At 48.2% G+C, this 115,343-nt stretch carries 110 protein-coding genes and 1 other RNA gene (2 of these 111 running past the window's edge); 51 read left to right on the forward strand and 60 right to left on the reverse strand.

The features are described from left to right. The 13 genes from EDC63_RS02530 to EDC63_RS02590 all read left to right on the forward strand — a co-directional run. Positions 1-10, forward strand: the final stretch of a protein-coding gene (locus tag EDC63_RS02530) for an OmpA family protein (RefSeq protein WP_124947536.1). Its footprint begins 668 nt before the window's first position; only the last 10 of its 678 coding nucleotides appear in the window; its start codon lies beyond the left edge, outside the window; the stop codon is at positions 8-10. A gap of 61 nt (positions 11-71) precedes the next feature. After that, complete coding sequence (locus EDC63_RS02535) at positions 72-1,400, forward strand: TRZ/ATZ family hydrolase (RefSeq protein ID WP_124947535.1); 1,329 nt, start codon at positions 72-74, stop codon at positions 1,398-1,400. Positions 1,401-1,513: 113 nt separating this feature from the next. Continuing rightward, a complete protein-coding gene (gene ubiG / locus EDC63_RS02540; protein ID WP_124947534.1) occupies positions 1,514-2,209 on the forward strand; it encodes a bifunctional 2-polyprenyl-6-hydroxyphenol methylase/3-demethylubiquinol 3-O-methyltransferase UbiG in 696 nt (231 codons plus the stop codon). After that, positions 2,202-2,861 carry an HAD family hydrolase gene (locus EDC63_RS02545; protein ID WP_124947533.1) on the forward strand — a complete coding sequence of 220 codons (660 nt, stop codon included), beginning with the start codon at positions 2,202-2,204 and terminating at the stop codon, positions 2,859-2,861. Before ubiG ends, EDC63_RS02545 begins: the two co-directional genes overlap by 8 nt. 245 nt (positions 2,862-3,106) lie before the next feature. Further along, on the forward strand, positions 3,107-3,562 hold the full coding sequence (locus EDC63_RS02550; RefSeq protein ID WP_132920874.1) for a (2Fe-2S)-binding protein: 456 nt from the start codon (positions 3,107-3,109) through the stop codon (positions 3,560-3,562). Between the two features lie 10 nt (positions 3,563-3,572). Then, positions 3,573-5,804 carry a xanthine dehydrogenase family protein molybdopterin-binding subunit gene (locus EDC63_RS02555; RefSeq protein WP_124947532.1) on the forward strand — a complete coding sequence of 744 codons (2,232 nt, stop codon included), beginning with the start codon at positions 3,573-3,575 and terminating at the stop codon, positions 5,802-5,804. Beyond that, positions 5,804-6,802 carry an XdhC family protein gene (locus EDC63_RS02560; protein WP_124947531.1) on the forward strand — a complete coding sequence of 333 codons (999 nt, stop codon included), beginning with the start codon at positions 5,804-5,806 and terminating at the stop codon, positions 6,800-6,802. The genes EDC63_RS02555 and EDC63_RS02560 overlap by 1 nt, the downstream gene beginning before the upstream one ends. Next, on the forward strand, positions 6,799-7,392 hold the full coding sequence (locus EDC63_RS02565) for a nucleotidyltransferase family protein (protein WP_124947530.1): 594 nt from the start codon (positions 6,799-6,801) through the stop codon (positions 7,390-7,392). The genes EDC63_RS02560 and EDC63_RS02565 overlap by 4 nt, the downstream gene beginning before the upstream one ends. 97 nt (positions 7,393-7,489) lie before the next feature. Further along, positions 7,490-7,854: a transfer-messenger RNA gene (ssrA, locus tag EDC63_RS02570) on the forward strand. Positions 7,855-8,017: 163 nt separating this feature from the next. Continuing rightward, positions 8,018-9,232: a tyrosine-type recombinase/integrase gene (locus EDC63_RS02575; RefSeq protein WP_124947998.1), complete on the forward strand. Its 1,215-nt coding sequence runs from the start codon at positions 8,018-8,020 to the stop codon at positions 9,230-9,232. Between the two features lie 10 nt (positions 9,233-9,242). Further along, a complete protein-coding gene (locus EDC63_RS18700) occupies positions 9,243-9,851 on the forward strand; it encodes a hypothetical protein (protein ID WP_223248410.1) in 609 nt (202 codons plus the stop codon). 144 nt (positions 9,852-9,995) lie between these two features. Then, positions 9,996-10,256 (forward strand): helix-turn-helix transcriptional regulator, encoded by a 261-nt coding sequence (locus tag EDC63_RS02585; protein WP_124947529.1) that lies wholly within the window; start codon positions 9,996-9,998, stop codon positions 10,254-10,256. Between the two features lies 1 nt (position 10,257). After that, entirely contained in the window at positions 10,258-12,030 is a 1,773-nt protein-coding gene (locus EDC63_RS02590) for a DUF927 domain-containing protein (protein WP_124947528.1), read from the forward strand. A 506-nt stretch (positions 12,031-12,536) separates the two neighbouring features. Here the strand turns inward: EDC63_RS02590 and EDC63_RS18490 are convergent. The 8 genes from EDC63_RS18490 to EDC63_RS02625 form a co-directional block, all read right to left on the reverse strand. Continuing rightward, the gene (locus EDC63_RS18490) at positions 12,537-12,713 is read right to left on the reverse strand and encodes a hypothetical protein (RefSeq protein ID WP_165922886.1); all 177 of its coding nucleotides are present in this window, start codon (positions 12,711-12,713) and stop codon (positions 12,537-12,539) included. A 175-nt stretch (positions 12,714-12,888) separates the two neighbouring features. Continuing rightward, complete coding sequence (locus EDC63_RS02595) at positions 12,889-13,728, reverse strand: hypothetical protein (RefSeq protein WP_124947527.1); 840 nt, start codon at positions 13,726-13,728, stop codon at positions 12,889-12,891. 75 nt (positions 13,729-13,803) lie between these two features. Then, entirely contained in the window at positions 13,804-14,529 is a 726-nt protein-coding gene (locus EDC63_RS02600; protein WP_165922887.1) for a hypothetical protein, read from the reverse strand. Positions 14,530-15,235: 706 nt separating this feature from the next. After that, the gene (locus tag EDC63_RS02605; protein ID WP_124947525.1) at positions 15,236-15,943 is read right to left on the reverse strand and encodes a VPLPA-CTERM sorting domain-containing protein; all 708 of its coding nucleotides are present in this window, start codon (positions 15,941-15,943) and stop codon (positions 15,236-15,238) included. Next, a complete protein-coding gene (locus EDC63_RS02610; protein WP_124947524.1) occupies positions 15,940-16,755 on the reverse strand; it encodes an Lcl domain-containing protein in 816 nt (271 codons plus the stop codon). The genes EDC63_RS02605 and EDC63_RS02610 overlap by 4 nt, the downstream gene beginning before the upstream one ends. A gap of 662 nt (positions 16,756-17,417) precedes the next feature. Next, positions 17,418-18,542 carry a Fic family protein gene (locus EDC63_RS02615; RefSeq protein WP_132920875.1) on the reverse strand — a complete coding sequence of 375 codons (1,125 nt, stop codon included), beginning with the start codon at positions 18,540-18,542 and terminating at the stop codon, positions 17,418-17,420. Between the two features lie 106 nt (positions 18,543-18,648). Next, the gene (locus EDC63_RS02620) at positions 18,649-19,164 is read right to left on the reverse strand and encodes a type II toxin-antitoxin system YhaV family toxin (protein WP_124947523.1); all 516 of its coding nucleotides are present in this window, start codon (positions 19,162-19,164) and stop codon (positions 18,649-18,651) included. Beyond that, positions 19,161-19,490 (reverse strand): type II toxin-antitoxin system PrlF family antitoxin, encoded by a 330-nt coding sequence (locus EDC63_RS02625; RefSeq protein ID WP_124947522.1) that lies wholly within the window; start codon positions 19,488-19,490, stop codon positions 19,161-19,163. The genes EDC63_RS02620 and EDC63_RS02625 overlap by 4 nt, the downstream gene beginning before the upstream one ends. 573 nt (positions 19,491-20,063) lie before the next feature. Between EDC63_RS02625 and EDC63_RS02630 the strand changes: the two genes are divergently transcribed. Then, positions 20,064-21,212 carry a Fic family protein gene (locus EDC63_RS02630; protein ID WP_124947521.1) on the forward strand — a complete coding sequence of 383 codons (1,149 nt, stop codon included), beginning with the start codon at positions 20,064-20,066 and terminating at the stop codon, positions 21,210-21,212. 142 nt (positions 21,213-21,354) lie between these two features. Here the strand turns inward: EDC63_RS02630 and EDC63_RS02635 are convergent, their stop codons facing one another. The 5 genes from EDC63_RS02635 to EDC63_RS02655 form a co-directional block, all read right to left on the reverse strand. Next, positions 21,355-21,894, reverse strand: a complete 540-nt coding sequence (locus tag EDC63_RS02635) for a metal-dependent hydrolase (protein WP_132920876.1) — start codon at positions 21,892-21,894, stop codon at positions 21,355-21,357. A 34-nt stretch (positions 21,895-21,928) separates the two neighbouring features. Further along, positions 21,929-22,078, reverse strand: a complete 150-nt coding sequence (locus EDC63_RS18495) for a hypothetical protein (RefSeq protein WP_165922888.1) — start codon at positions 22,076-22,078, stop codon at positions 21,929-21,931. Positions 22,079-22,291: 213 nt separating this feature from the next. Continuing rightward, positions 22,292-23,197 carry a YihY/virulence factor BrkB family protein gene (locus tag EDC63_RS02640; protein WP_124947520.1) on the reverse strand — a complete coding sequence of 302 codons (906 nt, stop codon included), beginning with the start codon at positions 23,195-23,197 and terminating at the stop codon, positions 22,292-22,294. A 530-nt stretch (positions 23,198-23,727) separates the two neighbouring features. Further along, positions 23,728-24,102, reverse strand: coding sequence for a hypothetical protein (locus tag EDC63_RS02650; RefSeq protein ID WP_124947519.1), 375 nt, complete (start codon positions 24,100-24,102; stop codon positions 23,728-23,730). Positions 24,103-24,141: 39 nt separating this feature from the next. After that, positions 24,142-24,921: an HNH endonuclease gene (locus EDC63_RS02655; protein ID WP_124947518.1), complete on the reverse strand. Its 780-nt coding sequence runs from the start codon at positions 24,919-24,921 to the stop codon at positions 24,142-24,144. A gap of 213 nt (positions 24,922-25,134) precedes the next feature. On the opposite strand from EDC63_RS02655, the gene EDC63_RS02660 reads away from it, so the two are divergent. From EDC63_RS02660 to EDC63_RS02670, 3 genes are all read left to right on the forward strand, one after another. Then, entirely contained in the window at positions 25,135-25,959 is an 825-nt protein-coding gene (locus tag EDC63_RS02660; protein ID WP_124947517.1) for an inverse autotransporter beta domain-containing protein, read from the forward strand. A 410-nt stretch (positions 25,960-26,369) separates the two neighbouring features. Then, positions 26,370-27,263, forward strand: coding sequence for a flagellar filament capping protein FliD (gene fliD / locus EDC63_RS02665; protein ID WP_165922889.1), 894 nt, complete (start codon positions 26,370-26,372; stop codon positions 27,261-27,263). Between the two features lie 625 nt (positions 27,264-27,888). Continuing rightward, positions 27,889-29,051, forward strand: a protein-coding gene (locus EDC63_RS02670) for an IS3 family transposase (RefSeq protein ID WP_124947515.1) whose coding sequence is annotated in 2 segments (ribosomal slippage) — positions 27,889-28,144 and positions 28,144-29,051 — 1,164 coding nt in all. Because the reading frame shifts where the segments join, the coding sequence is not laid out codon by codon here. Between the two features lie 136 nt (positions 29,052-29,187). Here the strand turns inward: EDC63_RS02670 and EDC63_RS02675 are convergent. Both EDC63_RS02675 and EDC63_RS02680 read right to left on the reverse strand, forming a co-directional pair. After that, a complete protein-coding gene (locus EDC63_RS02675; protein ID WP_124947514.1) occupies positions 29,188-29,715 on the reverse strand; it encodes an adenine phosphoribosyltransferase in 528 nt (175 codons plus the stop codon). 71 nt (positions 29,716-29,786) lie between these two features. Then, positions 29,787-30,881 (reverse strand): mechanosensitive ion channel family protein, encoded by a 1,095-nt coding sequence (locus EDC63_RS02680; protein WP_124947513.1) that lies wholly within the window; start codon positions 30,879-30,881, stop codon positions 29,787-29,789. Positions 30,882-31,362: 481 nt separating this feature from the next. On the opposite strand from EDC63_RS02680, the gene EDC63_RS02685 reads away from it, so the two are divergent. Together EDC63_RS02685 and EDC63_RS02690 are read left to right on the forward strand one after the other, a co-directional pair. Beyond that, the gene (locus EDC63_RS02685) at positions 31,363-31,950 is read left to right on the forward strand and encodes an NAD(P)H-dependent oxidoreductase (RefSeq protein WP_124947512.1); all 588 of its coding nucleotides are present in this window, start codon (positions 31,363-31,365) and stop codon (positions 31,948-31,950) included. Between the two features lie 398 nt (positions 31,951-32,348). Continuing rightward, entirely contained in the window at positions 32,349-34,184 is a 1,836-nt protein-coding gene (locus tag EDC63_RS02690; protein WP_124947511.1) for a cation:proton antiporter, read from the forward strand. Between the two features lie 58 nt (positions 34,185-34,242). Here the strand turns inward: EDC63_RS02690 and EDC63_RS02695 are convergent, their stop codons facing one another. From EDC63_RS02695 to EDC63_RS02710, 4 genes are all read right to left on the reverse strand, one after another. After that, the gene (locus tag EDC63_RS02695; RefSeq protein WP_124947510.1) at positions 34,243-34,722 is read right to left on the reverse strand and encodes a DsrE family protein; all 480 of its coding nucleotides are present in this window, start codon (positions 34,720-34,722) and stop codon (positions 34,243-34,245) included. 165 nt (positions 34,723-34,887) lie between these two features. After that, positions 34,888-36,318 (reverse strand): efflux transporter outer membrane subunit, encoded by a 1,431-nt coding sequence (locus EDC63_RS02700; protein WP_165922890.1) that lies wholly within the window; start codon positions 36,316-36,318, stop codon positions 34,888-34,890. Further along, complete coding sequence (locus tag EDC63_RS02705) at positions 36,311-39,511, reverse strand: efflux RND transporter permease subunit (RefSeq protein ID WP_124947508.1); 3,201 nt, start codon at positions 39,509-39,511, stop codon at positions 36,311-36,313. Before EDC63_RS02705 ends, EDC63_RS02700 begins: the two co-directional genes overlap by 8 nt. A gap of 3 nt (positions 39,512-39,514) precedes the next feature. Next, a complete protein-coding gene (locus EDC63_RS02710; protein WP_132920877.1) occupies positions 39,515-40,732 on the reverse strand; it encodes an efflux RND transporter periplasmic adaptor subunit in 1,218 nt (405 codons plus the stop codon). 147 nt (positions 40,733-40,879) lie between these two features. On the opposite strand from EDC63_RS02710, the gene EDC63_RS02715 reads away from it, so the two are divergent. After that, positions 40,880-41,551: a TetR family transcriptional regulator gene (locus tag EDC63_RS02715; RefSeq protein WP_124947507.1), complete on the forward strand. Its 672-nt coding sequence runs from the start codon at positions 40,880-40,882 to the stop codon at positions 41,549-41,551. Positions 41,552-41,561: 10 nt separating this feature from the next. Here the strand turns inward: EDC63_RS02715 and EDC63_RS02720 are convergent, their stop codons facing one another. The 5 genes from EDC63_RS02720 to EDC63_RS02740 form a co-directional block, all read right to left on the reverse strand. Then, positions 41,562-42,491: an MBL fold metallo-hydrolase gene (locus EDC63_RS02720; RefSeq protein ID WP_124947506.1), complete on the reverse strand. Its 930-nt coding sequence runs from the start codon at positions 42,489-42,491 to the stop codon at positions 41,562-41,564. 165 nt (positions 42,492-42,656) lie between these two features. Further along, a complete protein-coding gene (gene tnpA / locus EDC63_RS02725; RefSeq protein WP_132920878.1) occupies positions 42,657-43,088 on the reverse strand; it encodes an IS200/IS605 family transposase in 432 nt (143 codons plus the stop codon). A gap of 161 nt (positions 43,089-43,249) precedes the next feature. Continuing rightward, complete coding sequence (locus EDC63_RS02730; protein ID WP_124947504.1) at positions 43,250-43,873, reverse strand: pyridoxamine 5'-phosphate oxidase family protein; 624 nt, start codon at positions 43,871-43,873, stop codon at positions 43,250-43,252. A gap of 5 nt (positions 43,874-43,878) precedes the next feature. Next, positions 43,879-44,361, reverse strand: coding sequence for a nuclear transport factor 2 family protein (locus EDC63_RS02735; protein ID WP_124947503.1), 483 nt, complete (start codon positions 44,359-44,361; stop codon positions 43,879-43,881). A gap of 83 nt (positions 44,362-44,444) precedes the next feature. After that, entirely contained in the window at positions 44,445-44,993 is a 549-nt protein-coding gene (locus EDC63_RS02740) for a carboxymuconolactone decarboxylase family protein (RefSeq protein WP_124947502.1), read from the reverse strand. A gap of 136 nt (positions 44,994-45,129) precedes the next feature. Between EDC63_RS02740 and EDC63_RS02745 the strand changes: the two genes are divergently transcribed. Next, positions 45,130-46,029, forward strand: a complete 900-nt coding sequence (locus EDC63_RS02745; RefSeq protein ID WP_124947501.1) for a LysR family transcriptional regulator — start codon at positions 45,130-45,132, stop codon at positions 46,027-46,029. Between the two features lie 31 nt (positions 46,030-46,060). Here the strand turns inward: EDC63_RS02745 and EDC63_RS02750 are convergent, their stop codons facing one another. The 3 genes from EDC63_RS02750 to EDC63_RS02760 all read right to left on the reverse strand — a co-directional run bounded on the left by EDC63_RS02750 (position 46,061) and on the right by EDC63_RS02760 (position 49,731). Continuing rightward, complete coding sequence (locus EDC63_RS02750; protein ID WP_124947500.1) at positions 46,061-48,139, reverse strand: multicopper oxidase family protein; 2,079 nt, start codon at positions 48,137-48,139, stop codon at positions 46,061-46,063. A 422-nt stretch (positions 48,140-48,561) separates the two neighbouring features. Then, positions 48,562-49,086 carry a lipocalin family protein gene (locus tag EDC63_RS02755; protein WP_189836540.1) on the reverse strand — a complete coding sequence of 175 codons (525 nt, stop codon included), beginning with the start codon at positions 49,084-49,086 and terminating at the stop codon, positions 48,562-48,564. Positions 49,087-49,272: 186 nt separating this feature from the next. After that, positions 49,273-49,731: an outer membrane lipoprotein gene (locus EDC63_RS02760; RefSeq protein ID WP_124947499.1), complete on the reverse strand. Its 459-nt coding sequence runs from the start codon at positions 49,729-49,731 to the stop codon at positions 49,273-49,275. A gap of 367 nt (positions 49,732-50,098) precedes the next feature. Here EDC63_RS02760 and EDC63_RS02765 point away from each other — a divergent pair, with 367 nt between their 5' ends. Further along, complete coding sequence (locus EDC63_RS02765) at positions 50,099-51,031, forward strand: helix-turn-helix transcriptional regulator (protein WP_223272268.1); 933 nt, start codon at positions 50,099-50,101, stop codon at positions 51,029-51,031. Positions 51,032-51,060: 29 nt separating this feature from the next. Here the strand turns inward: EDC63_RS02765 and EDC63_RS02770 are convergent, their stop codons facing one another. Together EDC63_RS02770 and asd are read right to left on the reverse strand one after the other, a co-directional pair. Continuing rightward, positions 51,061-51,633 (reverse strand): hypothetical protein, encoded by a 573-nt coding sequence (locus tag EDC63_RS02770; protein ID WP_124947497.1) that lies wholly within the window; start codon positions 51,631-51,633, stop codon positions 51,061-51,063. A gap of 136 nt (positions 51,634-51,769) precedes the next feature. After that, positions 51,770-52,618, reverse strand: coding sequence for an archaetidylserine decarboxylase (gene asd / locus EDC63_RS02775; RefSeq protein WP_124947496.1), 849 nt, complete (start codon positions 52,616-52,618; stop codon positions 51,770-51,772). A 381-nt stretch (positions 52,619-52,999) separates the two neighbouring features. Here asd and EDC63_RS02780 point away from each other — a divergent pair, with 381 nt between their 5' ends. Both EDC63_RS02780 and EDC63_RS02785 read left to right on the forward strand, forming a co-directional pair. Further along, the gene (locus EDC63_RS02780) at positions 53,000-53,413 is read left to right on the forward strand and encodes an AF1514 family protein (protein ID WP_124947495.1); all 414 of its coding nucleotides are present in this window, start codon (positions 53,000-53,002) and stop codon (positions 53,411-53,413) included. 75 nt (positions 53,414-53,488) lie between these two features. Further along, on the forward strand, positions 53,489-53,863 hold the full coding sequence (locus tag EDC63_RS02785; RefSeq protein ID WP_124947494.1) for a hypothetical protein: 375 nt from the start codon (positions 53,489-53,491) through the stop codon (positions 53,861-53,863). Positions 53,864-53,897: 34 nt separating this feature from the next. Here the strand turns inward: EDC63_RS02785 and EDC63_RS02790 are convergent, their stop codons facing one another. The 5 genes from EDC63_RS02790 to EDC63_RS02810 all read right to left on the reverse strand — a co-directional run bounded on the left by EDC63_RS02790 (position 53,898) and on the right by EDC63_RS02810 (position 56,556). Further along, the gene (locus EDC63_RS02790) at positions 53,898-54,227 is read right to left on the reverse strand and encodes a hypothetical protein (RefSeq protein WP_124947493.1); all 330 of its coding nucleotides are present in this window, start codon (positions 54,225-54,227) and stop codon (positions 53,898-53,900) included. Positions 54,228-54,498: 271 nt separating this feature from the next. Beyond that, the gene (locus EDC63_RS02795; RefSeq protein WP_124947492.1) at positions 54,499-55,206 is read right to left on the reverse strand and encodes a hypothetical protein; all 708 of its coding nucleotides are present in this window, start codon (positions 55,204-55,206) and stop codon (positions 54,499-54,501) included. Continuing rightward, on the reverse strand, positions 55,203-55,739 hold the full coding sequence (locus tag EDC63_RS02800; protein ID WP_223248406.1) for a MarR family winged helix-turn-helix transcriptional regulator: 537 nt from the start codon (positions 55,737-55,739) through the stop codon (positions 55,203-55,205). The genes EDC63_RS02795 and EDC63_RS02800 overlap by 4 nt, the downstream gene beginning before the upstream one ends. Positions 55,740-56,008: 269 nt before the next feature. Next, positions 56,009-56,287: a type II toxin-antitoxin system RelE/ParE family toxin gene (locus EDC63_RS02805; RefSeq protein WP_124947491.1), complete on the reverse strand. Its 279-nt coding sequence runs from the start codon at positions 56,285-56,287 to the stop codon at positions 56,009-56,011. Continuing rightward, positions 56,284-56,556: a type II toxin-antitoxin system Phd/YefM family antitoxin gene (locus EDC63_RS02810; RefSeq protein WP_223248405.1), complete on the reverse strand. Its 273-nt coding sequence runs from the start codon at positions 56,554-56,556 to the stop codon at positions 56,284-56,286. Before EDC63_RS02810 ends, EDC63_RS02805 begins: the two co-directional genes overlap by 4 nt. A gap of 370 nt (positions 56,557-56,926) precedes the next feature. Here EDC63_RS02810 and EDC63_RS02815 point away from each other — a divergent pair, with 370 nt between their 5' ends. Then, complete coding sequence (locus tag EDC63_RS02815; RefSeq protein ID WP_124947489.1) at positions 56,927-57,331, forward strand: hypothetical protein; 405 nt, start codon at positions 56,927-56,929, stop codon at positions 57,329-57,331. A gap of 63 nt (positions 57,332-57,394) precedes the next feature. On the opposite strand, the gene EDC63_RS02820 is transcribed toward EDC63_RS02815, so the two are convergent. From EDC63_RS02820 to EDC63_RS02860, 8 genes are all read right to left on the reverse strand, one after another. Further along, on the reverse strand, positions 57,395-57,631 hold the full coding sequence (locus tag EDC63_RS02820) for a hypothetical protein (protein ID WP_124947488.1): 237 nt from the start codon (positions 57,629-57,631) through the stop codon (positions 57,395-57,397). After that, positions 57,628-59,364, reverse strand: a complete 1,737-nt coding sequence (locus EDC63_RS02825; protein WP_124947487.1) for a type I restriction-modification system subunit M — start codon at positions 59,362-59,364, stop codon at positions 57,628-57,630. Before EDC63_RS02825 ends, EDC63_RS02820 begins: the two co-directional genes overlap by 4 nt. Next, a complete protein-coding gene (locus EDC63_RS02830) occupies positions 59,361-60,380 on the reverse strand; it encodes a virulence RhuM family protein (protein ID WP_124947486.1) in 1,020 nt (339 codons plus the stop codon). Before EDC63_RS02830 ends, EDC63_RS02825 begins: the two co-directional genes overlap by 4 nt. 203 nt (positions 60,381-60,583) lie before the next feature. Continuing rightward, the gene (locus EDC63_RS02840) at positions 60,584-61,141 is read right to left on the reverse strand and encodes an endonuclease domain-containing protein (RefSeq protein ID WP_124947485.1); all 558 of its coding nucleotides are present in this window, start codon (positions 61,139-61,141) and stop codon (positions 60,584-60,586) included. Then, a complete protein-coding gene (locus tag EDC63_RS02845) occupies positions 61,142-62,518 on the reverse strand; it encodes a restriction endonuclease subunit S (RefSeq protein WP_124947484.1) in 1,377 nt (458 codons plus the stop codon). It lies immediately after the preceding gene. Continuing rightward, positions 62,508-65,627 (reverse strand): type I restriction endonuclease subunit R, encoded by a 3,120-nt coding sequence (locus EDC63_RS02850; protein ID WP_124947483.1) that lies wholly within the window; start codon positions 65,625-65,627, stop codon positions 62,508-62,510. Before EDC63_RS02850 ends, EDC63_RS02845 begins: the two co-directional genes overlap by 11 nt. Positions 65,628-65,629: 2 nt before the next feature. Next, on the reverse strand, positions 65,630-65,932 hold the full coding sequence (locus EDC63_RS02855) for a hypothetical protein (RefSeq protein ID WP_223248403.1): 303 nt from the start codon (positions 65,930-65,932) through the stop codon (positions 65,630-65,632). A gap of 119 nt (positions 65,933-66,051) precedes the next feature. Beyond that, the gene (locus tag EDC63_RS02860; RefSeq protein WP_124947482.1) at positions 66,052-66,768 is read right to left on the reverse strand and encodes a class I SAM-dependent methyltransferase; all 717 of its coding nucleotides are present in this window, start codon (positions 66,766-66,768) and stop codon (positions 66,052-66,054) included. Positions 66,769-67,084: 316 nt separating this feature from the next. Between EDC63_RS02860 and EDC63_RS02865 the strand changes: the two genes are divergently transcribed. After that, on the forward strand, positions 67,085-67,765 hold the full coding sequence (locus tag EDC63_RS02865; RefSeq protein ID WP_124947481.1) for a hypothetical protein: 681 nt from the start codon (positions 67,085-67,087) through the stop codon (positions 67,763-67,765). A gap of 196 nt (positions 67,766-67,961) precedes the next feature. Here EDC63_RS02865 and EDC63_RS02870 read toward each other — a convergent pair whose 3' ends face one another. The 9 genes from EDC63_RS02870 to EDC63_RS02910 form a co-directional block, all read right to left on the reverse strand. Further along, complete coding sequence (locus EDC63_RS02870) at positions 67,962-68,225, reverse strand: hypothetical protein (protein ID WP_124947480.1); 264 nt, start codon at positions 68,223-68,225, stop codon at positions 67,962-67,964. A 161-nt stretch (positions 68,226-68,386) separates the two neighbouring features. Then, on the reverse strand, positions 68,387-68,833 hold the full coding sequence (locus tag EDC63_RS02875) for a DUF302 domain-containing protein (protein ID WP_124947479.1): 447 nt from the start codon (positions 68,831-68,833) through the stop codon (positions 68,387-68,389). A 49-nt stretch (positions 68,834-68,882) separates the two neighbouring features. Beyond that, positions 68,883-69,716 (reverse strand): DUF1223 domain-containing protein, encoded by an 834-nt coding sequence (locus tag EDC63_RS02880; protein WP_165922891.1) that lies wholly within the window; start codon positions 69,714-69,716, stop codon positions 68,883-68,885. Positions 69,717-70,058: 342 nt separating this feature from the next. Next, positions 70,059-70,925 carry a M23 family metallopeptidase gene (locus tag EDC63_RS02885; protein ID WP_124947477.1) on the reverse strand — a complete coding sequence of 289 codons (867 nt, stop codon included), beginning with the start codon at positions 70,923-70,925 and terminating at the stop codon, positions 70,059-70,061. Between the two features lie 20 nt (positions 70,926-70,945). Continuing rightward, positions 70,946-71,263, reverse strand: coding sequence for a DUF3579 domain-containing protein (locus EDC63_RS02890; protein ID WP_124947476.1), 318 nt, complete (start codon positions 71,261-71,263; stop codon positions 70,946-70,948). A gap of 191 nt (positions 71,264-71,454) precedes the next feature. Beyond that, positions 71,455-72,465, reverse strand: coding sequence for an endonuclease/exonuclease/phosphatase family protein (locus EDC63_RS02895; RefSeq protein ID WP_124947475.1), 1,011 nt, complete (start codon positions 72,463-72,465; stop codon positions 71,455-71,457). Between the two features lie 32 nt (positions 72,466-72,497). Further along, positions 72,498-72,839 carry a YqjK-like family protein gene (locus tag EDC63_RS02900; protein ID WP_165922892.1) on the reverse strand — a complete coding sequence of 114 codons (342 nt, stop codon included), beginning with the start codon at positions 72,837-72,839 and terminating at the stop codon, positions 72,498-72,500. Continuing rightward, on the reverse strand, positions 72,836-73,216 hold the full coding sequence (locus EDC63_RS02905; RefSeq protein ID WP_124947473.1) for a phage holin family protein: 381 nt from the start codon (positions 73,214-73,216) through the stop codon (positions 72,836-72,838). The genes EDC63_RS02900 and EDC63_RS02905 overlap by 4 nt, the downstream gene beginning before the upstream one ends. A gap of 3 nt (positions 73,217-73,219) precedes the next feature. Continuing rightward, on the reverse strand, positions 73,220-73,555 hold the full coding sequence (locus EDC63_RS02910; RefSeq protein ID WP_124947472.1) for a DUF883 family protein: 336 nt from the start codon (positions 73,553-73,555) through the stop codon (positions 73,220-73,222). A 186-nt stretch (positions 73,556-73,741) separates the two neighbouring features. Between EDC63_RS02910 and EDC63_RS02915 the strand changes: the two genes are divergently transcribed. The 11 genes from EDC63_RS02915 (at position 73,742) to EDC63_RS02965 (ending at position 88,937) form a co-directional block, all read left to right on the forward strand. Continuing rightward, positions 73,742-74,152 carry a MarR family winged helix-turn-helix transcriptional regulator gene (locus EDC63_RS02915; RefSeq protein ID WP_124947471.1) on the forward strand — a complete coding sequence of 137 codons (411 nt, stop codon included), beginning with the start codon at positions 73,742-73,744 and terminating at the stop codon, positions 74,150-74,152. Continuing rightward, positions 74,153-74,380, forward strand: coding sequence for a sulfurtransferase TusA family protein (locus tag EDC63_RS02920; RefSeq protein ID WP_124947470.1), 228 nt, complete (start codon positions 74,153-74,155; stop codon positions 74,378-74,380). It begins immediately after the preceding gene. 372 nt (positions 74,381-74,752) lie between these two features. Continuing rightward, positions 74,753-77,290, forward strand: a complete 2,538-nt coding sequence (locus EDC63_RS02925) for a cytochrome c (RefSeq protein ID WP_223248402.1) — start codon at positions 74,753-74,755, stop codon at positions 77,288-77,290. Between the two features lie 98 nt (positions 77,291-77,388). Beyond that, positions 77,389-78,393, forward strand: a complete 1,005-nt coding sequence (locus EDC63_RS02930) for a beta-propeller fold lactonase family protein (RefSeq protein WP_124947469.1) — start codon at positions 77,389-77,391, stop codon at positions 78,391-78,393. Between the two features lie 25 nt (positions 78,394-78,418). After that, on the forward strand, positions 78,419-79,747 hold the full coding sequence (locus EDC63_RS02935; RefSeq protein ID WP_124947468.1) for a FecR family protein: 1,329 nt from the start codon (positions 78,419-78,421) through the stop codon (positions 79,745-79,747). 2 nt (positions 79,748-79,749) lie between these two features. After that, complete coding sequence (locus tag EDC63_RS02940; RefSeq protein ID WP_124947467.1) at positions 79,750-80,175, forward strand: hypothetical protein; 426 nt, start codon at positions 79,750-79,752, stop codon at positions 80,173-80,175. Positions 80,176-80,207: 32 nt separating this feature from the next. Beyond that, the gene (locus tag EDC63_RS02945; RefSeq protein ID WP_124947466.1) at positions 80,208-81,086 is read left to right on the forward strand and encodes a hypothetical protein; all 879 of its coding nucleotides are present in this window, start codon (positions 80,208-80,210) and stop codon (positions 81,084-81,086) included. A gap of 77 nt (positions 81,087-81,163) precedes the next feature. Beyond that, positions 81,164-83,209, forward strand: coding sequence for a hypothetical protein (locus tag EDC63_RS02950; RefSeq protein WP_124947465.1), 2,046 nt, complete (start codon positions 81,164-81,166; stop codon positions 83,207-83,209). Further along, positions 83,206-84,684 (forward strand): c-type cytochrome, encoded by a 1,479-nt coding sequence (locus EDC63_RS02955; protein ID WP_124947464.1) that lies wholly within the window; start codon positions 83,206-83,208, stop codon positions 84,682-84,684. The genes EDC63_RS02950 and EDC63_RS02955 overlap by 4 nt, the downstream gene beginning before the upstream one ends. Positions 84,685-84,693: 9 nt before the next feature. Next, positions 84,694-86,157 carry a c-type cytochrome gene (locus EDC63_RS02960; RefSeq protein WP_124947463.1) on the forward strand — a complete coding sequence of 488 codons (1,464 nt, stop codon included), beginning with the start codon at positions 84,694-84,696 and terminating at the stop codon, positions 86,155-86,157. Between the two features lie 35 nt (positions 86,158-86,192). Next, on the forward strand, positions 86,193-88,937 hold the full coding sequence (locus EDC63_RS02965; protein WP_124947462.1) for a hypothetical protein: 2,745 nt from the start codon (positions 86,193-86,195) through the stop codon (positions 88,935-88,937). Positions 88,938-88,948: 11 nt separating this feature from the next. On the opposite strand, the gene EDC63_RS02970 is transcribed toward EDC63_RS02965, so the two are convergent. Next, a complete protein-coding gene (locus EDC63_RS02970) occupies positions 88,949-89,395 on the reverse strand; it encodes a glycine zipper 2TM domain-containing protein (protein WP_124947461.1) in 447 nt (148 codons plus the stop codon). A gap of 265 nt (positions 89,396-89,660) precedes the next feature. On the opposite strand from EDC63_RS02970, the gene EDC63_RS02975 reads away from it, so the two are divergent. The 4 genes from EDC63_RS02975 (at position 89,661) to EDC63_RS02990 (ending at position 94,074) form a co-directional block, all read left to right on the forward strand. Beyond that, positions 89,661-91,157 (forward strand): transglutaminase domain-containing protein, encoded by a 1,497-nt coding sequence (locus EDC63_RS02975; RefSeq protein ID WP_124947460.1) that lies wholly within the window; start codon positions 89,661-89,663, stop codon positions 91,155-91,157. A gap of 58 nt (positions 91,158-91,215) precedes the next feature. Continuing rightward, positions 91,216-91,872 carry a phage baseplate assembly protein V gene (locus EDC63_RS02980; protein ID WP_223248400.1) on the forward strand — a complete coding sequence of 219 codons (657 nt, stop codon included), beginning with the start codon at positions 91,216-91,218 and terminating at the stop codon, positions 91,870-91,872. Between the two features lie 490 nt (positions 91,873-92,362). Then, on the forward strand, positions 92,363-93,202 hold the full coding sequence (locus tag EDC63_RS02985; protein WP_124947458.1) for a hypothetical protein: 840 nt from the start codon (positions 92,363-92,365) through the stop codon (positions 93,200-93,202). Between the two features lie 11 nt (positions 93,203-93,213). Then, positions 93,214-94,074 (forward strand): hypothetical protein, encoded by an 861-nt coding sequence (locus tag EDC63_RS02990; RefSeq protein ID WP_124947457.1) that lies wholly within the window; start codon positions 93,214-93,216, stop codon positions 94,072-94,074. 159 nt (positions 94,075-94,233) lie between these two features. Here the strand turns inward: EDC63_RS02990 and EDC63_RS02995 are convergent, their stop codons facing one another. After that, entirely contained in the window at positions 94,234-95,211 is a 978-nt protein-coding gene (locus EDC63_RS02995; protein ID WP_124947456.1) for a helix-turn-helix transcriptional regulator, read from the reverse strand. Positions 95,212-95,557: 346 nt separating this feature from the next. Here EDC63_RS02995 and EDC63_RS03000 point away from each other — a divergent pair, with 346 nt between their 5' ends. The 3 genes from EDC63_RS03000 to EDC63_RS03010 all read left to right on the forward strand — a co-directional run bounded on the left by EDC63_RS03000 (position 95,558) and on the right by EDC63_RS03010 (position 102,718). Further along, positions 95,558-102,004, forward strand: coding sequence for a choice-of-anchor D domain-containing protein (locus tag EDC63_RS03000; protein WP_124947455.1), 6,447 nt, complete (start codon positions 95,558-95,560; stop codon positions 102,002-102,004). Positions 102,005-102,092: 88 nt separating this feature from the next. Next, positions 102,093-102,398 carry a hypothetical protein gene (locus EDC63_RS03005; RefSeq protein WP_124947454.1) on the forward strand — a complete coding sequence of 102 codons (306 nt, stop codon included), beginning with the start codon at positions 102,093-102,095 and terminating at the stop codon, positions 102,396-102,398. Positions 102,399-102,400: 2 nt separating this feature from the next. Then, positions 102,401-102,718, forward strand: a complete 318-nt coding sequence (locus EDC63_RS03010; protein WP_124947453.1) for a hypothetical protein — start codon at positions 102,401-102,403, stop codon at positions 102,716-102,718. Positions 102,719-102,944: 226 nt separating this feature from the next. Here the strand turns inward: EDC63_RS03010 and EDC63_RS03015 are convergent, their stop codons facing one another. From EDC63_RS03015 to EDC63_RS03025, 3 genes are all read right to left on the reverse strand, one after another. After that, the gene (locus EDC63_RS03015; protein WP_124947452.1) at positions 102,945-104,465 is read right to left on the reverse strand and encodes a SulP family inorganic anion transporter; all 1,521 of its coding nucleotides are present in this window, start codon (positions 104,463-104,465) and stop codon (positions 102,945-102,947) included. Between the two features lie 279 nt (positions 104,466-104,744). Continuing rightward, a complete protein-coding gene (gene ggt / locus EDC63_RS03020; RefSeq protein ID WP_132920879.1) occupies positions 104,745-106,502 on the reverse strand; it encodes a gamma-glutamyltransferase in 1,758 nt (585 codons plus the stop codon). Positions 106,503-106,611: 109 nt separating this feature from the next. Further along, positions 106,612-107,313 (reverse strand): UPF0149 family protein, encoded by a 702-nt coding sequence (locus tag EDC63_RS03025; protein ID WP_124947451.1) that lies wholly within the window; start codon positions 107,311-107,313, stop codon positions 106,612-106,614. Between the two features lie 635 nt (positions 107,314-107,948). Here EDC63_RS03025 and EDC63_RS03030 point away from each other — a divergent pair. From EDC63_RS03030 to EDC63_RS03040, 3 genes are all read left to right on the forward strand, one after another. Next, complete coding sequence (locus EDC63_RS03030; RefSeq protein ID WP_124947450.1) at positions 107,949-108,344, forward strand: hypothetical protein; 396 nt, start codon at positions 107,949-107,951, stop codon at positions 108,342-108,344. A gap of 6 nt (positions 108,345-108,350) precedes the next feature. Then, entirely contained in the window at positions 108,351-108,797 is a 447-nt protein-coding gene (locus EDC63_RS03035) for a hypothetical protein (RefSeq protein WP_223248397.1), read from the forward strand. Between the two features lie 97 nt (positions 108,798-108,894). After that, on the forward strand, positions 108,895-109,599 hold the full coding sequence (locus tag EDC63_RS03040) for a thioredoxin family protein (RefSeq protein WP_165922893.1): 705 nt from the start codon (positions 108,895-108,897) through the stop codon (positions 109,597-109,599). A 12-nt stretch (positions 109,600-109,611) separates the two neighbouring features. Here EDC63_RS03040 and EDC63_RS03045 read toward each other — a convergent pair whose 3' ends face one another. Further along, positions 109,612-110,022, reverse strand: coding sequence for a hypothetical protein (locus EDC63_RS03045; protein ID WP_124947447.1), 411 nt, complete (start codon positions 110,020-110,022; stop codon positions 109,612-109,614). A gap of 250 nt (positions 110,023-110,272) precedes the next feature. Between EDC63_RS03045 and EDC63_RS03050 the strand changes: the two genes are divergently transcribed. The 3 genes from EDC63_RS03050 to EDC63_RS03060 all read left to right on the forward strand — a co-directional run bounded on the left by EDC63_RS03050 (position 110,273) and on the right by EDC63_RS03060 (position 111,422). Next, positions 110,273-110,761 (forward strand): hypothetical protein, encoded by a 489-nt coding sequence (locus EDC63_RS03050; protein ID WP_124947446.1) that lies wholly within the window; start codon positions 110,273-110,275, stop codon positions 110,759-110,761. Between the two features lie 37 nt (positions 110,762-110,798). After that, the gene (locus tag EDC63_RS03055) at positions 110,799-110,981 is read left to right on the forward strand and encodes a hypothetical protein (protein ID WP_124947445.1); all 183 of its coding nucleotides are present in this window, start codon (positions 110,799-110,801) and stop codon (positions 110,979-110,981) included. Positions 110,982-111,101: 120 nt separating this feature from the next. Beyond that, a complete protein-coding gene (locus tag EDC63_RS03060) occupies positions 111,102-111,422 on the forward strand; it encodes a hemerythrin domain-containing protein (protein ID WP_124947444.1) in 321 nt (106 codons plus the stop codon). Between the two features lie 105 nt (positions 111,423-111,527). On the opposite strand, the gene EDC63_RS03065 is transcribed toward EDC63_RS03060, so the two are convergent. Continuing rightward, positions 111,528-112,265, reverse strand: coding sequence for an HPP family protein (locus EDC63_RS03065; protein WP_223248396.1), 738 nt, complete (start codon positions 112,263-112,265; stop codon positions 111,528-111,530). A 153-nt stretch (positions 112,266-112,418) separates the two neighbouring features. On the opposite strand from EDC63_RS03065, the gene EDC63_RS03070 reads away from it, so the two are divergent. Continuing rightward, on the forward strand, positions 112,419-113,306 hold the full coding sequence (locus tag EDC63_RS03070) for a LysR family transcriptional regulator (RefSeq protein ID WP_132920880.1): 888 nt from the start codon (positions 112,419-112,421) through the stop codon (positions 113,304-113,306). Between the two features lie 193 nt (positions 113,307-113,499). Here the strand turns inward: EDC63_RS03070 and EDC63_RS03075 are convergent, their stop codons facing one another. Together EDC63_RS03075 and EDC63_RS03080 are read right to left on the reverse strand one after the other, a co-directional pair. After that, positions 113,500-114,507: an SUMF1/EgtB/PvdO family nonheme iron enzyme gene (locus EDC63_RS03075; protein ID WP_124947443.1), complete on the reverse strand. Its 1,008-nt coding sequence runs from the start codon at positions 114,505-114,507 to the stop codon at positions 113,500-113,502. 199 nt (positions 114,508-114,706) lie between these two features. Next, positions 114,707-115,343, reverse strand: the end of a protein-coding gene (locus EDC63_RS03080) for a bifunctional metallophosphatase/5'-nucleotidase (protein WP_124947442.1). The gene runs 1,352 nt beyond the window's last position; only the last 637 of its 1,989 coding nucleotides appear in the window; its start codon lies beyond the right edge, outside the window — the gene reads right to left on this strand; the stop codon is at positions 114,707-114,709.

Consider the following 115,343-nt stretch of genomic DNA (forward strand, 5'->3'; position numbering starts at 1 on the left):
TCAGAAATAATAGTAAGCTTATAAAAAGCCCCGCAATTTGCGGGGCTTTTTTTCGTCCAGAGATTTGTCAAATGACTATAGCAAGTGAGTTCACAGTAGATACGCTGATTGATGCGCGCTGGATCATACCGGTCGAACCAACGCATCAAACATTGCTACACCATAGCATTGCCATTTCAAACGGTAAAATCACTGCTATTCTCCCCACATCTGAAGCACATACAAAATTTACTGCAAAGCAACATTTTCAACTGAAGGACCATGCGCTCATACCCGGTCTGATTAACCTTCATACACATGCAGCCATGTCTCTGCTTCGCGGTTTGGCCGATGATCTTCCTTTGATGAATTGGTTAAAAGACCACATCTGGCCTGCTGAATCCCGTCATGCATCTCCTGAGTTTGTTAAAGACGGCACGTTACTGGCTTGCGCAGAAATGATCCAGGGGGGTATAACCACCTTCAATGATATGTACTTTTTTCCCGAAGCTGCCGCAGAAGCTGCACTCGCATCAAAAATGCGTGCAGCACTGGGGCTTATCACTATTGATTTTCCCACTGCCTATGCCAGTGATGCCGATGATTATTTAAGCAAAGGCCTCGCCATGCGCGACCGGTATAATGGCGAAAACCTGCTTAGCTTTTGTATGGCGCCGCATGCGCCTTATACGGTGGGTGATGAAACACTAGCAAAAGTTCTGACTTATGCAGAACAGCTTGAGCTGCCTATTCATATCCACCTGCATGAAACACTCAACGAGATCGAGCAAAGTCTGACTCAATATCACCAAAGACCCATTCAACGACTTCATAATCTAGGCTTGCTGACACCCAGTCTGCTGGCAGTACATGCCGTTCACCTTACACCGCAGGAAATAACTTTACTCGCAAAACAAGGTTGTCATGTTGCCCACTGCCCTACCTCTAATCTCAAACTGGCTAGTGGCATTGCACCTGTTGATACCATGTTAGCAAAAGGTATTAACATTGGGCTGGGTACAGATGGCGCCGCAAGCAACAACCGTCTGGATATGTTTGCCGAAATGCGACTTGCAGCTTTGCTTGCTAAAGGGTCAAGCGGCAAAGCTGAAATTTTGCCCGCCTATCAGGCATTGGAAATGGCGACATTAAATGCCGCAAAAGCATTGGGCATAGATGCACTTACCGGTTCATTAAAACCCGGCAAAGCGGCCGATATCACCGCAGTGAATCTTTCCGCATTGAGTACTTCACCTTGTTATGACGCGGCCTCACATCTGATTTATGCTTCTGGTAGAGAGCATGTTAGTCATGTTTGGGTAAATGGAGATAATTTGCTGAATGAAGGCAAACTGGTCACACTGGATAGTCAGGAATTAAAAGCGAAGGCCAACTATTGGCAAGGGCGCATCAAGCAATAGTACCGAAATACCCTAGCATAGCGATTTCACTAGTTAACCCAGCACCATGAATGTTCAATATTTGCAAATCGGTACAGCTTCCACGGCCCGAGCAATTATGGTTAAATAGTCAAATGAACGTAGACGAACTAGAAATTGAAAAATTCAGCGCCTTGGCTCACCACTGGTGGGACCCCAACAGCGAATTCAAACCTCTGCATGAAATCAATCCATTACGTCTTGATTACATAGACAATATCGCTAGCATCACCGGTAAAAAAGTACTCGATGTTGGCTGTGGCGGCGGTATTTTATCTGAAAGCATGGCTATACGCGGGGCAGATGTTACCGGCATTGATATGGCTGAAAAAGCACTTAAAGTGGCCAAGCTTCATTTACTGGAAACCGGCAACAAGGTTGATTACCGCAAAATTCCGGTTGAAGAACTGGCCAAAGAAATGCCACAACAATTTGATGTGGTTACCTGCATGGAAATGCTGGAACACGTACCCGAACCAGCCAGTATTATTCAGGCGTGTTACGAGTTGGTTAAACCAGGTGGCTATGTGTTTTTTTCTACTATCAACCGCAACCCGAAATCTTATCTTTTCGCCATCATCGGCGCTGAATACGTGTTAAATATGTTGCCTCGCGGCACCCATGATTACGCCAAATTTATCAAACCGTCTGAGCTATCCCGCTTCGCACGCGGTGCTGGCCTGACCGTTCAGGAAGTCATAGGCATGAGCTATAACCCGCTCACCAAGATTTACTCATTGGGACAAGATATCGACGTAAATTATATCGTCTGCAGCAAGCGTGATGCCTGAAAAAACACGCGCGGTTTTATTTGATCTGGATGGCACACTGGCTGATACTGCACCAGACCTTGGCTATGCATTGAACGAGCAACGTCGTTTGCACGGGTTACCACCCCTGACCCTTGAAGAAATCCGGCCACAGGCTTCCCATGGTGCTCGCGGCTTGTTGCACCTGGGATTCAACATTACACCCCAAGACGAAACTTTCGCAGCCATGCGGGACGAGTATCTGAAACTTTACGAAACCCATATCTGCCTGCATACGCGGCTTTTTCCTGGCATGCTTGAACTACTTGAAAATCTTGAAAATCGTGGAATTCACTGGGGGGTTGTTACCAACAAGCCTGCACGGTTTACCTTACCTCTAATGGAACAACTTGGTCTTGCACAACGCGCAGGTTGCATAATCAGCGGCGATACCACAGCACATTCCAAACCTCATCCTGAGCCTATGTTTGCTGCTGCTAGCGAAATAGGCGCCGCGCCTGAATCATGCCTCTATCTTGGCGATGCAGAACGTGATGTTGAAGCTGCCATAGCTGCAGGCATGAGGGCGCTTATTGCCAACTATGGTTACCTGAGTGCTGATGACCAACCTGACAATTGGGGGGCTCATGGTCGAATTGATAGCCCGCAGGACATTATCAGTTTTCTTGCCTGATATCTGAATTCTTATAAATCGCTTATTGAGTGGACGCAAGCTCACTTTATTCATCTTGCAATAACAATTGCTCCCACCCTCTCTCCAGCCCTGCCCTTTGTAGTCTTACGCGCAGGAATTCATTTTTTCTATATAAAACCTGAATACATTATCTATAATCATTTGAGTTCTGCTTGCAGATATTGCAAGATACATAACGAAAAACAAACTAACGCTTATCTCTTCCCTGCCAGGAGGCTTCATCTATGATTTCGCTCACCGTCAACGGCAAGAAACATTCCGTAGATGCCGCACCAGACACGCCATTGTTATGGGTGCTGCGCGATACCCTTCAACTCACCGGTACTAAATACGGCTGCGGCATTGCTGCTTGTGGTGCTTGCACGGTTCATATGAATGGCGCACCCATTCGCGCCTGCATGACCCCGCTTTCCGCAGCGGCTGGACAAAAAATTTCGACGATTGAAGGGTTGAATTCAAAAGTTGGCCTGGCTGTGCAAACAGCATGGGAAAAGCTGGAGGTGGTTCAGTGCGGGTTTTGCCAGTCAGGTCAGATCATGTCGGCCGTTGCATTGCTCACCACCAATAAAAAGCCGAATGACAGTGATATCGACACCGCAATGGCAGGCAATCTGTGCCGCTGCGCCACTTATCAACGCATCCGCGAAGCCATCAAGGAAGCGGCCAAGAAACTAGCCTGAGGAGACGGAAATGAGCGAAATAAAGATCGTTAACGAAAGCCGTCGCCGCTTTCTGCAAACTGGATTAGGGCTGACACTCGCTATTTATCTGCCTGTGGGACGTGCCGCAACCGCAGCAGCTACTGTAGAAGCTGGGCCAGGTAAAGCAGGCAGTGTCATGGCAGAAGCAACATTGCCGTTTGAGCCGAATGCCTTTGTACGTATTGGTGATGACAACCTTGTTACTGTGGTTGTGAAACATCTGGAAATGGGGCAAGGCACTTATACCGGCCTGCCCACACTGGTGGCAGATGAACTGGATGCAGACTGGTCGCAAATCCGTGTTGAAGGTGCACCAGCAGATGCCAAACGCTATAACAATTTGCTGTGGGGCCCCACGCAAGGCACCGGCGGCAGCACAGCTATCGCCAACTCTTTTGAACAAATGCGCAAAGCTGGTGCAACAGCAAGAACTATGCTGGTTGCCGCTGCAGCAGAAGAATGGCAAGTACCGGCTGCAGAAATCAAGGTAAAGAAAGGTGTTATCAGCCACGAAGCATCCAACCATAAAGCCACTTTTGGGGAACTTGCCGCCAAAGCTGCTGCCCAACCAGTGCCCGAGTGGGCCGATGTCAAACTCAAAAACCCGAAGGATTTTGTTTATATCGGCAAGTCTGTGGCACGAAAAGACAGCAAAGCCAAAATTAATGGCAGCGCCATTTTTACGCAGGATATCAATCTTCCCGGCATGCTCACGGCCGTAGTTGCCCACGCTCCACGTTTTGGTGCCAAGGTAAAGTCATTTGATGCTACTCGCGCAAAATCTGTAGCCGGGGTGGTGGATGTGGTGCAGATTCCGACTGGTGTTGCGGTGCTGGCCAAAGATTTCTGGAGTGCAAAAAAAGGCCGGGATTTGCTATCAGTAACATGGGATGAATCCCAGGCGTTTAAACAAAGCAGCGATGAAATATTGGAACGTTACCGGAATATTGCCCGTTCACCTGGCGCAGTGGCACGCAAGGCAGGCGATGTAGAAAAACAGATGGGGCGTGCGGCAAAGCGCCTTGATGCAGCATTTGAAATGCCTTATCTCGCCCATGCAGCCATGGAACCCCTGAACTGCGTGATAAAACTTGGCAAAGATAGCTGCGAAGTTTGGAACGGAGAGCAATCGCAAACCGGCGACCAGAATGCCATTGCCAAAGCACTGGGACTAAAGCCGGAACAAGTAACCATAAACATGCTTTACGCCGGGGGCAGCTTTGGCCGCCGTGCTAATCCGGCTTCTGATTATGTTTTAGAGGCTACCCACATCGCTAAGGCGATTGGCGGCAAGGCCCCTGTAAAAATGATCTGGACGCGTGAAGATGACATGCGTGCTGGCTGGTATCGCCCAATGTTTTATCATTCATTGCGCGCGGGGCTGGATGAAAATGGCAAGCTCATTGCATGGCAGCACCGGATAGTCGGCCAATCCATCATCGCTGGCACAGCATTCGAAAGCGGCATGATCAAAGATGGTGTGGATGTCACTTCGGTAGAGGGTGCAGCCAACCTCCCCTACGCTATCCCCAATTTTCAGGTTGAACTGCATTCACCCAAACTGCCTGTGCCTGTGCAATGGTGGCGCTCTGTGGGTTCCACACACACCGCATTTGCCACAGAAATATTTATCGATGAAGTAGCCCACGCTGCAGGTAAAGACAGTTACCATTTCCGCCGTGATCTGTTAAAAGATCACCCACGACATCTGGGCGTGCTGGATTTGGCAGTAAAAAAAGCCGGATGGGACAAACCTCTGGTAAGCAAGCCAGGAGTACGTCGTGGTCGGGGGATTGCCGTACATGAATCCTTTAACACCTTTGTTGCAGAAGTAGCAGAAGTTACCGTTAAACCGGATGGCAGCTTCATGGTAGATAAAGTGGTATGTGCGATTGATTGCGGCGTAGCTATCAACCCCAGCATTATTCGTGCCCAGATGGAAGGCGGCATCGGCTTCGGTCTGACAGCAGCGCTATATGGATCCATCACGCTCAAAGACGGACAAGTAGAGCAATCCAACTATCATGACTACCCGCTCCTGCGCATGCACGAAATGCCGAAAGTAGAAGTTCACATCGTGACATCTGAAGCGGCACCTTCCGGCGTAGGTGAACCCGGTGTGCCGCCTATTGCGCCTGCGGTAGCCAATGCCTTGTTCGCTGCAACCGGCAAACGCCTGCGCAAGCTCCCGTTCAACACTGGGGAACTGCGGAGCACATAATGGACAGCCTGGATCTGGAAGTACTCCAAAAGCTCCAGCAATGGCAACAGGCAGGCCATAGCGCAACACTGGCAACCGTTGTCAAAACATGGGGGTCTTCGCCACGTCCAATAGGCTCTTTATTAGCCATACGTGGCGACGGACAATTGGCCGGTTCGGTTTCTGGAGGTTGTATAGAAGCAGATTTGCTTGAACGCATCCACACCGAAATGCCTGCACGTCCAGAAATGCTGGTTTACGGCGGCACTGCAGAAGATTGCCACCGTTTCAGCCTGCCTTGTGGCGGTACCCTGCACATCCTGCTAGAACCAGCACCGCCTGCACCGCTTCTGCAAACCATTCTGGAAGCGATTACTCAGCGTAAACCCATCGGGCGAAGGCTGCACATCCAGACTAGTGAAAGCGCCCTTTACACCCCCCAGGCAGATGAAACCACCATCTTTGACGGACAAACACTCAGCACCGTCCACAGCCCACGCTGGCGGCTATTGCTGATAGGTGCGGGGCAAATATCCCGCTATCTGGCACAGATTGCCCAAACGCTGGATTATCAAATACAGATATGCGATCCGCGAGAGGAATACCGGGCAAGTTGGGATGTAGCTAACGCAGAACTATTATCCGGCATGCCGGATGACATCGTAAAAGCATTTAATCCCGATACCCAAAGCGCCGTATTAGCTCTCACCCATGACCTTAAACTGGATGATCTGGCGCTGCTGGAGGCGCTTAAATCTCCCGCTTTCTACATTGGTGCACTGGGTTCCCGCGCTAACAACATGAAACGGCGCGAAAGATTACGCCTGTTCGATCTATCAGAAACAGAAATCAGCCGCCTGCATGGTCCGGTAGGTTTACCCATAGGCAGCCGCACCCCACCAGAAATCGCCATATCCATACTGGCTGAACTCACCGCCATCCGTCACGGCATAGAACTGCACATCACCTCAACCCCGCCCATCAAAACGCAAATACAACCACTCTGCACGGCTACATGATTACCGGCATTCTTTTAGCAGCGGGCACAGGCAGCCGTTTTGGCAGCAACAAATTGTTACACCCCCTCCCCGATGGCACACCGATTGCCATTGCAGCCGCGCGCACGCTTCTAAAAAGCGTAGAACATGGGGTAGCGGTATTACCAGACACCAACCCACAACTTGCAGACTTGCTCCACGCAGAAGGCATGGAAATTATTTACTGCCCTGAAGCAGCACAAGGAATGGGCAAAAGCCTCGCCTGCGGGGTAGCAGCATCACAAAACTCATCAGGCTGGATCATTGCTTTGGCAGACATGCCTTATATACAGACTGGAACTGTCACCAGCGTAGCCAAATCTCTCAGAACCGGTGTATCCATTGTAGCGCCAAGTTACCAAGGAAAACGCGGCCACCCTGTAGGCTTTGGTCGTGAATTCTATAGCGACCTTGTGCAACTGAATGGCGACCAAGGCGCGCGCCAATTACTCAGCAAACACGCCTCTAGCCTGCAGCTGATCCCTTGTGAAGATGCCGGCATATTGGCCGACATAGACCAACCTTCCGATTTAGCCATACACTCAGCCACTTTTCCGGTATCACTCACATAACATCGATTAATCAAATTCCCCTCTAATCATGTATACTTAATCAAACTTAGCTTTAATGCGGGAACTTTTTACCCCAAGGTTAAGTCTGAGTTTGCATGGGGGCGACCAGGTTTCGACGTGGGTTGCAAAGCAACGTAGGGCATACCGAGGACCAGCTACCTCGTAAATACAACTGGAAAAAAAATAGTCGCAAACGACGAAAACTACTCCTTAGCCGCTTAATACCGGCTGAGCTCTGCACCGGAACTCTCATGGGCCGGGTCAGGCAACTGACTGCAGAGTCATCTACATGAGATCGCGCTGATTCGGGTTACTTGGATCAGGGCTAAATTTAGGTAACTCGCTTGAATCCAGCCTGTTCGATTGGCGTGATTCGGGTTAAAACCAAATAATCGGACTAAGTATGTAGAACTGCCTGTAGAGGGCTTGCGGACGGGGGTTCGATTCCCCCCGCCTCCACCATTTAAAGATTCAAAGAAGTCCAAGAAAGGCCATAATTCTTATTAAAAACAAGGGTTATGGCCTTTTTTGCATCCTATAGCGTCCAACCAGCACTATTGCAATCCAACGGTAAATGGCGGTATATTTGACGGTAATCACCTTACCGTCAACACGAGTTACCGTCATGCCACTTACCGACACAGCAATTCGCAATACCAAACCTACAGAAAAGCCCATCAAGCTAACGGATGGTGGCGGGTTATACCTGCTACTCAATCCAAATGGCTCCCGCTGGTGGCGGCTTGATTATCGTTATGGAGGAAAACGCAAAACCATTTCGATGGGGATTTATCCAGACGTAAGCCTAAAAGATGCACGTGAAAGGCGAGATGAGGCCCGCAAGTTATTAGCCTCGGATGTTGACCCTGGCGAAAATCGAAAAGCGGTTAAAGCAGCTAAGGTTGCTGGAAATACCAATAGTTTCGAGATTGTTACACGTGAGTGGTTTAGCAAGTACTCATCAACATGGAATGAGAGTCACGGCGACCGGATCATTAGACGATTCGAGCGTGATATTTTCCCCTGGATTGGTGGCAAACCCATTGCAGATATCACTGCTCCTGAGTTACTAGCAACAATTCGAAAAATTGAAAGTAGAGGGGCACTTGAAACTGCGCACCGTGCGTTAGGTAACTGTGGTCAAGTATTCCGCTATGCAATTGCAACTGGACGTGCTACTAGGGACTATTCCACCGATTTAAAAGGTGCCCTTCCACCTGTTAAAAGTGAGCATTTCGCGGCAATTACCGAACCCAAGCAAGTTGGCGAACTACTACGGGCAATGGATGGCTATACAGGCTCTCAGATTGTGCGACATGCCCTACTACTGGCTCCGTTAGTATTCGTTCGCCCTGGTGAGCTTCGCAAGGCAGAATGGGCAGATATAGACCTGGATGCAGCTGAGTGGCGTTTCATCGTAACTAAAACGAATACTCCTCATATTGTTCCCCTTTCGCGGCAAGCGATTGAAATACTCTCTGAAATGCAAGCCCTTACCGGTGACGGGCGCTATGTTTTCCCCGGTGCACGATCGCGTAACCGACCAATGAGCGACAACGCAATCCTTGCAGCTATGAGGCGCATGGGTATCGAGAAGGACGAAATGAGCGGGCACGGCTTCCGAGCAATGGCGAGAACGATTCTTGATGAAGTGCTAGGTTTCCGTCCAGACCACATAGAGCATCAATTAGCACATGCTGTACGAGATCCCAATGGACGCGCATATAACCGAACTGCCCACTTACCCGAACGCAGAAAAATGATGCAGGAATGGGCGGATTATTTGGATAAGCTAAAAACCGGTGCTGAAATTATCCCTATTAACAATAACGCTGCATAAAGGCAATATCATGAACGATAATGACTCTAACCTCGAACAAATTTTAAGAGGAACACTTCCTCTCCCGGTTTGGGATGAATGGAAGACTATAGAGCAAGCAAGACTATGGCAGGCCGTTTCTCTGGCGTGCAATATTGACCCAAGCCATTTCACTATTCAAAAGTTCCCGCAGCTGAACAGATTTTTTACTCGCCCCCCGCAGCATTTTGAAGATCTCCTTTTGATGGCCAAGAGTAATATTGGGAATAGCGGCATTCTTAAACTGATTTCCAAGAGCACCGAAGGAATTGAAGAGAGCGATGTTCGACTATCAAATTTTGTTACATGGCTAAAATCCATCAAACATCAAATTCCTATGGAATTTCCTTGGCAACAAGAGGCAATAACATTCAGCAATATGGATTGGCCTTGGGGTAGACACGAAACCGATTTACTGCGGAAATTAGCGGCTGCAGCTGATAAGTTTTGGACTCTCTACGACCCCAACGACCAGTCAACCGCCCCAAAAAAAAATCAGGTCGTCGCTTGGCTTGTATCGCAGGGAGTTTCCTCAAACATGGCCGAAGCTATGGCTACAATCCTTCGAGTTGACGGCTTACCAACTCGCACAAAAAAATAATACCTGCACCCATTCCATGCCAGCACTGACGTGGATTTTGCGGTCATAGCCAGCAGATTACCTCAACTAGTTGAATCTATTCCATAGCCCGTTTGAGGTATTAAATCCGTAACCATGTTCAACAACACCCAAAGGGGTACAAACATGGTTCAAACAATCCTAAGACTCCCTGCTGTTAAGGCAGAAACTGGCGCTTCGCGTTCAACAATCTATCTCCGCATCCAACAAGGGCTTTGGCCTAAACCTGTCAGACTTGGGCCTCGGTCCGTAGGCTGGCCCACCAGTGAGGTTGCCGCCATTAATGCAGCACGAATTTCTGGGTTACCTGATGATGAAATCCGCGCCTTGGTAATTAAGTTGGAAGCCACACGCAAAAACGCTTCCAAAGCGTTTCAAGGGGAATAACATGAAAAACACCAATACCGCACAAATCACTTCTCTCACATCACGACAAAATTTATCGCCCCTTTCTGCCACCTCGTGCAAGTATGGCAGCGGCAGATTTGAAATTTCTGAAACTGGCGTACATTATCTTTGTAAAGACAAAGAAGGCAATGAGCAACCTCCAAAATGGATTTGCTCACTACTTCATATAACCGCTATGACGCGGGATGAAAAAAACGGCGAATGGGGGCGGCTTTTGGAATGGCATGATGATGACGGCAAAAAACATCAATGGGCCATGCCTCTTGAAATGTTGGAAGGAGATGGCTCAGAAGTAAGACGTGAGCTTGCCAGATTAGGCATGCGCATAGCCCCTAATCAAATTGAACGCGGTTTGCTATTAGCTTACATAAAGGTATGGCCAGTAGAAGCTAGAGCACGTTGTGTAGAGAGACTTGGTTGGTATGGCAACATCTACGTTACACCATTTGGGCAAATTGGGGGCGATGGAGAAATTACCGTATTCCAGAATACTCAAGCTATTGAACCAGCTTTTTCTGAATCAGGAACTGCGGACGAATGGCGTAATTCAGTGGCAATTCTAGCTACTGGCAATTCTCGACTTGTTTTCGCCATCTCTACAGCCTTCGCAGGCCCGTTGGCTGACATTACGAGAGATGATTCAGGAGGTTTTCATTTTCGTGGCGCTTCGTCAACTGGAAAATCTACAGCCTTGAAGCTAGCGGCCTCTGTTTGGGGCAATCCTTCTACCTATGTGCGCCTATGGCGTAGCACGGTCAACGGGCTAGAAGGACTGGCAACACTCCACAATGACGGATTACTGATTCTGGATGAAATCAGTCAGATTGACCCAAGCGCAGCGGGTGATGCTGCTTATTTACTAGCGAATGGTCAAGGCAAGGCTCGGGCAACACGCAAAGGGATTGCGCGACCTCCTCAAAGATGGCGACTACTATTCCTTAGCGCGGGCGAAGAATCCCTATCTGCCATCATGGTACGCGCAGGAAAACAAACCAGCGCTGGGCAGGAAATCAGGCTTGCCGACATTGAAGCAGATGCAGGAGCAAGAATGGGTATATTTGAAGAGTTGCACAACCACGCAAATGCATCATCCTTAGCATCAGCAATCAAAGATGCGATAGCAAAATTTCATGGCACAATTGGATATGAATGGTTAAAAATTATGGCAGAAATTCGTGTTGAACTTGCAGACTACATAAACAACGCCATAAATAAATTTGTGGCAGAAATAATCCCGGCAGGAGCAGCTGGGCAAGTAGTACGAGTAGCCAGGCGATTTGCGCTGGTTGCCGCGGCAGGGGAACTTGCGACAAGTTATGGATTAACCGGCTGGCCAGAAGGTGAAGCTACCCAAGCAGCACGCAAATGCTTTGCCGCTTGGCTAGAGGCCTTTGGAGGTAGTGGCAACCGCGAAGAACGCATCATACTCGACCAGACACGTGCCTTTTTCGAGACGCATGGTGCAAGCAAATTTGAATACCTGAAAGCTACTGATGATCAGCGCATCCATAACCGCGCGGGTTTCTTCCGTTCCAATGAAAATGGCGATCACGAATATCTGGTTTTACCTGAAGCTTTTCGCCGGGAAATTTGCCAAGGCTATGATGTAAAGACGGTCAAGAACACTTTGAAAAAGGCAGGTATGTTGCTACCTGCAAAAGATGGCAAACCGACACAAAATATCAGATTGCCAGGATTGGGCTCACCAAGAGTTTATGTCATGCGGTACATAGGACAGGATAATGAGGCGTAGCTGCGCAAAACAAGGTAACAGCGGTAACATCCAAAGTGGGCGTAACTCGCAACGTTACCTGTAATGTTACCGGCTAGGCAATCCCGGTAACACGTCACAGCGCGATTATTGACTGCTACTGTTACGGTGCCGTATATATACATATATACATATATGTTACATAACATTATAGGCGTGTAACTATAGGTGACCCTATCTTTAAGGACGGTTGTCCAATAGACACTCTCCTATTGGGCACCTCCCTATTAGAGAGCAATCCCAAACATAACGTACCGTTATAGGCAGGTTACCATTGCGGCCCTATCTTAGGGACGGCACCAATAGCCACCACCCCATTGGACACCCCCTATGCTGCCATCCATATAGCACCAAAGCGGCATCGCAATAGCCCCCCTAATAGACCCCTCCCCATAGAACATAATCCGAAAGCGTAAGCCAATTCTATTACCGTCATTACCGGGCAAACCCTATGCCGGTAATGCTTTGCGGTAACGCGAAACACCGTATCAATCAAACCATTCCGGGCAGTCGCGCTGACTGTTACCGCTATTACCGATTAAAGCATAACTGCCATCGAATATTCCATATCGCATCGCATCCGCTACAGCTTCTTCCGATGAATTGGACAGCACGATATGCAAATTGTTTTCGACTCGCGCGTGTGCATGAAAGAATTTTCCCAAGGTGAGGAAATACTCCTCCCAGAGAGAATCGGGAATGCATGTTCTAAAGTCTCGGTTCGCGTCAGGATCTTCAGGCACCCTCATAAGATGATCTGATGAGTCGTGAAGGCGCCGCCAAACCTGTTAATGAGGCATAACGACGAGTAAGAACGCGGCTTTAAATTTAGTGGCATATTTAAGTAGGTGGTCGTAAATGATCTGATAGTTTAGTTAATAATGGGCTATTAGATAGTAGGTTGGCCGAGTTGTCATCGATTGTGTTTTCTGAGTCAGCGAAATTATTAAACTGCCCTTTGGATATTAAAGACAATTTGAAATAATCACAAAATTCTTGATATTGCTCTAGGATCGAGGCGAATAAATTGTCTTCGACGCAACTAAAGGTGTTAAATATAACCTTGCCAATAGCAAATGTGGTGCACTGAGAGTTAGCCTGCAATTCGCAGCCTTGAGAGTCGAATTTAATAGTTCTGTCACGTGAATCTGGAATGTGCAACGCTAAATGATTGAATACGCCTACCCACTTTTGACCACTATATCTGCCTAATGAAACAAGCCAATTGTTGGGCAGAGCGCCAGAGTTCATAAATTGATCTCGTTGATTCTGTGGAGTAACAATAGTTAATCTATCTTTGAATTCTGCAATCATCGTAAACATCGTTGCCCAACGTGAAAGCAAGTTCATTTCACCAGGTGTTAAAGATAAAAACTCCCCTGTGATTAATGGAATAAGAATTGGTTTAGTTTCTTCTTGTAGAAAAGCCATCCATTCATTGTTACAAGTGCTACAAACAATTCTCAGCTTTTGTGAATGAGGGTCTCCTGGGCGTAAAGTTTCTCGGATAGGATAATGTGGATATTCTTCGGCTGCTGCATCAAAGCGGGAGATGCTAGCCTGATGTATCCTTTCTGAAAAATTACGTGGAACATATCTTTTCAACCAGTCTGCCCATAGATGTTCTTTACTATTAGCTGGATCTCCACAAAAAATGCATCTTTTCTTTATTTGTCGCATAGTTATGTTTGAGAGTTCTAACTCAGAGTTCAGGGGTGCGCAGCACATAGGCGGAGCGTCCGTTGGAACGATTCGTTAGCACGCATTTATTGAACGCCCAACGGCTATCCGGTAAATTGGAGCTCCTAGATTAGAAAAGAGTTGGACGTCGCATAAAATATGCTGAATTCCAAGAATATCTTCTTTGAAGACACGGCAGCGATGAATCACGTTCCATGGAGTCATTTCCCCGATAACGCCAGTTCCACCTATGTACGTTGAGACAGGAACCGGTTTCCCGTAGATGACGTCAAGAAGTAGGGGTTGGTATGAACCATGACCAAGCTCTGCAGCAGCATAAGCATGCGCTATCTTAGCCAAGAGTGCATATAGTGCCAAGTAGTCTATCTTTGAATCATGTGCAAACGATCCGCTGCCGAGCAAAGATATACGCCTTTCATAATCTTGTTGAAATTTGATCGCTACAGCTCGCACGTGGGTCGTCTCGGATGCATCTTTACCACCCAAATAGGTGCATGGCTCAAGATCGACAGTAGTAAATCGATAGGGATGGTCTTTAACGGGAAGTGAAAATTGAATTTCTCCACTCTTGGATACTTCAGTAATTACGAGTGCCTCTGGTCGCCTCTTCTTTCTGCGAGTTGACAATTCAAGGTGAGTACGAATTTCAGAAAAGAAACCTCTTGAGCATCGGGCTTCAATCTTCGACGTTATGTCAGCACATGAAGCACAACTGGCATCCTGGATAACCCAGTTTCCACTCAAGGAATATGGGATGATGTGCTCGCGTGAGCGCGGCATTGCTGCATCACCGCAATAGATACACGCCCCTGGACTAGGAAAGGAGAGACCATTGCTGCTTCCTGTATATATCATTGCTTCATGTGAGCTAACAGTTATTAACCAGACCGGCCGATCAGTACTACTAAAATTGTCAGAACATGCCCGTTCTTGGTAGCTATTTGATTCATTGTGGTTGCCCTAAGACTGTCTATCCATATATGTCATAATAATACAAACAGGTGATCGAGTGACTGCTTTGGGGAAAATATTCGATGGTCCGTTCCTGTCATATTCTGTTGAAAAACTCTTTTTCTGAGGGGCGCTAAAAACATGCCAAATGCTGTTACTCTCAAAAAATGCAATCAACTTCCCGTGATGGGGAAGAATTAAGCACTCTGCAACGAACGATCATGTTCCACATGATCCCGGGTGTTGACGCCAGTTTAATACTGATTAGATAAACCCGGGTACGTCCTTCGTGAGAAAATCGATCTAAGTGGCTAGAATTTTTTCAAGTCGCCTGAAAAAAGAGTTTTTCAACAGAATAGTCACGTTGCTGACCGATACCACTGCATCCCAACCACCGTCGGCTAACTGGAAAGGCGTGCTGACGCTATCGACACTTATGCGACCTTCGAGCCAAAAGTAAGCAGATCGTCAGAATCAACCCGACAAACAAAAACAGCGACCAAAAGGCCGCCGTTATCGTAAACAATGAAGTCTATTAAGTTGCTTTGCGTCGAGCTACTCTGATTAATCCAATGAGGCCAGAACCAAACAGCCATGCAGTGGCAGGAACTGGGACTTCAGTAGTGCGAACCAAATACTGTGGGTATGGATCATTCAAGCCTAGCGTCCACGCTCCTCCAATTGTTCCATCCTGTCCAGGCACCCATGCACCTCCTATGCCTAAAGGAATATCGTATCCCACCTCTGCAATAGCTTTTGCTTCAAGCGATCCTTCTTGGAAAGTCCAGCTATCTTCACCTTGACCAGTTGTAGCTAGCCAACGACTCTTATCAACAATCCCAACTGCCATTACCCTTCTGTTTGCCACAGCCGTATAAAAAGAAGCCACATCACCCAACATGCTTATAAATTGATTAAGATTCATAATGTCACTACTGGTAAGATTAGTCTGTCCACTGTGATAAAGGCTGCCCAGTCCCGCGTTAAAAATTAATGTATAAACCTCATCAGCAGTCGCATGGCGAAAGCCCTGATTAAGCCATCCACCAACACCAGAATTTACTTGGTTATAAGATAAATTTACGGTTTGTGTAAGGTCTAGCCATTCCAGCCCTGTAACAGAGTCAGCGGTAATTAGATGATCTCCAGGCTGATATAGGTCTTCTTCCAGAATGGCTGCTTGTGCCGCGCCGCCAGAAATAAGCACAGCACATATGGCAAGGGATGTGGTTAGGATCTTCATGCTGAATTACTTTTACGTTTAGCTATTCCAATCAACCCCAGCAGGCCAGAACCAAACAGCCATGCCGCCGCAGGTACCGGGGCGGCGGCAACATCGCCGGGGCGAACTGCCATGGCGTACAAATAAGAGCCTTTATATTCGAAGCCTTGACTGCCACCGGAGAAGAGGAATTCAAACGCGTTTGGACTGGGATAAAGTAGCGAATCAGACGGCAAATGAACGTCTTGACTAGACCAGTAGAACCACGATTGGATATTTTTGAACGGGCCGGTATTGGTAAGACCATATCCTGCTTGTGGCACACAAGATGTGGTGGTTGATGTTACAGGATTGCAGGAACTTATATTGCCCAGCTCACCGTAGTATAGGTGCGCCATCTCGCTAGCCGTGCTCCCTGCGTACAGAGTACCAGGTGCGCTGATGTTTGAACCAAAGTCCGTGTTGCCTATCTGACTATTGTTGTAATCGAATGCTGTGCCGTTCACGGGGCTGTTGGTGGGCAAGCGCCAGTCATTGTAGCCTAGGTAGTTGGCGGTATTCATGGCAGCAATCCATTTGTTGGCGGTAGACAAATTCATGGTGCCAGTTTGGTTAATGCTATTCGGCTCATAGTATGCCCCGCTCTCAGCGCTATTCATTGTCATAGGCAAACCAAAGGTATTTGTCGCCGCCAAGTTAGCATCAGCCAACCAAGTAATATTCAGGTCGTTGTCATACACCGCCATCCCACCTAAACGTGACTCAAGGGCAGCATTTGCAGATGTAGACAGCAGGCAGGCAACAACCAGCAGCAGAATGTTGCGTTTATTCATAATCCCCTCCAGTTAATTTCATTTTTTATTGTTGACTCCCAACAATAAAGCAATAACCATGCCGCAAGTAATTAACTACTGCAACATCATGATTGCATGCCTTATCATTTGACAGAAATCTTTGGGTGAAAACTGGAGTGTAAAGAATGCCGACAGAATTGGTGGGCTAGAGAGGGATGTCTGTTAATGGCATAAATCTGAAATGACATAGGCAAGGCCGAAAGTGTGGCGGTAACTTTGGCGGTAACTACGATTATTCAAACAGCGCACATCGCCTATGTATAACCATCTCATTCATTTATTCGATTCCCCCCGCCCCACCAAAAACCAAAACAAAAGGCCACCCCTGCGGTGGCCTTTTGTTTTGGTTTTTGGTGGAGGTTGAACTGATGAGAATCCCCACCGGGTTCGACTAGACGAGCACTGCTCGGCTGGACGCCCACAGGGCGGTCCCGGAACGCAGTGCAGGGATGGATGGATCGCCATAAGGCGAGACAGACACATTCCCCCCCGTTGTTTGAACTTGCGTCGATATCCTTACCTAACCTACTAAGTTAGCCCAACTCATAAATTGAGCTATCTCTAATAATTTTTTCTGAGAATGAGTTGGCAGGCACCCAATAAAGCGCTGTTCCATGCATGAGCCTAGCCCGAGAGCAACGCTACTCCGGCAGATCGTTCAGTTCATAGCTTGTGCTGCGCCCACCCGCATCCGTTTTCCACAGCACACCCCTCGCAAGCAAATCGTTGATGTCGCGCAGGGCTGTGTCTGGAGAACACTTAGCGATCGCCGCCCACTTGCTGCTGGTGAGCTTGCCTTCGAAGCCATCAAGCAGATTGTTGAGCAACTTCACCTGCCGCTCGTTCAATGGCGTGGTGGCCCAGCGCTGCCAGAACCGTACCTTGGTCAGCACGGCGTCGAGCGTGTACTGGGCCTGATCGACTGCGCGATGGAGCGTGTCGAGGAACCAGGCGAGCCACTCGGTGACATCAAGCGAATTTTTCTGGGTTCGCTCAAGGATGTCGTAGTAGGCCTTGCGTTCCCGCTGGATCTGTGCAGACAAACTGTAGAAGCGTTGCGGGCTGCCGTCGGCGCGCGCCAACAGAAGGTCGCCGATGGCACGGGCGATACGGCCGTTGCCGTCGTCGAACGGGTGCAAGGTGACAAGCCAAAGGTGACCAAGGCCGGCCTTGAGTAGCGGCAGTTCGTTTGATGCGCCATTCACCCAGTCCAGGAATCTGCTGGTTTCGAACTCCAGACAATCGGCGGGCGGCGCCTCGAAATGCACCCGCTGGCGGCCGATAGGGCCAGACACCACTTGCATCGGCCCGCTGGCATCGTCGCGCCAGCCGCCGACCTTGTTCTTGGCAAGGCCGGTGTAGCCGCTAGGAAACAGCGCGGCATGCCAGCTAAACAACCGCTCACGCGACACCGGCGCATGGCAGTTGGCCGTAGCGTTGAGCACCATCTCGACCACTCCCTCGACGTTCCGATCCACCGGAGCCAAGGCACCAATGTCCACGCCTAGCCTGCGGGCGATGCTAGATCGCACGAATTCGACATTGAGTTGCTCGCCTTCGATCTCGCTGGTCTTGACCACATCCTCAGTGAGCGCTGCAAGGCTCGCCTGATCACGCAGCGCCATGCCCACGTCGGCCAGACGTCCCATCAAGAGCCCTTGGGCACGACTCACCTCTACCATGGGCCCAGCGAGTGTTACCAAGTCGAAGTGCCAGTTTGGCCAGTTACCGGCCTGCCAGATGAATTTATAATCTCCGCTATTCATGCGGAGAATATGGGTTGAATTCTCTGCATGCGCAAGTTATTCACCGCATCATTTGCGGAGATTGGAGAGAGAGGGGGGGTCTCCGTACTCGGAATGCAAGGGGACGCTATTGCTGCACTGCCGCCGCCCTTGCCAACGATTCCTGCATCCGCTGAGATTCTTTCTGCGCCTCGGCCAAGAGCCGATCCCATTCGTCAGGCGGATGCCCGCTTTCCAGCATCTTGCGAAAGACTCGGTAGGCGTCGTCACCGCTTTCGTAGGCGCGTTTGCTGTCTTCGTCATTCACCCAAGCGTAGACGATCACCCTGCTCGGGGCGTGGTAGCGGAAGAATAGACGGTACTGCTGGAAGAACTTCGCTCGGAACCAGTGCTTGTGATCGTCACCAAGCGCCCCACCCTGGCGGTACTCCGGTCGCGCCGGATCTTGCGGGATGACGTCAAACGCCAGCTTGGTGATCGCGGCCAGTCGCTTACTGGCGTTCTTCTTCAAATAGGCGACTGGGTCCTTTTGCTTAAGTGTCTCGACTTGCCGCGCCAGAGCTCCAACCTGTGCGAGGAACAATGGATGAGCAAAAACCGTCCAGCCATGAATGACCAAGGGCTCAGGCTTCCCCTCGCTCATTCATCGTCTGCCGACAGGGTGGCATCGAGGTCGACATCGACGACCCCGACCAGCGACAGGAGCCGTTGAACGAGGCCTGCATCGACGGATTGCAGGCGCTCAGGATGAAGAGAGATGTCCATGGCCAAAAAGCCGAGGAACTGACCGAGCACAGGGTCGTCACCCTCGGATGCTTCGACGCGCGTCAGCACCACCTCTCCGCTGGAGCGAATGGTGTAGTGGATCTTGTCTCGCTTGCCCAGCTTGAGGGCACGACGCACGGTTTCCGGCACCGTGGTCTGGTAGCGATCTGTGAGTGTAGATTCGACTTCGAGGGTTGCAGCCATGGCAGTCTCCTGCTGATTTCAGTTTACCTATGAATGGTAATGCAACTGCATTGTCATGTCAATGCAGTTGCATTACCTCCAGGGAGCCCCAGCTTGAATAGGTGTAAATGGGTGTGCTTTTGGTTGAGGCAACGGACGCGGGTTAGATTCCTGTTTTGTGAATTGAACTGGCGTCGAATCGCACAAAAGTTTGATGCCCGCTTCCGGCAACCAGACTAGCCAGAAAACCTGCTCGCAGGTCTACAATCAGGCAGGCTTTTCGATTAAGATCGCAATGGTTCGCACCAGCCTGCAGCGCTTCGATTGCGTACTTTCAAAAGTCGTTTTATGCGGGGTGCTGCCCCTCGCCCAGCTAAATTTTGCGAGCATCCGCTTCGCGGCTTGCCTGCTACAAGCATTGCGCTTCGATTCTTCAAGTCCGACAGGCTCCTAGGGCAGCAACAGTGGTTGCGCGCGAGCGGTTAGACCAGTGATGTCAACGATCCATGTATGAGTATGAAAGACTTCTTTCATTGCATTGCACTTTATTAAAGAACTCTTTAATATGATTATGACAATGAAAGAGGACTTTTAATGAACCGTATCACCGGAACTTACGCTATATCCACGACCTTAGGTGAGTCGGTGCGGGCTTTTGTGCCTCACCCTCTACCCCCATCGAATCCGGTGCTTGCGCTGGATTCATTCATCGAGTCCAACCGCGCGGCCGAATTGGCGCTGGCGCGATTGGGAGGGGTGTCGGGATTAGTGCCATCGGTCGATTGGCTGCTCTACAGCGCGATCCGCAAAGAAGCTTTGCTGACCTCGCAAATTGAAGGAACGCAGGCCACCCTGACCGATCTCTTCGACGAGGAGGCAGGTCTCAAGGTCAGTAATACCGATGATATTGAAGAGGTGACCAACTATCTCCGTGCCTTCCGGTTAGTACAGGACCAACTGCGCGATCCTGAAGGACTCCCCATCAGCGTTCGCCTGCTGTGTGATGCGCATCGCTTGTTGCTGGACGGCGTCCGAGGAGCAGGCAAGCAACCCGGTGAGTTACGCCGCTCGCTAAACTGGATCGGTGGCACGCGTCCAGGCAATGCCGTCTTTGTACCACCCCCGCCAGAGCGCGTACCAGAACTACTCGCGAATATGGAGCGGTTCATTCATTCTACCTCAACGGATCTGCCGCCCTTGGTTAAGGTTGCACTGGTACACGCTCAGTTTGAAACCATCCATCCGTTTCTGGATGGCAACGGGCGAATCGGTCGTCTGCTGATCGCTGCACTGTTTGAGAACTGGGGTTTGTTGTCGGAACCACTGATGTATCTCAGCGCCTATCTGAAACAGCACCAATCGGAGTACTACCGCCGCCTCTCTGGTATCCGCACCGAGGGCGATTGGGAATCCTGGGTATCGTTCTTTCTGGAAGGTGTAGCGACCGCTGCGGCTGATGCAGAGCGCAGCATCATCGCAATTGCGAGCCTGGTGGCGGCAGACCGCAGGCGACTGCTGGAGTCGCCCAAAGTGGGGCCAGCCAGTTATCGACTCTTTGAAATGCTGCCAATGATGCCGCGCTTCACGATTGAGAGGGTCAGGCAAAAGTTGGACACCAGCTTCCCGACCGCCAATGCAGCAGTGAAGACTCTTGAAGAACTCGGTGTCGTGACTGAATTGACCGGACAAAAGAAGAACCGCAGCTACAGCTATCAGACTTACATCGAGTTGCTGACGCGCTGAGAGTTTCCCAGGCGGGGTGCCCAGATTTAATGCGGACGTAAGTTCAATTGCCACCCGCTAAATCGAACTTAGATCGCTATTGTGAATAGCGATAAAATGTTCAATTTAGGGGATACATGGACAAACCATCCACTCCTTAATTCTAAACTCCCTGTGCATTTAAAATAACCCGCACGACAAAACCAGCCAACCCGAACACTGCGCAGGGAATCCACACGTAACGCACCTCTGAACCCAGCACGCTCAAACCACGCAACGATAAAAGCTGCATAACGTTTAATGGCGACACTTCAATTATTCGCCATGGTAAAAAATAACGCTTATTCGAGAACGGGCTGAAGAAAGCAATGCCAAGACCGCCATTGGTCATGGCATCTAACAATCCGTGAGAAGCGGCACTGAAGAGAAGCAGAAAAAACGCAATTGATCTCTCCTCACCCAATTCCGGCGCAAAAAATGCCCCCATCACTGCCAGCGCAACGCTGAATGGAAACGAGTGCGTAAAGCCACGGTGTCCGAACGTATGGTCATAGGGAATCCCCAGCCACATTCCTACCGCATCAATATCGGGCAACACAGCACAGGCGAGTGCCAATACCATGAGCCCAGGAGATACCATATCAGGACCCAGTGCGACACTGAGCGCCAGCGGCACGGCTAGATGGGAAATGGGCGTCGCCAAGCCCGTTACCTATCGCCCTGGTTGGGCAAGGTGGTCAGGCACGACAATACCCTCCCAATCTGTAAATTGGCGAGCCGATGATATGGCGACTGTCGCAGAGGATTGATTTCCATTGATTTTGATTTTTTGACAATACTGCTAAAAATAATTCACGATCAGCATCATCATAAATGGATATCTTCATGGCCAACACCTCGTGATGTAATGTGATAAAGCGCACCTCCATATTCTATTCTTAGGGAGGCTAGCCATAACAAGGTTATGTTAACTCGCAAAATATGCAAAAAGCACTACCGGACCACCTTAGATTTGTTCAAGATCCTATTGAAGATTAAGCGGCCTCAAGTGACCATGATCATCCATGTAGAGGTCTAAAGGTTGCCGCAGCGCGGCTGATTCAGCTTGCCTCGGTGCGCATCGGTACTGGCGCTTTCGGAACCCCGCTGATATCGACGCGTTCGTATTCAGCAATCACCTGCGCGCCCAGCAATAGCAGCGTGGCGGCCACTTCCAGGCTGAGCAGCACGATGATGGCCGTAGTGAGCGAGCCGTACACCACACTCACCTGCGACAGTGTGCCGAAATACCAGCCAAGCGCATGACGGATAATTTCCCACAGCAGGCCCGCCGTGGCACCGCCGATCAGTGCGTGCTGCGCCGTCAACCTGCCTACCGGCATGAAATAATAGATCGCGGAAATAAGCAGAATTTCCCCGAGTACCCCGGCAAAGTAGATCAGCCAGCGCGAGAAGCCGCCCAGCGACCAGCTATGCCCCAGAACAACCAAATTTTCACCTCCTATCGCCACCAGGTCCACGATCACAAACGTACCCGCCAACAGCACTGTACCGATGAAAAAGATGTAGCCAAAGGGCAGCAACAGCGAAACGAGGAAGTGTCGCCTGCGCTTCTCCACGCGGTGCAGAAAAATTACCGAGATCGCACTCTCCAGCACCTTGAAGCCGAGCGAGCTAAAAAACAGCATCGTAATGAGCAGCACCCAGCCGATCACCTCGCGGTGATCGAGGAAAGCCTTCAACTCCGCTACCACTGCACGGGCTTGCCCTGGCACTACATACTCCAGCGCCCTGACCAGCGTTGCCAGCAACACAGCTTGATCAATCACTTGCGACAGCAAGATCACCATGAGAATGAGCAGCGGCACAATGGAGAGCAGCGCGTAGTAGGCCACCGCGCCAGCGAGAAGCAGGCCCTGATTGGCCTGAAAGGCTTTTAGCACTACTAGCGCGAAGCTGACCGGGTTTGTTAAGACGTAGGATATTTTGGGATTGATGAGTTTCATGGGGACAGTGGTTATATGTCGATTATTTTCATTTTCATCGACACATAATATCGATGTGTCGATGAAATCAATCGAACCAGATGTTCGATATAAATAAAAAATTGCATTTTCTTATCACGCTACGACAGATTATGTATAAAAAAAAGGGGGGGCTATACACATCATTGTCCACAAAGATTGTTGCCATGTCTTACAATTAACGCATGATTGCAAGACCTGACCCCATTGCGTTACTCGATTTCCGAACTGGCGCGCGCTTCGAGCAGCGACAACATTGAGGTGCACAGCCTGATTAGTGATCAACTCCGTCGCCTGCTTAAGTTCGGCCAGTGCTGCACGCGCGTTAATGCACAGATTCACCAAAACACGTCTCAACCTTAGCCCTGATTGGCCGCGTTTTAAGGCCAGTTTTATTTCCAATTTTTAGGGCTAATGGTCATTTTTCATGCTGTTATTGACACAACCCTTATCTATGACGATCAGATGATAGAAGACACAACATTTACCCCACTACTTTTGATGAAACGGATTTAGTCTATGTCAAAATTGGGAGATAGCGAATAATCCCACATAGTTACAGCTTCGAATCTTTTGAGAAAACTCGACAAATCCCCAAATATTCGTAGAGATTTACTTTCATCTTCACTCACCGCTCGAAGTGCAACAAACTCATGCAACGCATGGTCATCGCAGTTAGGGCCGCCTGATAAATCCCATAATTCTTTATACAAAGTTGGAATGCCCACTTGTTCTGCAACGAAGTATTCGCCCGATTCCAAACGGGCGAGTAAGACCGCGATGTCATTTTGTGATGGAACGCCTGACAGAAAAATTTCTCCCCAAACCTTATAGGTTGATGCGTCGCGGTAAAGGTATTCAAATACACAACAATTTTTATGCGTCACTGGATATCCCCACCTGCTTTTTAGTGTTTTGCATAATGGCTACTTCCTATTATCCACAAAGAGGTGATTTCTATGCCACGCGACAAACTCAGCTTGTGGTGCAAAACGTTCTGGCTGCTCAATTGTACGACCACTTAACGGTAATAGAACCTCCATTACAAAAAACTCGTTCTTCCGTTTTAGCTCCTCCGAGACAACGATCTTAAAATCATCGGTAAGCGTTATCAGCCCCTTATCAAAAGCCCTGTCATGAATCGCAGAAAGGCACAGACCATTGCTTGGATTCAAGCGATTCGCCTTGTCTTTACTCCACGGCACAATATGGCTAGCAATCAATAGTCGCTGATCCGACAGACCTGACATACAGCAGCGCCCACGATAGCTGCTGAGTACAGCCCTGCGGAAAAAATACTGCTTAATTCTTTGTGTTGTTAGAACTTGCCGGGTTTCCCCAGTAAATTCATCCAGTACAAGCTCATCGTTTTCCGGCTCCCAATCTTCAAAGGTATCGTTGTCTAATTGCTGCCGGAGTAGTTCACACTCCACGGCAAGCCTTTCCCAATCCGAGTGGAATTCGTCCCATACATCGTGATCCAATGCCGATGCATTTCCCAAGCCTACTCGCCCCGTACTTGTAATGGCTGGATCAATGCTTGCGATATTAAGCATCTTCATAGCAACCGCATCAGGTGTGCGACCAATATCTTTTGCCAATGCAACTATTTCCGGGTTGCGTCCGTGAATTCGTCCATATGGAAGCTGACAATATAGGTGAAAAGCTAGCTTAACCTGCTCTTTTGTCCATAGCCCTGTTGCCATGATGCCTTTCGGCAGACGTGGTAGTTACCATGTCTGCCGCCTCCTTAGAGATAAATGAAAAAAGTTATGAATTTAGCAGTTACTTCAAATATCGGTGCAACTGCGGCTAGCAGCACCCTCCATTTGATCCAATACTAATTATGTGCAAAACTAACATGAAAAATCATTCGCATTATATAAATCTGACCATTTAATTCATCTCACCGGAGGCATATGAAACGGCAAGCCGTTATGAAAGCCTGTACTTTTGCCTTTTTGTTACCCTTTACGCTTACAGCGCTTGCTGATGAGCAATCCTATAAACTGGCAGATAGACTAACAAAACTGACCAATCAAACGATCTCTGACCACCAAAGGCCGATTTGGCTAAAAAATACTACCGTAAAATTTGGTGTGGCTAACGAGGAAACTGTATGGATGGTCAACACCCTTCAACCTGTCTGGCAATCCCGTTTTGAAACTGTATTTTTGCAAGGCAAGCTGAAGCAAAGATACAGTAGGATGGTGTCTAATATTGGGAGTGGTTACCGCTGGCTTACTGCTGACAATAATTTAGTTTTGGGATTAAATGGGTTTTATGATCAGGATGTGAAGACAAATGCCGAACGCTTCAGCATTGGAGGTGAAGCCTTCAGCGAGGATACCAGCGTACGTGCGAACGTGTATAACGCTATTGGTGAGCTTACCGCCCTCCCCGATGGTCAGTCACTTGCCCTTAATGGTTACGATCTGAAGCTTGAAACGCCTGCTCCAATTTTTCGCAATACTCGCTTAAGTTTTAAAACCTACCAATGGAATACCTCAACGAGTATCGAGCCGGTTCAAGGTTGGAAAACTTCGATAAAGACATTTCCCAACAACAAACTGAAAGTGGAACTTGGTGCAAGCAGTAGCACACTGGCTGAGACAGAGGTTTTTCTGAATCTGACCTATCAGTTTGGAAAGCACAATAAACAGAAATCGGCAATTTTCGACAAACTCGCGCCACAGCGTACTCGAGTTGTTCGTGAGTTTGCAATGCAGGCGGAGGACAGTTAATCTGGATTGCGCTCATACTGCAGCACTGAAGGGTAGATGTGACTGCCCCCCTCTCCCCAACCCTCTCCCACAAGGGGAGAGGGAGTTTACTTTTGCTACCAAAGCCGTCTAAGCCGCCAAAGTCACCAATGCGCTTTGTACCACAGGAAATAATTGCCGCTTTTTTCTGTAAAAATTGCCGCAATGGTCAAAAATAATAATGCGAACCTAGCATATGTATGGTTGATTTGGTGTTAAGTAAAATCAACGTCTTCCCTGACAAGCCCTGATTAAAAGCGATTCCACAGGTCGCCTGTACTTTTACTACATTTCAGTAAAAAGAATCTGATACTAGGCATGCATATTGCTTTATCATCTATATAAACCAAATGAAACACGTTGCCAAAATTGTGTTTCTTACTGGAGTAAACATGATTAATATTTCACCTGCTTCCTTTACCCAAAGCATTGCCAACTTCCAATCGCAGGCGCTTAGTGCGCTGTTTAATTCGAGCAGTGATGCAAAAAACTCTGACTTCTGGGCTACGATAGCCCCGCTTGTTTCTTCTAAACCAGAAGCAACCAATCCGTTAACTGCGCTTGCAAATAGCAGCAGCATAAATGGCTTGTCTCCGACAGGCCGCAACCTGGCTTTGTTTGATCCTGAATCCGCTTTTCAGATGATGAGTGTGATTAACAACAAGGATGTTTCATATAAAGCGCAGTTTTCTGAACTGAGTCAGATGAAAGCTTACGTTTCAAAAATGCAGGATGAAGGCCAGAGTCTGAGTGGTATTACGTTATCCACTGGCAATGACAGCATAAAGACCCAGTTGCAGGGTTTTGTGAGCGAATACAATAGTTGGGTTGAACGTTTCACTCCGGACATGCAAAAAAATGGTTTGCTGGCAGATACGCAGGCTGCACAAGTTTCTTTGTATGAATTAGACCAGAGCATCAAGAACACATTCTTTGGGGTGAAAGACGACGTGCATGGATTGAAAGATCTGGGTATGACGATTGATCCCAATACCAAATTGGCTGTTTTTGACTCTGTTAAACTGGATAATTTACTGGCTACTAACAAACAAGGTGTTGTAAATACGCTTCAGGAGTTTGGTGGTAATTTTGCCAAGTCGGCTAGTTTGCTCAATGCTGACAATAATTTTATCCCTAACCAGCTTAACAACCTGAACAAGGTCATTCACTACATCGCTGATAACAAGGATGATTTACAAGCAGAGTTTGGCACCGGCAATCTGGCTAAGCCTGTCGGTCAGGTTGCTCTGGCTCTGGCTGCCTACAATCAGACTTACAACACTTAAGCAGCTTTGTTTATTGGGTTGTGACTATTACATAGCCGGTTCAGATCATATTGTTGGCTCTTAACCTGCCACACGCTTTATAAAAATCAGCTAGATCTAGAAATCCGTTTTCAAGCAAGCGATGAACATAAAAAAACTCCGCACATTGTGCGGAGTTTTTTTATTGCTGAACAACACTCAGCTTCAGATTTGATGCTTTTTATTAAGCAAAATTCTTGGTTTCTTTTTTGGTCTTCTTTACAGCCTTTTTTTCTTTTGGCGTCAAGACCGCTTGCTTCTTGGCCGCCTTATTACTTTTCTGTTCTTTGCCCATGGTATCCACTCCTTACAAATGTTGGGTGATATTGCGTTTAAATCTGGTGTTCGGATAATGCTTTAAAAGATACTGAGTGATGAATGTTAGAAGCTCTTCTTTCAGGTACTGTGAAACGCCTTCAAATACTAATGAGTGAAACGGTGAAGGTATTAAAATGAATAGATAAAGTGCACTCTACCATAAATATTGACCTTGTCTACAAATGTTAAATAGGCCGCTTTTTAGTTCCGCTTATTAAACGTTGTAGTGGTCTAATGAAATCGGACACCAACCAAGGTGGTAAAATTACCATCAAAGAAGAGGTGTTCAATGACCAGAAAGAGAAGAACCTTTACCCCTGAATTCAAACAAGAAGCGGCGTGCTTGGTGCTTGACCAGGGATACTCAGTATCTGAGGCTGGCCGCTCACTGGATGTGGGTGAGAATGCTTTAAGGCGATGGACCCAGCAGCTCAAGGACGAACGTCAGGGATTCACGCCCAAATCCAAGGCGCTCACCCCTGAGCAGCAACGAATACAGGAGCTTGAAGCCCGGGTTAACCGCCTGGAACGGGAGAAAGCCATACTAAAAAAGGCTACCGCTCTCTTGATGTCGGACGAACTGAATCGTACGCGCTGATAGACCAGTTAAGTGAGCAAGAATCGGTTGAAATGGTCTGTGAAGCGTTTGATATTCCAAGATCCTGCTATTACGAACATCGGCACAGGCGATCAGTGATTGATACGGAACGCCTCTATCTGCGAGCAAAGGTTAATGAAGTGTTTCGCCAGAGCCGTAGTGCCGCGGGAAGCCGTAATATCGTCGGCCTGCTGAATCAAGATGGCATCCGGATCGGGCGTTTCAAAGTACGTCGCCTCATGCAGGAGATCGGTCTGATCTGTAAACAACCCGGCCCCCATGCATACAAGCAGGCCACAGTGGAGAAGCCAGACATCCCGAATCGATTGGATCGGGAATTCAATGTCAGGCAACCCAATCAAGTATGGTGTGGCGATATCACCTATGTATGGGCAGGAAGCCGCTGGGCTTATCTGGCGGTAGTTCTGGATTTGTATGCACGAAGAGTGGTCGGTTACGCATTATCAGATCGGCCTGATGCTGAGCTGGTGGGTAAGGCACTGGAGCATGCCTATGAACAACGAGGCAAACCCAGCGGCATCCTGTTTCACTCGGATCAGGGCAGTCAATATAGCAGCCGTCTCTTCCGACAACGGCTATGGCGCTATCGTATGGAGCAGAGCATGAGTCGTCGTGGAAATTGCTGGGATAACGCCCCAATGGAACGATTATTCAGGAGTTTAAAGAGTGAATGGATACCAGCGCTGGGATATCCATCAATTGGAGAAGCCAGAAAGGATATCAGCCAGTACCTGATGACTTACTACAACAGAAAGCGGCCACATTCTTTTAACGATGGAATGACTCCTGTTGCATCTGAAGATAAGCTTTATTTACTGTCCGGAAATAGTTGACCACTACACGTATCAAATTTTTGTGATGTGGGATGCCCATTATCCCTATCTATCTGCGAGAATGTGAATTGGAAGCTGCTGGATGCGCTATGCAATAGTTTTAACCAAGCATTACTGTTGCATATCTACACTGATATTAATCACCTTCAAATTCACATAGTGCAAAAACTTTGTGCCCTTGTTTTTCCAACCGTGAGCGCCCGCCTAAATCGGGTAAATCAATGACGAAACAGCATTCCACAATTTTCCCACCAATGCTCTCAATCAGTTTACATGCAGCACCTGCTGTTCCACCTGTTGCTATCAGATCATCCACAAGCAGTATCCGGTCTCCCTTGGAAATGGCATCGATATGCATCTCAAGACGATCTGCACCGTATTCAAGTTCGTAATCGTGCCCTACCGTTTCAGCCGGCAATTTGCCCTTTTTGCGTATGGGTACAAACCCCAGACCCAGTTGATAAGCCAGTGCTGAACCAACAATAAACCCCCGGGCCTCGATACCTGCTATCAGATCGATTTTCATACCTGAATAGCGATTGACCAATTCAGTGATGGTTATTCGAAAACCCACCGGATCTTTTAACAAGGTTGTGATGTCCCGAAACATTATCCCCTGCTTGGGATAATGGGGAATGGTACGAATGCGCGATTTTATAGGCATGCCGATCTAACCCTGGTTAATAAGCGACTGTCTGTTTTTGGCAGCAAGTGGTGATAGATATACATACACCATCAATGCGCTTCAGACTGTGGGGCTGTTGACTCAAAGTGCAATGTGCGTGTGGGGAATGCAATCTGCGCACCGTGTTGGTCAATGATTTCTGCTATTTTCAGCAGCACGTCCTGCTTGACTTCATGGTAATCCACCCAGACTGTGGTCTTGGTAAACGTGTAAATAAAAAAATCAAGAGAAGACGGACCAAATGTATTGAAGTTGACGATCAACGTCTGTGTTGTGTCTATCTCCGGATGGTTCTGCAACATAGCCTTTACGTCTGCCACAATGGCCCCCATTACGCCGATATCGTCGTAACGGATACCAATGGTTTCCTTGATGCGGCGATTGGTCATGCGCGAGGGGTTTTCAACCACAATCGTTGTAAACAAGGCATTCGGCACATAAAGCGGATTTTTATTAAATGCACGGACCCGAGTGTGGCGCCAACTGATGTACTCTACCGTACCCTCTATGCCTTTATCAGGTGAACGAATCCAATCACCTACACTGAAAGGCCGGTCCATGTAGATAGTGAGGCCACCAAAAAAATTGGCCAATAAATCTTTAGCTGCAAAACCGATGGCAATACCACCAATACCACCAGCCGCCAATACTCCCGATATACTAAAACCAAGGTTTTGCATAACCATTAGGGAGGCAATAATAAACACCGTGAGCCGCGCTAACTTTGACAGTGCGTCAATTGTGGTGGGGTCTACTTCCTCCCCTTTTTCCTCGCGCATCGTCACAAGATTGCGGGTAATGTTACGTATAAAACGAATTAAAAACCATGTGAGACAGACTACTACGCCTACATTACGGACTGTTTGTACAGAATCAAATATGCTTGCATCGGTCTGTTTGCCAACAATTGAAGCAGCAAAAGCCAATCCCACTAACCAGATAATGATGGGTATGGGACGTTTTGCCGCCTGAATAAGGGCATCATCCCAGGGGCTATTTGTCTGACGGGATATAATCTCTACCTTGCGGAGCAAATATCGAGCAACAAAATTAGCCAGAACAACGGCCAGGACAATAAGGGAAACTTGTGGAAACCAGGGCTCTGCCAAGGAAGAGAACCCCAATACATCTGATATTTCTTTCATATTCATTGGGTAATTGGTATTGCAGGTAGGGTGGTTTTTAATTATAACAGACCTGGTTAGTGGCTTGCCACCCTTGCCATCCAACTTATTGGTGCCGGATCAATAATATAGAGTTATTCTTAATGCGCGAATTAAATTGTTCAATACGTGATTTTGGTTCATTCATAACCTTTTACTCTATACATAATTGTAAAACTACATTCTGGAAAGCAACCTTGACGGGTTCAATTTCAGGAAGTAAATTCACAGTAAAAATACGCAACATTTTATACAAACAGCATAGTTTTTAAATACTGAATAGCGAGCAGCTGATGTATCTAAAAAATAAATACAGGCTGAACATATGGTGAGCCAGTAGCAATATGTAATTAGGTTTTCGCCAAAATATTGACAGCTACACTAGAAAAGATAGCGGTCACTTGGAGAAATATTCATGCGCGTATGCTATTTTTAAACCATACCGTCTTGCAAGGAGTACGACATGGGTAAACGAATTTTGTTAATTCAAGGCCACCCTGATTCCAGCCAACTCCACTTATGTCATGCACTGGAAGACGCTTACGCCCAAGGTGCCATGTCAGCCAAGCATGAAATCAAACGGATTAACGTGGCAACACTGGATTTTCCCCTTTTACGCAGCCAACAAGAATGGGAAAAAGGTGATCTGCCTCACAGTTTGATCGAACCTCAAGCAGCCATAAAATGGGCTGAACACATGGTGCTGTTCTTCCCGCTGTGGCTTGGTGATATGCCAGCTTTTCTCAAAGGATTTCTGGAACAAGTTGCTCGCCCCGGTTTTGCATTTTCTGGTGAAGGAAAAAACCCCTTGGCGCATAAAGGGCTTAGCGGTCGTTCTGCACGTGTCGTTGTTACGATGGGCATGCCTGCAACCCTATATCGCTGGTTTTATCGTGCACATAGCATCAGGTCACTAGAACGCAATATTCTCGGTTTTGTGGGGATATCGCCTGTCAACGAAACTTTAATTGGCATGGTCGGAAATATGGAAGCCAAAAATACCAACAAGTGGTTTGTCAAACTGGAAAAACTGGGGTTAAAAGGCGACTAATAAACTTGCAACGTTTTCCTCAATCTATTCAACCAGTAAGCAGAGATTCTACAATAGAATATATTTGCAATAATTCATTATTTATACAAAATAATTTCATTGGTTCCGTGCACTTTCGGTAATTTCTATTAAGTCGAGGCGGTATACGCTTTGCAACCTCTACACGCAATCAATTAGACATTTCGATTTCCATTCATTGGGTTTTACTTGCCCGCCCAAGCTGATTAAATCATACTGTATAGGCGTATTTCTCTTACAAACCAGCTAGAAACCAAGTTAATTATTTCCCACAAGCTATATGATTAAAGAAACGGTCTTAAGCAGTAAAATTTCTTCCGCACTGACTACGTACATCTTTGGCACCAGATATCAATACACTGGGTTCATGTCAGAAACAAATGACTGATCCGGTGATCCACTTTTCAGGATTTTTTATCCTTGTCACCGTTCTAGGTATCAGTGCGCAATGGCTGGCATGGCGTTTTAAATTACCGGCTATTCTACTGCTTGCCTTGTCTGGCCTGGCTGCAGGGCCTGGACTTGGACTAATCCAACCCAGTGAACAGCTTGGCGCAATGTTGAACCCTCTGATAGGGCTACTGGTATCGATCATTTTGTTTGAAGGAGGGATGAACCTTCGCTTCCATGAACTTAAAGAAGCGGGGCGTGGCGTTAAGCGACTAGGTACGGTGGGCGTTGCAGTTACCTGGTTTTTGGGAAGTATTTCCGCTCATTACATTGGCGCACTTTCCTGGCCTGTTGCTTTACTTTTTGGTGCAATCATCGTTGTCACTGGCCCCACAGTCATTATGCCTTTACTACGGCAGGCAAAGCTTAAACAACGCCCCGCTTCATTGCTTAAATGGGAAGGGATTATCAATGATCCGATTGGCGCATTGCTTGCGGTGCTGGTTTTCGAGTATTTTCTTTATTCAGGTTCAGATGCTGCAGCTATACAGGTTTTAAGTGGATTGGCAGCCGCTATTGCAGCTTCGGTGGTATTAGGTGTTGGTGGTGGTTATTTGTTAGGCAAAGCATTCAGTCGGGACGATGTGCCTGAATTTCTAAAGGCCCCCGTGACTTTGGCTTTTGTGCTGCTTTGCTACGGTCTTGCCAACATGGCGCAACATGAAGCAGGACTGCTTGCAACTACGCTGCTTGGTATGACACTAGGTAATATGCGGTTGCGCAGCATTGAGGAATTAAGGCGCCTGAAAGAGTATGTGTCTATTCTGCTGGTTTCAGGTATTTTTGTTATTCTGACAGCGAACCTTGACCCACAGATACTGACCCGCCTTGATTGGCGCAGTGCATTACTGCTGGCACTTGTCGTGTTTGCGATACGGCCAGTCTCTGTGTATTTATCCACCATAGGCCTTGGGATGGACTGGCGGGAGCGCGTATTACTGGGCTGGATTGCGCCGCGCGGTGTTGTTGCCGTTACAGTTGCAGGTGTATTCGCTGCCAGTATGGCCGAACAGGGATATAAAGGAGCTGATCTATTGCTGCCATTGATAGTTTCCCTTGTGTTGGTTACGGTTGTTCTGCATGGCTCAACTATCGGCTGGTTATCACGCAAACTTGGGCTGGCTGCTGCGAGCCAGAATGGTATTCTGATTGTAGGAGCTTCCTACTGGAGCACCGACCTTTCGATCCAGCTCAAACAAATGAACATTCCCGTGATTATTGCGGACTCTAGCTGGTACAACATGAGTCGCGCCAGGTTATCTGGCATTCGTACCCATTATGGGGAAATCCTTTCCGAACATGCCGAAATGGAACTGGAACTGAATGACATTGGTTTCCTGTTTGCAACAACTGCCAACGATGCCTATAACGCTTTTGTCTGCTCACGATTTGCTGCTGAATTTGGTCGTAACAAGGTTTTGCAACTGCCAATGCATCAAGCTGCCGAGGGACAAGAAAAAAAGAGCATCAATATTGCAAACCGGGGGCTGATTGCCATGAAGCCGAAGGCAACCAAAGAAGAACTAGACCTTCGGCATTACCGTAATTGGCAATTCAAGAAAACGCGCTTAACCAAAGCGTATACCTACGAAAATTACCTGCAAACAGAGTCTGAAGATGCGCTGCCACTGCTTTTACTGCGCCAGGATGGGACGGTTATGTTTCATTCTGAACAATTTCCGATCAAACCGGTAGAGGGTGATATTTTATTGAGTTATATTCCACCGGCACCTGATAAGCAAGAGAACCAACAGACCGAAGTTTAAGCCTGCAATACTTTATTTAACAACGCGTATATAACCACCCTGGCCTGTAACGGCAGGGTTATCGCATGTAAGCAAAGCCTTCTTGTTGCAGTTTGATGATTTCGGCATCGCCCATCGGCACCAGTGACACAAAGCCATGAATGTCTTCGGCTCCGAATCCCTTTCCACGGGCAGCGATTTTACACATTCTGAATTCAATCGTACCCCCTACTGTGAGGCTTTGAGCGCGATCCATAATGGTTTTATATTTTTCGTAATTTTTAATGGCAAAAAAGGGAATTTCGTTTCCATGTAACACAATCACAATTTTGCTATCAAAGGGGTCTGCACCGTTTAATGCACTCAGATAGCTGGTCCGGTCCAAAATGCTGGTCATGGCTTCTACTGTACTGACTGCAGCGTCATAAACAACCTTCTGTTTACTATATTCCTGTTCGATTTCTTTTGCATGCCCCCATGGGCCCTTGCTTGTGTTATCAGCATAGACAGGAACTGCCAAAAGAAAAAAAATAAGGGTGAGTAATATTTGACGGTTCATTTGACTCTCCGGAAAGTGGGATTGCAATCAGATGTATTATTTTAATGACATAGCAAACAATTGCCAGACATTCAAAATGGTTCATCTGACAGAACTTATTAAACAACAAATATACTTAGAATGCTATCCGGTTTAATGTATCTGTTCCCTTTTCCCGCTTCCTGACTATTCAGCAGTTGTTACGTCTGATTCTTTTCCCCATCCGCCACCAAGCGCCTTAAACAGGTTAGCCAAAGCAACCTTGCTCGCAAGTTCAGCATCAGCTTTGGCCAATTCTGCCTGTAACAGGTTGCGCTCAACATCCAGAACCTCAAGTCGGCTAGAGATTCCTGCGTTGTAACGTAACTGAGCCTGACTCAATGCGCTTTCCAGTGCCTTTGAACGACTGCTTTGTGCGTTCAGTGATTCCTTTGATGCGGTCTGGGATGCCAGTGCGTCGCGTACATCCTTGAAAGCATTTGCAACTGCTTGACGGTATTGCGCGAGCGCCTGATCACGGCGCGCTTCTGAAATATCTACTCCCAATCCGATTCTGTTTGCATTCCAGATCGGTTGAGTAAGAATAGCAGCAAACTGAAAAATACCTGCAGGCCCAGTAAACAGGTTTGAGAATGAAGTACTCTCGCTACCCAAATAAGCTGTGAGACCCACCGAGGGGAAATACTGGGCACGTGCTGCGCCGATGCGCGCATTTGCAGCAATCAATTTTTGTTCTGCTTCAGCCAGATCAGGACGACGCAGCAGCAACTCAGAGGGCAAACCCGCTGGCACGATCACTTCCTGAACTGCGGCAGGCTTGCCGAGCACCACATTTCCTGACAGGATATCCCGAGGTGATCGCCCTGACAGCATAGCAAGCAAGCTTTCTGCTTTTACGCGGCTTTCTGTTAATGCTGCCAGTTGAGCACGAATATTGGCTTCTTCAGCAACGGTTTGATACAGCTCATATTCTGATATTGAACCAGACTCCAGGCGCTTGCGGTTCAATGCCAGTGTTTCTGAACGCGTTGCCAAAGTGCGACGTGCTATTGCTTCCTGTGCGTCTGCGGCAATAAGCGCAAAATACTGTTGCGCTATCTGCGCTGTCAGTGAAAGACGCACAGCTTCTCTTGCAGATTCGGCTGACAGAAGATCAGCACGCGCTGCCTCGCTGGCCCGGCTATATTTACCCCATAAATCCACTTCGTAACTGGCGTCAAGTGTTGCGCGATAGCTATTTTGTGTACGGGAAAGATCAGCCGGGCGAGGAAATGATCCTCTGAGCGTACTTTGAGTGCGGTTGACACCAATACTTGCTGAAACAGAAGGATAACGATCCGCATCTGTGAGACCTGCCTGCGCCCGGGCTTCCAGCACTCGCGCTGCAGCAACCTGCACATCAGCGTTGTTAAGCAGTGCTTCGTCGATCAGTTTATCCAGCACCGGATCAGCATAAAGCGACCACCAGCGTTTACCGGCAACATCTGCTGATTTGGCAGGTCCTGTCTGCGCTGACCACTGCTGAGGCAAGTCGATGTCCGGACGTTGATAATCCGGGCCTGTGGCGCAACCCGAAACAATCAGGACTGCCAGTAAAGAGGGCAGTACTTTATTCATGATTTTCTCCCAGAGATTCATCTTTTTTAGCGCGCTCAACCAGCTGTTCGTGAGTTTTAGCATGGGTTGCTTCAACTTCTGTAAACAATTCACTGGTGCTGCGTTTTTCTGTCAATTTCCGGTCAAGTATCAGTCTAAAAAACAGCGGAACGAAGAAAATAGCCAGGAACGTGGCCGCAAGCATACCCCCCATAACGCCCGTCCCCACAGCTTGACGGGCGCCTGCTCCTGCGCCAACCGATATTGCAAGTGGCAAGACACCCAGAATAAATGCCAGAGAAGTCATCAAAATCGGGCGAAACCGGAGTCTTGCTGCTTCGATTGCAGCGGCTGCAGCACTCATCCCTTCCTGATGTTTGTAGATGGCATATTCCACAATCAGAATGGCATTTTTTGCCGCTAGCCCGAGTAAAGTGATCAGCCCGATCTGAAAATAAACATCGTTATTCATGCCGCGCAACCACACTGCTGCGAGCGCACCAAACGTGCCGAACGGTAACGCCAGCAACACGGCTAGCGGAAGCGACCAGCGTTCGTACTGGGCTGCAAGAATCAGGAATACCATCATTGCACCCAAGCCTAAAGCAAGACCCGACGTACCGCCTGAACGTTGTTCCTGATACGAAGCACCGCCCCAGTCATAGCTGAAATCCGGCGGAAGTTCAGCCTTGGCGATTCGCTCTACTTCTGCAATTGCCTGACCAGAAGAAACGCCTGCCCCACCACTGCCAATAATTTTTACGGAAGGTAGGTTATTAAATCGTTCCAGTGTTTCTGGACCAGTGGTCTGACGTATATGCGCCAGTGCAGAGAGCGGCACCATTTGCCCACGATCCGAGCGGACATAGATACTGCCAATATCACCGGGGCGCTGACGGAATTGCGGTTCTGCCGACATCAGTACCTGCCAGGCACGACCATATTTATTGAAGTCATTCACGTAATATGTGCCCAGACTGGCTGCCAAGGTATCAAACAGACTATCAATTGGAACACCCAGTGCTTTGGCCTTTTCGCGGTCCACATCCACATCAAGTTGAGGTGCATTGGCGCGCCACAACGAAGCAATGCCTGTGAGTTCCGGGTCCTGGCGCAATTTTCCGATAAACTGTTCACTTACCTCAGCCAATCGCTTGGCCCCTCCATCTCCGCGGTTCTGTAAATAAAACTCAAAACCACCTGACGTCCCTAGCCCGAAAATTGCAGGCGGGTTAAACGCCAGCACTAACGCTTCTTTAATGTGAGCCGTTTTCATGAACAGTTCGCCTACCAGCGCCTTAGCAGGAACATTGCGTTCATCCCAGTGCTTCAGCGTGACGAAAAAAGTTGCTGCATTGTTTTTAAAACTACCGCCGATAAAATCAAAACCGGTAAAAACAATGGAATTCGCCACATTGGGATTTTGCCGGATAATAGCGTCTACCTCTTTCACTACTTTGTCCGTACGTTCCAGCGAAGCACCATCCGGCAGATACACAGCCGTAATGTAATAGCCCTGATCTTCATCCGGAACGAGACTACCCGGCGTAACCTTCCATAGCCCGATAGCAAGAACAACCATACCGGCAAAAAGCAGCAATCCGATGGTTCCCCGACGGATAAGCCAGGCCACACCAGCCGTATAACGCTTGGTGACACGTCCAAACCAGCGATTAAAAGCTGCAAAGAATCGGTTTTCGGCCTTGTGCTCATGTTTAAGAATCAGTACACACAAAGCCGGTGTCAGCGTTAAAGCCACAATGCCGGAGATCACCACTGCAATTGACAGCGTCACCGCGAACTGGCGATACAATTCACCGCTTAACCCGCCCAAAAATGCCACCGGAACAAACACGGCACACAGTACCAGCACGATGGCAATGACCGGCCCGGTCACCTCGCGCATTGCCTGAATCGCCGCAGCCTTGGCAGAAAAACCTTCTTCACGCATGATGCGTTCAACGTTTTCAAGCACGACGATAGCGTCGTCTACCACAATACCAATCGCTAAAACCATGCCAAATAACGTCAGGGTATTAATGGAATACCCAAACATCAAAAGTCCGGCAAAAGTGCCGATCAACGATACAGGTACAGCCAGAGTAGGAATCAGGGTTGCACGCCAGTTTTGCAAGAACAGAAAAACCACGAGAAACACCAGCACCATTGCTTCGCCGAGGGTTTTCAGCACTTCACGGATGGACACTTTAACGAAATCAGTCGTATCGTAAGGAATCGCGTAAGTCAGACCATCCGGGAAGCGAGCAGCAAGTGTCGTCATGGTTTTTTTGACGTCATTTGCTACATCCAGCGCATTGGCGCCCGGCTGAAGAAAAATTCCCACCAGTGTCGCAGGCTGACCGTTACGGCGGCCTATAAAACCATAGTCCTGCGCACCAAGCTCGATTCTAGCGACTTCTTTCAAACGCAGCAGTGAGCCATTTGCATTAGCCCGCACCACAATATTCTCAAACTCGGATACGTCGGCGAGCCTGCCTTTGGTATTCACAGTAAGAGAGAGTTCTTGCCCGCTAGCAGTTGGCGGCTGTCCAATGCGCCCTACTGCGTACTGAGCATTTTGCTCATTGATTGCGCGCACCAGATCTGCAGTAGTCAGTTTCAATTGCGCCAGCCGATCCGGCTTGATCCACACGCGCATGGCGTAATCTTTCGCACCAAAAATCTGTACGTTCGCCGTGCCTGGTACGCGCTTAAGCACGTCCAGCACATTCAGCGTAACGTAATTACTGGTGTAAAGATCATCGTAACGACCATCGGGTGAAGTAAATGCAAGCACCTGAAGGAAAGAAGACGAGGCTTTTACAACCTGGATACCCTGCCGCCTCACTTCAAGCGGAAGGCGTGCCTCGGCTTGTTTTACCCGATTGTTGACGTTGATCACGGCCTGATCAATATCAGTCCCGATTTCGAAAGTAATTTTGATCTCAACCCGGCCACTGGAAGCAGAAGTTGAGTTCATATACAGCATCCCTTCCACACCATTGATCTGAGTTTCCAGCGATGCCGCGACTGTTTTTTCCAGCACTTCGGCAGAGGCGCCTGGATAAGTTGCAGCAACCTGAACCACTGGCGGCGCAATTTCAGGATATTGCGCTATTGGCAAACTGCGCATTGCCGCCAAGCCGGCAATCACAATGAAAAGTGAAATTACCGCCGCAAAGATCGGACGATTTATAAAAAATCTGGAGAACATTAATTATCCTCCTTTCTTGACTGCAGGTTGCGCTTCACTTGCCGGCGCTGACGTTTTAGGTGCAGTATCAATCTTCACTGGCGCACCCGGACCAAGCTTCAGCAAGCCATCCACAATCACTTGATCACCCGCTTTAAGACCTTTGGTGACGATAACATCCTGACCGTTCCACTCCCCTGCATCCACATTACGCATTTCGGCTTTGCTGTCTTTGTCTACGACAAATACGAACTTTCCCTGAGGTCCTTCCAGCACTGCCCTCTGAGGAACTTTAAAAGCCCTTTCACGCATAGCTCCTTCAAGACGAACACGCACGAACTCCCCTGAATGTAACAAACCATCGGGATTGGGGATTTCAGCACGGGCTTCGCTGGTGCCGGTATCTTGTGAGATGCGTATATCATTAAAATCTGTCATACCGGTTTTCGCGTACTCGCTACCATCTGCAAGTGTTACCGTAACTTTGAATCGCCCACCTTGTGGCCAGCGTAACCTTCCAGCTTCTACTTCGTTATGCAGCTTTAGCCGCTCATTATCTGAAATGCCAAAAAGCACATGTGCAGGATTAACCTGCGTCACTGTAGTCAACAAAACATCAGGACCGGATACCAGCGAACCCTCCGATTTCAGCGCGCGACTGGTCACCCCACTAATCGGAGACTCAACCCGCGTCCATCCGAGATTCAGTTGCGCTTCTTTTGAACGTGCTTTTGCCGCCTGCAGATCTGCAGCGGCAATGGCTTCAGCCGATACTGCATCATCAAACTCTTTCTGGCTCACGGCCCGTGATTCGATCAGAGGTTTAATGCGCATTGCTTCGCGCTTGGCTTGAGCATAGCGTGCATCAGCAGCGGCTACATCTGCATCTGCCCGTGCCTGAGCGGCTGCAAAAGGCGCAGGGTCAATCGTAAATAAGGATTGCCCGGCTTTTACGGCAGCCCCTTCTGAATAATTTCGCTTCAACAAAATACCCGTCACCCTTGCACGGACTTCTACTTCGCGTGAGCCCTGAATTTGCGCTGTATACTCTTGCATAAGTGGCAGGGTTTCGGGTTGTACCGTGGTAATGGCAACTGATGCGGGCCCGCCAAACATACCCCCCGGACCTCCGGCTCCTTTGCCATCACCCTTACCGCATCCGGCGACCAATAACGCTGCCAGACCAGTGAGGATTAACGGTCTGATTGAAAAACGGGAATGGACTGAAAGCGGGTGAATCATGGTGTTTCTCCACATTAAAATTTGAAGTTACGAGCTGCGCCAACAAACACGTATAATGATTTTTACGTATGTTACATACATTCATGCATGTATGTAAAGTTTTTGCTATAATTTAAGTTGTTATATAAAAATAACCACAGGAAATCCATGGCAAGAAAAACCAAGGAACAGGCACAGGAAACCCGCAACACGATACTTGATGCAGCAGAGGCGGTATTCCAGGAACGTGGCGTAAGCAATACTTCGCTCGCTGAAATCGCCTCCGAAGCCGGAGTGACACGTGGTGCAATCTATTGGCATTTCGAAAACAAAACAGCGTTATTCGAGGCCATGATACAACGTGTATTTGATCCCCTTGAAGCCATGCTCGCCAACTTGCGGGCCCACGAATCAGAAAACCCTGTAGATGCTTTACGCGATATCGCTGTCTATTTCCTTGAACGAGTCGCCAGCGAACCACAGTTCTTGCGTGTTCTGGAAATCAGTTGGCACAAATGCGAATACGTCGGTGAAATGGCCACCATCCGTAACAACCATCTGGAGTGTGGAAACCGCTATTTGAGTATCAATGAAGCGGGTTTCAAACTGGCCTGCGAACGCGGCTTTTTGCCCCAATCCCTTGAACCACGGCAAGCCGCAGTGGGATTAATGTCCATAGTAGACGGATTAGTGGTTAACTGGACTCTGGACAACACATTGTTCCCGCTGGCCAGCTTTGGCCCTCCCATTGTCGATGCTTACCTGAGGGGCCTGAAAGAGCCACAATCCTTGCCAAAACAAAAAATCGTTCCGCCAAAACCTGCTCCAAAGAAAAAATAAACCCACAACGCTAATACTGAATCGACACCTTAAAACATTGCCTGTCTTCAGCAAACGTTAGCGGCCCCGTATAATTTTTACGAATTTCAACTTCAGATTCTGACTCCACACCAAAAGTGCGGTTCATTCGATGTGAAAGCACCAATTGCTTCACATTCGATTCACCTGCAATTTCACCTATTACTGAGGGTGGCATATGAAGATTACGCGCAACACCCGTCGCATTTTGTGGAATAGCATGATGGGCTACTAACAGATCAGCTCCCTTGGCTAACTTGGGCAAAGTATGATTATCGCCATTCATATCGCCACTAAAAACAAGTGAACGACCCGCAATATCAATTCGCCAGGCTAATGCAGGAATCGGGCCATGGTTCACCGGTACTGCAGTAATTTTATAGCCTTTTCCCTCCATCACTTGCTTCACATCCATACCCACTGCTGGTACGTTATGAGGTAGCAAGCTAAATGCTTCATCGCCAGCCAGGTAACCAGACCGATAGCGATACGCACCGGAGGGACTGGCAAACAAAGCTTCCACAAAAGCAATAGTATCTGGCATTACCTCATTGCCAGTTGGACCGAAAATGGGCAAACTTCTGGTTCGTTCAGTAAAAAATGCAGCTTTAATCAAAGTCGGCAAGTCCGCACTGTGATCTACATGCAAATGTGTCAGTAATACTACGTCCAGATCCTCGATGCGTGCACCACTCTGCTCATAACGCAACATGCTGCCGGGCCCCATATCAACCAAAATACGCGCATGACCATCCTGCCACACCAGATAACCGCTGGAAGCGCGCTGATCTGTCATCTCCGGACCTCCAGAGCCTAGCACTTGCATCCATACTCCGTCGCTACCGCAGCGTTGTGCTGCATGAGTTTGGAATGCGGCAACTAGCAACAAGCAGGTAACAGTAAAGCGTACGGTACGTTGCATATTATGAGTTAGCCTGACTAAATTTTGCTAAATTTGAACACAGAAGGATTCTCACTTCGTGTTGCCTCCCTTTGATTCAAACTTAACTAAACAACCACCGGCTAAAGCCGGTGGGTTTGAATTACGGACTGAAAGTCCGGATACGCGTCGCCTGAACGACGCGTCTTAATCGGGTTCCATTTTGAAATCATCATTCGGTCTCGGCTCAAAGTGATGTTCCAAATACTGCTCAATCATTTCTTCCGTCATCTGGCCTACCGTGGCACAAAAGTACCCTCTTGCCCAAAAGTGCCTGCCCCAATATTTCTTTTTCAGGTGTGGAAACTCTTCGAACAGCTTGCTCGATGTGCGCCCCTTGATCCGCCTCATAATCTCGCTTGGCGCCATGGTCGATGGGCAACTAGCCAGAATGTGCACATGATCCTTGCTCACCACTCCTTTTACTATCCTGATCTCAAAGGCTTCGCAGGTCTCTCGCACCAACTCCCGAATTCGCTCCGCAATCTCTCCTCTCAGCACTTTGTAACGGTACTTCGTCACCCATACAAAGTGATACTCAATTTGAAAAACCGTATGGCTACCATATCTGCATTCCATGACGCACCTCCCTTCATGCGGCATATTATCGCAGCTAAAGCTGACCGGCTAAAGCCGGTGGTTTAAACCTTATGATGGAAAATTAATCGATGATTAAAGTTTAAGCCCATATTAAATATATGACAACGATATATTGACTTCTGAATGATATTTTTAATGTTTCAACGTTTTGACAAGCGCAATTTTTCGATCTCGGATTCCAGCGTTTCGATGCGTTTGTCGCGCATTACCAGTGCGGTTTTAACGTCAGCAGCGTCAAAACGATGTGGGATGTGCTGAGGGCAATTTTCATCCCATGCAACAACATTTATAATAATAATTTGTTCGGCGCGCGCCTTGTAACCTGGGGGCATCATAAGCGCGACCAAATTTTCATCTGCTTCGACCACCTTTGACTCACCCCAGATTTTCACACGCCGCCTTTGACTATAATCGATTAGAAAAAGATGAGATTTAGGATTTTCAGCGAGATTGCCTGCTGTAATAAACTGACGATTACCCGAATAATCTACAAAGCCGACAGTATGATCATCGAGTACATGCAAGAAACCTGCCGGGCCCCCACGATGCTGGATATATGGTTGCCCTTCAGCATTTGCCGTTGCTAAGAAAACACTCGTCTGCGCCGCGATAAAGACTTTAAGGTCAGGGGTAATTCTGGTTTCCCACGAGCCTGATTGTTCCATTCGTGCATAGGCGTGCCGAGAATTTTTTCGGGTCTGTATTGCTTTTACGGAATCAGTGAAAGCAATATCGCTTGAGTAGCGTCTTAAAGCATCCTTCATGATGGCTATAACCCTAGATCGCTTAATGAAGCATGGTCATCCGGACGTCGCCCTGCCGGCCATAAATATTTTCGTTCGCTTTCTTTGATCAGCATGTCGTTAATGCTCGCAATGCGCAATCTCATCAAGCCATGTTCATCAAATTCCCAGTTCTCATTGCCGTAACTTCGGAACCATTGATTGCTGTCATCGTGCCACTCATAGGCAAATCTAACTGCAATGCGGTTCTCGTGAAAAGCCCAAAGCTCTTTTATCAGCCGGTAGTCCAATTCTCTGTTCCACTTGCGATTCAAAAATGCCTCGATGGCTTCACGCCCCTGTAAAAACTCTGCCCGATTTCGCCATTGGCTGTCGGACGTGTACGCAAGCACAACACGTTTGGGGTCACGGCTGTTCCAGGCATCTTCAGCCATGCGTACTTTTTGCACAGCTGTTTCATGGGTAAAAGGCGGCAAAGGGGGGCGATCAGATTCGGGTTTATTTGTCATGATGTGACTCCACTATTTCTTTTACAAAGTTTAAAAACGGGGCCAAAGCGGTACGCTCTGCCCCCGTTCTGGCTTACCAACACTCAAGCTGCCAGCCTCGCGGTAACCTTGGGAAAATCAATATCGGTCTGTGCAACATTGTTAACATAGTTCGTCAGAACGTTCAGTGCCACTGAAACAACGATTTCAATCACACTGGCTTCGTCGAAACCAGCATCAAGTACCGTAGCCAGATCATGGTCGGAAACGCGGCCTCGAGTCTCGGCTACTCGTCGAGCAAAGCGCAACGCCGCATGTGTATGCCCGTCATGGGAAAAAACATCACGAGCTGACTGGATCTCACTATCGCTAAGTTTAGCAACATTTCGGCTAAGGTAATCGTGTGCCGACAGGCAATAGTCGCAGCCGTTAAACTCGGCCACTGCCATGGCAATCAACTCACGCAATTGTACGTTAAGTTTACCCTTGGCGAGTGCGCCGTTGAGCGACAGGTAGCCTTCCAGCGCGGCTGGACTGTGCCCCACCAATTTCATCAGGTTAGGTACAACGCCCAATTGTTTTTCAACAGCAGCCAACAGTGGCCTTGAAGCATCAATGGATTGCTCTAATGTTGGAATACTAATGCGAGACATGATGAAACTCCTTTTAGTCATAGTTTGATATTTACCGAATCCGCTAACGTTATGCGAATGAGCAAATGGTATTTGATTCTTTTAACAGATAGAATATCCATAAATCACAAGTCACTATTTCGATAAATGGAATAATATGGATAGACTTCATCTGATCAATGTCTTCGTAGCTGTAGTAGAAACCAACGGTTTTGCCGGTGCGGCCCGTAAACTCAACATTTCACCACCCGCTGTTACCCGTGCCATTAATACGCTTGAGAGCCAACTTGGCGTACGCCTGTTAACGCGCACGACACGTGTGGTACGCGTGACAGATGCTGGTGCACGCTATGCGCAGGATTGTCGTCGTATTATTGCAGAACTGGCAGATGCCGATGAATCAGTCAGCGGCATGCACAGCGCCCCACGTGGGCGACTTACACTCACGGCCCCGGTTCTTTTCGGTGCGAAGTATGTGACACCTATTGTTACAGAGTATTTGCAACGCCACCCCGAAGTAAGTGCTGCATGCTTATTCCTGGACCGGGTGGTCAATATGCTGGACGAGGGAATGGAAGTGGCCATTCGTATCGGCGAACTGCCCGATTCATCTATGCAGACGATAAGAGTAGGTCAGGTGCGACGCATGATCTGTGCCGCCCCCAGCTATCTGGAACAGCATGGCATTCCGCAAAACCCCGATGACTTGACAGCGCACAGCATTATTTCTGTCAGTGGCATAACACCAACGCCCGAGTGGCGGCTGATGGTGAATGGTGTATCCCGCAGCATCAAGCTACAGCCGCGCATAGCAACCACTACCAACGATTCCGCAGTAACTGCTGCAGTGAGTGGTTTTGGACTCACACAGCTATTATCCTATCAGGTCGCCCCACAATTACGCGAAGGAACTCTCCAGACCGTTCTAAGCGAATTTGAGCCCTCCCCACTACCTGTGCATGTTTTGCACCATGAAGGCAGGCACGCATCACAAAGAGTGAGAGCATTTCTGGATCTCGCTATTGAGCGTTTGCGAGCAGATTCAGCTCTTAACTAAAACTGATCCAACAGGAACGGCACACACAGACTCATGGATGGTGGTGATGATTCATATGCCCCATAAAAGGCATGGTTTCCTTGGGAACCACAACAAATGAACGCATCATTTCCGTATCTTCATGCTCCAGAATATGGCAATGATACATATAACGCCCAGCATGTTTATTGAATTGTGCTGCCACTATGACCATTTCTGCCGAAATGATTTTATCGTTGGCATCCCGTTCACCCGGGTTAACACGGACGGTATCTTTCCAGCCCGCTTCGTTATCATCTATACCCACATCAACAGGCGGCTTGGTGAAGGTAAAATTAAACTTCGCATTATCTATCGGGTTACTTGCCTTTGTCGCAGCATATCTCTTACGTTTAATAGGCTGAAACTGCACAAGATGGATATGAAATGGATGCGTATCCGGACTCAGATTAATTACCTTCCAAAGCTGCCAAGAGCCTTTTACAATAAAAATGCTGGTCATATCGTTAAACCGCTTGGCAACGGTGACATAGGTCACCGGGTCATCGGTCAGTTTGAGCTTTATTCCGGCACGAATTTTTTTTGTAGCATCAGCAGGGTCAGACACTTTTATGTTGTACATATTCATGCCCATTTTATCTGCGTCTTCCTCCTTCATCATTTCATGAAGAAACAGCATGGTTTTGATCTTCGTCTGGCCGGTATCCGGATCAACTTCTGCTACATCTTCTTCCCTGAGCACAATGAGGTTGTGTCCATGATCTGCGGGGTACACATTGTGATTGGCTGGCAGGCGTTTGAATGCCGGGTCCAGTGACATATGTTCGATTGATTTTCCTTTAATGCCCGGTTGCATAAAATTACCATAAAAATCAAACCGCATCACTTGAGGGAACTCGCGAAACTCATCCCGATTTCCCGTATAAATTGCAGCATCACTCGTGACCGGCTCACCGTTAAATGGCGCAGCGGCGCTATTATAAACAACCACATGCTTAAACCCTTCTTTTGCCATCTGCCCGAAATCCAGTAACACATCAGCCCGCTCACCCGGCGAAAGAATCAGATTGCCATTAGGTAAGTCCACCGCTTTACCTAGCAGCCCGCCATCCGTGCCAATCTGCTGTACCTGGTAGTTTTGCAGTGTTTCGCGGCTGTTTTCGTCTGCGGTTTTCATTCCCATGAAATGCAAACGATACACTCTGGCGTTGGCGCCATTCACGATACGTAAACGATAAACCTGTTTCTTAACCATGGCACGAGGCCAAAGCTTGCCATTTACAATTGTTGCAGGCGGAAAACATTCACGCACACTGCTTTGTACTTTATGCAAAAAACGTCCGGTTAAATTACCCGTAGCTGTACCATCCACCGTTTCAAAATTACGGTCTTGCAGAATCAAGGGTAATTCAAATTCCCCCACAGGCAGACCAATTAATTGTTCTATCGGGTCACGTACCAGCCAGCCGCCAGCCAATCCGGCATACACATTAAACCGTGTCACTCCCATTGCGTGATCATGGTACCAATACATGGGTGCAGCCCCACCTTTATAACTTTCCTTAACAGGCTTTCCATTGGGTGTCTGCGGCGGATGTTCCATCATGTAGGTTTCCCGGTCGCAGGTATATTGCATCTCCACATGCTCACCTTTTCCGATCACATTATCGGTCCAGCCATCGCTATCCGGATGGGTGGGCCCACCGTGCAGATGAACCACAGTCCAGGCATTCAGGCCTGTCACATTCATGGATTCTTCCTGATCAAGCGAGTCTGTAGAACTGGCTTCTGTTCCAGGGTCATTCATTGAACCACCTGCTGCATCATCTGACACAACATGCACGTAAGGAATATTGCCCGCGATCTTATTTACCACTGTGATCCTGACCTCTGATCCCGCATCCACCTCAATGGTTGGCCCCGGAAACTTCCCTTCATAACCCCAGATGGGCGTTGTTAACCCAAGCGCTGGATGGACTTCTACCTTATTCATCTTCTCGGTCAGGATAAGGTGTCCTGGAACACCATGATTCGGACGCATTTTTGCGCCAAACTTCAAAACAGAAGATGCATCAAACAAGCTGTGATTAGCATTTGCTGTAGAGGTTAAAGACTCCCATTTAACTGACATTTCCCCACTCCTGATGAAATATTTATATAAGAACCATCGTTATGACTAGAACCACCAATCTGTCTAGAAATTATTATTATAATTTTTAAGCTAATATCATATGCGTCATAAATGAAACATTCAATTGGGCAAATTTGCCCCTGTTATGGGGTGAAAATCACCCTGCTAGCAGAATCAGGTGGCGTTAACGAGTGTTTGAAAGACCGGGGAGAATGTGTTCGACTATTTATATTAGAAACGAGCTGATAATTTTTTCAAATAGAAGAAATAACATATTGAAAAAAATATGAAATTTTTCAATATTTGTAAAATAAGCAAAAAAAAATGCACCCAGCAGCTTCAAGCCGAAAAAGTTGTTTGATATGAAGTTTAAATACTGAAATACAGACGAAGATTTACGAGATACAGAACATCACCCTTTGCTACTGCTGGCTAACAGGGCCCTGCTCAACATAAATCAGCGAATCTGTAGCAAATCCCAATGCTTTTGCTTTAGCAACAAGCCTATCCAGCGTAGCCTGATCAAGCCGCGATTCTCGCGCCAGAATCCAGAGGTACCCTCGGTTTGGCCCAGCCACCATCGCGTAACGATACGCAGGATCTAGCACTAGCACGTTATAAGCACCATAAAACGGCCAGAAAAAAGACACCTCCAAGCTGCCTATGTCCGAAGCTCCCTGAAACCGGGCTACACCCTTTGCATCCTGCCAGGCATTTTTTACAGGACTGAACCCGCGATTAAGCACTTCTACCCGACCGTCTGGCAATTTGCGATAATCAGCCATCACATTGACCAGACCGCGCTCGAAGCTATGGTCTAGCCGGGCAATCTCATACCACCGGCCAAGATATTGATTTATGTTAAAACCAGAAACTGGGTGCAGGCCCTCTGGCACCCCGCTGCAACCTGAAAGCACAATAACAAGTACCAGCCAAAACCATTTCATGATTATTTCCTGATTCATTTAACACCCAATGCAACTTCTTGCTAAAAAATCAGTTCCCATCCGGAAACGCTAAAGAAGTTTAAAACTCAAAATAATAAAAGGGGCATAGCGTTGAGATACCCACAAACAACGTGGTTTTAATCGCAAAACAATGCCCCTGTTCAAAACAGGAAAACAATTTTTATATTATCGCGGCAACACCCGTGCATTCTGGCCACTGCCTTCAACACGTACATTCATTCCGGACCTTAAACGCGTATCTACCGGTTGCTCAATCGTCAATGTTCCGCCTGTGTTCATTCTTACGATTATCCGTTGTGCATCCTGCTTGCGTACTTTGCTCTCGGCATAGGTACCAGCCAATCCGCCCAGAACGGCACCCGCGATGGTTGCAGTACCGCTATCGCCAATTTCAGAACCAAGAATACCACCAGCAACAGCTCCCGCGGCAGTACCTACACCCAGTTTGTAGTTTTCATCTACCTGAATATACTCCAGCTTGGTTATTGTCCCGTAACGTTCAGTCTGACTTACAGGCGCATTACTGGTTTCACCATACCTGGTGCCACCCAGACTACCCATTTCGGCACATCCGCTAAAGAAGGCGGTGGTCACTACTAATGGCAATATAAAACGCAAATTCATGGTGTTTTTCTCCTCGTTATTAGTTTCTGTTTTTGATTATAGGAGATTACCCAGTATTTGCTACCCGGCGGGCAGAATCATAACTGCAATTGAAGTCATAATGGTCACCACAAACACCCAAAAATCAGGATCATGCAGATAGGATTGCAGGCGAAGGATTTGGCTTTTTCGTTTCATGACACTGGCTCCGTTTAAATTATTCATTTGTGTAGTATGCAGGCCATGAGGCTCATGAGATGAGCCAGTAAAATATTTATACTAATTTTCTCTCATACCCCTATCTTAAAAGCTCTACACTATTAGCTCATACCATGAGCCACAATCAGAAAAGATGGATAGAACAGAACGTTTTTACAAAATTGACCAAATGCTGAATGATCGCAAACTGGTTCCTATTAACGATTTTTTGTATGAGCTGAGCGTATCTCGCGCTACTTTCAAACGTGATCTGGAATACTTGCGAGACCGTCTGAATGCACCCATTGAGTGGAATCGAGTTGCTGGTGGCTACCGTTTTGGCACAGTGGAGAGCCACGCACCCAAGTATGGCTTGCCCGGTTTGTGGTTTAACGCTTCAGAAATTCACGCCCTGCTCACCATGCAACATTTGCTGGCCAATATTCAACCGGGGTTACTAGGCCCCCATATCCAACCCTTACAGAGTCGATTGAGTTTGTTGCTGGAGAGTGGTGATCACACAGCTACAGAAGTGCAGTCCAGAATCAAAATCCTGCATGCGACGGCCAGGCAGGTTGCACCTCAATATTTTGAGATTATCAGCCATGCACTACTTGCACGAAAACGTTTGCAGATTACCCATTACAGTCGTTCAAATGATGCAGAGACCGAGCGCGAAGTGTCACCGCAGCGCCTGGTATATTATCGCGACAATTGGTATCTGGATGCCTGGTGTCATTTACGCAGTGGACTGCGCAGTTTTTCTATCGATACAATCCGTCATGGCAGTATGTTGGATACCCCTGCAAAAGCAGTTTCTGCCAATATGCTGGATAAAATATTAGGGTCTGGTTATGGCATTTTCTCGGGCAAAGCAAAGCAAACAGCCTTGCTGCGATTTACACCTGAGCGCGCACGCTGGGTTGCAGCTGAATCCTGGCATCCAGAACAGCGCAGCAAATTTGAAAAGGATGGTTATTATGTGCTGGAAATTCCCTACAGTGACGACAGGGAACTGATCATGGATATACTAAAATACGGGCCAGATGTCACTGTAATAGGGCCAGATTCCCTACGGAAAAGAGTGAAAGAAGCGCTTACCAAAGCGCTTAAGCACTATTGAAATTTCAAAATAAAAACAGCTAAAAAAATTTACAGATTGGGAACCTGTTGCTGCGCGCACCCTGGCTGTGCTGCGTATTCGGAACCATCCACCCCAGTCATCAAAAGACTGGATTCCCAAGTTGATACTGTCAAACGTATCGTCCGATTACCGTCCTTGGCTTCATAGCTATACGCACTTGCTCGGGCCATCTTGTAACGACCGGCAATTTTCTGCTCCAGCGCCTTAACCGCTTCGGGAGAAAGAAAAGGTGAAAATTTCACCGTAATACTGCTGATACGAAAATATTTTTCTAAATTAGGACTGAGATTAGCGGGGTCGGCGAGCAGGTAAATAGAACCTTCTGAACCATTTTTATATTTTACATCCCGCAGATAAACAGAGGCCTCATTGATACGGCATACAGGTGCTTTCCTGTATTTAGCAACTTTTTTTAATTCTTCGCTTATTTTCAACTCAGGATGGTTTGCATCAGCGTCGCCAAGACAAACATCGCCAAGACAATATTTATTAGAAAGTCCAAAACCAAGTGGCTCGGCTGCCAGCACCTGGCCAGCAAAAATTAAACTGAGGAAAACAAAACCATATTGAATCTGTTTCATAATTAACCTGTAGATACGATTTCCCCTCTTGCATTCTTATAGTGTCTGTAGAGATTAGCACACTGTATCGAAACTGGTCATGGCTTAACTTACCAGATTCAATAATACTCCCAACAACACCCACTTATTGCAACACTTACGTTACTTTAACACCCATTACCTCACCCATTTTTACTGAGCCGGCAGGCGCCCAAGTTTGATTGAATTCCAGCAAACCATTCGGAAACAACATCACCACAGTCGAACCCAATAAAAAGCGCCCCATCTCATCGCCTTTTTTAAGCAGGATGTTTTGCTGATCGTATTGCCACTCTCTGACATTGCGCGTACGCGGCGGGTTCACCACGCCATGCCAGACTGTAGCCATACTGCCTACAATAGTTGCGCCCACTAACGTTAACACAAACGGCCCATGTTCCGTTTCGAATACGCATACCACACGTTCGTTGCGGGCAAACAAGCCCGGCACGCCGCGTGCGGTGGCTGGGTTAACTGAAAACAGTGCCCCTGGTACGTAAATCATACGGGTCAAACGTCCATCGCACGGCATATGTATGCGATGATAATCCCTTGGGCTAAGATAAAGCGTTGCAAATGTACCATCCTGAAATTGCGCTGCCAGATTACTGTCGCCCCCCACCAACGCGGTAGTGGAATAATTGTGTCCTTTAGCCTGAAATATCTGATCCTGCTCGATATTGCCAAACTGACTAATCGCACCATCTACCGGGCAAACAAAATCTGCTGCTGCCAGTGGTCGCGCATCGCTACGCAAAGGGCGCGTAAAAAACTCGTTAAAACTGGCAAAGCTAGCGATATCAGGGTTCGCCGCTTCAGCCATATTTACCCCATATCTACCCACAAACCACTTAATCAAACGGGTGGTGAAGCGCCCTGCTTTTGCATTGGCAATGTTTGCGCCAAATTCGGTGATGGCCTTTTTAGGCAGGAGATACTGCAACAAAACTGAGAAAAAATCGGACATGTTCAATGTAAATATCTAAATAATCGCAAGATTGTACCGATTTATGCGGGTTTGAGAAACTAGCGATCTGTTTTAATTCCCCAAAGAAATCTGTAAAAACACATTACATGGAGACACTATATCTAGTGTCACAAGATGACTTAAAAATTTGTTGCTGAGCTTAGAGAGGTTCATATTTCCGTGAAACCCGATTATTTATCGCTACTTATCATGGTACTAAAAAATAACCTAGTAAATTAATCAAGTATATCTATACTTAAATTCAACTGGATTTTCATTCACTCACCACTTCACCATTGTGACGAAAGTTGACTCACTCTGTTCCCTATTCACTTGTTATAGCAACACGCTGATAGCAAGTTAACCGTTAAGGAGGCACCCATGAAAGAAGCACACATTGATTATTCAGGCCAGGACCTGGATTACATGAAAGCAAGCGTACTCGCAAACTCTGTCGCTGACAGCGATGTAAACATAATAGAACCAGTTATGGTAGCTTGGCATGATAAGAAAACCTCAAGAATGTCCCCCGTGGTAGAGGGAAGCGTCAACACACGCTGGCATGATTACGGCGAAAGCCATGGTGGCAAACTGGAAGTGGATATAAATGGCGAATACGAATTTATATACGGCGACTCCAGCGCTTTCGAAGAATATGGCCCCAGCCCATACGTCAATCTGCATGATGAAAATGGCATCGAATATATTTGCCAGATCAATGCACTGCGCGACCCACACAACCCCACTCAGGAAGCCTGTGTTCCTCTTGACGACTGGACCAGCAAGCTAACTTGATCACCCCTGCAACCTGCCAGGCATACTGAATTCATATGCCTGGCAAACGTTAGATCTAAAAATGAGGGATATACCATGTCTGGACATAACTCTTTAATCGCAACCTACGCAAACCACTCTTTAGCAGAAACTGCTATCAAAAAATTACACAGTGCGGGCTTTGATATGCACAAACTGTCCATCGTTGAAAAGGATCACCAAAGCGCCACTGAGATAGAAGGTGCAACCGTGATAGACAACCTGGATGGTCTGGACATGACCCAATACACCTGTATTCCAAGGGAAAGGCTACCTGATTACGAAGCCGAACTGAACGCGAATCGCATGCTCATCGTCGCCCATGGCACACCGGACGAAATTGACATGGCAAAACTCATTATTGATTCAGTTCACCCGGAAAGTCTGGATGGAGAAGTAAGTTGCACGATGTATTACGGGTGTATGGATTAACGCAATCCCGATAAAAGCTGGCAGCTTTTAAGAATCAATCGGAGGCACCACAAGGATGGCGATCTTCACCACAATGATGGAATTCGCCAAGAGGCCGGTTGAACGTATATTCCGCCGGCTTAACAATCAATTCCCGGGCTGTATCCCCCACGCTACCGGTTGGAATGGTAAACGGCAGCGAAATTACAGTCAGCACAGTACCAAGTACTGTAGATACCAACCCCAGCGGACGCGCCACGACAATATCTGCCACCATATCTGTGGCTTTATCTCCGGTTACCGTATTGTCTTGTTCAGCGATGGCGGAAAAAGACGATATAGCAAATATCACCCCAATTAAACATACGTTCAACTTCTTACTCATATCAAAATACTCCCATTCTTTTTTTGAACAGAACGTAATATTAGCTTATAAAAAAAATTACTTATACACACTTCATATTCGCAATTACTTGAAAATAATGTAAAAAATATTTGACAGGTGTCCCATATGAGCCCCAGCGAGTTTTTTCGTACGGCCTGCCATTTGGTGCAATTAACGGATCAATTTTTCGCTAATCAAACTGACCAACTGCACCGACTTTTCTACATAAATTATTACTTGCTCAATAATTTCAGGAAGATGGTAGAAGTTTTCACGCTGGATCCAACTCCGTAATTTGACTGAGTCTCAACCTTATTATTTTCACTCGTTCGGCAAGTGATTCATCCGGGAAAATCATTCCCGACAAGGCGTCCGCAAAATTTGGCATCGCCATAATCGCCTTACACCGATCAGCCAGATAGTGCCGCAAATCCGTGGGGCTGTTAGAAATTTCTCCGACAAGCTCCGGCCTGCCATCCACAATGTTAACGATATCCTCCAAATCGTGGCTACCCAGCAAATCTCCCTGCCCCCGATCTGCAAACGCCTCGAACTTAGTCGCCAGGAATACGGGTGCAGCAATCAGGCGAATGACCATTCCAGCCGACAAAACGACCTCCTGTGCCGTTTGCACAGCCAGCGGATACCAGCGATTGGCAAAGCCGAGAACACTTGTATCCATGGGCATCAAATCCACCTCCAGATTATTATAACGCCAGCGGCAGATAGGCGCGTCTTGCGCCAGATCCCGCTTGAAACCAAGTTGGGCAAACTGCTTTTCCAACGCATGATATCCCGCCAAAGCTGCCACCTGCGCCACCAGATCCACATCGTAAGTCACCCGCGACGGCGCGGCAGCAGGATCAGTCAGCAACAAATCCACGGCACAACCACCCACAAATACCAACTGCTCCCGCAACGTCCCGAGCGCGTGAGCAATGAGTTCAACCTTGGCTAGATTCGGGTACTGCGCTCTCATTGAAAAAACGCCTCAAGCAACTTCTGAGCGGCATCACGCTCGCGTGCCTGGCCGCTCCGAATTGCGTCGAACAGGGCAAGGGCAGCATATAAGCGCTCATCCTTGAGTGCAGCATCCGGCACTGAAGGATACAGCGGTGCCAGGCTCAGCCCACGCACCGTGCCCTTAGGGTGCGGCCACACAGGCACAGGATCGCTGGAAGGCGCAATAATCCTGTTCAACGGTGCAGCGCCATAGGCCGTGGGAATACCACGTGTCAGCGAACCCCACACTGGTGCAAACGCGTACTTGGCGCCATGCAACACAAACTCCCGCAGCTGAGGCTTCAGCACCACCGGGCGGCGATCCTCAAACATGGCAAGCCGTGCCACCGCTGCACGCTTGAGCGCACCATGCACTGCCGAGACTGCCAAGCCAGTCTGTTCCGCCAGTTCCTGGTAACTCGCAAGGCTACCACCTCGGCTTAACAAAGCCAGCAGCACATATAAATCCTGTGGTTTTAGCGCCACCTGCCGATTACTGATCTTAGCCATATTCTTAATTCATGAAATGAGAATAATTAAATATATCATATATATAAACATAATTATAGTAACAATATTCTTATTTCTTGAATTGAGAATATCATCAATAACGTTGTATTTTGAAGAAACAAAATGAAATCGACGTAACAAGCTTAAGGACACATCAGTTGGAGTGACGCAGAAAGGCGATCTTCTTCACAACGATTGAAATCTCCAAGTGACTAGTCGAACATGTATTATGCCAAGGTGAGGAGCGAATTTAAAATCGTGACTCCAACTCACCCATACACCTCATCATGGCTACCAATGTCAAGCAGGAGAATTTCGTGTTCAGTGACCTGCACAGTCAGTGTAATACGGTAACTGTAGGTAAGGCTTACGGCCTGCAGGCCCTGGAGTTTTCCGCTAAGAGGGTGTAAACGCAGGCTGGGTTGAAAAGGATCATCACAAAGTTGCTCCATCGTTTCGATAAATCGAGGCCGGAGATCGGGGTGTTTGGTCAAAAATTTACGTGCACGGCGATCAAAGAAAGCCGTTGTAGCCAACGACCAACTCATGCAGCAGGTTCACTATCCAGATGTTGCATTAGCGCTTCGATGCTATTGTGCCGAGTAACGTTGCCTGCTTTGGCATCTGTCACCGAAGCCTTGATACGGGCCAATGCAGCTTCTTCCTGCGATTCAATCAGCTCGTTGTAAAGTTCTTCGGTCAGCACAACGTATTGCGGGCGGTTGTTTTTGATAATATGCACCGGACCTTTGGCGAGCGCTTCATCTACAGCAGCAATGCCACGACGCTTGATTTCTTGGGCGGGAACGATGTTCACAATTACCTCCTATACTTTAATTAGCACTTATTAAAGCACTATATTAAGTACCTGTAAAGGCACCAAATTATTATCGTACACGCAAAGAATCTTGACGCGATCATTCACTTCATGTCACAACATAAAACTCAATAACAATATGTTTAAATTAATTTTTTACTCATTACTAGCCAAAGTTAAATCCAAAAGATATGCCCCACTTTTCAGGATTTACAGCAAACGCACCGATTATCTCTTCAAGGTTACAACATTTTGGATGGAAACCCATGTCAACATCAAACATTGCAACTTATTATAATGTTGGTGATCCCTTGTATGATCAAAAATTAAAATACGCATTATCCATTATGAGAACAGGTGCAAGTGCAATATGCGCATAAAACTGGCATGTATAGGAATCACCTTTTTCGGCTCAACTTTAGCTATGGCCAACGATCAATTTACCGGGGTTTTCAACGGAACAGGAAGAGCTTGCAACGGGGCGCTATATCTAAAGGCAAAAACAGTTGAATGGCATTCAACTTATAGCCAATGCCAATCACAAATGTATCGAGTGCTTGAACATATAAAAACGAATGAGCAGCACAAAATTGTACTGGTAATGAAAAATCCCAATAAAAAATGTCTTTATCCCGTGGTAGAAATTAACCACAAAAAACGATATAGCTGGAACATAAACGGATACCAATCAAATCAATACAAGCCTATCAAAATAAAGACTCTGCTGACTGGAAAATTTCGACCCTCCCTGAAAGACAATGGTTATCCTGTGTAATGACGGGACCTTGGGAATCGAAGGGCGAGGCTAAGTAGCGTTACTGCTCTATGTCGAAAATCACTATGTTTTTTCGAGCAAATCGCGGTGACTTTGAAGTTGCGGTGAAGGCTTACATGAGCGCAGCGAACGTAAAGGCGCGCAGTGCCGGCCGAAGCCAAAGTTGAGCTGCTTGTTCGAGCTGGTGGCCCAGAAGTCATCGCGCTCGCCGTGGTCGACGGCCAGCGAATCACCCACCGCAAACACTGAATAAATCAGCGCCCTCCCTAACGCCGCTTCCAAATCCACGACGAACTTCAATCCGCCGACGGTAACAGCGGCTTGCCCAGTTCTCTAAGGAATTCATTGTGCTTCGTAGTCGCTATCTGGATTGCTTTCTCGATTTCCACCAAGCTTGCATGGGTCGCCGCGAGGTCGATCTCCTCCTCACCCACCGCCGTGCTGATGTAGCGAGAGATGTTCAGGTTGAAGTCGTTTTTCTCGATCTCTGCCATTTCCACCCTTCGGGCGTAGCGTTCGATGGGTTTCTCTGGACGCTGTTTGTAGGTATCAATGATCTTGGCGATATGCTCCTCGCTCAGTTGATTCTGGCGCTTGCCTTTTTCGAAGTGCTCGGCGGCGTTGATGAAGAGCACATCGTCGGGCTTCTTGCATTTCTTCAGCACGAGGATGCACACCGGGATGCCGGTGGAGTAAAAAAGATTTGCAGGCAGGCCGATGACAGTATCAATGTGGCCGTCTTGGAGGAGTTTCTTGCGGATGCGTTCCTCGGCACCGCCACGGAACAGTACGCCGTGCGGCAGGATGATCGCCATCACGCCTTCGTCTTTGAGGAAGTGGAAGCCGTGCAACAGAAAGGCAAAGTCAGCGGCGGACTTGGGGGCGAGGCCGTGGCTTTTGAAGCGCACGTCGTCAGCCAGCGCATCGGTCGGCTCCCAGCGGTAGCTAAACGGCGGGTTGGCCACGATGGCGTCGAAGCTCGGCTTTTTGGCCGGGTTCTGCTCGCGCAACGTGTCCCACTCGTTGAGCAAGGTGTCACCGTGGAAAATCTCAAACTCCGTATCCTTCACACCGTGCAGCAACATATTCATGCGGGCGAGGTTATAGGTGGTGATATTCTTCTCCTGGCCGAAGATTTTGCCGATGGTGCCGCCTGCCTTTGCCACCTTCTTGCGCACGTTGAGCAACAGGGAGCCGGAGCCGCAGGCCATGTCCATCACGCTCTCCAGCCGCTTCTTCGTGCCAGTTTTCGGTTCCTGGCTGTCCAGCGTGACGATGGCGGAGAGGATGTCGGAAATCTGTTGCGGGGTGTAGAACTCGCCCGCCTTCTTGCCAGACCCGGCGGCAAACTGGCCGATCAGGTATTCATAGGCATCGCCCAGTGCATCGATATCCGTAGAAAACTCCGCCAGTCCTTCGGCGATCTTCTGAATGATAGTGCAGAGCTTGGCATTCCGGTCCTCATACTTCTTGCCCAGCTTGGGGGAGCTCAGGTCTATCTCGGAGAACAGGCCCTGGAAGGTGCTTTCAAAAGATTCCGTCTCGATGTATTTAAAACCCGCTTGCAGCGTTTTCAGCAGATCGCTGTTCTGCGTGCGGGCCAGGTTGGCGATGCTGTTCCACAGGTGCGCGGGCTGTATGACGTAATGCACCTTGCGCCGCATCTGTTTTTCAAATTCGCCGACGTCCTCGGTATTGCGGGAATACCAGAGTTGAAGAGCGGTTACGATCGGTAGCGGTTTTTCTACTGCCTCTTCGTTTTCTCTGTTTGATTTTGGTTTCGCTTTCGCGGCAGCCACTTCCAACGCTCGGTTGGCCGTTACCTTTTCCATCTCCGCAGCGACTTCACTCGCACTCGGGTAATCCCTCCCCAGCTCCTTCTTCGCCGCCGTCTCGTAGTTGTCCGAGAGGTAGCGCAGGAAGAGGAAGGACAGCATGTAATCGCGGAAATCGTCCGCATCCATCGCTCCGCGCAATTGGTCGGCGATGCTCCAGAGCGTATTGCCCAGTTGTTTTTGATTCTGTTCAGTCATGGTTTTTTCTTTTGCTTCGTTGGTTTGGGCTTTGGTAGCCGCTTCATCGCCTGATCAAAATCACTCTCCAAGTGATCGGCCTTGGCAATCTGAGCCTTGTTGAAGTTCTCATACTCCGATTCGGCGAAAGCCTTGGCTACCTCGTGAGAGATTTTTCCGGCGTTGTTGAGAATGTCGCGGTCGTTGATCGTCAAAAAACCGTGCAGCTTGGCAATCCAGTCGTTCATCGTCATGGGCACGCGACGCATGGCTTGCCCTTCAGCAAACACCAGATATTGCTCCACCAGATTATTCAGTGCGGCTAATTCATCGGCATTGAGATAATTTTTGGCAATGCTCACATCGGCCTTGCGCACCTTGCCGCCGCGCCAACTGATCAGGCCCATATTGGGCAGATTTTTATCGGCACGGGTGTGAATGATCTCTGCCGCCGTTTGTCCCGTAATGGCCCAGTGCATCTTGTTTTGTACTGTCTGAAAAAACGAAATACTTTCAGGTTGCGTAGGGTCATAGTCAACGCTGGTGGCGTAGATGTCGGTGATTTTTTGATAAAATCGCCGCTCACTGGTGCGGATGTCCTGAATGCGCCGCGTGAGCTCTTCAAAATAGTCAAAAGGCCGATCCGGGTTTTTCAGGCGCTCGTCGTCGAGCACAAAGCCTTTAACGATGTACTCGCGCAACTGCTGGGTTGCCCACTGACGAAAGCGGGTAGCCGTATGACTTTGCACCCGGTAGCCAACGGAAATAATGGCATCCAGACTGTAGTGCCGGGTGCGGTACTGCTTACCATCAGCGGCAGTTGTAAAGAAATCCTTTACAACTGACTCTTCGTCAAGCTCCTGTTCAGAAAAGATATTTTTCAGGTGCTGCCCGATGTTCTGCTTAGTGGTGCCAAACAACTCCGCCATCAACGCTTGGCTAAGCCAGACGGTTTCATCCACAAAACGCACATCCAGCTTGGTGCGTCCATCTTCGCTTTGGTAGATCACAAACTGCGAAGGATTAACGTCCGTCATGGTTTTGCACTCCAGGTTATGCCCATCGCGATAGCGCCGCATCCCAATTCGACCATTTTCGTGACGCCACGAAAATGATCCGCCGCCGCATGACCAGAGGCCTCGCAGGATTCCATCGCGCGCTGCTCGGCGGTTTTATTCCCCTCCACTGGAGGGGTGCCCCGCAGGGGTGGGGTGGTTGCTTTCATGTCTCGTCGTGTCATTTAACCACCCCGTCCGGCATCGCCGTCCACCTCTCCATAGGAGGGAGAACCACCCCGCCCTTCGGGCACCCCTCCACCGGAGGGGAATAACTGCCGCGTCAAAAAGTCCATCACGCCCGCCAGGTTTTGTTTCACATCCACATCCAAAATATGGATGACGCACAAGCCCAGGCCCATTAGAAATGCGTCACGCTGCGCATCATATTCGGCCTTGTCATCATGGCTGCTTCCGTCTACCTCAAGCACCGCTTGCTTTTCGGCACAATAAAAATCAACGATGTAATTGCCGATAATTTTCTGACGGTCAAAGTCCAAGCCTTTGAATTGCCCTTTTTTCAACTGATTCCACAGCAATACCTCCGATAGGTTGCCTGCTTTGCGCAATGCTTTGGCTCGCTCTTTCAACGCAGGATTGAAAGGCAGCGATCGGTAATTTTTGGTGTGGCGTGTATTCCCCTCCCCTGGAGGGGTACGCCGCAGGCCAGGGGTGTTATTCCCCTCCTCTGGAGGGGTGCCCCGCAGGGGTGGGGTGGTTGCATTCAGGTCTCGTCTTGTCATTTAACCACCCCGCCCTTCGGGCACCCCTCCAACGGAGGGGAATAACTGCTGCATCAGCCCTTTCTTGTGGGTCTTAAGGGCTTCGAGCTTTTGGGTTTCGGCGGTGATCAGGGCATCGAGGTTGCTCAGGCACGAGGCGATACGTTGTTGTTCATCTGGGCCGGGGTAATAGATTTGAAATTTGTTTATTTCGCCCACAGTAAGTTGTTGTTGGGCGTTACCAAAGGCAGTGTTTTTGATATAGGAACGCAATACTTCAGAACTAGTGAAGTTATATAAATAAGCTGGAATAATTTTTTTTGCTTTTACCCTTAGGATGACCATGCCCGAATTGATTCGGATATTTTCGTAGGGTATTTCTTCAGAATAAAATGCGAATTGCCCCACTGTCCCTCTTGTGGTTAGAACAACATCCGCTCGCTTTAGCTTTCCCTTCCTTAAAGAGTCGTCTTTTTCTTTTGAAACGAATTGCATCGCATCAAACTTGAAGCCGATTTTGCTTACATTTGCTGCGCTTAAAAAAAGGCAATATCCCGATTGACTATAGTCCTCTGCCTTTGGGTAATTAGTACCTCTGTCTCCATCAATCACTTCTATCAACACATCAAGTCGATCAATCTCCCACTCCCCGGCGTTTTGGAATTCGGGGAAGCGGAGGCGGGGTTGGGTTTCGCCTTCGCGGGGAAAAAGCTGCTGCATCAGCCCTTTTTTATGGGTCTTGAGCGCCTCCACTTTCCGCGCTTGCGCGGCCATCAGCTCATCCACCGAACTCAGGCATTCGGCGATTTTTTGTTGTTCCTTCTTTTCAGGATAGAAAAGCATCGCGCTCGCAACGTCTGCTTGGCCGATTGTGGTCATTGTTGCCGATTTTCCTCGGGCAACCAGTTGGGCACGTATTGGTGCTATCTTAAAAAGGTAATGCGCAAACAACGGGATCACATGGCTGGCGTCGGCTCTGAACCTGATCAGATGTCCATCAAAAGTTACGTCACACGAGCTTCCAAGATAGATGTTCGATACAGCGATGCCGGACTTAACTAAAGACGAGCGAGTGAAGAAGATGTCTCCGTGCAATACCTTGTTCGCTTCGAAGTCGGAAAGTGAGAGTTCGATTAGTGACAAGTTCCTTTCGTCAACCGTTGTCTCGATATACATGTCTGAGACATTGATCAGTTTGTAGCCGGTTCCAACTTTCTTCGGATCATTGAAAACGCCGTTACTTAGCCCTGTGCTGCTCAGTCCGATTAGCGGACTTGCTACCCATTCCCCGGTATTTTTGAATTCGGGGAAGCGGAGCCGGGGTTGGATTCCACCTTCCGGCACCAGCGCGGGCCTTGCCTCTTCCTTCGCGGAGGTGGATTTCGTCTTACTGGTCATACGCGCTAAGTCCTGAGATGTCGCGCGCCCCGGCGCGTTTCGTCAGCAGGGGATGGAGGTCTGCCATCAGGGCGAGTTCGGCCTGGGTGCGGGCTTTCCAGCCTAGGTCGAGCGGGGCCATGAGGTCGCTGAGCTGCTCGCCATCGAAGATCATGCGGTCGAGGATGCCGTCCACGAAGGCTTGCAAGGCATCAGTGGCGATGTGGTGCTTGGCGGCGATGGCAGCGAGTTCCTTTGTGCTCTTCTCCGCCTTGAAGCGGGCGTAGCCGTCGCGGATGGCGGCCTCAGAGAGACCCTCGCCCGCCTTGAGCGTGCCGATGTATTCGGCAATGTCGTCGCGCTCGTTCATGAACTTGGCATCGGCGCTGATGAGGCCGATAAGTTCCTCGCGGGACATCTTAAACTTGCCCGGCCCTTTTTCCGAGAATTTGGCGATGAGGCCCATGATGTAGTCGTAATCAATGACAGCGGAAGCGAAGAGGACAAACTCGAAGTCGAGCTGGTCCGCTGGGTTATCGGCAGCATCTTTGTCGCCACCCTTGCCCCGCTGCTCTCTGAGCTTTTTAGCTGTTTCCAGATACTGGCCTTTGAAGCCGCGCAGGTTTGCATCGGGCAGCACCTGCTCGATGGTGGCTTTGTTTTCCCCGGTGAGGTCGGTGTATTGGTCGAGCTGGGTCTTGAGCCGCTGGACTTCCTTGAAGCGCTCGATAAAGACGGTCTTGGCGGCATCCCCCTTCAGGTTAGCGACGGCGGAGGGGGTGCAATCCAATCCCTGGGACTTCATGAAGGCGTCGAGCTTCTGCACGGCGGCCTCAAGTTTCTGGATGACCACGGGGGCCTTGTCCACGAGCCAGATTTCCCGCGCCTGCTCGCCGGTTTTCTCGCCGGAGAAGAGGGCGATGGCGGCATCGACTGAATCTTGTTGTTGGCGGAAGTCGAGGATGTTGCCGTAGGGCTTGGTGCTGTTGAGCACGCGGTTGGTGCGGGAGAAGGCCTGGATCAGGCCGTGGTGCTGAAGCTTCTTGTCCACGTAGAGCGTGTTCAGGAACTTGGAATCGAAGCCGGTAAGGAGCATGTCTACGACGATGGTGATGTCGATCTTCTCAAGGTGGCGCAGGTCCTTCTTTGGTTTCCCTTCTTCAATCTCCTTCGGCTGCTTTGGCCACTGCTGGTCCTTGATGCGCTTCTGCACATCCTGGTAGTAGAGGTCGAAATCGCTGAGTCGGTGATTGGTGCCGTAGCGGGTGTTGTAGTCGGCGAGGATGGCTTCAAGCGCCTTCTTCTTCGCTTCTGGCTCGACCTTGTTGTCTTCCTGCTCTTGCAGCAGGTCTTCGGAGAGCTGTTCGATGTCCTTTTTGCTTTCGGGATTCTCTGCGAGCTGTGCAGGCGGAGAGAAGACACAAGCGATGTTCAGCGGCTTGAAGTCGGGATCGGCGTCCTGCTTCTCGGCCTGCATCGTCTTGAACAGCGTGTGGTATTCGATGGCGTCATTGATGGACGCGGTGGCGAGGATGGCATTGAAGCGGCGTCCGCCGGTGGCGGCATCGTGCTTGGCGAGGATGGCTTCGATGACGGCCTTCTTGGCGATGGCCTCGCCTGGTTTCGGCGGATTTTTTCCCTCGGGCTTGAAGAAGTCAACATGGAAGCGCAGGACGTTCCCGTCCTCGATGGCGTGGGTGATGGTGTAAGCGTGGAGCTGATTTTGGAAGAGCTCTTCGGTGGTTTGATACGAGGCCACCTCGCCGTCGATTTTTACGCGACTGGCGTTGCCATTGGGGCCACCAAATATCGGCGTGCCAGTGAAGCCAAAGAGCTGAGCCTTGGGGAAGAATGCTTTGATGACTTTGTGATTCTCGCCAAACTGCGAGCGGTGGCACTCGTCGAAGATGAAGACGATGCGTTTGTCACTCAGCGGTGCGAGCATCTCCTTGTAGGTGGGCTGGTCGTTTTTGCTGCGCTGCTTGTTGCGCTTGCTGTTTTCGTTCAGCGCGAGGCCGAGCTTCTGGATGGTGGTGACGATGACCTTGTCCGCGTAGTCCTCTGAAAGCAGGCGGCGCACAAGGGCGGCGGTGTTGGTATTTTCTTCGACGCAGCCTTCCTGGAACTTGTTGAATTCCTCTCGCGTCTGGCGGTCGAGGTCTTTGCGGTCCACGACGAAGACGCATTTGTGAATGTGGTCGTTTTCCTTCAGCAGGGTGGAGGCTTTGAATGAGGTGAGCGTCTTGCCGCTGCCGGTGGTGTGCCAGATGTAGCCATTGCCGTTGTCATCGTCGATGCACTTCACTATGTGCTGCACAGCATAGACCTGATAGGGACGCATGATCATGAGCTTTTGCTCCCCGGCGAGCAGCACCATATAGCGGCTGATGGTGCGGCCGAGGTCACACTTTTTCAGGAAGCGCTCGGCGAACTCGTCGAGTTGGGTGATCTTGCTGTTGTCCTCGTCTGCAAACTCATAGATGGGCAGGAAGCGCTCGTCGGCATTGAAAGCGAAGTGGCGAGCGTTATTGTTGGCGAAGTAGTAGGTGCGGTCGCGATTGCTGACAATGAAGAGCTGCATAAAGCAGAGCAGCGTCTTGGTGTAGCCGTTGCCGGGGTCGTGCTTGTATTCGACGATCTGCTCCATGGCCCGACGTGGATTGACGCCTAAGGTTTTCAGCTCGATCTGCACACAGGGCACGCCGTTGATGAGAAGAATCACATCGTAGCGGTGGTGGCTGTTGTCCGTGTTGATGCGGAGCTGGTTGATGACCTCGAAATGGTTTTTGCACCAGTCCTTGAGGTTCACCAGCGTGTAGTTCAGCGGCGTACCATCGTCGCGGGTGAAGGCATTGATGCTGCGCAGGGTCTTGGCAGCGGTGAAGACATCCGGTGTAACGATTTCATCCAGCAGGCGAGCGAACTCCGCTTCGGTCAGCTTGACACGGTTGAGGGCTTCGAATTTTTCGCGGAAGTTTTTCTCAAGTGCGGCGCGGTCGCAGATATCGTCGCGATATTCGTACTTGAGACCCTGGAGTTTGCCAATAAAACCGTATTCGATGGTGTCCTCCCGGACAGCGAAGCCTGGAGTATCAGTGGGCCGGCTATAGGTATCTTTTGAATTAAGCATGACTAGCAATGTATAAAGGTGATTGGATTCGTGCTGCGCGACAAACCCCGACCAGAATGGGTTTTGACACCACTGAGGGTAACGCCTTCTTTCTCGGCTTCGATCACCCCGGCGGCCTTGCCATCCACATACGGCAGATAGTCGGTAAAGCCATGCCCGGATTTGAACGGAAATTCCCGGATCGCCACGCCACGCGCCGCATATAAGTTGGTTTGCGCTACGTCACAGACGTACCAACCCTCCGCCCGTAACAAGCGGTCTATCGTCTCCCTGGCTGCAGCTTCTAGCGACATTATTGTTATCAATTATTTTAACCATGCAATCCTAGCACAAAACCATAATGCCAATCTGCCTCTGAACATATTATCTATGCAAAAAATTGGCAATTTCGAGCTAACATTAACCGATATTTCAGGCCCACATTTTATCTGTTCAGTGGCTTGCGCAGAATATCCACTCTAATCGGGCTTTGGAAATCAAAGCCGGTGGGTGTCATGTGCGCCATGAACTTGTCCCGAACAGCTGCATATAATTCCGGGGCCAGTTGATGGTGAGTGTGGGTGACTTTCAGGATGCCTTCTTCAAATTGCTCAAAGTTATCAAAACGGCCCGGGGTATTGAAAAATTTCTGTGCAACCAGTTCAAACAGTCCGCTTTGCACTGCCCGTTGCACTGCTGCAAAAGCTAGCTCGCGAACTGTTTTTTCATCGTGGAACAGGCGTAAAATTTCGTTGAATTCACCCGCATAGACCGGCTCGGAAATATACGCCAGGCCGCCAGGTTTTAATACCCGCCGGATTTCTTTCAGCGCCTGGTCCATGAGCTCTCTTGGCACATGATGCAATGACTTGAACATGAGGACGATATCAAAGCTGTTATCTTGTGATGGTATCGCCTCTGCACCGCCTAATGCAAAAGTGACATTGGGCAGATCCTGTATTTGCAAGTTTTTTTCATGCTGGATTTGGTCTACTTCCAAAGCGGTAATAGAGGCTACTTTGCCAGTTTTAGCTAAAGCGCGGGTCTTTTCTGCTTTACCGCACCCTAGCTCCAGAATATGTGCGCCCTGTAAAGGAAGTTCACTTTCCAGTACAAGCTGTTCGTCGCACAGGGTTTTGACGGTGGAATCTGCTATTTTCATTTTCACTTTACTTTTGTTTGGCTGGTTTTCGTTTGGAATCATGTGCACTCAAATGGGGTAAAGATGAGATGATACTGCCCCCTCTCCCTAGTTTTTTTATGGGGGGAGAGGGGGCGTGTTGTCCGTGGTCAGGAAGCGCTATTGACTTGACTATTGGACAGGGGTTTTGCTTCATAGTTACAACTTCCATCGTTTAATCATTTTCGGCGTACATTCAATTCTGAATTTTATAGATGCCTTCAAAGCGTTACAATACAACTTTGCATGTTCGTAAACAAATTCAGCTTTTTGCTATCACCCCTTTAAAGAGTCCGTTTTGAATAAAGTCGTTATTACCATACAAGGCAAGACCCTTATCCTCCATTATCAGGTTAAACCCGGGCTGAGGCGTAACGGCACCGGCTGGGCAACCTATATTGAGGTGTTGCCTTCTGACGAGTTATCCCGCTTTAATCTGAAGGGTCTGACACCTGAAATGTTTTGCGTAAATATCTCCGACATGGTGAATATTCGCGGGCTGCTTTCTGGTGTAGTGGAAAATGAAAAGCAGCTGCCTGTTGCACTTTTTGACATGGATCAGGATGACTACCTGAAAGCGATTAGCAACTTGACCGTTAAGCTTACCCATTTGCAATTGGTGAACTTGCTTGAACCTTTGTCTGGCTATGTGCAGGAAGCGGATGACGAATTTATTGATTTTGAAGAAAAAGTGGTACCGCATACGAAAGAAGCAAGTACGGAAACTGGCACGTACAGTGGCTACCGGCTAACCATTGTCTCTGTAGATACCGGTGAGAAAATAGCGCCATTTGCTTACTACAATCTGGATGTCTTCAGTGCAGGTGAATGGCAGGGCTTTCCTCCCCCTCAAGCACACAATGAAACCTTGCGTCTGGCTATGGCCAAGAAACTGGAAGAGATGAGCCTTGTTGGCGTGCAGTTAACGCAGATTCATGATGAAACGGATTATGCGGTATCTATGGATACTTCTCTTTAGGCAATTTGTTTTCGACTATTGATTATCAGCCGCCTCACAAGCCAACTAATTCTCTTCTGGAAACATCTGTTTTCCCTCCCCCTTGATGGGGGAGGGCCAGGGAGAGGGTGGTAACTCCTTTAAATTTAGCCCCTCTCCCCGACCCTCTCCCACAAGGGGAGAAGGGGATGTAGCGTTTCCAGATGAGAGTGAACTATTACTGCTTAACCAAGTTTCCTTCACACAATTCAGGCTTGCCTAACTTGGTGAATACAGGCGCAATACTGGCAGGAGATATGGCTACTGGCATCACATAGTAGGCGGCGCCGTCAAGGCAGATCTTCTGGAGCATCCAGCCTTTAACTTTACCCTGGATTTTGATTTCTTCGATTAACACCTTATCAAGGTTGATTATGCGATCTGCCCCCAGTGTAGATGTAGAGAAAAATACCAGCCCCATCATTAGCATCATCTTTTTCATTTATTACCCCTGTCAGAATTTCAGCGTTTGCGTTATTTTAACGCGTACCCCATGTCCGGAAGACTCATGATTAATTAAACAAAAATCAGAGTTTAACGCAATCTGAATCTTCTGGACAAAACGCTTTGTTATTCAAGTGGCAATCTGACTGGGCTACTTGATTACTCTGTGGCAGTTTTGGCAATTCCCGCAAGCAGACCATCCAGTTTTTTTGTCAATTCTTCCTGCCCGGATATTTTATGCCGATGGACAATCTCACTGACCGTTGTATAGGACACAAACACTTTACCCTCGGCATTTTCCCAGACCAGCGCTTTAAGCGGAAAATCAATGGCAGATTTAGGCTCAGCCACCATGAACGGCGTGCCACCCTTGGGATTACCGAATATCATTACCGTAGCCGGACGCATTACCAACCCTGCTTGTTTTGCCCCCTCTGCGTGATCAATTTTGGCAAACAGCGTGAGTCCCTTCTCATTGATTACAGATTCCAGCTTTGTTACCGTTTCCTGAAAACCGAACTTGCTTGCCTTGTCTTTCATACCATCCTCAGCATAAGCACTTAGTGAAAAAACCAATAGTACAAATGTTATCAATACTTGTTTCATTTTCAGATCTCCTTACCGTTAAAAAAACGCCCATTCAGGTTTTAAATTACTACCCAGCACACCATGGCAACTGCATTGCCTGTAAAACTTCGCCCGTAGCCTGATCTTGAACGAATGCCACCACCCCCATTTTTGTTGTTACCCACTCCGGCTTGGAGCGTATTGCCTGTTGCCAGCTAACCTGCCCTCCTTGACCTATCACTATAGGACCTATCCATTCCCGAACCACACCGTCGTGATAGAGCTTACGCCCACGGTTTTCCCCTGCACTGATTTCACTGAATAAATCGTTCTGATAAACGGCCACATAGAGTGCAGTTCCGCTACGTGCTTTTGCATGTGCAGTTATGTGTGTCTCATCCGCTTTGGCAGGGTTAAGTGTCAGCGTAATTTGTGCACCGGGGGGTAATTTGCTCACCTCGTTGACGGTGCGCGTGAATGTATCGTTACCCCAGCCACGGAAATCCTTACCGTTCAAGATTACCTGAGGTGTATACACTAAAGTGGAATGACTTAACCTGGCCATTTCCCGCTGCCTGCTTGAATACAGGGGTTGAGCAAAGCGATCTTTCCAACCTATGTAGTCCCAATAGTCCACATGCAACGCAAGGGGTATGACACGCTGGGTGATTGATTTCTGCGTAACCAGTTCGCTCAGCCATTTGTCTGCAGGCGGGCAACTGCTGCATCCTTCCGAGGTGTAGAGTTCCAGCAATGAGACTCGGGTTGGTCCACTGAAGGCAGAGCACTCAGTCGCCGCCTGTGTGAGTGGTGATGCAAAACTGGACACCAATGCAACAGACCAGACTAGTGCTACTACAGCGATGTGCCTGAGATGTATGGACTTTACAGGCGACACAAGTCGAAATGCTGCATTGTTCATTACAATTCCTTTTGATATATGTTCATGCTTCATCACAAACAGACAGGCCACTCAAAGAGCGCTCGTTTACACAACCCGTAGCAAGATAAAGATTGGTTGTTAGTCGTTTACAAGGGGAGTTCCTTACAACTACTGGATGAAATCAAGAAAACCTTAAAAAATTGAATAAACTAGAGGGGTGGGAAACTGTAAAATTAACGCAGAGGCGCAAGTAATTGACCAATTCACTGCTGATTTCCCGTGCTTTGTTAACCTGCATTTGTATTGCATTCTTTCCAGGTTTTGACCTTCTCCGCGCCGCTGCGGTTAATCAAAACCTATGAAACAAAGTCCAATATCACCTTATTTTGAACCGGCTTCCGTGTAATCAGCTGCAACGATATCGCCATACCTGGCAACGAATGCGCCACGGTGCTGATTATAAAAACTGAAGGGAATTGAAGTATCCGATTCCCCACCATTTTTCTGGATAACAAAATGCAAATGCGGGCCACTGGAATAACCACTGTTCCCTGATAAACCTATCGGGTCGCCTGCCTTAACCCGTTGCCCCAGATATAATTCGGAAGTAAAGTGCAATAAATGGGCATAGGTAGCCCATGTACCATCATCATGAAGGATACGGACATAGTTGGCTTTATCCAGAAATTGCGTTTGTTTGCTCCCTTCTTTATTCGGCCTGACGATGTCAATTACCGTCCCCCCTCTTGCGGCCACAACGGAGGTCCCGACCGGCATAGGAAAATCTACAGCATATTTAGCGCCTTTTTCATTGTGCGTTGTAATTGGCCCACCACTTGCCTGACTGACTCTGAATTGCAATCCATCCTGAAATGGCAGCCTGTACAAAACTTTCAAATCGGGTACTGCATCCGGGTCACCCATTTTGAACGTAGTACGCAGTGAAAAACCTGCTGATCCCCCTGGCTCTTTTTGCTTTATTTTTAATACCGTTTTATTGGAATAGGAAGGAACCAGCACAGAGACAGGCCAGCTTCTGTCCGAAGAAATATTCTTTGAACTGGCAAGTGAAATCACCGCGTAAATGGGTGCTGGGCCAGTGTTTTTTGCAACCACTTCCCAGTGACCATTTGCACCGGTTGTTTCGACCTTAAAGGGGTATTCGTATGCGTTGGCTGATGTACTGATTAGCAGCCCAAAACAAACCACCAGCAACAACAGCCATTTTCGACTCTCAGACCAAATCATCAATGAAATTGTGTAATCGGTCAGGAGGCCATTGCTTCACAAGGCAGCGCCCGTTCATCCATACGACGATCCAGCCGCATACAGAGTTTATTGCTATTGGCAAATTGCATAATAAATTCATATGCTTGAGGATTAGTTTCTTCCAGGCCACGGGCAACGACCAGACATTTTTCACCATCAACGATGCAGGGTTGCACACTGGCTGAATATCGCAGACGTCGGTTTGCATCAAAACTTGCCAGCGAAGAAGCAATGCGTTCTATCCAGTCTCCAGGACGAAGCTTTTTCCCATCTTCCTGCAAGCTCGAAATCACGAAATAATCTGCTGGTAAAGTCATTCAAATCCCCTTTATTTATGCCGGACCGGTCAAAACCGGTTGTTTATTATTTTGATGTTTTTAGTTACATCTTTTTAGTATCGGCAGTGATACTGCCTTTCTTTAATGGAATTTCTCTGACAGTATTAGCTTATGGAATTAGCCATTTCCGACATTTTCCAGGCATTTCTGTTTATGATTTACGAAAACTGTCAGTCTGGCACAACACTAAAGGGATCGGGGGAATCCGGATTGACTCCCAGCGTGCATGACATAGCTTCCACACTACGATTCGTGATAAATTCAACCCACAAAGGGAAATGGTCTGATACGCGGTAAGACATTTGTGCCAACGATAACTCTTGAAAGATTGCGCCGCCAAAATTAATGACACCGGCGCGATGACTGGTAAGCAAGTCTAACTCACCCATGAACCAGGCTATCTGATCATAATACTTTGGCTTGCTATTGTAGGTTGTCTGTAGATTGAGCAAAGCCGTTGGCACAACCAGACCGGTGGAAACAAATGCCTGAAAAAGAGGATTATTTCCTCTTTCATCAATATTGAAGTCCCCCAGGATAATCGTGTTGTTTTCTTCGCCAGCAAGATGAGAACGATCGCGTATTTCCTTGGCAATATATTCGGCCAGTGATTTCAACTCACCCAATCTGTCTGCTGGTACATCACCATATTTGATGTGTGCTGTGAGTAATGTGAAGCTTTCGCCTGCTGATTTAAAACCTACGATATAGGGTGTCCTGTCAAACTGTAGCACCGGGTCGCCTTTATCTGTCGGCGGCAGCACGATTTCTCCCGACAACCCGGAAGGCTGGACCCGTCGCTTATCATAAAGATAAGCCAACCGTTCACCGTTTCCCTTCGGCCCTGCTGACACGTCACTAACAACCATGCCCCAGTCTGAACCCAGAAAATCGGTGAGCAACATATGTATTGCCGAGGTATCCCACTTTACTTCCTGAATCGCAATCACATCAAAGCGCCGAACTATTTCTGCAATACAGGCCATTGCCCGGAGATTGCGCTTGGGACTGCCCGGATTTTCTTCCCATTGTTCATGTATTTTGCCAAACGCCCTGATGTTCCAGGTACCAATGATTAAATTGTGATCCAGTAATTTATCTGGTAATTGGGAAGCTGCAATTCGGCGACGCAGCCTGACAATATCCTCGACTACCAGACGCGGGTAATTTTTATAATCCATGCGGGAAATTTTCCGATCTTTCAGGGATGCGTTTAAGTTGACCTGTCTTTTCCGGGTTTGCGAGTCTTGCAGCAGGTTTGGTTTATCAGCGGGAGTAATTTCATGCCATAACCTATAATAGCTGGATAGTAGCGCCAGCAACCCTTTACAAATCGAATGAGCCCATCACGGCGCCAGACCATCAGGGCCGCTACGCTACCGGCTATCCACCCAGGATGGGAACGCACAAAACGCACAGCTTTAAACCCGAATTCTGCCACTTCAACAGGTTTTTGCCAGTACCGGGAGATTTCAGCGATTTCTGTACGTTGAGCATCGATTTCTTCAAGCAGAGCCTGGCGACGATTGGTTATCTCTGCAAGACGATGCTTCACGATCTAGATACCAATTGATCGCGATCCTTGGACAATTCAGCCAGACTGGCTGAAAACAATTTTGGCTTTTCCCGGCTTAAAGTACGAAATGCATTGAGTGCCCAAAATCCGGCACCAAAAAACAACATTGTAAAACCGCCGATTACCAACAATCGGTGCGTATCCCAGAACAATACTACGACAAAAACCGTCGCGAGCAAAACTGACAAACCAAAGAAAAAAAGCGTGAAGCCGCCAAAAATAAACATTTTCGAGATGCGAAAACGCTCTTCTTCCCACTCGTTTGACAACAATTCAAGTCGTGTCTGGCCGATAGCCAGTAAAGTGTGCACCAACCGCTTTAGTGAAGCCATTAACCCAAGGGTGGACTCTGCCATGGGTTAACGCCGAGCAATCAGCATACCAATGATGACACCCACGCAAGTACCAATCCCGACCGCTTTCCAGGGATTTTCATGGACATATTCATCCGTGACTTTAGCTGCCTGTTTGGTTCGCTCTACAAGAGCCGCTTCAGCGGAAGCGAGGCGCACCTTGGCATTTTTAAGACTTTCCTTGATGCGCTCTCTGGCAGAAGCTACGCCTTCACCAGCCTGGTTTGCAGTAGCTCGTAGCAATTCCTCAGCATCCGCAACAACTACACGCAAATCATCCATCAATTTTTCTTTTGGGGTTACATCATCCGAGTCTTCAGTAACCATTGTGTTAGCGTTCATTTCACCTCTCCTTATGCAAACCAGTTATATCTAATTTAAGAATAGCTGGCAGATGGGAAATATCAAGGTGAATATGAGCCGATTGGTCATCCTTACAAAAGTAAAATGTACTTATTTTCAATATTCATGCTCACCCGTGAAAAAATCCACTGGACATATTCAGTTAGTTAGCTAAACTAACTGAATATGAAAAAACCAAATATTGTTCACTTGCTTGAACAAATTCGAATAGTAGAGCAGAAGATCACGCTCATACTCATTGACACCGCTTTGACATTATCCCAGTTTCGCTTGTTATGCCTGCTTCAATATAGTGAATTACCACTTCAAGGTACAACAATAAGTACGCTTTTAGGCATATCAAAACCTTCTGTCACAATGCAACTTAAAGCCCTTGACGAAGCCGGGCTTCTTCAAATTGAACATTCCAATGCTGATAAAAGAATTTCACTTATTTCTTTAAGCAAACAGGGTAGGCAGCGAATGAAAGTGACACTTGAAAATCTGGCTGCATTAGAAAAACATATTCATGGAGATGAATTAAGTTTGATACTGAAAAATATTCATTATTCATCCACCAAAAACGAGGAACATTAAATGAGCCACGATCATTTTATTGACATAAAAAATATGTGTTGTGCTGCACCCATCGTTCTTTTAACCAAAAGCATCAAATTGTTCAAATCCGGGGATGTTGTTTTAATTGAATCAAATAAAGTATCAATGGTTAATGATATATCGGCCTACTGCAAAATGACCCAGCATTTGCTGATAAAACATGAAGAAATTAGCGGACTTCATCATTTCTGGATACAGATAAAATAGACCTTGTTAAATTTACGCGACATTACCCATGCGATATGAATTAACAAGATTTTCAACTCATGTCATTCCACACTGGAGAATATTGAAGCATGTAGAAGTTAATAACCTTCATGCTTTCACCTTCTCTTCACAATCCAGAACATGTCTAACCATTAAAATGAAATCCAGTTCCATTTTGGAAGTAGTTTTCGTGGATGCCTTCTGACATTTCGCAGTAAATAGGCTTTTTTCTTCAACAATTGGCAATTCTTATAGTAAATATGCATAAGAATGAAAGTCATTTCTTTACTTTTCGCAGACATTTTCTATGATTGATAAATCTACTAGTAGAACAAGACTACCAGTAGAAATATCTTAATTGGAGTGGATGCTATGAAACGAGGTCTTGTTCTGGCCACTGTTGTGGGTCTGGGTTTTGTTATTGCTGCGAGTGTTGCTGGCAAACTTGAAGCTCCCCCGCCTGCACCTTTACCTATTACTGCTGCCCCAACACCAGCAGCACCTGAAGAGAGCACCCCTTATAGCGAAGCCGGCTTTCATCAAGGTGAGGCAGGCCTGACACCCTCTGAGCGTGCCGGACGAGAAATCTGGTACAAGGCCACCGCAGGTAATGACCGCTTTCATACCTATGTTTTTCAGCAACGCATTGGCGTACTCATTGACTGGTTCAAGGTATTACGCACGGATGAAAGGGATAACCGCTTCAAAACCTGGGGAATGATAAATGACCCGAGCTGTTGCCAACCTGGCTCTCCCAACTGCCCTGCCAAGAGCACTGAAGAAACCTACGGTTTTGACTGGTGTCCGGGAGATGACAAATTACTGAAATTCGTCGGGAAAAATGGCTATACCGACCCTGCTTGTGATTTCAAGGACGCACCGGCTGATCCGAAAGATGCTCACGCCAGCCAAAAACAGTCTTCTTGCGACCTTGCATTTGGCACCTCCACCGGCATGATGGGAATACGAAAGTTCCCCAATCCGCTGTTCAATGCAGAAGCCTGGAAAAAACTGAATAATGGCAAACTGGGAACTTGGGATGGTTACGACCGAAAATTGTCGGAAAACAAGACATTATCCGACTCTAAAGTCAGCAAGTTAGTTGATGGCTCCATACAGCCGCCCTTCCGTATTGGCATGGCGTGCGGCGCATGCCATATCGCATTTAACCCTGCCAATCCCCCCTCTGACCCAGCCCATCCAAAATGGGAAAATTTGCGAGGGGCTATCGGCAATCAATATTCCCACATTTCAGAAATCATGGTCTCCGGCATGCCGCGAGACTCTCTGGAATGGCAGGTATTCGCACATGCACGCCCCGGTACCAGCGACACTTCAGCGGTTCCCACTGACCAGATCAACAACCCGGGGACCATGAATACACTGATCAATATACTGCAACGGCCGGTACATGCCGGCGAGCGTGTTCTGGCATGGCGGAAGGCATCATCATGTGCAGCTGGATCGGATGAGAAGACTTGCTGGTGTGAACCAGGCAAGCCCGGCAAATGCTGGCTCCGAAGCGAAAAGGAAGAGGCCGTTCATCACATTCTGAAAGGGGGTGGTGACTCTATTGGAGCGCTGGGAGCTATTCAGCGGGTGTACTTCAATATTGGATCATGTTCCGAGCAATGTTGGGTGAATCACCTGACGGATTTAAGGCAGCTTGATCCTGACACGCGCAATTTTGGGCAGACACCTTTCAACATTGGCCAGTGCCGCCGCGATTGCCCTAACTTCCGTGCAATCGAAGACCGGCTACCCGACATTCTAGGATTTCTGCTTTCCAAAGAGGCGACTGCAACCGATCTTTCCACTGCACGGGAAAATGCACTGAAACAACAAAATCCTCAAGCTAAATATACCCATGATGATCTGGTGGGAGATCTGGAACGCGAGTATGAAAAAGATGCGGTGAGCCATGGTCGAAGCGTATTTGCAGCAAATTGTGCGCGTTGCCATTCCAGCCAGCCTGGCAAGGAAGATTTCCATGCTTTATCCAAAGAAACCGGTCTGCGAGCCGACTGGTTAGGTAATGATAACCTTACGCCTGCTTCAGAAGTAGGCACATTCCGTTGTCGTGCTTTGCATTCCAATCATATGAATGGACACATCTGGGAAGAATTTGCTTCACAAACCCACCATGCCTTGCCGCCTGATAAAGGGATACCAGAAATGAGCGGAGATGGCCGGGGCTATTACCGCAATATTTCTTTGGTGAATCTGTGGGCAACGGCACCTTTCATGCACAACAATGCAATGGGTCCGGAAGTTTGCGGCTGGGGCGCAGGACAGCCTTACGACTTCTATCGCCCTTCGTATGTAGACGGGCAGACCAAACAGCTACTCGCCTCTGATAAGCAACCCGGATGCGTACCTTACGACCCCAGCGTTGAAGGACGTTACAAGTTGTATAAAGAATCGATGCTGCAACTCCTGTATCCCGAGCGGCGCATCCCTAAAATTACTAAACTGGATCAGGATATTGTGCTCGATCTTGGTCCTAAAGTGTGGGATGGGAAAGACGAGAAAAAACTGTTTGGATTTACCTTGCGCATTCCTGCAGGCACAAATGCAGGGTTGTTAGGTAACTTCCAGCACAAACCTTTCATAGTCGATCTGGTTCAGGCCAAAACCAAACCTCAGGAACTGGAAGCCAGGTTAACCAAGCAGCTTGGTGCCAGCAACGGCCATAAAGTGGCGCAGGAAATGAAAACCATTGCCACTGCGATAACCAATGACCCTTCGCAATTACTGGCCACCATAAAGGCAGCCAAAGAACGGTTGCCGCTTTTGTTGGAAGTGTATAGCTCCTGCACTGCGGATGTGGAGAATGACGGGCACCGTTTTGGACAGGATTTGAGTGACAAGGATAAGAAGGCACTGATTGCCTTCCTTGCTACATTGTAGGTACAGGCTGCCACAACACAAACATATATGTACATATGTACGTATTAAATATTCGCTGATATTTTTCAGGGACTGTAAATCAGGAAACAACTATTGTTATGGTTATCCGAACTATCCTAATCGGTTTGTCTATCTGCTTACTAGCGAGCTGTGCCGAACTTGCTGAGCTTGAGAAAAAGCTCGCAGGCACACCTGCCCCACTCTCTCCACGTGTTTACGTTGCCAATGAGAGTTCTAATACCGTTTCCGTCATTGATGCTCTGACGTTCCAGACGATTGCCACCATTGATGCCAAAAACTTCTCAACACACGATCTCGCACTTTCACGTGATGGAACACTTTTATACGCAACCAATCTTGCTTCAGGCCGGCTTTCAGTCATAGATACTCGCAAAATGGAAACAATTGCCTCAATTTACACCGGAAGCCGCTGCCATGTGGTCGCACTTACCAATGACAACCGCTTTGCCTGGGTGGCAAATATTGGTGAAGACACTATTTCAATTGTTGATACAGAAGATTTACGTATTGTAGGTACCATCGATGTCGGCAAAGGACCTACCGGCCTGACTTTTTCCCGAGATGGCAAGTTTGCCTATGTAAGCAATCAGGGGGACAAAAACGTTGCTGTAGTGGACACCACCACATACAAGGTTATCAAAACCATCCCTGTTGGTACTAACCCGCACTTTCTGACACTTGGCCCAGATGGGCGTATCTGGGGAGCAAACTCAGGGGGAAATGATATTTATGTGATCGACCCTGCTACCCAGACCAAAGTAGCCACCCTTGAGGTAGGGCCGAATCCTCAGCAAATTGCTTTCGCTTACAAGGGGATGATGGGTCCTAACGCCTATGTCACTGTGAGCGGTGCAAATCAGGTCGCTGTTGTCACTATCCACAACAATAAACTAAATGTAGTGGAGCGCATTCCTGTAGGTAATAAACCTAATGGAATTCTGGCAAATCCAGAAGGTACCCGCATTTATGTTGGAAACGAAGTGACAAACGACTTGCGCGTATTTGATACAGGAACCAATACCATTATTGCTAAAACTCCTGTAGGGCATAAACCTATCAGGGTTGTGATGTCGCGTAACTAAGCAGTTACTAAATAAGGAAATATGAATGATTTTTTCTGGCTGCTCAATGGTGTCTGCAGCAAAAAAATGGAACAGACAATATTTGTTTCTGTTCACCCTATTGGCGATCTCATTCTTCCCCACTATTGCACGTAGTGCAGATGGTGTTGCTGTTGGTTTTGCCAAGAAAGCAGTGGGAACCCTAGTGGTAGTGCGAGCTGACGGGATAGAAGAGAGATTAAGCGGAAAAGGGAGAATGCCTCTATTTGAAGGCGATGTTGTGCGTACCGATGACAACAGCGTTGCATTGCTGGAGTTGAATAGTGATATTCAAGTAGGGCTAAACCGCAGCACCAGTTTCAAGATTGTTTCTCGATGGGAAAAAGCAAACGGAATTACACGCATTCTCCGTTTGAAAGAGGGCATGCTGTGGGTCAAAACCAGTGGTGGAGTGAAGCAATTGGAAGTAGAAACACCTGTAGCCATTGCCGTAGTTAAAGGGACTGAATTTATTATTGAAGCATTGAAAGATGGCACCAGCAATTTAAAAGTCATTGAAGGCCTTGTGGAATTTGGTACAGCTTTTGGTACCTGTCCTATCCGCACTTCCACTGTCAGTCATGCAGAACAGGGCAAAAAATGTACCAAACCAGTGGTTGCTGATGTTACGCCTGCTGCCAATTGGACTGCAGCACTACTCGACACCAAAGCGAGTAAAAATGGTGGAGGAACAATTGCCATGGCTGCACCTGCACCACCTGCACCTGCATTACCCATCTTCTGGCCACCGCCGGACGCATCAACCCACCAGAAAATTCCCCGAGCGCTCCTAGTACCTGATAACACCCATGCCCAAACCTGGGCAAACGTTGCCGCCAGGATGGAGAAAGCGCTCGCTAAAAATGGCTATTCCAGCCCTGGATATTATTCAGTTCCTGAAGGCTTTGCTTTAATCAGCCAACTAGAGCGCATCAACCCGGATGCCACACCAACGCCCCCCAATGAACGCTGGAAAATCAAAGTGGACCCTGCCAGCATTGTCCCCTTCAATTTAGGTGCTTACCTGAAAGCATTATTGGGTAAGGATGCAGGCTATTTCAGAGTCATTGCTTTTGTATTCACTCCTGTATCCATTGTGACCAGTGGCGCTGAAGCCAATATTGAAGAAGCAAAGCTTTGGGTTGGTCAAGGGGGTACAAAGCTTCCTCGAATTCTTTCAAAACAATTATATGGCGAAGATATGGTAGCCACCGCTTTGATCTATGAATTCGAAATTCCCAGCCATGGTGAAGCGGCCAGACTGAACAAACCTTCCGAACACAATGGCCAGCAACATTTAAAAGCGGCCAAAATTCTGCAAGCGCTTGGAGGTTAGTCATGCTTATTTCCATGACAGCTGCAAGACACAAACTGGCCATTGTCTGGTTTAGTGGTGCTGGTTTGACCTTTGCCGCTTTACTCATCATTACCACCCTGGGTAATAACGGACATGGCCCAGTGTTATGGGACTGGTTTCTCCCTGCTGTAACGCCAAATCTTTCCCTTATCGTAGGGGTATTAGTCAGCGATCTCAGAAATAAAGCAACGCAAGGAGAATCTGTCGAATCATTTATGTATCACTTGGCGCTTTGGCTTTCTATCGCTTATCTCCTGCTGTTGTTTATCACGCCACTCCTATCCCCTTTTACAAATGCGGCGCTAGATGTAGACCTCCAGAATTCAAAATTACCGCTTTCGCTAGTACAGGCTTTGGCTACTACGGCGTTAGGCGCTTTTTATGTGCAACGCGAATCCAAATCATGACATCTTTTACTGCAACCACTCGGAGCAAGCTAATGAAATTCAAGCTTATTGCCACCATCGCTATTTTTAGCGCAACTGTCAGCGGATGCGACCAGTTTGCTGCCATATTCAAGCCTAAACCGGATATCAAGTTTGCTCCATACAGTGCATCGTATAACACGAAGCCTGATTTAGCCGATGTTGAACATCGATTGCCTATTTCAGCTAAAGAACTGGAAAAAGTCACGCCAGAATATCTGGCAACCCTGGATCAGGAGCAGCTTGATCAAATCTATGCAAGGCTTTCGGCGGGGCCGATTCCTGATGGCGCATTTGACGGACAGATTCTTTTTGCTAAAGGATCAACAGGCAAGTTCCGTGCAGCAGAAATCATTGGTGGTCTGAAGGGACTGACTGCACAGTTAGGCGTACGCAAACTGGATATTGCGGGGGAGACCTTATGGAAAGGGAAAGTGTTTTATAGGGACCAACGTATCCTGCGCAATCGCATTGAAGATTTAGCGGTATTAAAACCCATCATAGATGACCCGGCTTCACTACAAAAAATCAGCGTAGATGGGCGGGACGCCTGGCTGTTGTTCCCTGCCAAACTTTACTGCGGACAAAGCTTGCTGGATGGACGCCGGGAATCCATCATCATTGACTATACTTTTTCAGATGAGTTGCCTGGCTACCATGAAAGACCAGATTTTCTCGCTGGCCGTCGGGGTCTGCAAGTTCGCGACGAAATCCGTATGATTCGGCCAGGTTTTTATCTTGGCAGGGCCTACGGAGACCGGGCTTTTCTGCTGAATTTCACCCTTTACAACAAGTCGCTGGATAAAGCCGGGCACGATGCGTTTCTGATAGGTCAGACTCCAGAAGACTGCTGGGTGGGAACACAGCAACACATCGTTACCCGTGCCAATTGAACCTGTAACGGTATATAGGCATTTATCAAAATCATGATGATCAATACCACGTTAAATTATCAACTGACCTTACCAGGATGAAACGTGTTATCACCTTCATTATTTTTATTTTTGCGGCAATGCTGACACTTGCCAGCACTCATGCTTCACCCAAAACGGCCACCCCCACCCAGGAGCCAGTCTGGGTCGTTAATCCAACCCAGCCGGGCCCGGACTTACCCCCTGCAGGCCGCTCATTGTTTGATGAACTTTATTCTCGTGATGGTAAGTATCAAATCCCATTTCCATTCTCACGGGTTGTGGCAGAGCTGAGATCCAGGTTGACACCTGAAAATACTGACTCTGTCCGCCAGGTACTTATCCCTTTGGGGCGTTCCTTGCAGCGAAATGCTGGTGCGCCTGACTTTTTTAAATACCCTCGCCTGGTGGTGGCTGTCGAAGGTGAAACCAGACCTGGCGAGCCTCTGCTACGTGACCGCATTTATCTTGGCTATCATGAGAAAGCAGCTGTAATTGAAGCCATTAGCTACAATGAAGATACGGGTCGTTTTGAATACCAGGTGGTGCATAATTACCGACAAGATGCTGCACCGCAGGTGATTTATGCCAGACGCAACCTTTGCCTGGCTTGCCATCAAAATGCTTCCCCCCTCTTTGCGCGCCCACTCTGGAGTGAAACAAATGCCAACGACGCAATACAGCAACGCCTGAGAGCGGAGCACAAAGATTTTTATGGTGCCCCGCTCAATATCGGCGTAGACATTCCCAATGCGATTGATGACGCCACTGACCGCGCCAACTTGCTGAGTGCTTACCAGCTATTATGGCGTGAAGGATGCGGGGGCAGCAAACCCACTGCAATGCAGTGCCGTGCCGCTGCGATAAAACTGGCCATACAGTATCGTTTATCCGGGAATATTGGCTTTGATCAGAATAATACTGCATGGCGCGACACTTTGCTGCCCGCGATACGCAGCAGCTTTCAGGCGCGCTGGCGGGGTGGGCTGGCTATTCCTGATTCCGACATACCTAACCGTAACCCATTAACAACGGGCATCACACCAGAAAACGATCCATTGCGACACCGCGATCCTATCGCTGTGTGGGATAGTGATATTGCAGCAAAAAACCTGGTTTATGGCATAGCCGATATGTTCACTGCACACGAGATTACCGCTATTGACCATGCCCTTGCGAACCGCAAATCAAGCACGCACGATATTTCTTCCATGTGTACCGTTGAACAGGGTGCCGCACGCAATACTGAAATCCGTCTTTCAATAAACTGTCAGCCTGACAATGCCACAGGATTTGGATTACGCGGGCGTGTTTTCATGCGTAATGGACGCCTGACGAGTGGCACATTGGATGCGTTGGAACTCCCTGGCCAGCCTGCCATGGCTTCCATTCAAATAACCAGCGGCGTAATAACAGCCAAAATATTACGTTTTGTACCAATACGAGATGCCCGCAACACAAGGGATACTTCAGGGCAGCGTGTCGTGACAATTACCATTCCCGTCAGCCAGACACCCTCTTCTGCCTCATTGCAACTACGCGATGAATTCAATGGATTCAACACTGTTATGGATGAGCTTGCTGACAAGCAATCAGAGGCGCTAAATGATGCACCTATCCGCCGTTCAGCAATGATACCTGCGATATTTTCCGGGTTGGGCATTCCAACCCTTATTGCGTCACCCAAAAAATTTCCCACGCCACAAATAGACCTTGCTCAGGAACTGCCAAAAACTTCCAGCATCGTCACAGCATTCCGCACCCAATGCGGCCAGTGTCATAACACCCGCGAGGCATTCCCCCCTAATTTCCTGAATGGCAATGAAGCCCAGGTACAGGCACAAATTTCCCAGTGTGCTGAGCGCATCTATTATCGGCTGTCCATGTGGAATGTGGACGAAGCGGCCCGAGGACGCACACCCATGCCTCCCACTTCAGCCCTGCAATCCCGTGGCATTGCCATTGATGAGTGGATAAATGGTAATGCGCTGACTACACTTAGACAACATGCGAGTACGATACTCGGCTCCCGTACTTCAGGGCTATTAAGCCGTCCTTTCGATTCCCTTGCACCTTGCCCTCCGGCATCTGGAAATAGGCCATGACCAAATCAGCATGCACTCTGCGAAAATGTATCTGCACAGGACTAATTATTTTAGCCCTATTAAGTCTGTTAATGGCATTGTATTTAGCATGGCGTTTCTCTGGCGATTCCGCCGTTGAATACTCCGATCCGGTCAAGCATTTTCAATATGGCTCACTGGGTGGGGAACGCGTATCCGGTTTTCCCTACCGCATATGGAAAGCGTTACCCAAGGTTTGCCCGGATCTGCTTCCTGGTGAAGGATATTCTTCCCTTGGGCTAGTCTACGAAAAAGGACACGACTTACCCATTGGCTCTTCGCAACGCCAATATCAGGGACTCAATCGGGTATTTCTGAACTGTGCTGCCTGTCATGTCTCAACTGTCCGGGATACGCCCAGCTCTCCACCGCGCATCATTTCCGGCATGCCGGCCAATACTTTTAACCTCCTCAAATTTGAACAGTTTTTCTTTCAGTGTGCTGCTGATAAGCGGTTTGCCCGTGAATACATGATTCCTGCCATTGAACAAACTGGCGGGAAACTTGATTTGATAGACAAATATGTAGTCTATCCACTAGCTACCTTGCTCATGCGCGAGCAATTGTTGATGTTGAAAGACCGCTTTTCATTTAACGAAAAACAGCCTGCCTGGGGTCCAGGCCGAGTCGATACCTTTAATTCAGCCAAGGCTGTTTTCAACTGGCCCTGGCACAAAACAAACCCTAAAGAGTTGATCGGCACTGCCGACTTCCCCGCCATATGGAATCAGGCGAAAAAACGCGGCATGCACCTGCATTGGGATGGCAACAATGACAAAGTAGAAGAGCGTAATCACAGTGCTGCATTTGGTGCTGGCACCACCCCGCCAACTTTAGACCGTAACAATCTGAAGCGAGTGGAAAACTATCTGGAAACTGCCACACCACCACCTTGGCCCTACCCTCTGGATAAAAACCTCGCTGCGCGCGGCAAGGAAATTTATCAGACCCATTGTGCAGATTGCCATGGGGCCAGTGGGAGTGACTTTACCGGAAAATATGTCGGTCAGGTCACACCCATTCAATACATCGGTACAGACCGCTGGCGACTCGATTCGTATACGATGGCACTTGCTCAAAACCAAAGTACCCTCTACGCCGGTTATGGCGACGAGCGCTTTAGCCATTTCCGTAAAACCTGGGGCTATGCCAATGCACCGCTGGACGGTCTCTGGCTACGTGCACCTTATCTTCATAATGGTTCTGTACCAACGCTTGCCGATCTGCTGGCACCTGTCAGCATGCGCCCCAAAGTATTTTATAGGGGCTACGATGTTTATGACCAGAACAACGTCGGATTTGTCACCACGGTAGAAAAAGAAGGTGATCGCAAGTTCTTCCGTTTTGACACCAGTCTGCCTGGCAATAGTAACCAGGGACACGAAGGGCCGCGCTATGGCACCACCCTGCCTTCCGCTGACAAACTCGCTCTTATCGAATATCTGAAAAGCTTTTAGGAGTAAATTATGGCTTGTTCGACTAAAAAATGCCGCCTGTTATGGTCTATAGGCATAATACTGCTGATTCTGGGCGCAATTGGTGCCTACGTTGGCTGGTACAAGTTTTTCCGCGAAGAGCCACAGCCGGACTGGGTCACGTCTACACCGGAAATGCGCTTCAAGTATGGTTCCATTGGTGCAGAAAACGATGCTGGAATTCCCTACTGGATTTTCTATGTACTACCTCGCATGTTTCCTGAGAAACTGCCCGGTCCGGGTGGCTATGCTTCACTAGGTGTTCCTTGGGAACAAGGTCAGGAGCTGCCTGTCGGCTTCACCAAAAAGGTCATTGGCTTTCCACGCGTAGGCAACAATTGCGCCGTATGCCATACCACCTCGTATCGGTCTACCAAAGATGAATACCCCACATTGGTAACTGCTGGGCCAGCGCACACAACCGACGTTGAAGCATTTTTCCGGTATTTGGTTGATTGCGCGCGAGACCCACGTTTTACCCCTGATAACATCATGAACGAGATTAATCTGGTGACCAAACTGGACTGGATAGATAAGCTCGCCTACCGCTTCCTCATTATCCCTATCACCAAAAAACGCCTGCTGGAAAGAGAACAGCAGTTCGCCTGGATTTACCGCAAAGATTTCCCCGACTGGGGCCGTGGCAGGGACGATGCCATGAATCTCACTAAATACTTCATGATTAAAGCAAAAATGGATGACACCTATGGCCCGACAGATATGCCCTCTGTCTGGAACCTGCAAAAGTATCAACCAGAGAAAGGCATGCGAATGAACCTGGCTGGAGATAGTCACGATGCTTACTCTGTCATCATGGATTCAGCCCTTGGCCTGCTTGGTGCAGCCCCAAAAAACAATAATGTATTCCTGAAGCAAGTTGACTGGCTGCACGACTACCTGGGCAAATTACCGCCGCCCAAATACCCTTTCCCAATTAACCAGGAACTGGCTGCACAAGGTAAAACCGTATTTGACCAGCAATGCGCTACGTGCCATGCCAGCGCAAAAACCGGCATACCACTTCCACTTGCTGAAATTGGCACTGACAAGGGCCGACTGGAATCATGGAATAAAGAAGCGGCTATCAAAGCCAACAAAGTCGTGCAAAAAATGGGACTGAAGCGCAAAGGCCTGGTAGAAGAAACCCTTATTGGATACAACGTGCCCTTTCTCGATGGCATCTGGTTAAGAGCACCCTACCTGCATAACGGTTCAATCCCGAACCTGCGCGAATTACTGACAGCGCCCAACGAACGAACAGCGATTTTTTACCGTGGATATGACTTATATGACCAAGACAATGTGGGTTTTATCGCACAAGGCGAAGATGCACAACGTACAGGCTCAAAACAGGATGCCAGTCAAAGAGGAAACAGTAATCAGGGACATGATTTTGGCACCTCGTTGCCGGAAAATGACAAGAAATCATTGATTGAATACCTTAAAACTTTGTGAATGCATTCAAACATATCGCGATAAATATAAATCCCATGAATACAAATCAAACCGACATTCCCGATAAAGCCATTAATTTTAAAACGGCCCTCAATGCTGAAAAAGCGCATATAAACTCCCTGCGCAATGAATCTGATGGCAGCTGCAACTTATCACAACAAACTGAATTTATCGGCTTATCTTTATCCGGTGGCGGCATCAGAAGTGCGACATTCAACCTTGGCATCATCCAATCCCTCGCTAAGCTGGATATGCTAAAACATCTGGATTACCTTTCTACGGTTTCTGGCGGAGGGTACATTGGCTCCTGGCTTTCGGCTCTCATCTATCATTCGCCTGAAGGCCTGGCTGGCGCGCAGGAAATACTTAAACCAAAAAACGGATCTGTTGAAGAAGCCCCTCCAATACGATTCTTGCGACGATACAGCAATTACCTGACTCCCAAGCTGGGGATTTTCTCAGGTGACACGTTGGCTGCAATCGCGACCTATCTACGCAACTTTGGCCTGAATCTTATTCCTATCATCTCCCTGGCAGCTGCTTTCATCCTGTTCACTCATTTACTGACAAAAGGGGCCGTGTGGGGCATTCAACTGGAAGGCATAAAATTGCTTGGTGCATCAATTATTCTGATCATCATCGCTGTAACGCTCTCTGCACGTTCACTCGCGGCAGCATCATGTCCACAGGACGATGCTGCCGCATCATGTCCGTTGTGGGCCTGGGCCATTCTGATATTTACTCTCGTGGCTTGTCTGCTTAGTTCGTTTGCCATGATGGGAGGAGATCTGGACAACCTGAACAATTTCGAATGGACTGTGCTGGGCGCTGTTGCTTATGGTTTTGCCTGGGGTGTTGGTTATGTATTCTGGCGTTTTTTTAAAAATAATGCATACAATCACTCCACTTTTTCATACCTGATCATTACAAGCTTGCTGACGCTGCTTACCGGGGCCGTAGCTGGATGGTTACTACACAATGTCAGCGATGCAGTAAAGATACTTCATAATTTAAGCGGCAGTTTTCTGGAAAGAGCCTGGTGGGCGGTGACCATATGTATGCCGCTGGTAGCACTCACATTTGCGGCAACTGTCGCCCTGCATATTGGACTCCTGGCGCGCGCACTCTCGCACGAAGCCCAGGAATGGTGGAGCCGGATAGGTGGAATGATGCTGGGTACAACTGTCGTATGGAGTATTGCTTTTACCTTAGCCGGTTTGGCACCCGTAGCTGCAATATGGGCCAAAAACTGGACAATAGGGGCAGGAGGATTGTGGGCACTCGCATCAGGATCAGGGGTATGGCTAGCCAGAAGCCGCCACGCCAGTGGCAAGAAGAGCAAACGCTGGGCCAGAGTCCTCGCCCGCGCAACACCCTATGTCTTCATTACAGGATTTGCTGCTGGCGTATCAACCATTACATACAGCATACTTTCCAAAAATTTTTGCGATTACTGCTTACCTGAAAGCATTACCAGTCAAAAATTCGCTACCATTGCTCAAAAAGTTTTTCTGAACATGCATCAATTTCAACCGGATATACTTATCGCGGCTTTTGCCTGTTGTATTGGCGTCTTTACCCTTGCGGGATGGCGCTTCGATATAAATTTATTTTCCATTCACCATTTCTACCGCAACCGTTTGGTACGTGCTTATTTAGGTGCCGCGCGTTTCCCGGATAGAAAAACCCACCCTTTTACAGGTTTTTCACCCGATGACGATGTACGCATGTGTTGCCTGAGAAACCAGTTGCCTTACCATATTATTAATACAGCACTCAATATATCAGGCGGCGAAGAATTGGCATGGCAAGCCAGGCGTGCGGCTTCGTTCACGTTTACCCCACTCTATTCCGGATTTGAATACCGCAGCACACGCTCTAAAACAGGTGGATCAGAAGATCAGTCAACCCTTGGTGGGTTTCGTCCGACAGAAATATGTAGAAGCAGATGGGGTATCCATCTGGGCACGGCCATGAGTATCTCCGGCGCCGCAGCAAGCCCGTTATCGGGTTACCATACCGAACCGGCACTGGCAGCTTTGATGACCATTTTCAACGTCCGACTGGGACAATGGATTGGCAACCCAACTGACAAAAATGCCTGGAAATACGCCAGCCCTGGTTTCGGTGGATGGTATTTACTCAAAGAATTATCTGCAACAACCGATGCCCACACAAAATACCTTTATCTGTCTGATGGTGGTCATTTCGAAAATCTGGGTATTTATGAGTTGGTACGCAGACATTGCAAATTGATCATTTCAGTAGATGCCGGATGCGACCCAAAATACACATTTGATGACCTGGCTAACGCCATTCGCAAATGCTATATCGATATGGGAACTGTCATAGACATCAACGTTGATGAACTCCGTGCAAAAAACAAACATTGCAAAGCGCATTATGCAGCTGGAGTCATCCAATACAACAAAGATGAACAAGGCGTGCTGCTCTACATTAAAGCTTCACTGACCGGTGAAGAGGACCCCGATATACTCAATTATGCCAAAAACCATCCTGATTTCCCCCACGACACCACTGCTGACCAGAACTTTGATGAAGATCAGTTTGAAAGTTATCGCAAACTGGGTGAACATGTTGGAAGCGAATTATTTTCCTGCATCAAAAAGGCTGCAGAAAGCAATGTTGAACAAGGGAGTGATCATGCGAAATTTATTTCAGCAGTCACCACTATGAAAAAGGAGTCCTTGGCAAAAACACAATCAAAAAATACCATATCCAACTTTACTAGCCCACCACTTAATAATGGGGCCAAGTAATAATCGAATTTTCAATCATCGGAGTAGACTACATTTCCGCCAATGACACTACCAACGACCGCCCCAATCGCTGTTGCTGCAACTCTGCCGTTTCCCCGGCCCACCTGATTGCCAATTACGCCACCGGCAATCGCGCCAAGTGTCTGCCCAACCAGTCGATCCGATCTTCTACCTGAATAATACGCAGGGCGTTCATAATAACGTGGCTCAGCTTCATAGTAGCGAGGCTCGGCTTCATAGTAGACAGGACGATCCCGGTACACAGTACGCTCACGATACACTACAGGTGGTGCCTGATAGATAACCCGAGGTTCCACATACACTCGTTGCACTTCAACGCGCTCTGCCCTGCGGTGATGATGTTCCCAGTGCTCGTCTTCATCTCTATCATCGTGAGCAAAAGCATTGGCACTAAAAATAGCTGTGAGAATTAATCCTGGAATCAAAAATTTGTTCATACTCTACTCCGGTATTAAATATATGTGGTTTTCCAGAATAACGCTCATGAACGAATTTCGTGTACCTGAAAATAATTAAATCTTTGTAAGAATTAATTGAGCCACAAATGTAGCATCCAACCCTAAAGCCCCGATTTATCCCTATAGCTGGAAAATTGATTGCCAATCTAAATTTATGTTATATAAATAAAACTGTAGATGATGAATGTTTTGAGCTATTTCTTTACTCTACTCTTTAGGAACAAGATAACTAAAAGGATAAAACATGTGTATTGAAAATTCCCGTGTTCATAGGCTGCGTCGATGGAATTGGGATGGTGAGCGAATCATTCATGAATCCATTGTTCCCTCTTCACGGCCTGTCGTAGGGCAACTAACGGGGGGATATGACATCGATGTACGGGAATTTCTGGTAAGCGAAAAAAACGCTACCATGCATCGGACGTTAGAAAAAGATGTTAAAAAATTCATATCAAAACTGGAGGGTGCAACCTGGGAACTATTTAGCTCGCGCGAATCCGGATCATTCGATATGCGAGCCAATGTCATTACACAGTTTGTCTCTGAGAAAATCAAATACCGGGTGACAACAGGGCTTGACCCATGGCAATTTCCAGATGAAACACTAAAACTGCGCTCCGGCGATTGCGAAGACCGCGCACTTCTGATCGCTTCGCTATTGCTTGCCAGCGGTATTAGTTCATTCAATGTGCGGGTTGCACTGGGTACCTTCCGCGCATGGTTTGGGAAAAAACATGAAGATTTCGATCATGTCTGGGTAATGTATAAAGATGAAGCGGGAAAATGGCAAGTAATTGAACCCGCTGCGCATACCACTTTTTCAGAAAAACCTGCTAAAAATACCAGAATGCCCGACACTGCAGAATATATACCCTATTTCATCTTTAATGATGTGCATTTATGGACAATGCAGAATTCCGCTTTGTATGAGGGGAAAGGCGCCATAAAGTTGAAGCGAAACTGGTCGAAACTCAATCCGAAATTTGCTGGATGGGTGCACAAAACCATACTCAATGAGGCACTCACCCCAGACATTTGTCCTGACTGGGTGTTAAAAGCCTTAAACCGCCACTTTACGAGCTTTCTCTGGAAAAGAAGCCTGACTGTAGATGACGTAGATTTACCAGGGAGTTATGATCCCAAAGATCACTTTGATAATGGCTATATTGAAGAAGGCTGGAAGAAAGTGTCTGACCGCTTGAGTCAATTTCAAAAGGGAAGCATACAAAATCTGGATTTATTTCACCAGGCAGCCCATGGTATTGGCGATTTTTATGCACACAGCAGTTATGGGGAATTCGGTGCTATACAAAATGGCAAACTGGCCTTGTATAATTCAGACAATCCCTCGTCAACACTCCCACAACCACCAGATTATGAAGCAGGCTCCGGATTTAATATTGCTTCGGGCAAATTTTCTACTAATACCGCACTATGGAAAGGAAATGCACAAGCTGCATCCGCCTTATGGAAAGGGAAACTCATATCTGGCCGCTATGCACAAAAAATGGACTCACACGGAATAACTGAAGCAATCACCTTTATTCCGGCATCTTTAACAAAAGACAAAAATTTTGCTTTACGAGGATCATTACCCCATCACAACGAAATTGCAGTTGATGAAGATACGGGCAGCAATACGCTCTATGCTGCCAGCAAATTTGCCGCCCAGTATAAACTTAGAAAAGACGCCGCTGTGCGACATATTCGCAAGGCGTTTATTGAAAACTGGAAACCTTGATCAGCGGGTAGGTTGCAGATATTTTCAACACAAACCCGATTTACCAAGTGGAGGATACATGAGAAAACTAAATGGTGTTTATCCGGCGGTAGTCATTGAAAATGTTGACCCCAATGATCTAGGCCGTATAAAAATAAGCATTCCTCATATTGGCGCGTCTGCAGGCCAACACAGCTATGAAACATGGGCACGCTTAGCCACCATGATGGCTGGCTTGAATCGGGGAACATGGTTTATCCCTGACGTGAATGACGAAGTCCTGGTTGCATTCGAAGCTGGAGATATGGCACGCCCTTGTGTAATAGGCAGCTTATGGAACAAGACTAACCCTCCTCCGGAAAAAATGGATCATGACAATAACAAAAAAGTGATACGTTCCAGAAATGGATTGAAGATCACCCTGGATGATTTAAGCACCCAGGAGAGTCTTGTTATCGAAACACCTCAGGGTCAAAAAATCACACTCAAAGATGAACCTGGAGCAATCGAGATAGTAGATAGCAACGGTAACACCGTAGTACTTGCGGCAAACGGCATTACACTCAACTCCAGTACGAAAGTCACTGTCAACGCCAGCCAGGTCGAGATTAATTCAAGTGCATTTAATATAAACGCCGCTATGTCGAAATTCAGCGGTGTTGTGCAGTGCGACACGCTCATCAGCAATAGCGTCATTAGCAACAGCTATTCACCTGGCGCCGGGAATATCTGGTAAAAGCTTGACCATGCAAATTTGAACGTTCATGGCATTATTTTCAGCATTTATTCAATTTTAATTTAATTTATTCACAATTCAATTCCCATTGTTTTACACAATAAAAACGTTATTCAAGTATGGGGGTGAACTAACTTATTCAGCGCAGACCTTAACAATGCACAGGATAATGAAAAATTACTTCCATTTGCGTTGAACCGTCATTGCTCAATGGGTTATGTTTACCCCGTTATTTTTGGATTCCGGGACATTTTTGCCCAATTGAAAACTTTCAATAATTTGCTATTGTTACTTTTATTCATTGTACCAGATAAAAAGCGATTTTTTTCTTGGAAAATCTGCGAAATATGACTGTACAACGAATGATGAAAAAGTCCACTCTGGACAATTCCACTTTATCAAATCAGGTTTGACGCTGTCCTTTTATACATAAAAATGTAGCTAAACCACATTTTTATAATTCACGACACAAGGAGACATGATGAGAAACATGACGAAATTGATTTTGGTACTCCTTCCGGTGATGTTGTTGCAGCATCGAATTTCAGCCAATGCTACTGAAACTTCGGCTCAACCCCCAAACACCCAGTCCAGACCCAGCCAGCAGCCAAGCATAACCGTTCAAGAACTCGCAAAACGTCAAGCCCCTGCGTTGGTTGGCACTGGAGAGGAAGCAAAAAAAAATGCGCTGGCATTTATTGACTGGGCTGGCGCCAGTACCAAATCGCAGGATGAAATTGTACGGAAAATGGTTGCGGGCGCAAGAGAAAATCCCGATATCATCATGGCGTTTTGCGATGAAGCATTTGCCAAGCAGGATGTAGACCATAGTCGTGCATTAGTAGCGCTCAGTTTGATTGGCGAAGCAAGAAGCCAGGCTGGTATGGAATGCATGGTCAAATTTGCAAGACAACCTCTTCCAGAAAAAGGCACGGTGGTAGAAGGCGAAATCATTGAGCGAACCAACCTGGCAATGCTGCAGGCTAAAGCCATTGATGGATTAGCATATTTGCGTAACGAAAAGGCTGATCAATTCGTGGTGGAGGCAGCTGCAAAAAACCCATCCCGCATCGTCAGGGCAGAAGCCATTGCTGCTTACCTCTGGAACCATAATTACGATGCTAAATCCCGGGAGATATTGAAATCGGTTATTCGCAAGGATGAAGTCATTTTTCTGGACAGACTGGTCAAACAGGCCGATGAGCCAAAGGAATCCTTCAACCGAAAGCTCGCCGTCTACCTGAAAACGCATCCGGAAATTATGCCCCCTGGCCCTGAAAAAGCTGAACCACAACCCAAAGAAACAGTTGGCCGGCCACCTAAATTTTAAGGGAGGACATCATGAAAATTTTTCGTATATTACTGGCTGGCTTAATGCTGACATTCGTTTTCCAGAGCTCTGTGGCGCAAGCTGTTTGCAATCAGTCTTCAGCCAGTACGGCTGATAATGATTTATGGAACACCCATGGCTGCTGGCAAGCTTTCTTTCTCTGGTCCTACAAGGCATATGACCAACGCCAGTCTGACTGGAACAACCGTGGCTGGAACGACGCGTGTAACGCCAATATGGAGTTCCCTAAACACTGGAATGCTGCCTATCTTGTGACTTATGGTTTACAAGATGCCAATTGCTGCTCCTGGCATGGCACTACAGACTACCGCAAGCTGGGCGAAGCTGCTGGCAGCAATTTTCACTCAGGTTTGTACCACGATGCAGGTGACGGAACCAGCTTGTTCGGGGGATTTACACCCCATACTTTTGGCGCAGATGAACTGACAACATACTGCCCTTTGTATAACGCTACGTCCGCCAATGGTAACCCTGGAAGCCGCGCGGGTGATTTTATGCATGAAGGGTGGCATGGTTGGTTACATAAGTACAACTGGAACAATGGCTCTTGCGGAGGGCACCGTTGTGGTACACCTGGTGCATGTACAGCAAAAGATGCCTGCGATTACTTCTATTTTCACGGGGTAGGCGCTTTTGCATTTGGTGCATTGTATCAGACAGATGGCACGGCTAACCGATTCCATTCTCCTAATCAGGTCCAAGTAGAGTTTCTTTGCGATGTCGCGGATTACCCGAAATCGTGGGTACCTAATAGCGTACGACAGGCGGCCAGATCAGATGCGGATGCAAGGGCAGCAGCAAGGTTTATTAATGGTCCTGGGTATAAATGCGGGAACCCGCGCCCCTGGTAGGGTAAATGGCACCACTTCTACCGAGTCATCCTTGGGTGAAAACAGCCCAAGGAAATTTCGGGCTGAGGCAAGAACATTGAGCCGTTTAATATAAACGTTTGAACCCATTATTCAAGACTACACCAACCATTCCAAACTATTGTTGGGTAGCGTTCACTATTATCGAGCACCTTGGGGAGTTTTGAAGAGCAATGTGGCAAGTTCGGCTTTATTATGCACACTACATTTTTTGAAAATGGTGGCAATATGACTTCGAACCGTGTTTTCTGCTATTGAAAATTTTGCGGAAATATCATGATAGTTTTCACCGTGGGCGTAGCATTGTGCGATTTGCAACTGTTTCTTTCCGAGCATATCCAGCCTGTTCAGTTCACGTACCTGAACGAGTACCATCTCATCTATCACTTGCGCACTTATGGAGATATTTTCACCCCGATAGGGCTGCTTTTGGGTCTGTAATGGCTTCAATTCAAAAGGTAATTTATTGCTACGCCAGGAAGACCATTCTGTTTTAATGAGATGAAAAAATGCAGCCTCAGCTTCAATTAGCACGCCGCGTGAATTGCACAAAGCCACAGCCTGTTTGGATCTCTGCAAAGTGTGCGGCAAGTCAAATTGCCGCATGTACCCGATTCGGCTTAACCTATGGGCTTCAGCAATGTGTGGCAGCAGGCGCTCTAAAGTCTTCCTTTCTACTTCGGTAAAAAAATGATGGGGTGATTTGCGCCATAATGACATAAAGCAAACCAAACCCGGCATAGTTTCATTCCAACAGGTGGACAACACCTGTTGCGCTCCCCACTGTCGCGCAAATTCTTTGTAGCCAGCCGGTTTAATATTCGCTTCGTGGCTTAGCAAGTCAGCCAGATTGATAACTTGTCCAGAATCGCTACGTACCGCATCAGCCAAAAAATCCTCATGCTGAAAATCAGCCAGACAATCCTCGATCTCACGCTTTGACTGGTGGTAGAGATGCACATCCACAATGGATTCAGGCAATTCGCCACTTCGGCCCCACACGCCTAAGTCAAATGGAATCAGCTTTGACAGCGAATCAAAAATATTAGTCTGAAAATAGGCTAATGGCCACTCTGTTGACCCGCGATAAATACTACGAATAAATTCATCGCAATGCATTGCTGCTTCCTTTTCGATATGAATTGACCAGTCAATATCACTATAGCAATTGAATTGCGAAATTAATATGCTGTCGGTTTTTTTTACACAGTTGCCATGAATACTCAAATTCCAACTAATACATTTGCATTAGTTAAGAGTATTAATTACGAATAAAAATTAATAAAAATCAATAAAAACAATATGTAAATGAATTAACTTAAAATTTGACGACTGCGTTAACAAAATGCTTATGATTTAACTTAACTATTTGTTAATCATACTTAATAAAAAAATGGCATATTTTTTGCTTAACTTTTTTACGAGTTTATTTTATTACAATAAACAATAAGTTGGAGCAGTAATCATGAGAAATCCGATCAATCACCCTTTGAAGAAGTCAGTCATCGCCGTAGTTTCCGCTCTTGCTGTTATGGGGGTACCAACATATGCAACTGCAGCCAGTTGCACTTGGAACCCAGTGACTGGAAACTGGAGCACCGCGAGCAATTGGTCATGCGGAATCGTGCCGACCGGCCCAGCGGCTGACAGCGCTTCCATCGGCGCGAGCAAAGTGGTGACCGTCAACACGGCACAATCAATTTTCACCCTGAGCAACGTTGGCGGCATCAATATCGACGCGTTTTCACTGACGCTGCAAGGTGGCGGCAGCACTACCAACACCGGCACCATCAATGTCGGCGGACCGAGCACGGCGGCACTCCAAGTTGGTGCTAGTCACAATATCAATAACACCAGCGGCGTTATCAATGTCGGCAACGGCAGTGTGATCAACCAGTTTGGAAGCTCCATCACCGGCGGCACGATCAACACCACCGGCACAGGCAAACTGGTGGCGTCCAACAGCAGTGCCAACTTCCTCAACGGCGTCTCCCTCAGCGGCAACCTTGACTTGGCGAGCGGCACGAGCGTCGAGCGAGTGGTCGGCGGCCTGACGCTCAATGGCACGGTCAACATTGGCAACAACAGCATTCTCGCGCCCCAGGGCGACCAAACCATCGGTGGCTCCGGGACCATCTTCTTCGCCGATGCCAATAGCAGCAACCGTCTCAACGTCGAGGCCGGCAACCTGACGCTGGGCAGCGGCATCACAGTGCGCGGAAATACCGGCATCATTGGCCAGCAGGCCTTCGTCGGCGGCGCGGCTTCCCTGACCAACAACGGCACCATCGCCGCCGACGTGGCCGGTGGCACCATTACCCTCGGTGTCAACGGCACCGTTACCAACAACGGCACCCTGACCGCCTTGAATGGCGGCACGCTGGTGCTCAACAACAGCATCGTGGGCAACCTCGGCAGCCAGATCACGGTCGGCGCCGGCAGCACCATTCTGCAGAACGGCGTTACTCTCAACGGCGTGATCAACAACGCCGGCACCGGCTCGTTCCGAACCAGCAACAACGGCAACAACTACCTGAACGCGGCGACCTTCACCGGCGTGCTTGATCTGGCGTCGGCGACGGGCGTCGAGCGCGTGGTCGGCGGCCTGACGCTCAATGGCACGGTCAACATTGGCAACAACAGCATTCTCGCGCCGCAGGGCGACCAGACCATCGGTGGCTCCGGCAACATCGTCTTTGCCGACGGCTACAGCAGCAACCGCCTCAACGTCGAGGCCGGCAATCTGACCCTGAACAGCGGCATCACAGTGCACGGAAATACCGGCACCATCGGCTCGCAGGCCTTCGTCGGCGGCGCGGCTTCCCTGACCAACAACGGCACCATCGCGGCCGACGTGGCCGGTGGTACCATTACCCTCGGTGTCAACGGCACCGTTACCAATAACGGTACCCTGACCGCCTTGAATGGCGGTACGCTGGTACTCAACAACAGCATCGTGGGTAACCTCGGCAGCCAGATCACGGTCGGCGCCGGCAGCACCATTCTGCAGAATGGCGTCACCCTCAACGGCGTGATCAACAACGCCGGCACCGGCTCGTTCCGAACCAGCAACAACGGCAACAACTACCTGAACGCGGCGACCTTCACCGGCGTGCTTGATCTGGCGTCGGCGACGGGCGTCGAGCGCGTGGTCGGCGGCCTGACGCTCAATGGCACGGTCAACATTGGCAACAACAGCATTCTCGCGCCCCAGGGCGACCAGACCATCGGCGGCACCGGGACCATCTTCTTCGCCGATGCCAATAGCAGCAACCGCCTCAACGTCGAGGCCGGCAATTTCATTCTCGGCAGCGGCATCACAGTGCGCGGAAATACCGGCATCATTGGCCAGCAGGCCTTCGTCGGCGGCGCGGCTTCCCTGACCAACAACGGCACCATCGCCGCCGACGTGGCCGGTGGCGCGATCACGATCCAGGTTAACGGCCTCACCACCAACAACGGCACACTGGCCGCACAAAACGGCGGTACGCTAAATCTGAACTCCAGCATTGCCGGCAACACCGGCAGCCAGATCCTGGCCGGTGCCGGCAGCGTGGTGAATCAGAATGGCGTCACCATCAGCGGCGACATGAACCTGACTGGTTCCGGCTCGTTCCGCGCCAGCAACAGCGGAAGCAACGTTCTCAGTGGCGTTACCCTGAGTGGCGCGCTGGACCTGGCATCGGCCACTGGCATCGAGCGCCTTGCCGGCGGACTGACGCTGAATGGCTCAACCATCAATATCGGCAACAACAGCACCTTCGCGCCCCAGGGCGACCAGACCATCGGCGGCACCGGGACCATCTTCTTCGCCGACGCCAATAGCAGTAACCGGCTGAATGTCGAAGCCGGCAATCTCATTCTTGGCCCCGGTATCACGGTGCGCGGCGGCAACGGCGTTATCGGCCAGCAGAGCTTCGCCGGCGGTGCGGCCACGCTGACCAACCAGGGTGTGATCGCCGCCGATGTCAATGGCCGCAGCATCAGCCTGAGCGTCAACGGTTCGGTTATCAACCAGAGCACCATGCGGGCGCAAAACGGCGGACAATTGATCCTCAATACCGGCGGCGGCTACGACAACAGCGCCGGCACGATACTCGCCGATGTCGGCAGCTCGGTGCTACTCAACAGCGCCATTGTCACAGGCGGCTCGCTCAACAGCAACGGCAATGGCAAGTTCATTGCGAACAACAGTAGCACTAACTTACTCAACGGCGTCACCCTCAACGGTGTGCTGGACATGGCTACGGCCACCGGCATCGAGCGCATCACCGCTAACGGCATGGTGCTGAACGGTACGATCAACATCGGCAACAATAGCATCCTCGCGCCTCAGGGCAACCAGACGATCTCAGGCACCGGCAATATCGTATTCGCCGATGCCAATAGCAGCAACCGACTGAACGTCGAAGCTGGCAATCTCGTCATCGGCTCGGGCGTCACCGTTCACGGGCAGACCGGCATCATCGGCCAGCAGGCCTACGCTGGCGGTGCCGCGACGCTGACCAATAATGGCACTTTCAATGCCGACGCCGGCGGCACGATCACTGTAAACGTCAATGGAGCGTTGACCAACAACGGCACGATGCGGGCCCAGAATGGCACGCTGACGATCCAGAACGCTTTAACAGGCTCTGGTACGCTACGAGTCGATCCAACCGGGATAATCAATCTGACAAATGCAGTAAATACCCAAGGTCAACTAGTGATGGGCGCTGCTGGTTCGACACTTAATATGGGTACCCAAAACCTAACCATCAACAACGACTACACCAACGTCGCCGCCGGCTCGGGCAACAGTTTTAATCGGCGCGCCGGCGTCTCCGGTGCCGGCTTGATCCTCGCAGGCGGCAACGCCGCGCAGGCAATCACTGGCGCCGGGGTGAGCAACGGCAGCACTGCCAATGCTACGCTGACGCTCGGTAATGTGCGCGTTGGCAGCACCACTTTTAATTACCAGGTTGCCAACACTGGAAGTACCGGACCAACCCTACGCGGTGCGATCCAGACCAATGTCAACGGTGCCAACCTCACCGACTCGCGGCTTAGTGGCGCTGGTGTGACAGCCAGCAACTACAATACTGGCGCACCAGGCAGCAATACCGGCAACATCGGTGTCACCTTTACCGCAGCCAGCGCCGGAGCACTGGCGCCCCTCAGCGGCCAAGTGTTAAACCTAAGCAGCAACTTTGATAATATCGCAAATCAGAAACTCAACATCGTTCTCGGCGCGGGTGCAGCGGCCTATAACGCTGCGAACGGCAATGCAACGCCCAACCCAGTTATTGTGGCAAACCAACGCATTGGCGACAGCAACACCGCTGGGGTGACGGTTGCCAATACCGCTGCGTCTGGCAGCTTCAGCGAAGACCTGCTCGCCAGCATCGGCGGATCCAGCGGCGCTGCCAGCGGCAGCGGCAGTATCGCAGGCCGCTTAGCTGGCACCAACAACACAGGAACAGGTGCAATTTCCGTGTCCGTCAACACCGCAACGGCGGGTGCAAAAACCGGCACCGTTACGCTGGACTACAGTACCGCAGGGGCCGTCAATGGAGTCAGCAATGGCCTAGGTATCACCAGTGTTGGCAACCAATCAGTTACTGTGAACGGCAACGTCTACCGCATAGCTCAAGGCGCCACCACGCCCACACCGATCAACTTTGGCAACCGCCACGTAGGCGATGTCGCAAGTCAGGTCCTGACCGTACAGAACACTGCTACAAATGATGGCTTCTCCGAAAAGCTCAATGCCAGCTTTGGTGCCAATACCGGTGCCGCAACCAATAATGGTGGCAGTATCAGCCTGCTGTCGGCAAGTGGCAGCAACGCCAGTGCCATGAGCGTAGGAATGGACACCAGCAGCGCCGGTACCAAGAGTGGCAGCGCAACACTGAACTATGCTTCTGATGGCACAGGCACCAGTGGTTTGTCTGCCATTGCAGCGGGGAACCAGACGATCAACCTGACAGGCAACGTCTATCGCCTGGCTTCTGCCAATACCCTCGGCGCCATCAACTTCGGCAACGTCCATGTCGGTGATACCGTGCAACAGGCACTGAATATCGCCAATACAGCGGTCAATGACGGCTTCTCCGAGAAGCTTAACGCCAGCTTTGGTACCAGTTCGGATGGCCGTATCACTACCAGCGGCAGCATCAGCCAACTGGCAGCAGGCTCCAGCAACAACAGCAGCATGATCGTAGGCCTCAACACCGGTGTTGCAGGTGTGGTTAACGGCACACAGACGGTCAACTTTGCTTCCGACGGCACCGGTACCAGTGGCCTGGGAATTACAGGTCTGGCTTCGCAAATCATCGGCGTCAGCGGTGACATCACCACCAGCGGCAGCGTGTTCCGTCTGGCCAGCGCCAGCGCTGCAGCACCGAACCCGGTCAGCTTCGGTAATGTGCGTGTTGGCACAGCCACTGATCAGGTGCTGACCATCAGCAACAGCGCGATTAATGACGGCTTCTCCGAGAAACTCAACGCCAGCATCAGCTCCAACAGCGCGCCTGTGACCGCCACCGGCGCATTCAACCTATTGGGTCCGCAAGCAACAGATAGCACCAATCTGCATGTCGGTATCGACACCAGCAGTGCCGGTGCCAAGAACGGTAGCGCGACCATTGCACTGGTTTCTGACGGCACCGGCACCAGCAATCTGGGAACGACTAATCTGCCTTCGCAAACAGTTAACGTTTCTGGCAATGTCTACCGCCTGGCAAGCCCAACACTGAATACATCCAATGTTTCGCTGGTTGCCCGTGTTGGTGATACTGCGCCAAGTGCTAACGTGAGTGTAACAAACAGTTCACCCGACAGCTTTACCGAAGGCCTGAAAGCCAGTATCGGGGGCACAGCTTCACCCTTTACCAGTAGCGGTTCCATCGCCAATCTGGCAGCGCAAGGGACCGATGCATCCAGTCTGAAAGTGGGATTGAATACCGCCACGGCGGGTACCTCTACAGGAACCGCCACGGTAAATTACATTTCCACGGGTGCCGGCACGACCAATGCTGCTGATGTATCAATCGGCAGCGCAGCCGTCAATTTGATCGGCAAGGTGTATCAGCAGGCTGTCGCTCAAGTCAATACGCTAGCGGTTAATTTTGGGATCGTGCATCGTGGAGACAGCGTTTCTCCGATTGCGGTGAGCGTCACCAATGCCGCACCTGCAGCGGGCTTGAACGATACGCTGCAAGGTACATTCGCTGGCGCAGGAGGTGTTTTTTCCGCCTCTGGTAATCTGGGGGCTGGCCTGGGAGCCAGTGTGACTGACAGCAGCAGCCTGAAGGTCGGACTCAACACCAGTGCTAACGGCTTATTTAGTGGTTCAGCTACGGCAACATTTGTGAGCCACGATGCCGATCAGTCGGATCTGGTGCTAGGTGGGGTACCGGTCACGCTCGGCGCACAGGTGAATGACTATGCGAAAGCGGATTTAGCTAAAGCGGGGGGTGAGGGTAGCCTGGCACGCACGGGACAACAAATCGTGCTGGACTTTGGTAGCCTGATACTGGGCTCTGGTATGCACAGCGCCAGCCTGAATGTGCTGAATAATGTTATAGGGTATGCGGATTTGCTGGATGGCATTTTCAGCTTTATTGATGCGAATGACTTTTTGTTCAGCGGCTTTAATACGTTCTCTGACTTGGCGGCTGGCGGGCAGCAAAGCGGTTTGGGTGTGGCTTTCGATGCGTCTGGTCTTGGCAGTTTCAGTGACAGCATTTTGCTGGCTTCATTGGGACATAACGCAAGCGGTTACTCAGGTGCTTTGGGAGATATTACCCTGCTGATCAAAGCCAATGTGATTGCTCAGGGGGGCAGCGTGCCTGAACCGGAAAGCCTATTATTGATGGCTATTGGTCTGCTCGCATTACTGGTGTCGCGCCGTCGCATCCAGCTTCATTAAAACAGTTGGCGTTACAATATAATACGGTTGCATATAACTTGTAGCCGTTGTAGTGTTAAACTTCTAGAATAATAATTATGGGGGTGTTATGCAGGGGAATAAACAGACTTTCTTAACGGTGGGCAGCAGCATTTTTTTGCTGCTTGTGATTGTCAACATTAGCCTGTTTATGAGCAATCAAGCTGTTCAGAATCAAATAACAGAACGTGCTCAGTACATTCAGCAAAGTTTACAGTTAGAGAAAATTTATCAACCTTTGGTGCATGCACTAGCCGATTTGGCTGCCAATCGTCACGATGCCCAGATTAACGCCTTGTTAAATGAGCAGGGCATCAGTGTTACAGTGACGCCTCCAACGGCACAACCTGCCCCTACAAAAAAACGACAAGGATAAACATGGAACCTGACATGACCCACAACCAGTCTGGATCATTGGTACTGCCCATGATACTGCTAACCATTGCACTGATTATATGGGCGGTTTTCCAGAGCGTTCAGCTTTATAAAGAGCGGCAAAATTTAAAACTATCTTTTGATAATCAAGAACAGCTCATTGTAAATGGCAAGAAAATGCGAACCCAGCTTGATGCTATTGCTGCCGGTACCAAGCGCCTGGCAGATCAGGGTAACGCCAATGCACAATTAATTGTGCAACAGCTGGCAAAAAACGGTATCAGTATCAACCCTAATCAACAGGCTGCTGCACTTAAGTAATACGTTGGAATGATTCGTCTGAAATAGATGGCTAGTAAATAAGGCCTCTTCAAATGCACTTAGCTGAGGCCTTTAAGATACAACCCAGATTGCGTACAGATAAAATTGAAGTCCGATTTAAGCTGCTGGACAGACCGTACTTTGGGTAAATCATGATTGGCTGAAAGCTTTCGAGAGCAGGTTTTCGCGAGTAACATATTTTCACTATAAAAAGCCTGCTTGATAATCACCCCAGACGATTATCCGCCGGATGATACAACGGGTCTTCCAGCACGTTCACTTCGATCATGTCTTTGGCCTTATCCAGCAATTCCAGACAATCCGGGCTCAAATGGCGCAAATGTAATTTTTTGCCCAGTTGTGTGTAGCGTTCTGCCAACAAATCGATTGCTTCAAGCGCAGAATGATCTTTTACCCGTGCATTTTTGAAATCTATCACCACTTCTACCGGGTCGTCCTTGGGTGAAAACAGCCCAATGAAATTCTGGGTCGAAGCAAAGAACAATGAACCGTGCAAGTCATATACTTTCCAGCCATGTTCTTCGGTACTGACATGCACTTCAATGGTTTTGGCATGTTGCCACGCGAACACTAAAGCAGAGATGATTACCCCTGCAATGACGGCAACAGCAAGATCCGTCAGTACTGTCACTACCGCAACAGTCACTACTACCAGAACATCAGATGTCGGTACCTTGCCAAACAGTCGTAAACTCCCCCACTCAAATGTTTTTTCCGATACTACGAACATTAGCCCGATCAGTGCGGCCAGCGGAATCATCTCGATCCATGTGGATGCAAACAAGATAAAGCTCAGCAAAAATAACGCAGCAGCAATGCCGGAAATATTTTTAACCGCACCATTGGTTACGTTGATCATGCTTTGACCGATCATTGCGCAACCACCCATACCGCCGAAAAACCCGGTCACAACGTTGGCAACACCCTGCCCTAAACAGGCGCGATTCGGTTTGCCGCGGGTCTGGGTCATGTCATCGATAAGGTTAAGCGTTAACAATGATTCGATCAAACCGATACCGGCCAGAATCAGACTGTAGGGGAAAATAATACTCAATGTGTGCCAATCAAACGGTACATTCGGCAGATAAAACTCCGGCAATCCGCCTTTGATGGAGGCAAGATCCCCCACAGTCCTGGTATCTACTCCGAAAAAAATCACCAGCGCTGAAACCGCCACAATCGCTGCCAACGTAGAAGGAATGACTTTAGTCAGTTTAGGCAACAAATAGATGATTGCCATTGTTAGTGCGATCAAACCCAGCATGATAGAAAGCGGTGCACCTTGCATCCAGCTTAACGTTCCATCCGGGTTGGCAACTTTGAAGTGCCCCATCTGTGCGAGAAAAATCACGATAGCCAATCCATTCACAAACCCCAGCATTACCGGATGCGGCACCATTCGAATGAATTTACCGAACTTCAGCAATCCGAAGGCTATTTGCAGCACTCCCATTAGCACTACGGTTGCAAACAAATATTCCACACCATGCTGAACCACCAATGCCACCATCACCACTGCCAATGCTCCGGTTGCGCCGGAAATCATACCTGGGCGACCACCGATAAGCGATGTAATCAGGCTCACCATAAAAGCGGCATACAATCCTACCAACGGATGCACATGAGCCACAAACGCAAACGCGATAGCCTCTGGAACCAGCGCCAACGCCACGGTCAGTCCGCTCAACACATTGATTTTAACTTCTGAAAAATTTTGTGGGTTCATACAAAGCCTTGAGAAAATCAGACCCATTCAAAATCATGGATGGGAATTTGTATTATTGGATTGTTGCAATGGAAATGCACCGACAACTCTATGCGGCGCATCATAAAATGAGAGAAACGCAAAAACTGTATTGCAGTTTCTAAACGATTGAAAAAGATTATTTCAGGCCAAATTTTACAGGCCACCACGGTAATGCGCAAATAATGCCAATTTCATCTAACCTGAGGCGCTCAAGATAAACCAAAATTTAGATAATATCGGCCAAAAATGGCCAACTGATCAATATCCTCGCGCGACGCCTTCCCTGCGTGGATCAGCCCCCCCTGCCCACCCATTTTTCACCCGCACAATACCATGCAAACCACTGTTCGCTTCACTGACTTTTACTGTGTGCCCCATGGCTTGTAACGGCAACTGCAGCATTTCCAATGATGATCCTTTTTCTAATTCAGTTGGCCCATTGCGGCTGCCAAAATTAGGCAAATCAATCGCTTGTTGCATAGTCAGCTTCCAATCAATAATCCCGATTATCGTTTTGACTACATATCCGATTATGGAACTCCCTCCAGGTGAGCCGACCAAACCAACCAGATTATTCTGATTATCAAAAATCAAGGTAGGTGCCATCGAGCTGCGGGGGCGTTTTCCCGGCTCTACACGATTTGCCACAGGTTTGCCCTCTTCTTCCGGATTGAACGAAAAATCAGTCAGCTCGTTGTTCAACAAAAATCCATCAACCATATGCCGGCTTCCGAATGCATCTTCGATAGAGGCCGTCATGGACACAGCATTCCCCCATTTATCAACAATTGAAAAGTGGCTGGTGGAAGGAAGCTCCAAAGCATTATCCTGCCCCAGTACAGACGACACGGTACCTGAAGGTGTTCCTGGTTCGGCTTTGCCCATGGACTGATCCAGACTGATAAGCGCAGCCCGCTTTGTCAGATAAGCCTTATCAAGCAATCCCGCTACAGGCGCATTCACAAAATCACTGTCAGCCAGATACTGATTGCGGTCCGCAAAAGCCAAACGCTCTGCTTCACTGATCAGATGCACTGCGGCTGTAGAACCAGGCCGAAGTGCGGCAACATCAAACTGGTCTAAAATACCCAGGATTTGCAGTGCAGTAATGCCGCCAGAGCTGGGTAATGGCATACCACATAGCTTATAGGAACGATAACTACCACATACTGCAGTGCGTACCTTGGCTTTATAATTGGCGAGATCGGCTTCTGTCATCTGCCCGGCATTAGTAGGGTGTGCTTGTACTGTAGCAACAATATCTTTAGCTATCTTTCCTGTATAAAAAGCGTTTGCGCCCCCTTTTGCCACTTTGCGCAACACACGCGCCAACTGCAGATTTTTGCGATTTTCTCCGATTTTAAGCGGAGAGCCATCAGCGTGATAAAAATATTCCCGTGAAGCAGTCTGCAAAGGCAGATATTTGTCACGCGCTATCAAAGCATGCAGCCGTGGTGATACAGCAAACCCTTTTTCGGAAAGCGCAATCGCTGGCCCAAAAAGCGTTGCCCACGGCAATTTACCATGGCGTTTATGCGCCATTTCAAGCATACGTAAATCACCCGGCACCCCCACGGATTTCCCTCCAATTACAGCATCGTAAAAAGGTAACGGCATGTCATTTTCCCCTATGAACATATCGGGTGTAGCCGCTGCAGGTGCCGTTTCTCGACCATCAAACGTCTCAACCTTTGCTTGATTTTTTTGGTAGTAAAGCATAAATGCCCCACCGCCAATACCTGAAGATTGTGGCTCAACCAACGTTAGCACCATATGCACTGCAATTGCAGCATCTACAGCTGAACCACCTCGTTTCAGCATTTGAATGCCAGCATCTACGGCCAAAGGGTTGGCAGCAACCACCATGGCATGTTTTGCAAAAACATCATGCCGTTTCTGCAAACCTGTTGCAGCTTCTGGTGCGTGATTCAGATCATCTGCAACCGCGGTTAAACTAAGACTGATTATGAGTATGGCCAGGGAAAACGGCTTGAGAAATAAAAATCTTGTTTTCATAATTGCATCCGAATAATTCAAAAATGAAATAAAAAATGGGAAACTGATGAAGTTTCCCATTTTCAGGAATCATGATGAATTAAGATAACACATTCACCAATTTAGATATTTAATGCAATGTTGGCTCTACACCACAGCACTGTTTAAATTTTTTGCCACTGCCACAGGGGCAGGGATCATTGCGACCAACCTTGGGTGCATCGCGTGTAATGGAATTCTGAGGGGTGCGCTGAATTTGCCAAAAACGATAGAGGTCATTAATAGTAGATAGAAAATCTTCTTGCGCCATAGCAATGGCCTTTTCTTCATCTTTTTTGGATAACCAAGGCTCATTGTGCTTTTCAGCATCATCCTTTAGCATCCCGCTCAACAGAAAAAAGGCTTCCATTTTTTCACTTAAATCAGGAGCAAACTCACCTGCGGCTTCAATCCAGTTTATCTCACCAATTTGCGTGCCATAAACATATGCTTCACACCAGGCAGCATAATCCAGCTCTTCCGATTCATCATCCATCTCGTAAAGTATGAGATCAAACTCTTCGTCATTTTGCAAAGCGGAAGCAATCGTATTGTAAAACTTCATCAATAAATCCAGTACGGTTTCCGCCTGCGCGGCTGACTCATACTCGGGTGAATCACCTAATGCTGCAGGTATCCATATACTTGGAGGAATGAGGTCCGGGCCACTTGCGACAGCACATAAAAAACCTTGAAGATAGTCCAGAGTCATGGCTTCATTATTGAAAATATCTGAAGCCAAAAGATCTTCCAGCTGGTCTGTTTCTTGTTCGGTAATATTCTTGGATTCCATAACAGGCCTATACAGAGTGATGATGAGTGCAATACGATTAATTACAACACGTTAAAAGAGGTGAAAACCCTATTCTTATACGAATAACGTGTCGATTTTAGATTTAGCTGAGCTACATTATCACATCAATAGCTCCTAACTGCGATTGATTTTACAACTGAATTTTTTTAGCGCCCCTAAACATCGCTTCGCAACCAGGAAACGCCGAGCAGAGCAAGCTGTTTAAACGTTTAATCATCAGCAAAGCCCCGTCATGAGTAATTTACCAGAAACTTATCAGCTAAGACTTCTCTCAACCATTATGAGTCGCAGAATTATTGATCAATATAATCAACCTGCAAATTTCAAATAGCGAAGGTGTACTGCAGAATTAGCACGCCAGTATATTATATCTATTCGGGATACAAGTTTTACGTTTGAGGTTGATAGCGTAAACCAGCTGGTTGTATACGTTAAACACTCGGAGTACGATACTTATATCAGGTTCAAGGCTGTCATGTTGCCTGTGCAAAGACTGAACAAGCAACAAAGCGAATCAAAAATGCTTAAACCGGGAAATTCATCAGGCACTGTCCATATAACTGCATACCAGTGCCAGTCAGCTTCTTTTACTCAAAGCGCACAGGGAGTTTGTTATGCATAAGCGCAATCGCATTTTTATCACCATCAGCTTGATCTATGGGATGCTGGGTGGTCTTATCGCACTAACCCGGCTCATTGACCCAAACCTTATACCTGGTAATGTCCCACGCGCGCACGGGCACATCATGCTGCTTGGATTTTTTCTGATGTTTATTTACGGTGTCGGATTGCACGTTCTTCCTCGTTTCTCAGGGTTTCCACTGTATTCAGAACGCATGGCTAATTGGCAACTCTATTCCGCCAATGCTGGTCTGCCTATCATGGTCGCTGGATGGCTTGCCATGATAAATTGGTTAGTGTTGATTGGTGGAATAGTATCGTATGCTGCAATCGTGATGTTCGGCGTGAATATGCTGCTAACAGTAAAAGCAAAAGGGCCTGGGAGATGAGTGGTTATGTCTGAATATCGTGGCTGTGAAATGCCTGAAGATTTATATTATGACCTGGATTATGTATGGGTTAGGCCGGAAGGTGATGGCACATATACCATTGGCCTCACTGATCCCTCGCAAACCATGTCCGGAAAAGTGCAATACGTTTGGATTAAAGAAATTGGGACACATCGCGCATGGAAAAAACCCTTGGCGCGAATTGAATCAGGTAAATGGGCAGGTGGTATTCCTGCGCCCTTTGAAGGGGTAGTTGTAGCGCGAAACCAGAAAGTACTCGATAGCCCCAATCTGCTTAATATTGCACCTTACACTGATGCCTGGTTGGTAGTGATGAAACCGGATGATCCAGTAAAAGCATTGGAACATCTTAAAACAGGGAACGAAGCTCAAGAAGCACTGCGTAAATGGATTGATCGTTATGATGTGCAATGCATGCGCTGCCAGGACTAGTTTCGTATGCATTCCCACTATCTAAAAGCTATTTACCAATAATTTATGCGAGTAAATCACTCTCACTCATCGGAAAATAATAATTTGGGGGGACATATTGAAAATTGAACTACTGGTATCTGACTGGTGCCAATCCTGCCATCAAGCAGAAAAAATCTGGCGCGAAGTGGTTGAAGAAAAGGATGTGGAATTTGCTGTGCTGGATATGTCCCAGCCAGAAGGTAAAGCATTGGTCAGCCAACTTCGCCTGAAAACCATTCCTGCTCTCGTCATTGATGGTGAGCTCAAGGGAATTGGTGTGCAAAGCTTAGCTGAAGCACGTTCGTTGGTTGAAGCCGCCCCATCAAAAGCCAAATCGGATATGCAGCATGCCGGAATTTCCCTTTCCACAGATAATCGATATTTTGCGATAGCATCCATGATCTACCTTATGCTTTCAGGCATGGGGTTAATTATCAACGGTGCATTATTGTCCGATGGTCCAGCACGCCCGGTTGCTTTGCATCTCTTCACTGTCGGTTTTGTTCTTTCATTGATTTATGCATTAGGTGCGCACATGCTGCCACGATTTACTGGCAACCCAATCCAAATGGGCAAATGGCCTTGGGCTCAAATGGGGCTACTACACTTAGGTTTGCTTGGATATGTTGCGGGTTATCTAGTTGGATTGCATGTCATAATTGTGGCTGGAGGCGTGTTTATCTGGCTTTCTCTGTTCGTTTTCTCCCTGCGCATCTGGCCTGTTTTGTGGCCAAAAGCCAGTAATAATGATAGTAAAATTATCGATCTTGTTTCTCAATGAATGTTCAAGCGTCTAATTGGCTTGAGCAGTGACGCCATCTTCTACGTCTTCTATGTATATCTGTGTTTCTGTCCACTCTTCTCTATGCGCCTTAATTACCGACCAGATACCCCATGGCACAACAATAATAAACATAATTGCCCACAATGCCAAAACGCCGTGCCAGTTACCAAAAAGCTCATAGATTGGTGAACCAAATGGCACCATGAACCCAGCCACCCCATAAAAGCGATAACCGGCCCATCTATTATATTCAGCCACTTTTTTGTTTGGATGATAGGCTATTGATGCATAAACGAAGATTGAAACTGCAATCCAAATCATGAGCAATGGCGCAATGAGAACGGCAAGTATGCTGCCAATGTTAAATGCCTGTGACGCAAGGCGCGAATCTTTAGCCAAAATATTTGTTTTACTACCCACTTACAACCTCCTGAATAAATCAAAAAAGCAGCACTACTGAAATTTATACTGTCCCAACTTTTCCATCTAACGAATGTAAAAATTTAGAACAACCATTTATAATAAATATCAAAAGGTGTATTATAAATACATCTAATTGGAAGTCAAACAGACAAATTCACTTTCAAGCATACTCGGAGGATTAAATATGCGTTTGTTATCACCCGAATCACCGATAAACATTAAGTCAAAATCCTGGCAGGAGATAAACATGTATACACAATGGAAAAAAATTTCGGCAATGCTGTCCGCTACCCTAATGTTAAGTGCGAGTGTGTTGACAGCCTTGGCGCAGGATCACAATCATTCAAACAATGATTCACCAGCGCAACTCACGCTCAACCACGGTCAGAAATGGAACAGTGATGCCAACCTGCGCCTGGGAATGAGCCGCATCCGCGATGCGCTGAGTTCGGAAATGCTGTCTATACAGTCAGGTAACACAACCGCGGAGCAATACCAAGTTCTGTCAAAGCGAATAAAAGTCCAGATTACTTTTATGGTGCAGAACTGCAAGCTGGATCGAGAAGCGGATGACATGCTCCATCTCATACTGGGCGACATCATTGCCGGAACGGACAACATGATAGGACAAGGCAACGATAATGCCCGTAAAGGCGCGAAAAAGATCGCTTACGCCCTGGACAATTATGGTACCTATTTTGCTCATCCTGGCTGGTACGGGGTGAAAGCTCCTTAGGGGGACATCATCTCAATCCTCAATTTTGGAAAAGATCATGACTAATAATGACCAAAACAACCTTTTACAACATATCCGTGAAAGCCTGGAAAACATTTATGCCAAGGAAAGTCCCGAGAAGAAACGCATTCGCCAGCTGAATAGAGTACAACTTGAAATCGCAGGCTCTGGGGAGTGGGACGACCCATTCGGAAGGCCCGTTCACCAAAAGACGCGTTGAAAGTAAAGAATTTATCCAGCATCAGGCAACACTTTGATGTAATTTCTGTTAATACAATGCAGTCAAAGTTGATAGCGGACAATCCGGAAATGCATGTAAAAAAGCCCGTATAAGAGCCGAATGAAACGAAACCCAACCCTGCAACCTTTATCGCGAGATCACCATGCCGCTCTTTCTTTGGGAAAGGCTTGTCAGAGCGCAGCTCTATCATGCAATGAAGCAACGGTGAGCCAAACCTACCAGCGTGCCATCACGGCGTTCTCGAAAGAGCTGGATCCGCATTTTCAGATTGAAGAGCAGACATTACTGCCACTACTAAACACTGCTGATGGTTTGAACAGAAACGATATCGATGCACTAAACAACTTTGGAAAATGTTTAACTGCTCACGTGCGCTTTGAGGAACGTGAACTTTTCCCGGTAATTGAAAGCTTGTTGTAGCTGGTGCTTAGTTACCTTCTCATTCATTCCCTGCCATACACAATCCAATGATCAATGATAATTCTGAATAAATACGATACTTTTAACTTACGCCCTCGCACCAACTCATACGGTAGCGGTTTGAACTGGTGAGTGAGTATGACGTACTGCCATGTGATAAATCTGAAGCAGATCTTCTTCAGTGACGTCAATAAACGAATCCATCTCAGACAAGGCATAAACAAGATCGCTGTGGGCGATCATGCATTTCTCGGAAGGGGCATCGCACGCAACTTTTGAAACATCAACCGGTACGGAAAGCCATTCCGGATAACGGCGCCAGCGAAAAGGGTAGTTGGCGGCAACCGCAACAATCAGAATGATCAGCACATTGACCAGTACGGGCGTAACCATAAACCAATAGCCCAAGGCACGAATCGGCTCGCCTCCCATTACGGCCACCAGAGACGTGGCTCCGCCCGGTGGATGGAGACAATGCAGGTAATGCATAGCAGCAATAGACAAAGCAACTGCCAGAGCCCCGGCATAAAGCGGATTGGCCAGCAGTTTGGCGCAAGTAATGCCGATGAAGGCCGACACCAGGTGTCCACCTAATAGCGACCAAGGCTGAGAGAGAGGGCTGTGGGGCGTTGCGAAGAGCAGCACGGCTGATGCCCCCATAGAAGCAACGACTAAAGCTGCACCATGGAAATCGAGAATCCGACCGCTGACAAGTAATACCAGCAAAATCCCCACAAATCCTCCAACTGTTGAAATCAGCTTTTCTGCATGACTGGCTGGATGCGGGTCATGACTACGAAGTTGCATCCAGATGCGCTGCATGATGGTCGAAACTATTTTCATACGTTCCCCTTAAGTAAGTAAATAATCTTGTAAGAACACATATATTTTTTCTTTGATGAGAAACCACGCATCTAGAGTAAGTTTTAATTAAACATTTAACAAACGATATTTTTTGGTATTATCTATCGGTAAATTCGATAGATAAGGTAGATTATGGAAATTGAATTCGCCCGAACTTTTCTTGCTGTCGCTGCTGCCGGTAATTTTGTAGGTGCTGCGCAGCGCCTGTACATTACTCAATCCACCGTAAGCGCTCGCATCCAGACATTGGAGAAACAACTGGGTACCACTCTGTTTCGGCGCGGTCGAAGCGGCGCAGAACTCACGCCAGCTGGACGTCGTTTTCTGCGACATGCCAAAACGCTGGTACAGACGATGGAGCAAGCCAAACACGATGTCGGCCTTCCTGCCGGATTCCGTGGAAGCCTCACCCTAAGCGGGCGCATCGCTTTATGGGATGGTTTTTTGCCGCAATGGGTGGGAAGGATGAGAGAGACATATCCCGATATTTCCCTGCGGCTGGAAATCGGCTTTGAGGAAGGCATTATGCAAGGTTTAGTTCAGGGCACAGTAGATGTTGGGGTAATGTATACGCCAGAAAGTCGCCCCGGTTTGGGAGTTGAACGACTCTTCGAAGAAGTGCTCGTGCTAGTTGCCTCTGATCCCTCAAGAGCGTGGCCAGATCCAGGCTATATTCACATGGATTGGGGATCAGAATTCCATTCTCAATTTACAACAAGTTTTCCAGAAATGGCGCCACCAGCAATCACTGCTAACATAGGCTGGTTGGTGATGCAGCAAATTCTCCATTGTGGAGGCTCAGGATATTTCCCCATGCGTATCACTCGGGACCTGATTGAACAGGGTCAATTGTGGTTGGTTCCTCATTGCCCTTCATTTTCACTCCCTGCATACATGGTATTCCCAGTAGATCGACAAGAAGAAGTCTTGTTGAATGCACTTAATAGCTTACGCGCTCTTAGCCTGGAGGAACGCACCGCCAGCAAGAAAAGCTTGCGGACAACGAGCATCAAAGTATGACCCTCTTACCTAGGAAAAATATTTCATCACATTGTGTACGCCATGCATTTTAAATAAATCAAACGACGCTCTCAAATGAGGCCAGATACGATCAATTTACCAAATTGAAAACTGCACTGGAGTTGGCAACACCATCAGTAAAACCTGGAGAAATATCAGATTAAGTCGTGACTATTACACCCAACCTGCCAAACTACGGCAAAATCCTGGCTAAACGAAATCCAAAGCCGTATCCATAACGGTACGCTGGAACTGACCAGAAGCGATAGGTCGCGCTGTGGTCCTGTGGCTCGCTGTTCCATGAACCGCCTCGAAGCACGCGCTTCACGCCATCCCCTGACCATGCGCTACCATCCGTAGGTGCGCCTTTGTAGCTATCGTGATAGCTGTCCTCCACCCATTCCCAGACGTTGCCGCTCATGTCAAATAAGCCAAACGCATTCGCCTGTTTACGACCTACTGGCTGGGTTGTGGTGGGGCTATTTTCGTCAAACCATGCCACGCTGTCCAGATAGTCACCGCCGCAATAGGGATGTTGTTTTCCCGCATGGCATGCGTATTCCCATTCCGCCTCAGTTGGCAGCCTGTAGTGCTGGCCGGTCTTGGCGTTAAGCTTCTGGATGAAAGCTTGTGCATCGTTCCAACTGATGGTTTCCACAGGGCAGTCCTCACCACAGTTAGTAAACGTGCTCGGGTTGTTACCCATGATCATGCGCCATTGACGTTGGGTGACTTCAGTCTTGCTCAAAGCAAAGGGCTTGGCGATGGTGATGCGATGGAGAGGTCTTTCATTAGTGAAACTATCGTTTGAGCCCATCATGAAACTGCCCGCAGGAATGGTCACCATCGCATCAGCAATTTGGGCAAGAATTTTTGCGTCTTCACGGTTCTGCGCGTCTTTACTCATGCGCGCTGTAGACAGTACCGCTTCAATTTTCTTCAGCACGCCTTCACCGATGCTGACATCCTGCTCAAAAACACGTTCGTATGATGCTTCCAGAGTTTTAAAAACCCGCAGAGTGTACTTCCCTTCCGCGACAGTCATGCTTATAGGGCAAACACCTTTGAACTCGCCGTTGATTTGGACTTTCGCGCCGACGTCATCACTCTTACAAGTGATGCGCAGTTCTGAAGCAGAAACACTCACTGAAGTAATAGTAGCCAATAAATAAAGAATTAACGAGATCAGACTTACTTTCATTATTGCCTCTATCAAATTAAATACAATTCTCTTTAACTGCAATATGTATCAATAAAAACTGCTACCAGCATTCTGAAGAATAACAATTAGCCTTACAAGTGCAGTTAATTGCCTATACGGCTTGAACTGCCTTGGGAAGAAAATTGCATAAAAAAGCCCGGCAGATGCCGGGCTTAAATCCACATCTAACTGGAGTAAATTACAGCGGTGCTGCCGGGCAAGTTGCTGCTGTGGCACCTCTCAATGGCTGGATCGTCTTGAACGAGTACGGGTTAACGTTTGGTAACCGTTTCACGTTGAGACGGTGCAGTGGCAGATTGGCTACCGACACCAAACCGCCAATACCACCAGAAGCACTAGGCGCCCGCAGATAGTTCACTACGGCCTCACTGATATCGAGCAGGTCAGTGCTGGTTGGTAATGTGTAAGCAACAGTAGTGACACCGGTAGTTGCGTTGTAAGTAGGTACGGCTACATCTACAACTGTGCCATCGGTCTTGACCGTTTGAATCAAGCGACCCCGGCATGGTGCACAGTTGTTTATGGTACCTGGATCATCGTTATACCAGTAGCCAGCCACGCTATAGCCGGCAGCTCCACTGAAGCAAGCTTGAGTAGCGGCATTATACTTATCAGAGATGTTCACTGGATTACCACCCACTTTCATGTTGGTCGCACGATCCACTGCTCCGGTTGCCCCATCGATACCATATCCTGCACAGGCATCCAGATCGTAGCTCACATTGCTGTAACCAAATAACCAACCGCCCGTCCATTTTGTTGCGTCAGCATTGAATGTACCGTCGCTTGCATTTTCAGCCTGGAACTTAAGGTCA

The sequence above is a fragment of the Sulfurirhabdus autotrophica genome (genome assembly GCF_004346685.1).
GTDB classification, from domain to species: domain Bacteria; phylum Pseudomonadota; class Gammaproteobacteria; order Burkholderiales; family SMCO01; genus Sulfurirhabdus; species Sulfurirhabdus autotrophica.

Excerpts from the sequence above, each read along its gene's own strand:
- EDC63_RS02990 (WP_124947457.1), top strand. The coding sequence starts at position 93,214 with ATGAAAATTTTTCGTATATTACTGGCTGGCTTAATGCTGACATTCGTT.
- EDC63_RS02985 (WP_124947458.1), top strand. The coding sequence starts at position 92,363 with ATGACGAAATTGATTTTGGTACTCCTTCCGGTGATGTTGTTGCAGCAT.
- EDC63_RS18495 (WP_165922888.1), bottom strand. The coding sequence starts at position 22,078 with ATGAAGATATCCATTTATGATGATGCTGATCGTGAATTATTTTTAGCA.
- EDC63_RS02765 (WP_223272268.1), top strand. The coding sequence starts at position 50,099 with ATGCTGAATGATCGCAAACTGGTTCCTATTAACGATTTTTTGTATGAG.
- EDC63_RS02960 (WP_124947463.1), top strand. The coding sequence starts at position 84,694 with ATGGCTTGTTCGACTAAAAAATGCCGCCTGTTATGGTCTATAGGCATA.
- EDC63_RS02745 (WP_124947501.1), top strand. The coding sequence starts at position 45,130 with ATGGATAGACTTCATCTGATCAATGTCTTCGTAGCTGTAGTAGAAACC.
- EDC63_RS02870 (WP_124947480.1), bottom strand. The coding sequence starts at position 68,225 with ATGAAAAAGATGATGCTAATGATGGGGCTGGTATTTTTCTCTACATCT.
- EDC63_RS03005 (WP_124947454.1), top strand. The coding sequence starts at position 102,093 with ATGCAGGGGAATAAACAGACTTTCTTAACGGTGGGCAGCAGCATTTTT.
- EDC63_RS02800 (WP_223248406.1), bottom strand. The coding sequence starts at position 55,739 with ATGGCTAAGATCAGTAATCGGCAGGTGGCGCTAAAACCACAGGATTTA.
- EDC63_RS02710 (WP_132920877.1), bottom strand. The coding sequence starts at position 40,732 with ATGATTCACCCGCTTTCAGTCCATTCCCGTTTTTCAATCAGACCGTTA.
- EDC63_RS02655 (WP_124947518.1), bottom strand. The coding sequence starts at position 24,921 with ATGGCAACAGGGCTATGGACAAAAGAGCAGGTTAAGCTAGCTTTTCAC.
- EDC63_RS02705 (WP_124947508.1), bottom strand. The coding sequence starts at position 39,511 with ATGTTCTCCAGATTTTTTATAAATCGTCCGATCTTTGCGGCGGTAATT.
- EDC63_RS03055 (WP_124947445.1), top strand. The coding sequence starts at position 110,799 with ATGACTAATAATGACCAAAACAACCTTTTACAACATATCCGTGAAAGC.
- EDC63_RS02715 (WP_124947507.1), top strand. The coding sequence starts at position 40,880 with ATGGCAAGAAAAACCAAGGAACAGGCACAGGAAACCCGCAACACGATA.
- EDC63_RS02780 (WP_124947495.1), top strand. The coding sequence starts at position 53,000 with ATGAAAGAAGCACACATTGATTATTCAGGCCAGGACCTGGATTACATG.
- EDC63_RS02895 (WP_124947475.1), bottom strand. The coding sequence starts at position 72,465 with ATGGATTATAAAAATTACCCGCGTCTGGTAGTCGAGGATATTGTCAGG.
- EDC63_RS02795 (WP_124947492.1), bottom strand. The coding sequence starts at position 55,206 with ATGAGAGCGCAGTACCCGAATCTAGCCAAGGTTGAACTCATTGCTCAC.
- EDC63_RS02955 (WP_124947464.1), top strand. The coding sequence starts at position 83,206 with ATGACCAAATCAGCATGCACTCTGCGAAAATGTATCTGCACAGGACTA.
- asd (WP_124947496.1), bottom strand. The coding sequence starts at position 52,618 with ATGTCCGATTTTTTCTCAGTTTTGTTGCAGTATCTCCTGCCTAAAAAG.
- EDC63_RS02630 (WP_124947521.1), top strand. The coding sequence starts at position 20,064 with ATGAACCGTATCACCGGAACTTACGCTATATCCACGACCTTAGGTGAG.
- EDC63_RS02925 (WP_223248402.1), top strand. The coding sequence starts at position 74,753 with ATGAAACGAGGTCTTGTTCTGGCCACTGTTGTGGGTCTGGGTTTTGTT.
- EDC63_RS02675 (WP_124947514.1), bottom strand. The coding sequence starts at position 29,715 with ATGCCTATAAAATCGCGCATTCGTACCATTCCCCATTATCCCAAGCAG.
- EDC63_RS02685 (WP_124947512.1), top strand. The coding sequence starts at position 31,363 with ATGGGTAAACGAATTTTGTTAATTCAAGGCCACCCTGATTCCAGCCAA.
- EDC63_RS02575 (WP_124947998.1), top strand. The coding sequence starts at position 8,018 with ATGCCACTTACCGACACAGCAATTCGCAATACCAAACCTACAGAAAAG.
- EDC63_RS02640 (WP_124947520.1), bottom strand. The coding sequence starts at position 23,197 with ATGAAACTCATCAATCCCAAAATATCCTACGTCTTAACAAACCCGGTC.
- EDC63_RS02730 (WP_124947504.1), bottom strand. The coding sequence starts at position 43,873 with ATGAAGGATGCTTTAAGACGCTACTCAAGCGATATTGCTTTCACTGAT.
- EDC63_RS02585 (WP_124947529.1), top strand. The coding sequence starts at position 9,996 with ATGGTTCAAACAATCCTAAGACTCCCTGCTGTTAAGGCAGAAACTGGC.
- EDC63_RS02720 (WP_124947506.1), bottom strand. The coding sequence starts at position 42,491 with ATGCAACGTACCGTACGCTTTACTGTTACCTGCTTGTTGCTAGTTGCC.
- EDC63_RS02980 (WP_223248400.1), top strand. The coding sequence starts at position 91,216 with ATGAGAAAACTAAATGGTGTTTATCCGGCGGTAGTCATTGAAAATGTT.
- EDC63_RS02910 (WP_124947472.1), bottom strand. The coding sequence starts at position 73,555 with ATGAACGCTAACACAATGGTTACTGAAGACTCGGATGATGTAACCCCA.
- EDC63_RS02890 (WP_124947476.1), bottom strand. The coding sequence starts at position 71,263 with ATGACTTTACCAGCAGATTATTTCGTGATTTCGAGCTTGCAGGAAGAT.
- EDC63_RS02905 (WP_124947473.1), bottom strand. The coding sequence starts at position 73,216 with ATGGCAGAGTCCACCCTTGGGTTAATGGCTTCACTAAAGCGGTTGGTG.
- EDC63_RS02700 (WP_165922890.1), bottom strand. The coding sequence starts at position 36,318 with ATGAATAAAGTACTGCCCTCTTTACTGGCAGTCCTGATTGTTTCGGGT.
- fliD (WP_165922889.1), top strand. The coding sequence starts at position 26,370 with ATGATTAATATTTCACCTGCTTCCTTTACCCAAAGCATTGCCAACTTC.
- EDC63_RS02605 (WP_124947525.1), bottom strand. The coding sequence starts at position 15,943 with ATGAAGATCCTAACCACATCCCTTGCCATATGTGCTGTGCTTATTTCT.
- EDC63_RS03065 (WP_223248396.1), bottom strand. The coding sequence starts at position 112,265 with ATGAAAATAGTTTCGACCATCATGCAGCGCATCTGGATGCAACTTCGT.
- EDC63_RS03010 (WP_124947453.1), top strand. The coding sequence starts at position 102,401 with ATGGAACCTGACATGACCCACAACCAGTCTGGATCATTGGTACTGCCC.
- EDC63_RS02840 (WP_124947485.1), bottom strand. The coding sequence starts at position 61,141 with ATGACAAGACGAGACCTGAATGCAACCACCCCACCCCTGCGGGGCACC.
- EDC63_RS02930 (WP_124947469.1), top strand. The coding sequence starts at position 77,389 with ATGGTTATCCGAACTATCCTAATCGGTTTGTCTATCTGCTTACTAGCG.
- EDC63_RS03060 (WP_124947444.1), top strand. The coding sequence starts at position 111,102 with ATGAAACGAAACCCAACCCTGCAACCTTTATCGCGAGATCACCATGCC.
- EDC63_RS03035 (WP_223248397.1), top strand. The coding sequence starts at position 108,351 with ATGTCTGAATATCGTGGCTGTGAAATGCCTGAAGATTTATATTATGAC.
- EDC63_RS02915 (WP_124947471.1), top strand. The coding sequence starts at position 73,742 with ATGAAAAAACCAAATATTGTTCACTTGCTTGAACAAATTCGAATAGTA.
- ggt (WP_132920879.1), bottom strand. The coding sequence starts at position 106,502 with ATGAAAACAAGATTTTTATTTCTCAAGCCGTTTTCCCTGGCCATACTC.
- EDC63_RS02565 (WP_124947530.1), top strand. The coding sequence starts at position 6,799 with ATGATTACCGGCATTCTTTTAGCAGCGGGCACAGGCAGCCGTTTTGGC.
- EDC63_RS02975 (WP_124947460.1), top strand. The coding sequence starts at position 89,661 with ATGTGTATTGAAAATTCCCGTGTTCATAGGCTGCGTCGATGGAATTGG.
- EDC63_RS02950 (WP_124947465.1), top strand. The coding sequence starts at position 81,164 with ATGAAACGTGTTATCACCTTCATTATTTTTATTTTTGCGGCAATGCTG.
- EDC63_RS03015 (WP_124947452.1), bottom strand. The coding sequence starts at position 104,465 with ATGAACCCACAAAATTTTTCAGAAGTTAAAATCAATGTGTTGAGCGGA.
- ubiG (WP_124947534.1), top strand. The coding sequence starts at position 1,514 with ATGAACGTAGACGAACTAGAAATTGAAAAATTCAGCGCCTTGGCTCAC.
- EDC63_RS02660 (WP_124947517.1), top strand. The coding sequence starts at position 25,135 with ATGAAACGGCAAGCCGTTATGAAAGCCTGTACTTTTGCCTTTTTGTTA.
- EDC63_RS02535 (WP_124947535.1), top strand. The coding sequence starts at position 72 with ATGACTATAGCAAGTGAGTTCACAGTAGATACGCTGATTGATGCGCGC.
- EDC63_RS02790 (WP_124947493.1), bottom strand. The coding sequence starts at position 54,227 with ATGAGTAAGAAGTTGAACGTATGTTTAATTGGGGTGATATTTGCTATA.
- EDC63_RS02740 (WP_124947502.1), bottom strand. The coding sequence starts at position 44,993 with ATGTCTCGCATTAGTATTCCAACATTAGAGCAATCCATTGATGCTTCA.
- EDC63_RS02755 (WP_189836540.1), bottom strand. The coding sequence starts at position 49,086 with ATGAAATGGTTTTGGCTGGTACTTGTTATTGTGCTTTCAGGTTGCAGC.
- EDC63_RS02860 (WP_124947482.1), bottom strand. The coding sequence starts at position 66,768 with ATGAAAATAGCAGATTCCACCGTCAAAACCCTGTGCGACGAACAGCTT.
- EDC63_RS03000 (WP_124947455.1), top strand. The coding sequence starts at position 95,558 with ATGAGAAATCCGATCAATCACCCTTTGAAGAAGTCAGTCATCGCCGTA.
- EDC63_RS03070 (WP_132920880.1), top strand. The coding sequence starts at position 112,419 with ATGGAAATTGAATTCGCCCGAACTTTTCTTGCTGTCGCTGCTGCCGGT.
- EDC63_RS03050 (WP_124947446.1), top strand. The coding sequence starts at position 110,273 with ATGTATACACAATGGAAAAAAATTTCGGCAATGCTGTCCGCTACCCTA.
- EDC63_RS02880 (WP_165922891.1), bottom strand. The coding sequence starts at position 69,716 with ATGAACAATGCAGCATTTCGACTTGTGTCGCCTGTAAAGTCCATACAT.
- EDC63_RS02680 (WP_124947513.1), bottom strand. The coding sequence starts at position 30,881 with ATGAAAGAAATATCAGATGTATTGGGGTTCTCTTCCTTGGCAGAGCCC.
- EDC63_RS02590 (WP_124947528.1), top strand. The coding sequence starts at position 10,258 with ATGAAAAACACCAATACCGCACAAATCACTTCTCTCACATCACGACAA.
- EDC63_RS02965 (WP_124947462.1), top strand. The coding sequence starts at position 86,193 with ATGAATACAAATCAAACCGACATTCCCGATAAAGCCATTAATTTTAAA.
- EDC63_RS02610 (WP_124947524.1), bottom strand. The coding sequence starts at position 16,755 with ATGAATAAACGCAACATTCTGCTGCTGGTTGTTGCCTGCCTGCTGTCT.
- EDC63_RS02750 (WP_124947500.1), bottom strand. The coding sequence starts at position 48,139 with ATGTCAGTTAAATGGGAGTCTTTAACCTCTACAGCAAATGCTAATCAC.
- EDC63_RS02620 (WP_124947523.1), bottom strand. The coding sequence starts at position 19,164 with ATGAGCGAGGGGAAGCCTGAGCCCTTGGTCATTCATGGCTGGACGGTT.
- EDC63_RS02850 (WP_124947483.1), bottom strand. The coding sequence starts at position 65,627 with ATGCTTAATTCAAAAGATACCTATAGCCGGCCCACTGATACTCCAGGC.
- EDC63_RS02555 (WP_124947532.1), top strand. The coding sequence starts at position 3,573 with ATGAGCGAAATAAAGATCGTTAACGAAAGCCGTCGCCGCTTTCTGCAA.
- EDC63_RS02545 (WP_124947533.1), top strand. The coding sequence starts at position 2,202 with ATGCCTGAAAAAACACGCGCGGTTTTATTTGATCTGGATGGCACACTG.
- EDC63_RS02625 (WP_124947522.1), bottom strand. The coding sequence starts at position 19,490 with ATGGCTGCAACCCTCGAAGTCGAATCTACACTCACAGATCGCTACCAG.
- EDC63_RS02935 (WP_124947468.1), top strand. The coding sequence starts at position 78,419 with ATGATTTTTTCTGGCTGCTCAATGGTGTCTGCAGCAAAAAAATGGAAC.
- EDC63_RS02805 (WP_124947491.1), bottom strand. The coding sequence starts at position 56,287 with ATGAGTTGGTCGTTGGCTACAACGGCTTTCTTTGATCGCCGTGCACGT.
- EDC63_RS02845 (WP_124947484.1), bottom strand. The coding sequence starts at position 62,518 with ATGACCAGTAAGACGAAATCCACCTCCGCGAAGGAAGAGGCAAGGCCC.
- EDC63_RS02945 (WP_124947466.1), top strand. The coding sequence starts at position 80,208 with ATGAAATTCAAGCTTATTGCCACCATCGCTATTTTTAGCGCAACTGTC.
- EDC63_RS03075 (WP_124947443.1), bottom strand. The coding sequence starts at position 114,507 with ATGAAAGTAAGTCTGATCTCGTTAATTCTTTATTTATTGGCTACTATT.
- EDC63_RS02770 (WP_124947497.1), bottom strand. The coding sequence starts at position 51,633 with ATGAAACAGATTCAATATGGTTTTGTTTTCCTCAGTTTAATTTTTGCT.
- EDC63_RS02690 (WP_124947511.1), top strand. The coding sequence starts at position 32,349 with ATGACTGATCCGGTGATCCACTTTTCAGGATTTTTTATCCTTGTCACC.
- EDC63_RS02695 (WP_124947510.1), bottom strand. The coding sequence starts at position 34,722 with ATGAACCGTCAAATATTACTCACCCTTATTTTTTTTCTTTTGGCAGTT.
- EDC63_RS02600 (WP_165922887.1), bottom strand. The coding sequence starts at position 14,529 with ATGCCGCGCTCACGCGAGCACATCATCCCATATTCCTTGAGTGGAAAC.
- EDC63_RS02875 (WP_124947479.1), bottom strand. The coding sequence starts at position 68,833 with ATGAAACAAGTATTGATAACATTTGTACTATTGGTTTTTTCACTAAGT.
- EDC63_RS02560 (WP_124947531.1), top strand. The coding sequence starts at position 5,804 with ATGGACAGCCTGGATCTGGAAGTACTCCAAAAGCTCCAGCAATGGCAA.
- EDC63_RS03025 (WP_124947451.1), bottom strand. The coding sequence starts at position 107,313 with ATGGAATCCAAGAATATTACCGAACAAGAAACAGACCAGCTGGAAGAT.
- EDC63_RS03030 (WP_124947450.1), top strand. The coding sequence starts at position 107,949 with ATGCATAAGCGCAATCGCATTTTTATCACCATCAGCTTGATCTATGGG.
- EDC63_RS02920 (WP_124947470.1), top strand. The coding sequence starts at position 74,153 with ATGAGCCACGATCATTTTATTGACATAAAAAATATGTGTTGTGCTGCA.
- EDC63_RS02785 (WP_124947494.1), top strand. The coding sequence starts at position 53,489 with ATGTCTGGACATAACTCTTTAATCGCAACCTACGCAAACCACTCTTTA.
- EDC63_RS02970 (WP_124947461.1), bottom strand. The coding sequence starts at position 89,395 with ATGAACAAATTTTTGATTCCAGGATTAATTCTCACAGCTATTTTTAGT.
- EDC63_RS02735 (WP_124947503.1), bottom strand. The coding sequence starts at position 44,361 with ATGACAAATAAACCCGAATCTGATCGCCCCCCTTTGCCGCCTTTTACC.
- EDC63_RS02550 (WP_132920874.1), top strand. The coding sequence starts at position 3,107 with ATGATTTCGCTCACCGTCAACGGCAAGAAACATTCCGTAGATGCCGCA.
- tnpA (WP_132920878.1), bottom strand. The coding sequence starts at position 43,088 with ATGGAATGCAGATATGGTAGCCATACGGTTTTTCAAATTGAGTATCAC.
- EDC63_RS02885 (WP_124947477.1), bottom strand. The coding sequence starts at position 70,925 with ATGATTTGGTCTGAGAGTCGAAAATGGCTGTTGTTGCTGGTGGTTTGT.
- EDC63_RS02815 (WP_124947489.1), top strand. The coding sequence starts at position 56,927 with ATGCGCATAAAACTGGCATGTATAGGAATCACCTTTTTCGGCTCAACT.
- EDC63_RS02595 (WP_124947527.1), bottom strand. The coding sequence starts at position 13,728 with ATGCGACAAATAAAGAAAAGATGCATTTTTTGTGGAGATCCAGCTAAT.
- EDC63_RS02760 (WP_124947499.1), bottom strand. The coding sequence starts at position 49,731 with ATGAATTTGCGTTTTATATTGCCATTAGTAGTGACCACCGCCTTCTTT.
- EDC63_RS18700 (WP_223248410.1), top strand. The coding sequence starts at position 9,243 with ATGAACGATAATGACTCTAACCTCGAACAAATTTTAAGAGGAACACTT.
- EDC63_RS02615 (WP_132920875.1), bottom strand. The coding sequence starts at position 18,542 with ATGAATAGCGGAGATTATAAATTCATCTGGCAGGCCGGTAACTGGCCA.
- EDC63_RS02940 (WP_124947467.1), top strand. The coding sequence starts at position 79,750 with ATGCTTATTTCCATGACAGCTGCAAGACACAAACTGGCCATTGTCTGG.
- EDC63_RS02830 (WP_124947486.1), bottom strand. The coding sequence starts at position 60,380 with ATGACGGACGTTAATCCTTCGCAGTTTGTGATCTACCAAAGCGAAGAT.
- EDC63_RS02995 (WP_124947456.1), bottom strand. The coding sequence starts at position 95,211 with ATGCATTGCGATGAATTTATTCGTAGTATTTATCGCGGGTCAACAGAG.
- EDC63_RS02825 (WP_124947487.1), bottom strand. The coding sequence starts at position 59,364 with ATGACTGAACAGAATCAAAAACAACTGGGCAATACGCTCTGGAGCATC.